The sequence below is a fragment of the Ruegeria sp. YTSC003 genome (assembly GCF_059609785.1).
In genome coordinates, this window is sequence record NZ_JBXWMK010000007.1 from 1 (window position 1) to 112,990 (window position 112,990).

A 112,990-nucleotide genomic window follows, 5' to 3' on the forward strand; every position below is an offset into this window, starting at 1 on the left:
CTTGGCGGTTACGATGAGCCAGAAACCCTCTCTTATCAAATCTACTTAAACTGTCCCATTGGTGCTGACGTCAGACATTGGCCTGTTGTTTCTTCGGCTTGTTCCATCCATGCCCAAAGGTCTTCGGGGTCGAAGCTATCAAAGTTCGAGAACGGGATGATCTTGTCCGCGCCCTCTTTGCCACCGTTGAATATGACATTCCTGTGCAGGTTGTTCCGCTGTGGGTTTGAGGTCCACTCGAACCCTATAAGCGCAGTAAACAAACCCGGTTGATTGTGTGCCTCAGCGGCGGAGGTAATGTTGCTCCACGCTGTCTGGTAGATCTCCTGATAATCCGCCAATGGGTCTGTGCCAGTGGACTTGGCTTGGCTCCAAATCGACCATGCGCCAACGGGATCACCTGCCTCGACAGCCGTGTTCAGTTGCTGGCCAAACTCCGTGGAGAGCAGCGTGGCATCCTTGACTGAGAGCAGCGGCGCAAGACCAAGGTTTTCGGCGTGATCGGCAATAACCAGAAAATCCAATGGTCGGCGCAACCTCGCTTCGACACCGGTGCTGGATATAACGACTTCGCCTTTGGCAAACCTGTACGCTTCATCAGGGCCAAGTACATTCCCGATCATACCGGCATCGGCAGAGTATGATGTATGCAAATGGGTATCGCCGAAAAAGACCTGATTAGGGAAGTTTTGTTGTGGGTAGGGGGAATACTCTCTGTCGCCAGGTTGAGTGCTTGGGACGTCCTCGGCGTGCGCACCAGCCGCAAGCGCGATAGTCAGAATAGATGCTAAACGGATCATTTCCTAACCTCATATTTTGTTCAAACCTAACAACGCTCAATACAAGTAACTATGACGCATAATCTGAACTCTATTCGTTCAGCACAGCCGCCGCTAAATAAATCTCTGCGAACGATGGCTGCGACCCCAAAGCGGCGTACACGCAATAACTAAAGCACACACCTGTATCGAAGTCTCAAATTAAAAAGGTATTTTAGCGTGGTTTGCTTGCGAACGTTGAGGTTTCATCAACTTTTTGCAGTTTGACGACGCGCAATCTCCTGTCGAATTAGGTCTACGTGCAAACGTGCATCATATGCTCCCTGGCGGTATGCGAGCGGCAGATTCAGATTTGCAAGGGCGGTGTCCACGTTTTCGATATTTTTGGCGACTTCTTCAACCTCAGTTGAGGTCTGTGCCTTGCTGAGTTCCTCCTCAAGCGCCATGATACGCTGATAAAAACGCCAGACCCGGCGCTTTTGAAACCACACGTAACTGGACGGGACTATCCGCAAAAACGGTACTAAGAACAACAAAGGCAACAGCAATAACAGTACGCTGCCAAACTGCGCTGCGATCCAATATGGCAAGACGCCATGCAAAAAGTTTGGCCCAGAGTTTATGAGTTCTGTGGCAATTTTGTTCAGTGGTACAGGCGGTGAAGCCGTGTTCGGGTACTCGCGCGCACTTTGCAAAATATTAGGTTCGCTATGAATGTTCTTTGCTGCATTCACTAACCTATCGGTTACTGCAGGGTGCAGATCGGATGCGGCGATAAGTGAAGCTCGCAATGCTAAGATCTTGACGTCCTCTGGTGGTCTCGGAGGGTCAAGTGTGATTGATCCTGCCGGTACAGTTACCGAATTCGCTCCGGAAAGTTTCAATGCAAGGGCATCGACCAAAGCCATAGGGACGAAAATGATTTCTGGATCAAAGATCGCATCCATAAGGTAAGGTGCATCGAGTGGAGCGACAAACAACGCTGCATCCGCTTCGTTGGCATACAACGCCTCTATCGCGTCATTGCCCCCGAAATCGACGAGGTCTATGTCGACATTTTGCAACCCAGCGGCCTCAATTAGCGCTAAAGCGGCGGCGCGAGTACCGGACGCCTTGGTTCCTGCAGCTAAGCGAATGTCTCCCCATTCTCCTGCATTGGCCCCGACTGGACTCGACTTTCCGCGGAACACCACCATAGGTTCAAGAAAAATGGCGCCCAAAGACTGTAAGTTTTCGTCCTGAGGTATTTCCAGACCACCCTGAACAAATGCGGCATCCACTTCGCCAGAAACAAGTTTCTGAATGTTCTCAACGGACCCCTCGGTTTCAACTAAAACTACCTGAATGTCGTCACGTGCAAGTTCTGCTTTGTAGAGCTGTCCAACTTGCCAATATCCGCCGCCGCTAATGCCAGCAGCCAGCTTAATACTGTTGGGCGGTTTCAAGCCAAAGATCAGAAAAACAAGCAACCCGATAAACATAATCGGAAAGAGAATGAAAAGAGCTAAGCGCATTTATTCTCACATTCAGATGATCGGAACCGATAATTCGTTCTCATTTGATAGCAGTCTTTTTGCCAACGAGAAACCAATCACAGTGGGTAGCACTCAAAAGTTCGAGTTCCTCGGTTCAAGTATCCCTGAAGATTAAGTTGGTCGCGCAAAAAACCAAGAGCGCTTGAACAAGGTTGAGATCAAAAACTGGCCGTCTAGGCAACGGTTTATCCTATCGCAAACCAGAGTTTTAGTTTTGTCTTTTTTGTCGGCAATGTCCGCAACTCGGCCGTAGGTCCTGTTCAAACCGATGACCGGTTCCAGTCGCATTCTGGGCATTCGACAATGGCGCTCTGATGGCCGCGTCGACCCGGCGCGCCTCTGGGTTTGAAATCGGAACTCTGCTAAGTCGCTGAGAGAAGCGCATCGAAGGAGCACATCATGGAGATTCACCGCGCCGGGGACCGGCCCTCTCAATTTCCTGGCAATGAGTATTTCACCGGTACGGTTCGCTTTGATCCCGTTGTGACAGGGAATGATCCCTCGCCGGTCAAGATTCTTACGGTGACTTTTGAACCCGGCGCACGGACAGCTTGGCACACGCACCCTGCCGGTCAAACGCTGCATGTTTTGTCGGGCTTGGGCCTGGCTGGGTCTGAGGGGCAGCCAGTGCAGGTGTTGCGCCCTGGCGATACGGTGTGGTTCGCGCCAGGAGAGCGACATTGGCACGGCGCGTCGCCAGACTGTGCGATGACCCATCTGGCTGTGCAGACGTCTGTCGAGGGCAAGACTGCGGATTGGATGGAGCATGTCTCGGACGAGGATTACAGCACAGCCCGCGCAGAATGAAGCGTTTGAGCCCTACCGAGCAAGTCGCAGCATAGTAACCCTTTCTACGCCCATTCAAAAAGGGGTTAACGGATTTTTTCATCTCGTGACAGGCGCGGCCCTCGTTTCGTCCCTGAGGGGTCCGCACAGCGCGTTTTCACTCTTCTGGATTTCTGGCCCCCTCAGCCACCCATTTACCCTGCAAAATCCCATCGCTGCAGAACGTCTCTCGCCCGTGCCATTTTCTGCGCGTTGGCCACAACCTCATGCGCTCCGTCGCGCACCGCCTCATCGAACAGAAAAGGCTCCTCGTACCCACATGCATTGCAGGCAGCCTTCTCACCCGTAACCACCGCATCCAGCGATCCGCATTCCGGGCATCGTGCCTGGACGTCATCGTTGAACATATCGCGACCTCTCCTTCCTTTACCTATTGCCAGAACCGGGTCCCCCCGCCAGCATCGCTGATTGGCGCATCCGCTTGAACTCGTCTGGGGTGACGGTTCCGCTGCTGACATCGATACCTTTAGGGATCCGCGCTCTCTTGTGTCCGATCGCGCGAACGCTGCCTCTTGTGATCTCCAGACAGGTCGACAAGTAGCATGTCAGCCCGCTTGTGTTGATTTGGATGGCAGTCTGACCGTTCGCGTCAGTGACCAATGGAGCCTGCGTAGGCGGGCTGCACGCTGAAACCAGCAACGCAAACCCAAAATAGATCCATCCGTTCATACGAAATTCCCTTTTTCTCTAAAATAGGCTGGCAGCTGTTCAGTCAAATCTGTCGGGTATCAGCTTCGAGCGCATCGAAGACGCTCTCGAAATATCATCGCATGATCGCATCGAGTCCAAAGCGGACCAGCACCGAAACCCGTAATGTTCTCGCACGGACGAAAATCTCAAACGTCGGTCAATTTTACCATAGTAGCAGGCTTGCTTTTTGCGCCTCGAAACCTTTTGGCGTCGGAAAAAGCGAGCGCATCCTGGCAACAAGTTCGATCTCACCATCCAGCATCTTTCGGACAGTGTTCAACCAGTTATTGAAGGTTTCAGATTCCCAATGATCTTGGACCGCGGCTTCGTTTCTGAACACTTCGTAGAAATAGAAACGATTTGGGTTTGTCTCATCCACCATAATATGAAACTGGAAAACATCGGGTTCTTCACTGACAACATTTTGCGCTTGGAAGATGCTGGCGTCCAAAAATGGCTGCCGATACTCAGGTTTTACGTTGATCACGAAGAACCCACCAAACATTGCATCGTCCATATTTGTCTCCCTCATTGACCTAAAAGCGGCGAAGGTCGCAAAACACACCTGTCCTGCTGGATAGCGTTAACCTACAGCACTGCGATACCCACGAACCTAAGCGGGTATCCTTTCTTTATCTGCTTCACCCCATCCTAGCGCGCGTGCAAGTTCGTGTGACATTGTGGTAAGTGTATGGCCAATCTTTTCTCGCTTCGAAGGTGTAAACACCCGAAGAGACGCCGTAGCGCCGATTGAAAGCGTCGCACCAACACCTGTCTTGGTCAGCGTTGTTGCGACAGAACTGATCCCGTGCTCGAGCTCTTCAACACATACGGCATACCCTTTGGCTCGAATGACATCGAGTTCCGCGGCCAGATCCTTAGGGTCTGTAATCGTGCGATCTGTGTACCGCTTAAGCTGCCCATCCAATCGGTCTTGAGACAGCAGCTCAGGCGACACGGCGGCGATTGCCTTGGCGCAAGAGCAAGCGTGCATTGGTCGTTTGCCCATACCTGGATGAAGAAAAGACACGCCCGTCTGCGGTGTCTCCACATGAATAATCTCAACCCAATTGCCCCGTAGCCGAGACAAGAAAAACGCAGCGCCATAGTCATTAGCGGCGCCAGAGAGGACAGGCGCAATCACCTGCAAAAGAGCGGGATCAGAGTGATCGCTCAACGTGATACGCTTTAGCCTAATCCCAATCGCGAACTCACCGCGGGTTGGTGATTCAAGTAGGCCGGACAAAACAAGGTCTTGAACCAGCCTGTAGGCCGTCGGTTTAGGTATATCGGACTGGGCACAGATATCCGCTACGGACGCACGTCCTTTTTGACCCACGATTTCCAAAATCAGCGCTAATCGTTCGAGATGCATTTTTCTCACTTTATGATAACTAAGTTTTCGATATACGATACAATTTAGGGAATCAAGGGAGGAGCATACGATGGATGGACAATGCTGTGGACCGGGCTTCAAGAGTCCGCAAGAAGCCATCAAAGCCCCCCGAGAAAAGCTACTCTACACGATCGCCATCTACACCGGGACAGGGATTCAGAAACCTGATTACCTTGCTACAGTGGATGTCGACCCTAACAGCTCGACCTATTCTCAGGTAATCCATAGGCTGGAAATGCCGGGGATTGGGGACGAGCTTCACCACATGGGGTGGAACGCCTGTTCGTCCTGTCACGACGACGGCTCGATGTCCCGCAAATACCTGATCCTGCCGGGCGTACGCTCTAACAACCTTCATATCGTTGATACAGCCACTGACCCGCGTGCGCCGCGGTTGCATAAGGTCATCGACGGGGCGGAAATCAAGGCCAAGACAGATTTATCGGGCCCGCATACGGTGCATTGTTTGGGCTCGGAAATCATCATTTCCTTCCTTGGAAATGCCAAGGGTGAAGCTCCTGGAGGCTATCTGCATCTCGATAAAGAGTTCAACATCGTCGGTCGCTGGGAAACCTCGATGGGCGAGATCAAATTCGGCTATGACTTCTGGTACCAACCACGCCACAACGTGATGGTCAGTTCCGAATGGGCTGCGCCCAATACCTTCATGCCGGGCTTCGATCTGGAAGAAGTGGGCCATCTGAAATATGGGCGCGAGCTGCATTTTTGGGATTTCGAAAGGCGCGAACCGGTCGAAAGCTTCTATCTGGGTGAAGACGGGCTGTTGCCACTGGAAGTCAAGTTCCACCATGACCCCGACAGCACGCATGGGTTCTGTGGCGCAGCTCTTTCGACCAATGTGATCCATTGGTGGCAAGACGATGCAAAAAAGTGGCAGTGGGAAAAGATCATCGACGTGGAAAACGAGATGCACCCCGAATGGCCGATCCCGTTGCCGGGGGTTATGTCGGCGATCCTGATTTCGATGGACGACAAATACTTGTACCTGAACAATTGGCTGCATGGAGATATGCGCCAGTATGACATCACCGACCCGCATAATCCCAAGCTGACCGGCCAAGTGTTTATGGGGGGCCTTTTGGGTAAAGCTCCGATCGTTAACGGGGTCGAGGTCGCGGGTGGTCCGCAAATGTTCCAGCTCTCTCTCGACGGGCGAAGGCTTTATGTCACGACCTCGCTGTTCTCGACTTGGGATAACCAGTTCTATCCCGAGATCCGCGAAAAGGGCGGGGTTATGGTGATGATCGATTGCGACCCTGAAAACGGTGGTATGAAGATCAACGAGGATTTCATTGTGGACTTTGGCAAAGAACCGAATGGTCCATCGCGCTGTCACGAGAGCCGGTATCCGGGCGGTGATTGCACAAGCGACATCTGGCTATGACTATGTATACCGTGACGATCGCGAACAGAGATGGCGCGCAATACTGTGTGGATGCGCGGCGCCCACTTCTGGAAACGCTGAGAGAACAGGGCGTCGACTTGCCTTTTGGGTGCAAGTATGGCGGCTGCATTACCTGCGCGGCAAAACTAAAGACTGGCGCGATCGATCAACGCCGACAGGTTGCGCTGAATAATCGGCAAATCGCGAACGGCTATGTGATCCTTTGCGTGGCACGTCCGACATCCGACATCACGCTTGAGATCGGGGTCGAGAGCCATGGCAAGCTGTACCGCAATCCGTTTCTCGACCCTCTCAAACCCCACGAACTCAAGGCTGACATTGCGACGCCGAAGGAAGGTTAACCGATGCCCGAAGCAGATATCGACCACATCTACGATTACGACCCCAATTACCTCGCCGACATCCTGCAGTCGGTTAAAACCATTGCAATGGTGGGGGCTAGCGCGGACAAAACGAAATTCAGCTATGGCGTTCTGCGACAGCTGAGTGAAATCGGCTATGATATTCTACCGGTGAATCCTAACCCGAATGTTTCGGAAATTAGAGGGCTCAAAGTCTACCACTCATTGGAAGAGATCGACAAACATGTTGATATGGTAGACGTTTTCCGCCCGAAGGAAGAGTTATATGCCTTTGCCGAGAAGGCTATCGCAATCGGGGCAAAAGTTCTTTGGGGTCAAATCGGTGTGTATGACGACAAAGCAGCGCAACTCGCAGAAGCGGCGGGCCTTAAAGTCGTGATGAACCGATGCCCCAAGATTGAACTCTTCCGCCCATTTTGGAAGCCGCGCTTGGACCTAAAGATATGATGGAAATTCGATTGGTAGCGGCCTCCTCAGCATCCAATGAGGGTGCCAATTGAGATATTGTGCTTACGGAAGAGAAGACAAGTAATCCTGTCACTCTACACAACCGCCTAGTCTAAAACCAAAAATGTCCGATTTGTTTGGAGAACCAAAGGCCGCTTTGTCCGCAATCTGTGAATTCGTCCAACCACAGATTTTGCGGGCGCAGCGAATGACCGGAATGCGGGCTGCAAATGCAGAATATCGGTACCGTGTCGAGTGACCGGTATGGGCCGCTGTCACTTTTGCGGTTTGACAGAATTTAACAATCGCCAATGGTGGCGGGTCATCCTCCCCGCCGCTTTCCTTTCCTAGGTCAGCGGGATTTGGACAAGCCAAACACCCCTGGCCGTCAGGGTGAGGGCGCAGCCCTCGCCCTCGGGCAACCCTATTAGACAGGGCCGTGTCCTCGGCTGCGCCTCCGGTCCGCACCACCCCTGTGAATAGCATTGCCTCGCCCCCTCCCGCGTTCGCCACGTGGCAGATCAGCAGGAACAGGCAGCTTCGCTGTCTGATCTGCAAATCAGCCCTGATTTTCAAAAAAGGGAAGCCAGGTCAAACAAAGTCATTGCGGGAGTATTAAAATGGGGATTCTGGATCAGTTTAGACGCAAAGGCCAAATTCAACTTATGGCCAACATCGGGGGGTGCCTTCCGGTGTCGAACGTTCACCCGTTTCTGGTCCAACTGTGACGGTTGGGTCAGGTTCGTGTGACGTTCAACAGTAAACCAGTGGCGGACCGAGGAGGATTCGAACCCCCGACCCCTTGATTCGTAGTCAAGTACTCTATCCAGCTGAGCTATCGGTCCGCGTTGGTGAGGCGGTATTTAGACCCGGTGTTCGGGACACGCAAGTCGATTCTTCAAAAAGTTTTCAAAAAGTCCCATCGCCCCGCGGAAGCCTGATTTCAAAGGTCGTCCCCTCGGGCCCGCTATGGGCCAATATCAGGTCCCCGCCGTGCCCACGCACCAGTTCCTGCGAGATGGCAAGCCCCAGCCCAGAGCCTCCCTTACGCACCCCGCCCTGAAATGGCGTAAACAGCTTCTCGCGTGCTTTGGGCGGCAATCCAGGTCCGTTATCCCTGATCTCAACACACCAATCGTCTTTATACTCGCAGCCGGCGATCGTGATGTTTCCCGGCGTCCCGGATGCCACCAGGGCCTGCCGCGCATTGCGCACAAGGTTCATCATGACACGGAATATCTGCTCAGGGTCTGCCCGGGCCACAAGGTCTTTGGGCACATCGTTCACGATCTCGACGCAGGCATCCGCAACAGCCAGCTGTTCGCTGGCCACGACGTCGGCCGCGATATCGTGCAAGGGTACCATTGTCAGGGTTGGCGCGGGCTCTTCCGCGCGCCCGAAGGCCAGCGTGCTTTCGCACAGTGACACCGCCCGCGTGATCGAATTCACCAGCTTGGGCGCCATACGCCTTACCAGAGGATCATCGCTGGTTTCGATCCGGTCGGTAAACAGTTGTGCCGAAGTCAGTATGTTCCGAAGATCGTGGCTCACCTTGGCCACCGCGCCGCCCAGTTGCGCCAGGCGTTCACGTTGCTTCAGGGCCTGAGTCAGTTCGGTCTGCAGCTGCTGCAACGCTTCTTCAGCCTCGCGCAGTTCTGTCACTTTGGAGTTGGGGGAGATGATTCCCCTCGCGTCTTCGGGTGCCCCTGCATAGCGCTGCATATAACCAACAACACTTTTGATCGGTTTCACCAGAACAACGCGCACGGCCAAGAACAAAAAGAACGCGGTGATAATGGAAATTACGAAAGACAGCCCCAGAATGCGCAGGCCATAATCGGTCATCGCCATTCGCAGTGGCATGCTGTCTATGGTGACTTCAATCAGCAGTCCTGCCCCTTTGACCGGCTCGCCAATAACGCGGATGACTTCGTTCTCTGTGGTGAACAGTCGCGCCAGCGCGTCGCGGATCAACACCCAAGGCCCTGCGTCGCGCAGATCGTAGGTCTTGGTGATCTGTTCCGGAATCGGCGAAGACAGCATAAGCTGGCGCATCTCATCGCGACGCAACACGACGTTATAGACACCAGCGTTGGCCAGCAGCTCGGTCTCGAGGTCTTCGGCCAGCATATCGTCAGCCAGCAGCGCCAAGGACGCGATCTGCGCGCGCTCAAGCCGGTTCAGCAGAAAGTCTTCGCGAAAGCGCGCGATGGAAGGAACAAAGATCAAAATCTCGGCCAACATCACGAAGACCGTCGTCAGGATCAGAAATCGGCCCGACAGCGAATTCAATCTGCTCTCCCTTCCTGGTCAGGACATCCAGCGCTGGACGAACCTGACCACTTGTTTAACCGTTTGATTCTCAAACAGCCTTGGCGAGAAATAGGCACCCGCCACCCGTTTGTTAAGCTCTCCAATCGTCGGATAGGGCGAAACCATCGCAGCGATCTGCCCCATCTTCAGGTTATTGGCCAACGCAAGCGACCACAAGTTGATCAGCTCTCCGGCCTGATGCCCCACGATCGTGACCCCAACAGGCCGGCCCTTTACGACCATGACTTTAATGAACCCCTTGGTTTTCCGCTCAGAGATTGCCCGGTCGTTATGGTGATAGTCAAAGCGCGCGATTTCGATCTTGTCACCATGGTGTTCGCGGGCCTGAGCCTCGGTCAGGCCCACCTGCGCCAATTCCGGGTCGGTGTAGGTCGCCCAAGGGATATGTGCGGTTTTTGCCTTTGACGGTAAAGCAAACAAAGCGGAACGGATGATAATGCCCGCGTGATATCCAGCGACATGAGTGAATTGCAGACCACCAGCGACGTCGCCAATGGCGTAAACTCTGCGATTCGTCGTGCGCAGCGCGTCATCGACCTTGATCCCGTTGCGGGTTGGTTCAATCCCGGCAGCCTTTAAGTTCAAACGGTCTGTGTTGGCCTTACGCCCGGCGGCCAACAATAAATGAGACCCCGAATAGATCTCACCCGCCTCGGTCACAATTTCTATGGCCCCTTTGTTGTCGCGAATCTGGGCGACCATAGCCTGTTCATGAATAACCACACCTTCGGCGCGCAAGCTGTCCAGAACGACCGCGGCGGCCTCGCGGTCATCCTTGCCCAGCGCCTTCAGGCCTTCGACAACCGTGACCTTACAGCCCAGTCGGACATGCGCTTGCGCCATCTCCATCCCGATCGGTCCGCCACCAATAATCAAAAGATGTTCAGGCTTGTCGCGCAGGTCAAAGATCGTCTCATTGGTATAGAATGGCACCTGATCCAATCCCGGAATCGGAGGCACCAAAGGCGAAGAGCCCGTCGCGATCACTATGCGCCGTGCGGTGATCATGTTGTCGCCCGCCTGCACCTGTGTCGGAGAGACGAAGCTGCCGAATTCCCGGATCACATTTACGCCGAAACCTTCAAACCGTTCCTGACTGTCCATCGGCTCGATCTGAGCGATAACATCGTGAACGTGGTCTTTGGCGGCGGCGTAGTCGGCCTGCGGTACCACGTCAGCCACGCCCAGCGCGGCAGAATGTGCCTGACCGTAAGCTGCCTTGCCGCTGGCAATCAGAGCCTTGGAAGGGACGCAGCCGAAGTTGAGGCAATCGCCACCCATCTTGTGACCTTCCAGCAGAATCACATCGGCCCCCATCTGGCTGGCGCCAGCAGCGACTGACAGCCCCCCGGACCCGGCGCCAATCACCAGGATGTCGGTTTTCAATTCTTGCATGATTTCAGCGGTCCTTTCGGCCACGCAGGGATTTGATGACAATTGGCAGCGTGGCCAGCACACACAAGCCGATGATCGGGCCAATCACAAATGGTTCCCATAACAGCGATACATCAGGTGTTTCGCCCCGATCGAACACACCACCCAGCCCGACGCCGATCCATGTGTAGACGATTCCGCCCGGGATAATGCCCAGCGCGGTGGTGATCAGGAAGTTGCGGAACCTCACGCCAACCAGCGCAGGCACCAGGTTGGCCACAAAAAACGGCACAACGGGAACAAGACGCAATAGAAACAGCACCGAGATCTCATTCTCCCGCAGCCCGTCTTTCAGTTTCTTGATCGTCCCTTCCGAGGATTCAAGCCGTTTGGTCAAGGATTCGCCCAACCCCCAGCGCGCCGCCAGAAAGATTGCAGAGGCTCCGATGGTTGCCGCAAACACGTTGAATACGGTTCCGGCGAACAAGCCAAAAAGAAACCCGCCGGTCATTGACGCCACTGCGGCACCTGGCAGCGAAAACGCGACGATGACAATGTAAATGCCAACGAAAGCTGCCGCCATCGCCCAGTAGTTGGCGTCGCGCCAGGCCAATAGCGCCTCACGATTGTCGCGCAGGGTCTCAAAAGTCAGGTAGTCGCCCAGTGTGAAGAATCCCACCGCAGCGACGGCGAGAATCACCAGCAATGGAATATGCCGCGCCAACCCGTTGCGCGGTGCCTGAGTCGTTTCGCTCATAAGGCTGTCCGGTTTGTTACGTTTCATTCTGACCCCAACATGCGCTGCTTGCGCCCTACGCAACAGGGGGCTCACGCTGCCTTGATGTTTTTGGTAGGGAATGTGAGGGTTTGGGGCGATAATCCCGCTGTTTTGAAACCTTTTGCCCGACCCGATTACAGAATTGTTGCAAAAGCCGCGAAAACCCCCACCTAGGGGTTTGACTTACCACCCACTACCCAGTAGAGGACGGGCTTCGAACACCACGGGCAGGCGAATCCGCGCTGCACCCGACCGCATAGATTGGAGACGGAGCGATGAAACGCACCTATCAGCCTTCGAACCTGGTTCGCAAACGCCGCCACGGTTTCCGCGCGCGCATGGCCACTAAGGCCGGCCGCAAAATCCTGAACTCGCGCCGCGCACGCGGTCGCAAGTCGCTGAGCGCGTAGACCGCTCACCGATCAGGTTTTGAACATGACGCCGCCGGAGGCCCTCGTGGATGGTAAGAACCAGCCCGGGGAAACGCCCCCGGCGGCGTCCGTTTGCGCGCCTGAATCTTTGACCGTTCTCAGGAAACGATCTGATTTCCTTAAGGCAGCGCGTGCCCGCAGGCAGGGCACATCCTCGATGATGGTGCAGGCTCGCAAACGTACCCCGGATGAAGCAGCAGGAATTCGGGTTGGCTTTACCTGTTCCAAAAAGGTTGGCAATGCCGTAGCACGCAACCGCGCCAAACGCAGGTTGCGCGAGGCCGCCCGGGCTGTTCTGCCCGTCAATGGCAATGACGGGTGGGATTACGTCCTGATTGGTCGGGCCGAAACCACAGCCGCGCGACCCTATGAGGCACTTCTGGACGATCTGCGCTATGCGCTTCGCAAAGTGCACAACTCGCGGAAATGACTCTCTTCTCTCATATCCTGGCTATGCCCGTCAGGGCCTATCGGCTTGTATTCAGCCCTTGGGTTGGCTTCAATTGCCGATACCAGCCCACCTGCTCGGCCTATGCGCTGGAAGCACTGGAAAAGCATGGGGCCATCAAGGGAAGCTGGCTGGCGGCACGGCGGATTGGCCGATGCCATCCCTGGGGCGGTGATGGGTATGACCCCGTACCCAACCACAAGGAAGACGACAGCTGATCTTTATGACCCTCCGTCAGCCTTGACCCATTCGGACATGCGCTGAACACTTGAACCCGTACTGCCCGAGGTTCAGATGACATCCGACGCCCGCCATTCCCTGCCGACACATGACGTATTGAATCAGCCGCCTGTGCGCGGGGATTCTAACCTCTGGTCTTCAGATCCCGTCCTGCGAAACGCCGTGCATTTCACGGGCGGTCGCGAAGCGCCTCTGGCGGCATATGGGGATACCTTGGGTCGGGTGAAAACCCGTGAGCTGGGGCGTGAGGCCAATCGGCACCTCCCCAAACTTCGATTGTTCGATCAGGGCGGTAGGCGCCTGGACGAGGTACGATTTCATCCCGCCTATCATGATATGATGCAGATCAGCCAATCTGCCGGCTATGCCGCCTTGGCCTGGGACGGTCAGTCGGGCGGCCACACGACCCACGCCGCGATGATGTATCTGGCCAGCCAGGTCGAGCCCGGCCATTGCTGCCCTTTGACCATGACCTACGCGGCCATCCCGGCGCTTGCCGCAAATGAACAGATCGCCTCCGTGTGGCGACCCAAGCTCATGGCGCGCAGCTATGATCCGGCGACGAAACCGATCGAACAAAAGGCCAGCGCCACATTGGGCATGGCAATGACCGAAAAACAGGGCGGTTCGGACGTGCGCGCCAATACCACCATCGCTACTCGAGACGGCGAGCACTGGCGTCTGCGCGGGCACAAGTGGTTCTGCTCGGCCCCCATGTCGGACGGATTTCTGACCCTTGCGCAAGCGCCGGGCGGGCTGACCTGTTTTCTCGTCCCACGCTGGCTGGACGGTGAACGCAACGCCATTCACCTGATGCGGCTCAAGGACAAGCTGGGCAACAGATCCAATGCCTCGTCCGAGATCGAATATCACGATGCACTGGCTTACCAATTAGGCGACGAAGGCGCGGGTGTTCGGACAATTATCGAGATGGTCCATCACACCCGGCTGGATACGGCCGTGGCCCCGGCAGGCCTGATGCGCGCAGCACTCATCGAGGCGCATGATTGGGTCACCCATCGCAGCGCCTTTCAGCGCCGGTTGATTGATCAGCCCTTGATGCGCGCTGTGCTGGCTGATCTCGTGTTGGATTGGGAAGGTGCCCTGACTTTGGGGATGCACGTCGCGCAAGCGTTCGACAGCCAATCCCCCGAGGATAGGGCTTTTGCCCGCATCAGTGTCGCCTTGGCCAAGTTCCTGAACAACAAGCGGTGCCCTGTCGTTGTGGTCGAGGCGATGGAGGTGTTGGGCGGCATGGGCTATGTCGAAGACACGCCCATGCCCATGCTTTATCGCGAAGCCCCTCTGAACGGCATTTGGGAGGGGTCGGGAAACGTGATCTGCCTCGATATTTTGCGAACGTTGTCCCGCGACCCGCTAGCCGCTGAGGTTCTGCAGGCTGAACTGGATTCAGCCGCGGGCAGCGACCGAGGTTACGACGTCGCTCTCAAGGCACATCGCGACCGGTGGCCCGGAATTCCCCCGGAAGGCGAGGCCCGCTGGTTTGCTGAGAACACAGCACAATTGCTAACGGCCTCTCAACTGCTGCGCCACGCGCCCCCGGCAGTTGCGGACGGCTTCATTGCAACGCGCCTGTCAGGCCACAGCGGCCGTATCCCCGGATCCGTGTCCAGGCTGGATACGGACGCCTTGCTGGCACGCCTGGGCTGACCCGGCCACTTGCCCGGTTGCCTCAACTGCTGTAGGGGCTGCGCATGTTTGACGAAGCTGACGATATCCACCCGCTCTTTGCCGGCGCGCCCTCGACCACCGAGTTCAAAAAGCTGCGCAAACGCATCGTGCGCCAGACCCGTGAGGCCATTGAGCAGTACGGGATGGTGGACGCTGCAGCGCATAACAAGGACGGAAAACCACCCCGCTGGCTGGTCTGCCTTTCGGGAGGCAAGGACAGCTATACCCTGCTGGCGATTCTGTACGAACTGAAATGGCGCGGTCTGCTGCCCGTTGATTTGCTGGCTTGCAATCTGGATCAGGGTCAACCCGGATTTCCGGCTACCGTTCTGCCCGAGTTTTTGGAACGCATGGGTGTTACGCATCGCATCGAATATCAGGACACCTATTCCATCGTCATGGACAAGGTTCCGCAGGGCCGCACCTTTTGCGCCCTGTGTTCGCGCCTGCGCCGAGGCAACCTGTACCGCATTGCGCGGGAAGAGGGATGTTCGGCCGTCGTACTGGGCCATCACCGCGACGATATCCTCGAGACTTTCTTCATGAACCTGTTCCACGGCGGGCGCTTGGCCACCATGCCGCCCAAGCTGGTGAACGAAGAAGGCGATTTGTTCGTCTTCCGCCCCCTCGCCCATGTGGCAGAGGCCGATTGCGAGAAATTCGCGACCTCGATGAACTATCCGATCATCCCCTGCGACCTCTGCGGCAGTCAGGATGGGTTGCAACGTCAGCAGGTCAAACAGATTTTGGATCAGTGGGAAAAGAACAGCCCCGGACGCCGTCAAGTGATGTTCCGGGCTCTGACAAATGCGCGTCCGTCGCATCTTTTGGACCCAAAATTGTTTGATTTTCAAAATCTTGCACTCAGTCCAAATGAAAATGACGAAAATTCGGGCGAAATTCCTCAGCTCCGTTAACGAGTGACTCAGATTGGTTTCCTAGGGTCGACCTGAGCGTTTCAAACGCAAGGTAGAGGCCCGAAGATCCGATGTGGAAACATATCTCAGTCAGCAGAATTTTTGACTCTCTTGCCATGGTGCTAAGCGGCCCGCCCGCCTTAGCCTTCGCGCCTGCGATCAGTCTGGCCGCGTATTGGATTGGTGGAGAGCAGGCATTGGTTGTCGTGGCACTTGCCCTGCCGCTTGTGTTTGCCGCGGTTTCAACCGCGCACAAGGCCAGCAACCGGGAAAAAGACGATAACGGCCTCATGTCTCTCGACAGGTTTGCCGCCGAGATGGAAACGCTGTTCGCGGAAAACCAACGCACCGGTCACGAGGCTGCCTGCATGGTTGTCGAATTGGACGGCTTTTCTGAGTGTCTTGATCTGCACGGCAATGCGGCAGGAAACCTGATGGCGGAGCAGTTCCGCGACCGCGTTCTCTCTGTCATCCGCTCACATGACATTGCCGCAGGTCTGGACCAAGGCAAGATTGCAATCGGCCTGCGCGCCGCACAGAATCTGGATCTGGAGGCTTGCATTCAGATGTCCGGGCGCATTCAGGCCGCCGTTGATGAGCCGATCATACTGAATGGAACCAGCGTTTACATGTCATGCTCTATCGGGTTTTGCCTGCAATCCACGGTGCCCGACATCACCTTTGCCGAATGGATCGATGCTGCCAACGCGGCCTTGGCCGAAGCGCAAAGAAACGGTCCTGCAACCATCCGCGCCTTTTCATCTGAAACGCAGCGGCGGGCACGCGTGCGCGCCAACCTGCGCAATGAATTTATTGCGGCCTTGGATAGTGGCGAAATCCGCCCATGGTTTCAGCCGCAGATTTCCACAGACACCGGCCACGTTACCGGGTTCGAGGCGCTTGCCCGTTGGGAACACCCGCAGAAAGGCGTGTTGGGACCGCTGGTTTTCCTGCCTTTTGCCGAACAAGCCGATCTGATGGAACGCTTGGGCCAGGTGATGCGCCATCACGCTTTCGCCGCCATGCACCAGTGGAACCGTGCCGGTGTCATCGTGCCCCGGATTGGCGTAAATTTCTCATCAGAGGAATTGCGCGACCCGGCGTTGATCGACCGTCTGAAATGGGAGCTGGATCAAAATGACCTGACGCCCGACAGATTGACCGTCGAGATTCTTGAAACAGTGTTTTCCAGGCGGCCCGATGACGTGATCACCCGCAACGTGATAAGCATGTCCGAGCTCGGCTGCTACATTGACCTCGATGATTTTGGCACCGGCCACGCCTCCATTGCGTCGATCAAACGCTTTGACGTCTCACGCATTAAAATCGATCGGTCCTTCGTGGCAAAGGCGGATCGGGACGCAAGCCAGCAGCAGTTGGTCAGCGCGATTTTGACCATGGCGGAACGGCTGAATGTCGAAACTCTGGCCGAGGGGGTCGAGACACAAGGCGAACATGCCCTCATGGCGCAACTGGGCTGCGACCACGTGCAGGGGTTTGGAATTGGCAGACCCATGCCCTTTGAAAAGACGTTGGACTGGATGGCCGCACATCAAAACAAACTCAACGGAATGCCAAAAATCGGGCGTCAGGCACGTCCTTAGGCGCGAATTAACGCCACAGAACCCCAATCGGTGATGAATTACAGGGCGATTCCGCTTGACCTTTGGGCCCGCACTCTGTTGAACCCAGCGGGTGTCTTTCACTGCTTAAGGTGGCTGTCCCCGATGGACGATCAGAACAAGAACCTCATCCTCGCAACCGCGCTCAGCTTTCTCGTGATCCTGGTTTGGTTCGTGCTGTTTCCACCTCCCGAGCCGACGACCGCACCGGAATCTGCCGAGATCAGCGCAACTGATGGTACAGACGTTCAGACCCCAAGCGCTGCTGGCACCAACACAGTTGGTGAAGCAACCGCAGACGCCACCGAGATTGAGCCCGATGCCCAAGCACCTCGGGTCGAGATTGAAACACCGCGCCTGAAAGGCAGCCTATCCCTGTCCGGCGGTCGCATCGATGAGTTGTTCCTGAAAGACTACAAAGTTTCGATAGAAGAAGGCGCACCCATTGTTGAGCTGCTGTCGCCCGTTGGTTCAGAATCGGCTTACTATGCCTTGTACGGATGGGCACCGGGCGCAGGTGTTGCTGGCGCTGACGTCCCCGGCCCTAATACGCTGTGGACCGTCGAAGACGGCGAAACCCTGGGGGTCGATACTCCGGTCACTCTGAAATGGGACAACGGCAAGGGCTTGACATTCCGTCGCAACATTGCAGTGGACCAGGACTATATGTTCACCGTCACCCAGTCGGTTGAGAACAATACCCAGGCCGAGGTCGGTATGGCCCCATACGGCATCCTGGCCCGTCACGGCATGGGTGAAGACGGCGACCTGCCCGATCTGAAGAACTTCTTCATCCTGCATGAAGGCGTTATGGTCATGGCTGACGGCGTTCTAGACGAGATCGACTATGGCGATGTGCGCGACTTTGACATTGACCCGAATGAACGTGCGCAGGCCGAAGTTTTCCAGATCAAGGAAGGCGGCTGGGTCGGCTTTACCGATCACTACTGGATGACCACTCTGATCCCTGCAGAGGGATCTGCTTTCAAGGCTGCAGCAAAATACGACGCGCGCCGCAAGATCTATCAGACCGAAACGGTTCTGCCGACGCTGACTGTTGCGCCCGGAGCAACTGAAGAAGTCACCACCCAACTGTTCGCGGGTGCCAAAGAATGGGAAACCATCCGCGAGTATCAGGCTGACGGTGTACAGAAGTTCGTCGACAGCATCGACTGGGGTTGGTTCTATTTCCTGACAAAACCGATCTTCTGGCTGCTGCACAACATCAACGCCCTGATCGGAAACATGGGTTGGTCGATCATTGGCCTGACGCTGATCATCAAGGCGATCCTGTTCCCGCTGGCGTACAAGTCCTACGTCTCGATGGCGAAGATGAAAGAGCTTCAGCCGCAGATGGAGGCTATGAAAGAAGCCGCAGGCGACGATCGCCAAAAGATGCAGCAGGGCATGATGGAGCTGTACAAGAAGGAAAAGGTAAACCCGGCTGCGGGCTGTTTGCCGATCCTTTTGCAGATCCCGATCTTCTTCTCACTGTACAAGGTGATCTTCGTCACCATCGAACTGCGTCAGGCCCCTTGGTTTGGCCCGTTCCAGGACCTCAGCGCACCTGATCCGACCTCGATCATGAACCTGTTTGGATTGCTGCCCTTTGCCGGTCCGCAGCCCGAAACCTTCATGGCGCTGATCTTCATCGGTATCCTGCCGTTGCTGTTGGGGATCTCGATGTGGTTGCAGCAAAAGCTGAACCCGGCACCAACTGACCCGACTCAGGCGATGATCTTTGCCTGGATGCCTTGGGTGTTCATGTTCATGTTGGGCAGCTTTGCAAGCGGGCTGGTCGTTTACTGGATCGCGAACAACACGATCACGTTCACGCAGCAATATCTGATCATGCGCAGTCAGGGTTATAAGCCTGACGTGTTCGGCAACATCAAATCCGGCTTCAAGCGGACGCCCAAAACGGACGACAAATGAATGCAGAGGTAACCCATATCTGGCGGCATCCGATCAAAAGTCATGGTCGCGAGGCCCTCCAGACCGTTTTAGTGACCCCCGGGCAGACCATGCCCGGGGATCGCGTTTGGGCGGTCGCGCATGAGGCGTCGAAAGCGGATGGCTCTCAATGGGTGCCTTGTGCCAATTTCAGTCGTGGGGCGAAAGCACCGCAACTTATGGCTATCTCGGCCCGGCTGAATAACGACACGATAACTCTGACACATCCGGATCGTCCGGATCTGACCTTTGATCCGGATGGGGAACAGCAGGTCTTTTTGGACTGGGTCCAGCCGTTGATGCCTGCGGATCGGGCGGCGTCAGCCCGGATCATCCGAGTGCCGGGTCGCGGCATGACTGACAGCGATTACCCTTCGATCAGCCTGTGCAACATGGCATCGCACCGCGCGGTCGGGCAAAAGCTTGGCAGCGATCTGTCGATCCAGCGCTGGCGTGGCAACATCTGGTTCGACGGTCTGCCCCTGTGGGAAGAATTCGACTGGCTGGATCGCGAAGTACAAATCGGTGAGGCCGTGTTCCATGTCAAAGAACGCATCAGACGCTGTTTGGCGACAACGGCAAATCCGAAAACCGGCGTGCGCGATGCGGATACGCTGGGCACATTGAACAGCTGGGGCCATCAAGATTTCGGCGTTTACGCCGAGGTTGTCCGAGGCGGCGCAATTTCAGTTGGCGATAAGGTTCATCCGTTATGAGCACCCTACCCTTCCCACTGGTCGAAGACCCGGACAAGTTCGCGCTGGAACGTGGTCGAAAATTGTTCGCGGGACAATCCGAGTTTGTCAAAGGCGTGGTCGCCATGAACGGCCTGCCGACCCCTGACCGGCTTGAGGTCTGCTTTGCCGGACGTTCAAACGTAGGAAAGTCCAGCCTGATCAATGCGCTGACCGGCTCCAAGGGTCTGGCACGCGCGTCCAACACTCCGGGCCGCACGCAAGAGATCAACTTTTTCACACAAGGTCCCGAGCTTTATCTGGTTGACCTGCCCGGATACGGCTACGCCAACGCCCCGGTGAAGGTCGTTGAAAAATGGCAACGGCTGCTGAAACAGTATCTAAGCGGCCGCCAGACTCTGCGCCGGGCCTTTGTCCTGATTGACTCGCGTCATGGTGTGAAGCCGGTCGACGCCGAAATCATGAAGCTGCTGGATTCCAGCGCTGTTACTTTTCAATGCGTGATGACCAAGGCGGACAAGGTCAAGGCCAATGACCGGCAGAAGGTGTTGGATCAGGTACGCGGCGCATTGTCCAAGCACCCGGCGGCATATCCGGAAATCGTGCTGACGTCGGCCGAAAAGGGTGACGGTATTCCAACCCTTCGTTCGATCATCGCACATCTGGAATGATCCGGATCGGCCGCACTTTCCCAATCCTTACATTGCTGGCAGTTGTGCTGACCGGCATGATCCCGCAGGGCTGGATGCCCGCGATGGGTAATGATGGGAAAGTGCTGCTGGTGATCTGTACTGGCGATGGAACAGTCGAACAATGGGTTGACCTGAACCCCGGCGATCCTGTGCACGACGACACGGATTCGCGCGCAATGTGCCCATTCGCGGGTCTAACGGCGGATACACACCTGCCGTCAGTCGGTGAGATTGTCCCTTTTGCGGTGAAAATCCAGCCACGCTGGATCCATCGTGATTTCACCCATCGCAGTGCCGGGTTCTACGCCCGCTATGATGCGCGGGGGCCACCCTTCTTCTCCTGATTCACCTCAACACTTTTGAACCCGTGCGCGCGCTGCGCGGGGCAGTAGTCGAATCCGGAGAACAAAAATGGCACTGGACAGCCAAAACCTGGGGGACACCCCGGCGCAGAACGCTGCTGCGCAAAAATTCTATTTCGCCGCCTGGCGGTGGCACTTTTATGCCGGGATCTTCGTCATCCCGTTCCTGATCATTCTGGCAATAACCGGACTAATGATGATGTTCATCACCCAGTTGGACGGTCGCGACGGCGAAAAAATCGCTGTGGACGTCCACGGGCAAGCGCTACCGGCCTCACAACAGGCCCTTATCGCGCTTGATGAGGTGCCCGGCACGGTCGTCGAATGGATCGGCCCCAAAGCCGATAATCTGGCCACTGTGTTTCGCATCAAAACCGAAGAAGGTCAGCGTCTTGTCGCCGTCGATCCTTATGCCGGAGAGGTTCTGCAGGTCTGGGATCGCCGCGCCGGATGGTATGATCTGGCCGACAACATCCACTCGACCCTTCTGATTGGCACAACCGGAGACCGCATTATTGAAATCGCAGCGGGGCTGAGCCTGCTTTTGGTCTTTACCGGTATTTACATGTGGTGGCCGCGTGGAAACACCTTGGCCGCTTTTGTGCCCAATCTGCGCGCCCGCGGCCGCGCATTGTGGCGGTCGCTGCACGCTGTGATTGGGTTCTGGATGTCCGGGCTGTTGGTGGTCTTCCTGATCTCGGGCCTCTCCTGGGCCGGCGTCTGGGGCGGCATGATCGTCCAACCCTGGAGCAGCTTTCCGGCCGAGAAATGGGACAATGTGCCCCTGTCAGATGACGTCCACGCCAGCATGAACCACGGCCACCAGAATGACGTCCCATGGGCGTTGGAGCAAACGCCCATGCCCGCCTCTGGGTCCGAGGCCGGGATCGACGGTGTCCCACAAGGCACGCCGGTCGATATCGACGCGCTTGTGGCCCTTGGCACCGCTTTGGACATAACAAGCCGGTTCCGTGTGGCTTATCCCAGCGGTGAGGATGGTGTCTGGACCCTGAACCGCGACAGCATGAGCAGCGACTCGACCGATCCGGTGAATGACCGCACTGTCCACGTGGATCAATTTACCGGCAAGATTCTAGCGGATGTCCGGTATCGGGATTACTCGGTGATGGGAAAATCCATGGCCATTGGGATCCCGTTTCACATGGGCTTGATGGGCATGTGGAACTTTGTCCTGAACCTGGTGTTCTGCCTGTCCGTCATCTTTGTCTGCGTCTCAGGCGTTGTGATGTGGGTTAAACGCCGGCCTCAACGAGCCGGGCGTCTGGCTGCACCGCCAATGCCTGCCGAGCTGCCATTGTGGAAAGGGGCTGTCTTGATCGGCTTGTTCACCGCGATGGCCTTCCCTCTAGTGGGCCTGACCTTGCTGGCTGTACTGGCCGTCGATTTGCTGCTGATCAGCAACATCCCGGCGATGAAACGCGCGATAAGCTGACACACAGACAGCCGCATCCGGGCAACCGGCGCGGCCCTATGCGCGATCCGGTCTTGGCAGAACTGCGCAAAGGCCCTAACACGGGTTCCCAGAGGGACTGCAGCCATGAAGACAAGAGACATGAACCGGGACTGGATCGCCACCGCCGCAACGCTGAACAGCGCACTGCCATACCTGCAACGCTACGACGGCGCTATTGTCGTCATTAAACTTGGCGGCCACGCCATGGGCAGTGACGAAGCCATGGAAAGCTTCGCACGCGATGTCGTCCTGATGCGTCAGGTCGGGGTGAACCCGGTTGTCGTGCACGGCGGCGGTCCAATGATCAACGCGATGCTGGATAAGCTGGATATCCAGTCCGAATTCGTGAACGGCAAGCGTGTCACCGACAAAGCAACCGTTGAAGTAGTTGAGATGGTGTTGTCCGGCCTCGTGAACAAGCGCATCGTGCAGGCGATCAATGGCCAGGGCGGCTCGGCCGTGGGCTTGTCGGGCAAGGATGCGCAGTTGATGACTTGTGATCAGACCGATGAATCCCTGGGTTTTGTCGGAAGTCCGGCAGAGATGAACCCGAAAATCCTGCATGACCTGTTTGCCCATGATGTAATTCCTGTCATCGCCCCGCTGGGTGCGGGCCGGAACGGGGAAACCTTCAACGTCAATGGGGATACTGCCGCTGGTGCTATTGCATCCGCGCTAAAGGCCGATCGACTGCTGCTGTTGACCGATGTCTCGGGCGTCAAAAACGCAGCCGGGGACGTCGTGACCGAACTAAAGGCGGGTCAGATCCGCGAGATGACGCTGGACGGCACCATTGCGGGCGGCATGATACCCAAGACCGAAACGGCTCTGGACGCGCTGCACAGCGGGGTCCGTGCCGTGGTTATCCTTGACGGACGCGCGCCCAATGCCGTCTTGCTTGAACTTTATACGGAACACGGCGCAGGGTCGCTGATCCGACCGGACTGAGCCTTTGGCGGAGGAGACATGACCAAACGCCATCCCCCCTCCTCTGACCCGGCAGCGCTTAGCTATGCTGATATCGAAAAGGCTGCACAGGACGTTGGCCTGATCATCATGGGCGTGCTGCACCCTCGCGTTACAGACGCCAAGCAGTTGGAAGACGGCACGCTGATCCTGTTGGGTGCAGGGGGGGCTTTCTGGCCTGCCCTAAAATCCTCGCCTGAATGGCAAGGCAAGGACCCGGTCGACCGCTGGTCGTCGCGTGTGGTGGGGCAGATGGCACAGGACTTATCCGCAACAGCCTATTTTCCGTTTGGCGGCCCGCCCTATACGCCCTTTATCGACTGGGCATTGAAATCGGGACGCACGTTCAGCAGCCCGGTGGGCGCTTTGGTGCACGATGAGGTCGGCATGATGATCTCGTTCCGGGGTGCGTTGCATTTCATCAACGAAATTCCCATACCCGCTCCACCTGACGCGTCCCCCTGCACCACCTGCGCCGCCCCCTGCACCCAGACATGCCCTGTCGGCGCTCTGAACAGTCGGGATTTTTATGATGTGTCGACGTGCCATGGACACCTGTCCACTCCTGAAGGGCAAACCTGCATGACCGGCGGTTGTCTTGTGCGGCTGTCCTGTCCTCTCAGCTCGGGCGCCGCGCGTGATCCCGAACAATCTGCGCATCACATGAGAGCGTTTCACCCGTCATGACCCGCACTCTGATCCTGACACGCCATGCGAAATCCAGTTGGGACAGTCCGGCCCTTGCCGATCATGATCGCCCGCTGAACAAGCGCGGGCGCAGGTCGGCCCCGGCGATTGCGACGTGGCTGCGTGAAAACGACTGGCTGCCGGATGAAGTTCTCAGCTCAAGCTCGGTCAGAACCCGCGAGACGTGGGAGAGGATGGGTCTGCAGGCAGATACCGTTTGCTTTCAGCGAACGCTTTATCATGCCGACCCCGCAGATATGCTGCTTGAATTATCGGGCGCAACGAAACAAACCGTATTAATGCTGGGCCACAATCCCGGCATTGCCGCTTTCGCGAACCAAATCGTTAAGCACCCGCCGGATCACGCCCGGTTCTACGACTACCCAACCTGTGCAACAGCTGTGATCCGCTTTGACATTGCGGATTGGTCCGGCGTCCGGTGGCATAGCGGCGATGTGCAGGGGTTTGTTATTCCTCGCGAGTTGCTGGAATAGAAAAAGGCGAGGCCAAAGCCCCGCCTTTTCCTGAATTGGTAACCGGGTTCAGTGCCCCAGAATCTGGCTGAGGAACAGCTTGGTCCGCTCGCTCTGCGGGTTGTTGAAGAACTCTTCCGGTTCGTTCTGTTCCACGATCTGACCGGCATCCATAAAGATCACGCGGTTGGCGACCTGACGAGCAAAGCCCATCTCGTGCGTGACGCACAGCATGGTCATGCCTTCCTCGGCCAGCTCGATCATGGTGTCGAGCACCTCTTTGATCATCTCTGGGTCCAACGCCGATGTCGGTTCATCGAACAACATGATCCGCGGCATCATGCACAGCGAGCGGGCAATCGCCACACGCTGCTGCTGACCACCTGAAAGCTGACCGGGATACTTATCCGCCTGTTCAGGGATTTTCACCTTTTCCAGGAAGTGCATCGCGCGCTCTTCGGCCTCTTTCTTAGGCGTCTTGCGCACCCAGATCGGGGCCAGCGTGCAATTTTCCAGAATGGTCAGGTGCGGGAAAAGGTTGAAGTGCTGGAACACCATGCCAACCTCGGACCGGATCTTGTCGATGTTCTTGAGGTCATTCGACAGCTCGGTCCCATCCACCATGATCGTGCCCTGCTGGTGTTCCTCCAGCGCGTTCAAGCAACGGATCAGTGTGGACTTTCCGGAACCGGAAGGCCCCGCGATCACGATCCGCTCGCCCTGATTGACGGTCAGATTGATGTCGCGCAGCACGTGGAAAGATCCGTACCACTTGTTCATGTTGTTGATTTCGATGGCGACCTCGTCGCTCACCTGCATCTTCGAGCGATCGATTTGACGGTCAATTGCAAGTTCAGACATATGTTGAACTCCTTAATGGTGGCCAGTCTGAAGCTTGCGCTCCAGATACATGGAGTAACGGGACATGGAGAAGCAGACGACGAAGAACAGCGCAGCGATAAACGCGAACAGTTCCCAGTAGATGCCGTTCCAGGCGGTGTCGGCGCGGATGGCAGATGCCAGTCCGATCACGTCGAACAATCCGATGATCGACACCAGTGTCGTATCTTTGAAGATCCCGATGAATGTGCTCACGATGCCCGGAATTGAGATTTTCAGGGCTTGCGGCATGATGATCAGTCGCTGTGCTTGCCAGTAGTTCAGGCCGAGACTGTCGGCACCTTCATACTGACCGCGTGGCAGGGCAGCCAAACCACCCCGGATCACCTCGGCCATATAGGCGGCTGAGAACAGGGTCATCATGATCATCACCCGCAGGATGATGTCAAAGTTGGTGCCCGGCGGCAGGAACAGGTTCAGCAGCAGCGAGGCCACGAACAACAGCGTGATCAGCGGCACACCGCGGATGAACTCGATAAAGCCCACGCACAGGTACTTGACGATCATCAGGTCGGACTGACGGCCCAGCGCCAGTACAATTCCGATCGGCAACGAGACACCAATGGCCACGACACCCAGCAGGATCGCCAGCATGAAGCCACCGAACTGGCGGCTTTGTACGGCTTCGATACCGATTGGCAGGATCGAGTCCAGGGCACCGACGAAATAGCTGGACAGAACCAGCCACCAGATAACCGACGCTGCGACACCCGCAATCATGCCAAACAGACCGCTCAGTTGTTTGCTGACAAGTGTGTAAGCACCCCAGCCGACAACAAATCCCAACGCTGCCGCGATCGGTCCCCAAATGGTGCCGCCCCACATCAGGAAAGGCATCAAGAATGGATAGATCGCAGTGACGATCAGCATCTTGGACGGCACACGATCCGAGTACAGGACCGGCGCCAATGCGACCAACAGCAGGATCAGCGATACAATCGGACGCCAGTACAGGTGGCTCGGGTAGAACCCGAACAGCAACTGCAACCAGCGGTCATTGATCACCGCCCAGCAGGCATGGCCATGGGTTGAACCCCAGGTGGCAATCATGATCTCGCGGCATTCGTTCAGCGAGTTGGCGTTCCAGACAGACTGAAAGATCCAAGGCAGAACGCCCGACAACACGTACCAGATCGCGTAAAGCGAAACCAACGTCAGGATCGAGTTAAACCAGCCCGAGAAGAGATTGTGCCTGATCCACCCTATTGCTCCGACTTCGGACGCTGGCGGGGCTTGTTCCGGCAACATTTCCGTGCGGACAAATGAAACATCACTCATATTACCGCTCCACCAGTTTGACACGGTTGTTGTACCAGTTCATCACCGCCGAAATACTCAGCGAGATGGCCAGATAGACCAGCATCAGCAGCAGAACGCATTCCAGCTCGCGGCCGGTCTGGTTCATGGTGATGCCACCCAGAGTCCCCGTGATGTCCATGTATCCGACCGCAATCGCCAGCGATGAGTTCTTGGTCAGGTTCAGATAGTTCGAGATCATCGGCGGGATGATCACCCGCAGCGCCTGAGGCAGGATAACCAGCCGCATGGTACGACCCGGACGCAAGCCCAGCGCAGACGCAGCTTCGGTCTGACCCTTGGAAATAGCCAGAATGCCGGCGCGTACGATCTCGGCAATGAAGGCCGCCGTATATAGCGACAAAGCCAGCCATAGCGCGATCAGAGAGTTGCGCATATGCGTGCCGCCTTTGAAATTGAATCCTTTCAATTCCGGGTATCCAAGGTGTAAGCCCAGTGCAGTCATCAGGATGATCATCGGGACGAACAGAATACCCAGCTGGATATGCCAGATCTTAGGACGATCGCCGGTTGATTCCTGTGTGGCGGCGGCCCAGGCGGACACTTTGCGCATGGTAAAGATGCTGCCACCCAAAACGACCAGAAACGCGACAAGATCCAGCGAAATATCAAACCGAAGGCTTGATGTTCCGAACAAGTGGATATCGCCCAAACTACGCGAGAACAGGAACTCCGGGATATACACACCCCGATTGGTAACGGCGACGGTGTTGAACAGATCCATCGTTGCCGTGGGGTTATCACCTCGGAACGCATTAGGTGCGGGCAAGCCTTCGATCAAAATGGCCATGGCCAGAACGATCCACAGCAGGACAGGCACGTTACGGAAAATCTCGACATAGAAGGTCATGATACGCGCGACCAACCAGTTGTTCGACAGACGCAGCACGCCGACAAAAACGCCGACTATCGTCGCCGTGATACACCCGAGAACCGCAACAACCAGCGTGTTCAGCAAACCGATGAAGGCGGCGCGAAGATGGCTGTCCTGTGAGGTGTATTCCAGCAATCGCTGGTTAATGTCATAACTTGCGGATTCTGCAAAAAAACCGAATTCGACCGGTTTTCCCAACCCTTCAAGGTTTTGAATGGTATTTGAGATGATCCAGGCTGCCAGAAGCATGAAACCAATCAATGCAATGACCTGAATGGTCGCTGATCGGTACCGCGTATCGTAAAGGAGCATGGACAGCCGGAACTGCTCCTTCGGCGGGTCAGTGAGAGTCGTCATGACCTATGTATTTCCCCGTGCATCCCGTTTTTTGCCGGCGAAGTTGATCTTCGCTCAATCCATCCGGGAGTGTTTCTTATTTATGGAAAAAGGGCGCAGGTTGCCCCGCGCCCTTTCCCGTGGATTTTAGCGGAACGGCGGCGAATACAGCAGACCACCATCGGTCCACTGGGCATTCAGGCCGCGCGCAAGACCAATCGGAGTTTCTTCACCGATGTTCTTGGCAAACACTTCGCCGTAGTTACCACCCGCTTTGATGGCGTTTGCTGCCCAATCTGCGTTCAGACCCAGCATCTCGCCCAGAGTACCTTCGGTACCCAGCAGACGGTTTACTTCCGGGTTGTCGGTGCCAGCGCTCAGCTCGTCGATGTTTGCCGAGGTCACGCCCAGCTCTTCAGCCGAAACCAGTGCGTTCAGAGTCCAGCGGACAACGTCGCCCCACTCGTGATCGCCATGACGGACCAGCGGGCCCAGCGGCTCTTTCGAGATGATTTCAGGCAGCAGGACGTGATCACCGGGGTTTTCAAACGTGGCGCGGGTTGCAGCCAGGCCCGATGCGTCGGTGGTGTAAACGTCACATGCGCCAGCCAGATACTGCTGTTGCGCTTCGGCGTTGGTTTCGATCGGAACCGGCTCGTAGCTGATGTTGTTGGCACGGAAGAAATCGGCCAGGTTCAGCTCGGTGGTGGTGCCGGTTTGGATGCAGACGGTCGCGCCGTCCAGTTCTTTGGCCGAGCTTACGCCCAGTGCTTTTGGAACCATGAAGCCCTGACCGTCATAATAGTTGACGCCCACAAATTCGAACTTCAGGTCGACATCGCGGCTGAAGGTCCATGTGGTGTTACGTGCAAGCATGTCGATCTCACCCGAAGCCAGCGCAGTAAAGCGCGTCTTACCAGTGGTCGGCACAAACTCGACAGCGCTGGAATCGCCCAGAACGGCCGCAGCGACGGCACGGCAGACTGCGACGTCAAAACCTTGCCATTCGCCATTCGCGTCAGGCAGCGAAAAGCCGGCCAGTCCGGAGGACACGCCACAGTTCAGCTTGCCGCGCGCTTTGACGTCGTCAACAGTGCCCGCTGTCGCTGCCGCAGCAGCCAGACCGGCGACTGTGGCCACGCCCAAAATTACGGATTTTTTCATTTTTACCTCTTCCTGTTTACCCGCCCCTATTCCGGGACGGCTCTGTCCGGCACCTCTGGCACCAGAAAGGTTACTCCAAAGGTGTCTCCCCTTTAGTGGGCATGAGTTTGCTCGCATTCATAAACAAACGTCAAGGGTCGGATCAGGGAAAACGATGAGTCAATTCAGCGATGACCGGATCTGTGTCAAAAATTAATGCCCAATAGGCTCAGATAGAGATTTCGATGAACCGTTTAGCGTGTAGAAACGCAGCTTTTTTGATCTCGGCAACCGCGTGCGCCTCGTCATCGTGGCCCCATTGTTCGGTTTGCCAGGCCTCGTCGAGCCTTGAGATGTCCCAGATTTCGTCCGCCGCGCGCCAGTCCATGGCGGCGGCAAATCCCAGCACCAGTGAGCCGGACAGGCTGACCAGATCGTGAAAGGCGGCAAGCTGGAAGTCGTTGAATTCGTGTACGCGGCCTCGAAGTGTGCTGAGCGCTTCTGCAGACTGTGGCTGATGCAGCACACCAACCACAGGAACCAATCGCGCGGCCAGGGTTTCAGCTGCCCAATCCAGGGCCGGGTCCCACTGATCTGCCTGTCGCTGCTGCAACGTTTGCGGGTGTGTCGCCCGGTAACACAACAAATCCGAATCGCCGTAATCGGCCAGCATGTCCGCAACCTCGGCGTGCTGATGACGCACTTTGTCGATGGCCGCATTTGCAGACCGGGTAAACGGCATCAGGGTCGGATCGACCTCTTTTTCCTGCGCGTCCCATTCTGCCGCGACCGCGTCGGCCATCGCCTGCGTCGGCAAGATCAATGCGGCCTTGGCCGGTGTCTTGACCCGGCGACCGTCCAATTCGACCGTGTATCCGTCTTCCGCTTGGACAACCACGCTTGCGGTCCAAAATCGCTTGGGCTTCCAGTCGCTCATGTTTTCAAGTCCAGATATCATCCAGCGCACGGGGCAACTGGTCGAAAGTTTCAATTATACAGGCCGCGCCATTCAAGGCTGATCGGTCATGATATCCCCAGGATACGCCGATCCCTGTTACTCCGGCAGCCCGTGCCATATCCATGTCGAACCGGGTATCGCCAATCATCACCGTATCCGCCGCATCAACGCCCGTTTCAGAACGGGCCATGTCGATCATCGACGGATGCGGTTTCGAGGGGTGATGGTCCGCAACCTGCCGGGTAACGAAATAGCGCTCCAGGTCATGTGCTTCGATCAAGGCATCCAGACCGCGTTGGGATTTTCCGGTGGCCACACCCAGCAGCACCTCGGGGATGTCATGCAGGGTTTCGATTGCGTCCCGCGCACCGGGATAGAGCGGTGAGCTTGCGGCCCCCTGCTCCAAACGATTTGCGTGATAGGCCTGTTTGTAGCCCTCAACCAGATTGTGTTGAACCGTTTCGCTCTGCTCGGGCGCAAGCCGAGCCATGGCATTGGGCAAGGACAGACCGACGATGGACAAAATCGCCTTGCGGTCAGGGACCGTCAGGGACAGGGCCCCAAAACTGGCGGTCATCGCCGCGACAATGCTGCCCTGGCTGTCGACAAGGGTTCCGTCCACATCAAAAAGCACCAAACGCAAGGGTGCGCTCATTGCAGTTCCTCGAACGGATCTTCCGCGGCCAGATCTTCGGTCCAGCCGAACGTGTCCCAGCTGTGTTTCATATGCTCAGGCAGCGGAGCTTTGACGGTTATGGTCTTGCGCGTGACCGGATGCTGGAATGAGGCCTGCCGCGCGTGCAGGTGCAGCTTCTTGCTGATGACCCCGCCCAGTTGCGCGCCCCAGCCATCGCCCAGGTTTTCTTGCCCCGAGCCACCGTATTTGCCATCGCCAACGATTGGGTGACCGATCGCCGCCATATGCACCCTCAGCTGGTGCGTACGTCCGGTGATCGGCTCCATCGCCACCCACGAGGCGCGCCCGGCCACGCGATACAGCGTTGCATACAGCGTATGCGCCCGTTTCGCGCCCGGCGTGTCGTTGATTTCGTTCAGATGTACGGCGATCATCTTCTCGCCCTCACCCTGTTTACCGTGACCGGATGCCTTGACCAGTCCGGTCTTGATCTCGCCCAGATACGGGGTCGGCACGCCAGCAACCAGCGCCCAATAGATCTTGCGTGTATCGCGATGCCGGAAGGCAGCTGTCAGCCCCTTGGCGGCCTCGCGGGTGCGGGCCATCAGCAATACACCCGATGTGTCCTTGTCCAAGCGGTGCACGAGGCGCGGATTTTCGTCATAGCCAAAGCGCAGAGCCTCGGACAGACCGTCCACGTGGCGGGTCTGGCCGCTGCCGCCCTGCACCGGAAGACCCTGTGGCTTGTTCAGGGCCAGAACATGATCGTCGCGATAGATCACGCAAGACTGGATCATCTTGGCATCGGCATCCGAGATGCCACGTTTGACCGCGACTGGTTTGTGATCGGCATCCGGCAACGGCGGCACACGTACAACCTGCCCGACCTCAAGCCGAGTCGAGGCTTTGACCCGCCCGCCTTCCACGCGCACCTCACCTTTGCGGCACATCTTTTCGATGCGGCCCTGGCTGACATGCGGGAACAGGCGGCGCAGCCACCGATCCAGCCGCTGGTCGCCATCCCCCTCTGCCACGGTGATCAATTGTACGCCACTCATACCGATATCCCCTTCACGCGGCGGTTCCGCGCGGATTGTGTACCCTCAGGTGCCTTAGAAAACATGCGCGTCTGTGGCGTGCCGCACGGCAAGAGTCAAGCCAGCGCTAGGATCTGTTCCGCTGCGACCGAAGCTTGGCAAAGTAGTCCAGCCGCTTTTTTAGTTCCCGCTCAAAACCACGTTCCACAGGTTGATACAGCTCGGGCCGTTCCATTCCATCGGGAAAATAGTTCTGACCCGAAAACCCATCCTCTGCATCATGATCATAGGCATAGCCCGCGCCATAACCCTGATCTTTCATCATCGACGTCGGCGCGTTCAGGATATGCTTTGGTGGCGGTTCGCTGCCCGATTGCTTAGCCAGCCTCATGGCGGCTTTGTAGCCCACATAAGCGCCGTTCGATTTAGGAGCCAAAGCCAGATAGACCAGCGCCTGCGCGATGGCCAGCTCACCTTCGGGGCTGCCCAGGCGTTCGTAGGTTTCCCACGCGTGCAAGCAGATCGACTGCGCCTGCGGATCGGCGAGACCGATGTCTTCGACCGCCATCCGCGTGATCCGCCGTGCAAGATATCGTGGATCTTCTCCACCTGTCAGCATCCGCGCAAACCAGTAAAGCGCCGCATCCGGGTCAGATCCGCGTACGGACTTATGCAGGGCCGAGATCAGATTATAATGCTCGTCCCCCGACTTGTCGTATTTGGCCGCACGGCGCATCAGCCGCGTGGACAGCGCGTCGAGGTCCAGAGGTGGATCCACTGCCCAAGCCGCCACCTGTTCGATCAGGTTCAACAGCGCGCGACCGTCACCATCCGCCATCTCTTGCAAACCTTCTCGAGCCGCGCCTGTCAGTGGCAGGGCGCGGTCGAGTTCTTTCTCTGCGCGCTGGGTCAGACGTTCCAGATCCGCAAGGCTAAGCCGCTCAAGGACAAGAACCTGTGCTCGACTAAGCACAGCGGCGTTCAGTTCAAAGGACGGGTTCTCGGTCGTGGCCCCGACCAGCAGGATAGTCCCATCCTCCATATGCGGCAGGAACCCGTCCTGTTGCGCTTTGTTGAAGCGGTGAATCTCGTCGACAAACAGCAACGTGCCCTGCCCGTTCTGCCGACGGATCTTTGCCGCCTCAAACACTTTCTTCAGGTCCGGCACACCGGTGAAAATCGCGCTGATCTGAACGAAATGCAGGTCGGTTTCCTGCGCCAGCAAGCGTGCAATGGTGGTTTTACCAACGCCCGGCGGGCCCCAGAAAACCAAACTGGACAGACTGCCCGAGGCCAGCATGACCCCCAGCGGGGCGTCCGGGCCCAGTACCTGCTGCTGTCCGATGACCTCGGCCAACGACTGCGGGCGCAGTCGGTCCGCTAAAGGGCGGTGCGGGTTTGGCGCGGGCGCGGTCGCCCCGGAATCGAACAGATCGCTCATGCGGTTACAGCCGGAACCGCAGAGATACGGCCCGTCCGCCCCGCAGAACATCCAAATTCAATCTACGCCCCGGATCAGTCATCGCATCCACCACGTCTTTAGGATGTCGAACTTCCGTTCCGTTGATGCTTATGACTACGTCACCCGCGCGCAATCCGGATCGTCCACCGTACCGGTCTGCATCCACAATCACCACGCCAGTTTGCGACAGCAACAGTCCCATCTGGGTAATGATCGCCGGGTTGATGCGCGACACCTTCAGGCCCGGCATCACGGTGCTATCGTTCAGAACGGTTTCATCAGCCGGTGGAGTTTCCGGGACCTTGATCAGGGCAACCTCGATATCCGCACTGTCGTGACCCCGCAGCCGGGTCAGCACCGAAGTGCCACCGACGCCGGCGACGGACATGCGGAACTTCATCTCGGCTGGGGAATTCACCTCATCCCCATCCACATGGGTCACCACATCCCCCACGCGCAGCCCTGCCTCACCCAGTGGACTCAGGGCGTGCAGGTCCGAGATCACAACACCCATAGGGAATACCAACCCCAGAGATTCGGCGATATCCGCACTCATGTGCTGACCAGCGACCCCGGCCCACGGACTGACAAAGCTGTCGTTCCCGGCCTTGGCCTGGCGCAAAAATTCGGCCACCAGATTTGCCGGGATCGCAAACCCGATACCGTTGGAGCCGCCTGATCGCGTCAGGATCGAGGTGTTAATCCCGATCAGATCGCCATTCACGTCGATCAGCGCCCCGCCGGAATTGCCAGGATTGATCGCGGCGTCGGTCTGAATGAAGTACCCACGTGCATTACCCGTTGCCGTCCCAGTCCGCGCCAGACCTGAGATGATCCCGGAAGACACGGTTTGGCCGACACCAAACGGGTTGCCAATCGCCAGTGTCAGTTCTCCCACCTCGACATGGTCGGAATCGCGAAAGTTCAGATGCGGCAGGTCTTTGGCCTCTTCCAACCGCAGTATCGCAATGTCGCTTTCCTTGTCCCCCAACACCACTTGTGCCGAATACTCACGCCGATCGGTTGTCACGACGCGGATTTCGGTGGCAGTTCCAACAACGTGGTAGTTCGACACCACATAGCCGTCCGCAGACAGAATGACGCCAGAGCCCAGCGAGTTCTGAACCCTTGGGCGCGGTTCGGCAAATCCCCTGCCAAAGAACTCCTCAAAAAACGGGTCCGAGAAAAACGGATTGGCCCGGCCCTGCCTTACGATCTTGGCATAGATATTGACGACTGCGGGTGAGGCCTGTTTCACCACCGGCGCGAAACCAAGGCTGATTTCGGCCTGCGATGTTGGCACCTTTGTTTCAGCATTTGCTGACACTGCAAGCGTCGCCAGCATCAGAGAACAGAGAACTTTCCGCATGATCCATCCGTCGGTTAATCGCCTATCGGATATGCGTCTACATGGGCCGTAATGCAAGCATCCGTTCAGCGCGTTGGAGGCGTCAATCCAACGGAGCGTGCAGCCGCGTGCCTTCCGTGATGATCCCGCCACGCTGGCCCACCTCAATCGTGCCATAACGTTGCCTGAAAACTTCGGGCAATTCGCGGTCTCCTTTCGGCGACAGCCAAAGCCTCAGCAAATGGCGTCGCTCTGCCGGGTCAGGCCAGTCCACGAACCCGGTCCGGTCGTGCAGTTGCGAATGGTTGTACACGAACTGCATGTCACCCGGTTGCAGCCGCATGGAAAGACAGAGGTCGGGATCATTCGCCAGCGCATCAAACCGATCCAGCGCCTCAATGTGATCCGGTGTCAGCCGCATCGCTTCAGGAAATCGTTGCGCACTGTCGATATACTGCCTTTGGTAGAACACCGTCAGCTTACCATCGTGCCAGGAGAACGGCGGGATCGACATAAAAGGTTCCATGCCGTCCGGCACTTCCCCTCGTCGGTCGGTCGCTATTGGGTCAAACAACCGTTCCAGCATTTCCGGGCATTCTGACCGCATCCTATTAAAGATCGTCTCGGCACTGACCAGCAGCGAATCTCCGCCCTCCTTAGCCTCGCGCAGGCACAGCAGACCGACGATATCGGCGCTGTCGGTGTGAAATGTCTGGCGCTCATGCGTTTGATAGATCCGAGTTTTCGGATCGTTCGCATCTGCCCCGATGTCGCGCACATGCCCCAAAATGTGTCCCTGCGCGTTCTGTGACCGGGCCGAGCCTAGATGAGCACCGACGCCGCAGAAAATCGTGGCCGCGACCTGTTGCGTATAATTCTGCACCGGAAGGCCACGGATCACTTCGAAACCGATCCCGTTGATCAGCTTCTCTCGCAGGCTTGCCAGATGCCGGTCAAACCTTTTTAGGGGAAAAGCGGGTTTTGTGATCTCACCGATATCTCTTTCGAGGCTCAGGTAGTGACGGGCAGCTCGCTCAAGATCCTCGACGTCGTCCGCCGTCAGATCAATGATCCATTCACTCCGACGCGTACGCATGTCCTGACCGGTCCAGACAGACGGTCCCGTGAGTTCGTTCGGTAATTTAGTTGGGATTGCCATCATCCGTCCTCCACGCTCATCATGCAGCATGATCTGTGAGGTTCGGGGATTCATCAACGGATATCGCCGAAAATGCTCTACCCGCGACGCCAAGGGGCCAAAAAGAAAAAACCCCCGCGTCCGAAACGCGGGGGTTTGAATTCAGAAAGCCGGGCTTTCTTATTCTTCGTCTGCGGCCTCTTCGGCGGCAACGCGGGCTTTGTCAGCCGCGCCTTTGGCGTCCAGATCACGATCAACGAATTCGATGATCGCCATCGGTGCCATGTCGCCATAGCGGAAGCCTGCTTTCAGGATACGGACGTATCCGCCCTGACGCTCGACGTAGCGGGGGCCCAGGATTTCGAACAGCTTTGCGACGTCTTTGTCTTCTTTCAGCTGCGATGCGGCCTGACGGCGGGCGTGCAGGTCGCCGCGCTTGCCCAGAGTGACCAGCTTTTCGATGATCGGGCGCAGTTCTTTTGCCTTGGGCAGAGTTGTTTTGATCTGCTCATGTTCGATGAGCGAGCCAGCCATGTTCGCAAACAGAGCCTTGCGGTGCTCATGAGTACGGTTCAGGCGGCGGTAACCACGTGCGTGACGCATTTTCTAGTTCCTTCTTCAGCGTTTTGCTTTGTCTGGCCGGCGATGCGTGTCACCGGCTCTCCTTGGGGCGGAAGTGCCCGTATTGTCCCCGGAAAGCCCGGGCATTGGGGAAGACGCGCTTAGAACGCGTCTTCGAATTTCTTCGCCAGATCTTCGATGTTGTCGGGCGGCCAATCCTCGACATCCATGCCGAGGTGCAGACCCATGCCGGACAGCACTTCCTTGATCTCGTTCAGCGACTTGCGGCCGAAGTTCGGGGTGCGCAGCATCTCGGCTTCGGTCTTCTGGATCAGATCGCCGATGTAAACGATGTTGTCGTTCTTCAGGCAGTTTGCCGAACGCACCGACAATTCCAGCTCATCTACTTTCTTCAGCAGAAGCGGATTGAACTCTAGACCATCGTCTTCGTCCTGACGACCAGCCGCTTCGGGCTCGTCGAAGTTGACGAAGATCGACAGCTGATCCTGCAGAATACGGGCGGCAAAGGCCAGCGCGTCTTCCGGCGTGATCGAACCATCAGTTTCGATCTTCAGGGTCAGCTTGTCATAGTCCAGAACCTGACCTTCACGAGTTGGCTGAACGTCGTAGGCAACCTTTTTGACCGGCGAATAGATCGCGTCAATCGGGATCAGACCGATAGGCGCATCTTCCGGCTTGTTCTTCTCAGCCGAAACATAGCCCTTACCGGTGTTGACGGTCAGTTCCATGAACAGGTCGGCGCCATCGTCCAAGTGACAGATGACGTGATCGCGGTTCAGAACCTCGATACCAGCGCTTTCGCTGATGTCACCTGCGGTAACAACGGCGGGACCTTTGGCATTGATCGACAGGCGCTTGGGGCCTTCGACTTCCATCCGCAGGGCAACCTGCTTGAGGTTCAGGATGATGTCAGTGACGTCTTCGCGAACGCCAGCGACGCTCGAGAACTCGTGCAATACGTTGTCGATCTGGACGCTGGTGATGGCCGCACCTTGCAGCGAGCTCATCAGAACGCGGCGAAGCGCGTTGCCCAAGGTCAAACCAAAGCCACGCTCCAGCGGTTCAGCAACCAAGGTTGCCTGACGCGCTGGGTCGTTGCCCGGCTTGCCATCCAGCTGTGTCGGCTTGATCAATTCAGCCCAATTCTTATGGATCATGTAATCCCTCCATTCCTGTCCGCGCCCCATGACCAACAAGGTGCAGACGCCCGAGGTTCAAAATGACGTGCTGGGGCCGTGCGAAAACACAGCCCCAGCTCAATTCAAAATCGCTTAGACGCGGCGGCGCTTCGGCGGGCGGCAACCGTTGTGAGCAATCGGTGTCACGTCACGGATCGACGTGATGTTGAAGCCCACAGCAGCCAGCGCGCGCAGAGCCGATTCACGACCCGAACCGGGGCCCTGAACTTCGACTTCCAGCGTCTTGACACCGTGATCCTGCGCCTTCTTGCCTGCATCTTCTGCAGCCATCTGAGCGGCGTAGGGTGTCGATTTACGCGACCCTTTGAAACCCATGGTTCCTGCCGAAGACCATGCAATGGCGTTGCCTTGCACGTCCGAGATCAGGATCTTGGTGTTGTTGAAGGTCGAATTCACATGGGCGACGCCCGATGCGATATTCTTGCGCTCTTTTTTCTTGGTACGAGTCTTTTCGCGTGCCATCAGTCAGACCCTCCTTATTTCTTCTTACCGGCAATGGCCTTTGCGGGGCCTTTGCGGGTACGAGCATTGGTATGGGTACGCTGACCGCGAACGGGCAGGTTACGACGGTGACGCAGACCGCGGTAGCAGCCCAGGTCCATCAGGCGCTTGACGTTCATCTGAACTTCGCGGCGCAGGTCACCTTCAACGGTGAAGTTTGCGTCGATATGCTCGCGGATGGCCAGAACTTCGGCGTCGGACAGTTCATTGACGCGACGGGTCGCGTCGATGCCTACGGCTTCGCAGATCGCTTTGGCCGAAGTGTTTCCGATACCGGTGATATATGTGAGGGCGATAGGTACCCGCTTTGCAGTCGGGATGTTTACGCCGGCAATACGTGCCACGTGTCACTTTCCTTTTTTGTTGCGGTTCCGTAGCTCCGGAACCTTTTTTCACAACACTCGATCTTGGCAGTGACGCCAGAGGATCCAGTATTATTCGAGGTGGTCGGGGCATCCGGAACGAATCCCGCATGCGGTCGTGATTCCCGTTAGGGATGGGGGTCGATATGGGCTTTTCCCGCTCAGGTCAAGGGCAGAAATGGATCAGCCGTTTCCGACGTCGACGCCACCATCCAAAACCTGCGAAATCTCGTTTTGAACGGCGTCAATTTCACCCAGGCCGTCAACCCAGGACAGGTTGCCCTTGGCATAGTAATAGCCGATCAGCATCGAGGTCTTTTTGTAGTACTCCATCAGACGGGTCTTGAGGCTTTCTTCATTATCATCTGCGCGGCGTTTGAAGTCGTTTTCCTTGCCGCAGTTGGTGCATTTTCCGTCCGCCGGGATCGGCTTGGTGACGTCATTGTAGACCTCGCCGCAACCACCACAGGTCGAGCGTGCGGTGATCCGTTCGACCAGCGCGTCGTCGTTGACTTCCATCGCGATGACCGCATCCAGCGTTTCGCCGGTGCTGTTCAGCAGATCTCCCAACGCGTCAGCCTGCGCCAGCGTGCGCGGAAAACCGTCGAAGATGAAACCGCCCTTGGCACCCTGTTCCAGCTTTTCACGGATCAGGCCGATGACGATCTCGTCGGTTACCAGCTCACCCTTGGCCATCACCTCGGCCACGCGGTTGCCCATTTCGGTCCCGCTGTCCTTGGCTTCTCGTAGCATGTCACCGGTGCTCAGTTGCACCATGCCGCGCGTTTCAACCAGGTGACGCGCTTGCGTTCCTTTGCCCGCACCCGGCGGGCCCAACAAAATGATGTTCATCGACGAGCGGGTCCCTTCCTGCCGCGTTTCTTGCTTTTACCGCGCAGCTGGGACTTTTCGATAAGCCCTTCGTATTGATGCGCCAGCAAATGGCTCTGGACTTGCTGGATCGTGTCCATGGTCACAGAGACGATAATCAGAACCGAGGTGCCGCCGAAGTAGAACGGGATGGCGAATTGGTTCCGCAGAATTTCAGGCAGCAAACATACCAGCGCCAGATAGGCCGAACCCAGAACCAGCACGCGGTTGACCACGTATTCCAGATACTCGGCGGTTTTCTTGCCGGGGCGAATGCCAGGCACAAAACCATTCTGCTTTTTCAGGTTGTCCGCAACATCATCCGGTTTGAACGAGACGTTGAACGTGTAGAAATAGGCGAAGAATACGATCATCGACGCGAAGAACAGCAGATACAGCGGCTGACCGGGGCCAAAGTTGGCCAGCAGCCAAGACATGACCGGCCCGTTTGTGGCACCCGACGAGAAGGTCGAGATCGTCACCGGCAGCAACAGCAACGAGCTGGCAAAGATCGCCGGGATAACGCCCGCCGGGTTCACCTTGACTGGCAGGTGGCTGGAGCCGCCCTCGTATACCTTCATGCCGGCCTGGCGGCGCGGGTATTGAATGTGGATCTTGCGCAGCGCGCGTTCCATGAACACCACGAAGGTGATGACCACGATAACCATGACAATCACACCGATGATCACGGCGGGGCTGATTGCACCCGAGCGACCCGACGCAAAGAACTGCGCCAGAGCGGCCGGAACCTCGGCAATAATGCCGACGAAGATGATCAGAGAGATACCGTTGCCGATGCCGCGCGCGGTGATCTGTTCACCCAGCCACATCAGGAACATCGTACCGCCAACCAGAGTGATCATGGTCGACATGCGGAAGAAAAGCCCAGGGTCGGTGGCCAGATCGCCCGATTCCAGCGAAACCGCCAGACCATAGGCCTGAACAGTGGCCAAGGCCACGGTGCCGAAACGGGTGTACTGGTTGATTTTCTTGCGCCCCTGCTCGCCCTCTTTCTTGAGCTGTTCGAGCGCGGGAACCATGGATGTCAGCAGTTGCACGATGATCGAGGCTGAAATGTAAGGCATGATGCCGAGGGCAAAGATACCCATCCGCCCCAGCGCCCCGCCGGTGAACATCGAAACCATGCCGCCGATGCCCTGCCCCGCTTGTTCCATGAACTCGCGCAGTGCTTGTCCGTCGATCCCCGGCACCGGAATGAAGGTGCCCAGACGATAGACGATCAGCAATGCAAGCGTGAACAGGATGCGGTTGCGCAGATCGGTGGCTTTACCAAGGGCAGACCAGCTTGTGTTGGCTGCCATTTGTTCTGCTGCTGATACCATAAATCGGTCTCTCTTATGAAAACACCGCCCGGAACCGTTTTCCGGCTCGGGCGGCGTCTTGGAAAACTCTGAGGTCTATGTAAGCGGGTCTTCGCCCGCTCACAAGCGCTTACTCTGCCGCAGCAGCTTTTGTGACCGTAAGTGAGCCGCCCGCTTTCTCAACTGCTTCAACAGCAGCTTTCGAAGCACCGGTGACTTCCAGGTTCACTTTCGCGCTGATTTCGCCCTTTGCCAGAACGCGGATACCGTCCAGTTTGCGACGGACCAGACCGGATGCAACCAGTGCATCTTCGGTGATCGCAGCTTTGGCGTCCAGCTTGCCGGCGTCGACGAATTTCTGGATCAGGCCCAGGTTGATAACGGCGAATGCCTTGCGGTTCGGCTTGTTGAAGCCGCGCTTGGGCAGACGCTGATACAAAGGCATCTGGCCGCCTTCGTAACCGTTGATGGCCACACCCGAACGGGATTTCTGGCCTTTGATACCACGGCCACCCATTTTACCTTTGCCGGAACCCGGACCACGGCCAACGCGAGTGCGTTTCGGTGTGGCGCCAGGATTGTCGCGCAGTTCGTGCAGTTTCATTTCGCTTCTCCTTAGCCGGAAATGACCCGCGAAGCGTGATGGGTCAGACACGGCATTTCTTGGTTTTGATTCGTATGGCGCAAAGCCACCGCAGGCGTATAGGACTGTTGGGACAAGTTGGCAAGCCCACAGCCCCTAGACGTCATTCGTCAGACACGTCGACAAGGTCGTTTGTTGCGGCTTTTGTCTGCAGGGGCGCTGCGTGCGGGTCGATCCCATGCTTTTCGACCAACCGGCCAACCATACTTTCCGGATGCGGGATTCCATTGAACCTATTGCGTATGAACGAACGCATGCGCCGTCCGTAGAAATGGATCGACATGGTGTTCTCAGTAAGGAACCGCTCGGCATTTCCGTTGGGCCGCATCATTGCCCGCCGATCCTTGTATGTTACAGGGTACAAAACGTCCTGGGGTTGGGAAAATCGCGCCTCATTATTGTCCCGCAAAAGCCAGGTCAGGGCGCGTGGGCCCCAAATGCCCCACGGCATATCGCTTGCGTGCGGCGTTTCACCAGCCAAGGCCATGTCAATAAGCGGCCGCCGTTGCTTGGGCGACAGCCAATGCGGAATGCGACAAGGGTGATTGGTGTAATCGATCAAATCATACAGCGTTGCGCTGTCCGCAGGCAAAGCCAACACCCCACCGTTGATTTCGTGCGCGGCTAGCCAACCATGCAAATGACCGTTTTCAGTTGTAAAGGGTTTGACGCAATACGCGTCGGTATCGGCCCAGATTATGTCCGGCACTTTCGCCAGCATCTGCACGCGAAACTTGTCGGAATGCAGCGCGGGACTGCCCGTGCGCTTGTGTAGGATCACCTCATCATCCGCCAGTACCTCCCGCGCGTCACGCACTTCGACACCCTCGGGGATGTTTGTGACCGGCCCGTAAGTATAGAGGCGAACATGTTGACCGACATCCAGGAATGATTTGATGCACAACTGCTCGAGAAAGCTGAGAGGGCCTTCAATCCAAAGCATGCCAACCTGATACTCTTTCACCGGATCCGACCCTTCATGTTGTTCTTGGTTGCGGCTCCGACAGGCGCCCAACTGCGTGTTTGGCCCATTTCCCGCAGGGTCGCAACGGTTGGAGCTAATTTCCTGTCGACTGTGCCAAGAGCACTCCGGAATCAGAAGAGACGCCCGCGGGCGTCTCTTGGTCAGGTTGTCGGGAAGATCACGAACAATAAACGTGGTCCCGAGCGATGTCCTTTATATCGCAGCGGCGAACACCGATGTCGTCCAGTTCACGATCTGTCAGACTCTGCAATTCCGAATAAGTCTGATCATACTGAGCACGCAGGGCATTTGCCTCTTTGACGCGCTGGAAAAAGTTCGCGATGCGGGCGCTCAGGCCAAAGCCGTCGCGGGAATATGTTGCTGTATGTGCCATAGTTTATTTCCTTTCTCTGCCCGGGGCGAATTCCCCGGATACTGTTTGCGTTCCTTGTTTGGACAGGGCTGAGATAGGTCCAGGCGATATCGCTAACAACCGAAGTTTCGGTCTAGCCGTTATGCATCTATTGAATAGCTGAGCAGCAGGGATCGATGCTGCGAGACCGATAGCATGCGATGAAACGGCGGCTACGGTCAAAGCCTGGTCCAGCTACTTTCCCGCACGTCTTCTGCGGGCAGTCATCGCCCGGCCGTCTCGTATACTCAGCCCCATCAGCGTCAGGTTGGTTGCCCCCGCGAGCAACTCAACGACCTGCACAGAGTAAAAACTGGCATCGAAGTCCCCTGCGTTTGCTTTTGAGCTGAGATAGATTGCGGCAGGAACAAGGATCAACAGGCCGTTCATCGCGATGATCGGCATTCGCTTCTTCTTGGCTAGCGCCCGTGCGTCCTTGCGTCGACGCCCAAGGGACAAGCCGGATGCACCTACGATCACCATCGCGGGCACAAGGATAAACAGCCCACTGACGATCATGGACTTTACAGCTGCGACAGTCGCATGGGTCGCAAACAACTCGCTGTACAAAGTGGACGTCCAGAACACGAATATTGTAAGAAAACCGATTACTCCGGCGATGGGGTGGATTACTCTTAACATGCGGCTACTCCGGTTTTGGCATCAGGCGACGCAGTGGTTTTCGACTGTGAGCTTTCTTAGAAGATGTGGACGTGCCACCGCGCTTTCGGGATAGTCTGCAATTCGGCGCTGGAACTCTGGGTGGGTGAAGGCGTCGCGAAAGCTTTTGACGTCCTGCCAGATCGCATAGTTCACAAAGGTCGAACTGCCGGCGATACCCTGATGAAGCTGGGTCGAGATGTATCCCGGCTGGGATTTCATGAAGTCCGCATCGTGTGCCCAGGCCTTCAACAGCTCCTCTTCGTCTTTCGCGTCCACCGTAAACACGTTGATCAGGACCACGGGGCCTTCCTCGGCCTGCATCTGATCAGCCAGTGTGACGACTTTATCCATCTCTTCGATATGAGCCATTTCGATTCCTTTTCATTCACTTGTATAGCTTGCTATATATTATTGCATAGCTTGCTATTCAAGTGTAAATCTCAAGCATGGATTTCGAAAAAGAGAACTCGGCCGGATATCTGGTCAATCACATGGCGCGATTGTTCGCGAAAGAGCTGCAACACCACATTGCGCCTTTGGGCATCGTTGTTGGACAGTTCCCAGTCTTACTGGAGCTTTGGCTCAAAGACGGGGTCACCCAAAAGGATCTGCTGGCCAAGATTGACGTCGAACAGGCGACCCTGGCCAACACGCTCAACCGTATGGAGCGCGACGGCTTGATCAAAAGAACGAAAAACCCCGCTGACGCCAGGGCTCAGTTGATCTGGTTAACCGAAAAGGCCGTCGCGCTTAGAAACAGCGCCTATGAGTCGGCCCAGAACGTGAATTCCCAAGCCTTGCAAGTTCTGACTGAGCCTGAGCGGGCGCAGTTCATGGACTATATGCGGCGGGTAATAAGCGGAATACGTACAAGTTGAACTAAAACCACATCGGGTGAGGCGACAGTCAACACTGCCCTTAGACAAAAAAACGCCCCCGAACTGATCGGAGGCGTTTCTAGCTCTTAGAAGCAAGGCGCTTAGCCGCGCTCTTCGATGATCTCAACCAGATGCGGGATCTTGTTGACCATGCCGCGCACCGAGGGGGTATCCTCAAGCTCGCGGGTTTTGTGCATCTTGTTCAGGCCCAGGCCGATCAGAGTTGCGCGCTGTTCAGCGGGGCGACGGATCGGGGAACCGATTTGCTTGACGACGATGGTTTTTGCCATGGGTCGCTCTCCTTATGCTTCTGCTTCAGCAGCAGCTGGTGCTTCGTCCCGCTTGGGCAGGATGTCAGCAACCTTTTTGCCACGACGCTGGGCAACCGAACGCGGGCTCTGCTCTTTCTGCAGGCCGTTGATGGTGGCGCGGATCATGTTGTACGGGTTCTGCGAGCCCAACGACTTGGACACAACGTCCTTTACGCCCAGCATTTCGAACACGGCACGCATCGGACCACCGGCGATGATACCGGTACCTTCAGGTGCGCTGCGCATAACCACTTTACCGGCGCCATGACGGCCTTCGATGTCGTGGTGCAGGGTACGACCTTCGCGCAGTTGCACGCGGATCATCTGACGCTTGGCTTGTTCAGTCGCTTTGCGGATGGCTTCAGGTACTTCTTTCGCTTTACCTTTGCCAAAGCCGACGCGGCCTTTCTGATCGCCTACGACCACCAGAGCGGCGAAGCCAAAGCGCTTACCACCTTTTACGGTTTTCGATACGCGGTTGATCGCTACCAGACGATCTGCGAATTCCGGAGTTTCGTCGCGGTCACGTCCACGGCCCCGGCGGTTATCACGTTCTGCCATTTTGGCATCCCTTTTTTTGGTGACGCTTGCGGCGTCGTTTGTTCAATCCAAGTGGGCCTCGGCATTGCCAAGGCCCCCGGATCATCGGGGCGGATCGAAACCCGCCCGCAAGTCTTAGATCTTCAGACCACCTTCACGCGCAGCGTCGGCGACAGCCTTCACTTTGCCGTGGAACAGGAAGCCGCCACGATCGAAATAGGCCTCTTCGACGCCTGCCTTCTTGGCACGCTCGGCGATGGCCGCGCCCACTTTGGTGGCCGCTTCGACGTTGTTCTTGCCAACAACACCCAGATCTTTTTCTAGGGTCGAGGCCGAGGCCAGGGTCACGCCACGTACGTCGTCGATCAGCTGAACAGAGATGTTCTTGTTCGAACGGTGTACGGACAAACGCGGACGACCCGCGTTGACCTTGCGAAGTTTGTTCCGAACGCGCAGGCGGCGCTTCAGAAACAGGGTTCTTTTGCTGTTTGCCATTGTTTGCGTCCTTACTTCTTCTTGCCTTCTTTGCGGAAGATGAACTCGCCCTTATAGCGGATGCCTTTGCCCTTATAGGGCTCGGGACGGCGCCATTCGCGGATTTTCGCCGCGACTTCGCCCACCTGCTGCTGGTCGTTACCTTCCACAATGATCACGGTCTGCTTCGGCGCGGTGATGGTGACACCTTCCGGAGCGACGAAATCAACGTCATGGCTGTAGCCCAGGTTCAGCTTCAGGGTGTTGCCCTGCATCTGAGCCCGGTAACCAACACCCTGGATCTCCAGCTCTTTCTTGAAGCCTTCGGTCACACCGGTCACCAAGTTTGCGACCATTGTGCGGCTCATGCCCCACTGCTGGCGCGCGCGCTTGGACATACCGCGAGGGTTGATCTGAACCACGTTATCTTCGACCGACAGCGTAACGTCGTCGGTCGCAGTGAAGCTGCGGGCGCCTTTCGGGCCTTTGACTTCGATGGTCTGGCCGGAAACCGAGGCAGTTACGCCGCTGGGCAATTCGACCGGACGTTTACCAATACGAGACATTGACAGACCTCCTTAGAAGACGGTGCAGAGCACTTCGCCACCAACATTGTTGGAGCGTGCGTTCTGGTCCGACATCACACCTTTCGGAGTGCTGACAATCGACACACCCAGACCCTGACGGACCTGCGGGATGTCATTGACGCCCATGTATACGCGACGACCGGGCTTCGAGACCCGCTTCAGTTCGCGAATGACAGGGGTGCCTTCGTAGTATTTCAGGCTGATTTCGATGGCCGGATGACCGTTTTCACCGGTCGTCGCTTCGTAGCCACGGATGTAACCTTCGTCCGCCAGCACGTCCAGAACCCAACCGCGCAGCTTGGAAGCCGGGGTGGAAACGGTGGACTTGCCACGCATTTGCGCGTTGCGGATACGGGTGAGCATATCGCCGATAGGATCGTTCATATCATTCTCTCCCTTACCAGCTCGATTTCACCATGCCGGGGATCTGACCAGCAGAACCCAGCTCGCGCAGCGCGATACGGCTGACCTTCAGCTTACGGTAGTAAGCGTGGGGACGACCGGTCAGCTGACAGCGGTTGTGCAGACGAGTAGCCGAGCTGTTGCGCGGCAGTTTCGCCAGTTTCAGACGCGCTTTGAAGCGCTCTTCCATCGGCTTGCTCTCGTCATTCGCGATTTCTTTCAGCTCGGCACGCTTTGCGGCATATTTGGCCACCAGGCGTTCGCGCTTCTTCTCGCGTTCGATCATTGCTTTTTTAGCCATGTCTCAATCCTCCCGGCGCTTACGCGTTGAACGGCATGTTGAAAGCTTTCAACAGTGCCTTTGCTTCAGCGTCGGTTTTCGCTGTGGTGGCAATTACGATGTCCATGCCCCAGACTTCGTCAACTTTGTCGAAGTCGATTTCCGGGAACACGATGTGCTCTTTCATGCCCATGGCAAAGTTGCCCTGACCATCGAAAGACGGCTTCACGCCGCGGAAGTCACGGATCCGTGGCATCGCGATGGTGATCAGACGATCCAGGAATTCGTACATCCGGTCACCGCGAAGGGTCACTTTCGCGCCCAGCGGCATGTCTTCACGGACGCGGAAGCCAGCGATCGACTTCTTCGCCTTGGTCGAAACAGCCTGTTGACCAGCAATCGCAGTCAGATCCTCGACAGCAGCTTTTGCTTTCTTCGAATCTTTAACCGCTTCGGCACCACAACCGATGTTCAGAACGATTTTGTCCAGCTTGGGCAGCTGCATGTCGTTCTTGTAGCCGAACTCTTCTTTCAGAGCGGCACGGATGGTTTCAGCGTACTGAGCTTTCAGACGCGGGGTGTAGGTTGCGTTATCAAGCATCGATCACGTCCCCCGTGGTCTTGGCGAAGCGCACTTTCTTGTCACCTTCCATGCGGAAGCCAACGCGAGTTGCTTTGCCGTTCTTGTCCAGCAGAGCCAGGTTCGACAACTCGATCGGGTTTGCCTGAGGCAGACGACCACCCTGAGAGTTCTGAGTCTGGCGAGTGGCGCGGATGGCGATGTTGATACCGTCAACAACAGCTTTTCCGGCAGATGGGTTAACCGAGGTGATAGTTCCCTCTTTGCCCTTGTCCTTGCCGGCCAGCACGACGACCTTGTCGCCTTTGCGGAGTTTAGCAGCCATGATTACAGCACCTCCGGAGCGAGCGAGATGATTTTCATGAAGTTCTTGCCACGCAGTTCACGAACAACCGGGCCAAAGATACGTGTACCTACGGGCTCGTTGTTGTTGTTCAGGATGACGGCGGCGTTGCGATCAAAACGGATCGCGGTGCCGTCTTCGCGACGGACTTCTTTGGCGGTGCGTACGACGACGGCCTTACGGACGTCACCTTTCTTTACGCGGCCGCGCGGGATGGCTTCCTTCACCGAGACGACAATGATGTCGCCGACGGAGGCGTATTTACGCTTGGAACCACCCAGGACCTTGATGCACTGAACTCGGCGTGCGCCGGAGTTGTCAGCGACATCCAGATTGGTCTGCATCTGGATCATGTGGTTTCTCCCGACCTGTGGGGGCTGGTCTGGTTAGATCCCCCAGGGTTTCGACAAATGGAAAAATCCTGAAAGCTTACGCTTCCAGAACTTCCCAACGTTTCGTCTTCGATTTCGGCGCGCATTCGATGATGCGAACAGAGTCACCGACCTTGAAGGCGTTCTTTTCATCGTGAGCCCGGTATTTCTTGGACTTACGGATGGTTTTCTTCAGAACCGGATGCGTAAAGCGGCGCTCGACGGACACGGTTACGGTTTGTGCGTTGGCATCGCTGGTTACGGTGCCGGACAGGATACGCTTGGGCATAGGATTACTCCTCCGATGCCGCAGCAGCGGCCTTTTCGTTCAGAATGGTTTTGACGCGGGCAGCGTTGCGGCGGGCCGCTTTGATGCCGGCGGTGCTTTCCAGCTGACCGGTTGCCTGTTGAAAGCGCAGGTTAAAGCTTTCTTTCTTCAGGTTGGCCAGTTCCTCGCGGAGCTGGTCCGGGGTCTTGTCACGCAGTTCTTGGGCGTTCATCGCCTTTTTCCTTTGCTCAAAACACCAGAAGGCCCCTTACAGGGTCACCTTTGACCTGGTGGATGAATGATAGACATACGAATCCCCCGACTCGGCCAGGGGAACGCAAGATGCCGCTCTATAGGGGGTTCAGCAGTGGGTGGCAAGGGAAAGTTTGGCGCATGAGAATGTAAGCAAACTAGCCACGTAAAAACTATATTTGTTTGCAGGCTTCCAAAGCTTGAAGCAGGACATAAAACGTTGCGCTGATCGTCACCGCCGAAACAACCAATTCAACCGGGGTGATGTTTCGCATTCCGCGCAAACCTATGATCGCCAGAATGCTCTCTCTCACGTTCCAACCCGTTCGATAAAGTATCAGCAGAAACAGCACCAACACGCCCCCCCAAAATACTGGAGTAGCAGTTTCCATGGCCTGCCTGAGACACGGGTTTATACCACTTGTTGTCAAAGCTAACACCGATCACTTCCTTCGCGGCGATCTTCATCAGTGCGTCGCAGTGCAGTCAATCGCAATTTTGGCACTACCTTCCACAAACGAAAAACGCGGCCTCGTTTGCACGAGACCGCGTCTTCAACTGTCTAAGTCTAAGTGACTTACGCCAGAGCGATGTTCACAGCCGACTCGCGACCGTCACGGCCGGGCTCGATGTCGAATGTTACTTTCTGGTCGTCGGCCAGGCCGGTCAGACCCGAGCGCTCAACAGCAGAGATGTGTACAAACACGTCTTTGCCACCGGTCTCCGGTGCGATGAAGCCAAAACCTTTAGTTGTGTTGAACCATTTTACGGTGCCATTGGCCATATCCGTAGTCTCCTATTAAATTGCTGTCCGCGGAATTGCGACAGCGCGGCGTTGTAGGTCTGGATCGAGAGACTGAACGCCGAAGATTCGGGAGACAGTGGTCGAAAAAGAAAAACGTAAGCGTGCCTCACATGGTTCATGACGACACATATTGCAAGGTTTTTCGACAACTCGAAGTGAAAAGTGATTGGCGGCGGCACCGCCCTTTCGTCCCGCATTCGCTACACTGATACAATTACCGTGTCGTGAACCGGGGTTCACTCCCACTTATAGTTAAAGCTGACACTGATGCGCTCATCCTCAGCCATATTCATTGGCACCTCATGTCGCAGCCAGCTTTCCCACAGTAAGACATCTCCCACCTGCGGCTTCATATAGATGAACGGCTGCAAATCCCGCCGCCCGCCCTTTAGCCGCGTCGGTGCCGCCATCATACGGGCCGAGCGGGGGTCTTCCAGTTTCAGCGCGCTTGCCCCTTCGGGCATCGCCACATAGGTCGTGCCGGAAATCACGCTGTGCGGGTGCAGGTGGCTGGAGTGCATTCCACCTTCGGGGAGAATGTTGATCCACAGGTCTTCAAGCTTCAGTTCACCCTCGCCCAGATCGAACTCCAGATCCTTGGCAAAGGCTGCCACATGCTGATCCAACGCTTTGACCAGATCGGCAAAGATCGGGAACCGCCAGGGCAGATCGGTCAGCGAGGCATAGCTGGTGTAGCCGGGATAGCCGTTTTCCTCGCACCATTCCTGCCCAGCCTCATCATCCTCGGCGATGACAAGACAAGAATTTTCCATTTCCTCGGGATCGATCTTGGGATCGAATTCGGAAAGGGCTGCGCGATAAAGACGGGTAACGAAGAGTGATTCAATCTGTGCCATGGGCCGGGCATAGCCCAAGCCCTGACCCAAGACCAGCCCCGACCAGCCTTCAGTTTTTGACCGGTCCCGAACCGCAGCGCGGGATCGGGCGTCCGCCATCTGCGTAGGCCAGACACATGACGATCTCGTCCGGTTTCGGCGCATCCGGAATATTCAAAGTCATGGTATCGAAATGGTCAAAGGACCACGGGTTGTCCTTGTGCCCAAGCGGCAGATCGATTGAACATCCCGGTGCCCCGAGCTTGGCATTAGACGGAATGACAGCTTCGCCCCCACCCGCTGTAGCACGCATAGGAGCGCCAAGTTTCGGGTGGATCAGTGCGCCGCCTTGTTCGAGATCGCCATTCGCGCCAACAATCGCTGCTTTACCATACGAAATCGGAGAACCGTCGAGTTGAGAAACAGCCTCGGCCGCGAGGTCAGCGCCGAGCGCACCACCTATTTCAAACAGCTCGGACAAGTCTTCCGAAAATTTACCGGCGAGTGGGTTCTGTATTACTGCCAAAGCTGCAACCCGGCAGACCGGAGCACATAGTTGCCCCAATTGATCGGTGGTTATGACCTCTTTGATGAATACCTTCTTGCGCAGCTGAAACATATGATCCTCCCATTCACAATTGTCAGCCTATGGGGGCCATGGACAATCGTCGACTTCTTTCACGAAACGATGGGATGGATCACAATAGGCTGACGAAAAAGAAAACCCCCGCCGGTGTCCCGACGGGGGTTAATCTTGTTACGAAGGGCTTTCGCCCAATCGCTTACCAGTCTTCGCGGATCACTACGCGGGTCTTGATCGGCAGCTTCATCGCGGCCAGGCGCAGGGCCTCACGGGCGATGTCGTCATTGACGCCGTCGATCTCGAACATCACGCGGCCAGGCTTGACTTTGCATGCCCAGCGGTCGACCGAACCTTTACCTTTACCCATACGAACTTCGATCGGCTTTGCAGTGACCGGAGTGTCGGGGAAGATGCGGATCCAGACACGGCCCTGACGCTTCATGTGACGCGTCATGGCACGACGTGCAGCTTCGATCTGGCGTGCAGTTACACGCTCAGGCTCAAGAGCTTTCAGACCATAGGTGCCAAAGTTCAGATCAGAGCCGCCTTTGGCTTCACCCTTGATCCGGCCTTTGTGCATCTTGCGGAATTTAGTACGCTTTGGTTGAAGCATATCTTTCCCTCCTTAGCGACGACCGCCACCAGCACCACGAGGTGCAGGGCCGTCCTGGAGTTCCTGTGCTTTACGGTCACGTGCCTGCGGATCGTGCTCCATGATCTCACCTTTGAAGATCCAGACCTTGATCCCGATGATCCCGTAGGGGGTCATCGCTTCGGCATGTGCGTAATCGATGTCGGCGCGCAGCGTGTGCAGAGGCACACGGCCTTCGCGGTACCACTCGGTCCGTGCGATTTCAGCGCCGCCCAGACGGCCAGCGACGTTCACCCGGATACCCAGAGAGCCCATGCGCATGGCGTTCTGAACCGAGCGCTTCATTGCGCGACGGAACGAAACACGACGTTCCAGCTGCTGAGCAATGGACTCGGCAACCAGCTGCGCGTCAAGCTCGGGCTTGCGCACTTCGACGATGTTCAGGTGCAGTTCGCTGTCAGTCATGTGAGCAAGTTTTTTGCGCAGAACTTCAATGTCTGCACCTTTCTTGCCGATGATGACACCGGGACGCGCGGTGTGGATCGTAACGCGGCACTTCTTGTGCGGACGTTCGATGATCACACGGGCAATACCGGCCTGCTTGCACTCTTTGTTGATGAACTCACGGATCTTGAGGTCTTCCAGCAGAAGATCACCGTAGTCCTTGGTGTCGGCGTACCAGCGGCTATCCCAGGTGCGGTTCACCTGCAGGCGCATGCCGATCGGATTTACTTTATGACCCATTAGGCTTGCTCCTCAACTTGACGCACCTTGATGGTGATCTCCGAGAACGGCTTCATAATCTTGCCGAACCGACCACGGGCACGCGGGCGACCGCGCTTCATGACCAGGTTCTTGCCAACCCATGCTTCGGCGACGATCAGCTCGTCAACGTCCAGGTTGTGGTTGTTCTCGGCGTTGGCGATTGCGGACTGCAGGCACTTCTTGACGTCCTGCGCGACACGCTTGTTCGAGAAAGTCAGATCGGTCAGAGCCTTCTCAACTTTCTTGCCGCGGATCATTTGCGCAACCAGGTTCAGTTTCTGCGGGCTAGTGCGAAGCATGCGTGTTTTCGCCATTGCTTCGTTTTCAGCCACGCGGCGGGGGTTCTTTTCCTTGCCCATGACTTACTTCCGCTTCGCTTTTTTGTCAGCGGCGTGACCGTAATAGGTACGAGTTGGCGAATACTCACCGAACTTCTGACCGATCATGTCTTCCGAGACGTTGACGGGGATATGCTTATGGCCGTTGTACACACCAAAGGTCAGACCCACGAACTGGGGCAGAATGGTGGAACGACGCGACCAAATCTTGATGACTTCGTTGCGGCCCGACTCGCGCGCTGCTTCGGCTTTTTTCAGCACGTAAGCATCGACGAAAGGACCCTTCCAAACAGAGCGAGACATAGATTAACGTCCCTTCTTCTTGGCGTGCCGCGAGCGGATGATCAGCTTCTGGGACGCTTTGTTCTTGTTGCGGGTACGCTTACCCTTGGTGTCCTTACCCCATGGAGTAACCGGTGTACGGCCACCCGAGGTACGACCTTCACCACCACCGTGCGGGTGATCGATCGGGTTCATTGCAACACCACGAACCGACGGACGAACGCCCTTGTGGCGCATACGACCGGCTTTACCGAGGTTTTGGTTGCTGTTGTCGGGGTTGGACACGGCACCGACGGTGGCCATGCATTCCTGACGGACCATGCGCAGCTCGCCCGAGCTCAGACGGATCTGAGCGTAGCCGCCATCGCGACCAACGAACTGAGCGTAAGTACCGGCCGCACGTGCGATCTGACCGCCTTTACCAGGCTTCATCTCGATGTTGTGGACGATGGTACCGATGGGCATGCCCGAGAACGGCATTGCGTTGCCCGGCTTGATGTCAGCCTTGGCGGATGCCACGACTTTGTCACCAACAGCCAGACGCTGCGGAGCAAGGATATATGCCTGCTCGCCGTCTTCGTATCTTACCAGTGCGATGAATGCGGTCCGGTTCGGGTCATATTCGATCCGTTCGACGGTTGCCGCGACATCAAATTTATTCCGTTTGAAGTCAACGATCCGGTAGAGACGCTTTGCGCCACCGCCGCGGCGGCGTGAAGTGATCCGTCCGGTGTTGTTCCGGCCGCCCGATTTGGTCAAACCCTCAGTGAGAGACTTGACCGGACGTCCTTTCCAAAGCTCCGAACGGTCGATCAGCACCAGCCCGCGCTGGCCCGGCGTCGTCGGCTTGTACGACTTGAGTGCCATGCTTTCTGTCTTCCGTTTAGCAAGTGCAGGGGATTTCCCCGCTATGTGATAGGCCCCCGTAGGTGCCAAGGGTATAGGGCCCCGAAGGTCCCCGGTTACAAATATCAGAGGCCCCGGAACGAATCCGAGGCCGTAAGATTGGGAGCGTTTAGCAGTGTTGGGGGTGGGTGTCTATAGAAGAAACCCGAATTTCATCTTCCAAACATGCGATCGCCTCAAGCAGCACCTACTGCCAGCTTGAAAACACTTCGCGGGCCTTTTCACTCTCGGGCCGCAGGTTTTCGATCCCCCCATAGGGCACACCTTTGCCCAGTGGCAGGTGAGGATACTTTTCGATCATCTTCTGGTGCCGTTTCATCATGTCCTGAAAGGACGCGCCGGACCAGAGTGAGCCACCGATATCGGGCGTGGATTCACGAGGGTCACGCAACACGTTATAAACCGGCGCTGCAGCGCCGGGCACACCGGGCGGCGGTAAGTGCATTTTGAATTCCTGCTTAACAATCGAACGCAGAACAGGGCCCTCGTAGATATAGACGTAGTCTCGGCGTGAGTTCCCTTCGCCCTCCAAAAGCAATGCGGTCTGGTCTATCCCATCTATCACACGATCGCGCGGAATATATTCACTGCCTCCCGCGATCCGAGCCAGCGTGGTGTATAGATCTGAGACGTGAATAATGTCACCGGCATAGCTTCCGGCTTCGACAGCGGCTGGCCATCTGACAAAAGCATCAACCCGCACACCACCTTCAAGGTGTTCGGCTTTACCACCGCGATATATCAACTCCATCATCCCCGAATCCGGCGAGTATTGTTTGAAAATCCCGTTGTCCGCCATGAAAATGACCAGCGTGTTCTCGGACATACCGAGGTCATCAATCTTGGCCAGCAATTCACCAAACCATGTATCTACAACTTCCAACTTGTCTGCCATGAAGCCACCATTCCGACTCGTTTGCTGATCGGAATAGGTGAAGTTCAACGGATAGAGCGGCCAATATTGCAGGAAGAAGGGAGAGTCTTCTTTCGACAATAGTTCGAGCTGCTCCAGGGCTTGGGATTGGTAGCGTTCATTCATTCGTTCGTAATGCGCCTGCGTCCATTCTTCACCCGGAGCGAGGTCAACTTCTCGGGCCAATCCTCCCGCCTTAGCCTCCAACCCCGTCACAAGCCCATAGGGTTTAAACAGTTGGTCAACGGCAAATTCACCGGACTGGGTAGATCGGTGCCAACCGTTTAGATTGCTCGCTGCTGCGGCTTCAGGTGTCATCAAACTCAGCTGCACTTGCTGATGGACAGGAAAAAAGGCGTTATCGAACCCCTGATTGTGCGGGAACGACTGCTCAATATCTCCCTGATGCCACTTACCTACATGGGCAGTATTGTAACCGGATTGCTTTAAAACCTCAGCCAGCGTCACCTCATCTGCCGACAGTCCTTCGCCAACCAGGGCAACTTTCACTTCTTCCTGCCCGGCACGAACCGGGTGGCGACCCGTCAAAAAAGCCGTTCTCGTCGGAGTGCAAGAGGGCTCTGTATACATGCGCATAAGAGAAAGGCTCTCTGCGGCAAAATCGTTGATTTCCGGGGTATCAAAGCCCGTCACATAGTTCATTGGCCGACTGCCCATCAGGCCGAAACTCACATCGTCTATCAGGACAAAGAATATGTTTGGTGGGCGGTCATTATTGGCAGATCGAATAGCTGCAAGCTTTGCATCGACTTCGAGATCCTGCGCGTCCCATTGATCACCGAATTGCGCCCGAAGGAATTTGTACTCGCCATCATGTACAATCGGTTGGCCTTGTGCATGCAGAGTTGTTGCAGCAGCCAACGCGGCAAAAATGGTTCGAAAAAGCATCAAATCCCTCCAATTGACTATCGTCTCAAGGATAGCGGTTTGAGCCCACCAGTCAAACACTCAACAATTTGAAGTAGAGAGCCCCGTCAATCAAAAAAAGGCCCCCGCCTTCGCGGGGGCCCTTATCTCTCTCCAAAGACGGATCCGATCAGAGACCGGTAGAACGTTAATGGTGTTACCCTCTTCCAGGGTCACATTTTCTTTTTTGACGTCTTTCCGACGGCCCAGCTGGTCGAGGAACCTACCCCTCACCCATAAAGCGCGCGCGCCTCGGCGAAGGACAGCAGGCGACGGCCCTTCTCATCCCACAGATGCAGGCGCGCGTTGGCGAGGCTCTCACGGATGGTCATCTGGTTGCTGTTGGCCAGTTCATCATGATCGCGCAGCACCTCGGTCAGGCGATAGAACGGAATGCGGCTGTAGAGGTGATGCACGTGATGGATACCGATATTCGCGCTGAACCACTGCAGCACGGACGGCAGGATGTAATGCGAGCTTCCGTGCAGGGCGGCCTCGTGCAATTGCCAGTCCTCATCGGTATCCCAATGTGTGTCCTCGAACTGGTGCTGCACGTAGAACAGCCACACACCCGCAGTCGCGGCAATCAGGGTTGAGGGCAGAAAGATCAGCAGCACCGGCATCAGGCCGCCAAAATAGTAAACGGCGACGAGGGCAGCCAGAATGGCAAGATTTGTGCCCATCGCGCTGATCCAGAACCTGACGCTGCCCGTCAAACCCAGCGGGAGGCGGTTTTGGAACAGGAACAGATAGCCGGGGCCTAGGACAAACAGTGTGATAGGGTTGCGGTACACGCGATACCAAAACCGGTTCATGGGCGTCTTTGACTGATACTCGGCAACAGTCAACGTGTGGATATCGCCCATTCCCCGTTTGTCCAAATTGCCCGAACTGTTGTGATGGTTGGAATGCGTACGGCGCCAGACGTCATACGGCGTCAGGGTCAAAACACCGATGACCCGCCCAACCCAGTCGCTGACCGACCGGTTCTTGAAGAACGCTCCGTGCCCGCAATCATGCTGGATCGCAAACAGGCGCAGCAGGAAGGCCGCGTTGAGAACGGCAATCGCAAAAGCCAGCCAATAGCTGACCGAAAGCGACATCCAGGACAGCGCCCATAAAACGAAAAAGGGGATAATGCTGACACCCAACTCAAAGGAGCTGCGCCACTGGTTCGGTTCGCGGTATTTGGCAAGTGTCGAAACCCAATCCCGCGCGGCGGTCACATCCGGTTTGTCCGGGGTCGAGAGATAGGGTTTTGTCATACGCCTGCCATGTCACTTCTGTTTGTAGAAACCGCATAGACTACCGTTCCGGCATAGCAAGCGAATTCTGGCTGAGGCGATTGCGTCGCGCTCATTTTCTTTGGTGTTGTTGCTCGGGAAACCTCCGCTTTCGCGGGTGCCTTCTTACTTATCCACAGTTGGACCCGATCAGAGATAGGTATTCACGTCGATGGTGTAACCCTCTTATGTGGTCAAATTTGCTTTATTGACGTTTTGCGGCGGCCCAACTGATCACGGAACCTCCTGATTTTACCCCCCGCCCTGAAACATGTATCGTGAAACATGGCGATAGGTTTGGCCCTTGCGCAATACCGCACTGGGAAACCCTTGCTGATTGATTGAATCGGGCCAGACCTGTGGTTCCAAAGCGACGCCAGAATAAGGGCCGTAGGGTTGGCCGCCCAAGCCAATGCGTGGACCTTCATCCAAAGACGAACCGGAATAGACCTGCAAACCCGGCTCGGTCGTCTCTAGCTGCATCGTCAGACCCGAGGACAGGTCGGTCAACGTCGCCACAGGACGACAAGGCAGACGCTGATCGGACAGGCAGTAATTGTGATCGTATGCCCAGCCTCCTAAAGGTCGCGGTGACCGTAGGTCAAAGGGCGTGCCCTCAACGCTAAGCGCTTCACCTGTGGGAATGAGGTCCCCGTCAACAGGGGTGTAGCGTTCAGCGCGCACCATTAGTTCGTGTTTGCGGATGTCTGCGCCACCGTCGAGGTTGAAGTAGATATGCGGGGTCAGATTGCAGAGACTTGCCGACGTTGTCCGCGCTTCCATTTCAATACTCAATGTAGCGTCGGCCTCGACTCGGAAGGTCACTGTCGTTGCCAAGTCGCCGCCAAAGCCCATATGGCCATCAGGCAGGGTCAGCTGCAAAGTGACCGCTCCCGATGTAACGCTGGAAATTTCCCAGACCAGACAATCCATACCCTGCATTCCGCCGTGCAACGTATGAATACCCAAATAATTGCGATCCAGCTGGTAGCCAGCGCCATCCAGACTGTATGACGCACGCGCGATCCGATTGGCACAACGGCCCACCATGGCTCCTAGGTAAGCCGTGCTGTCTTCATAGCCTGCAATCTCTGGCCACCCCAATATCAGAGGATGCTCAAAATCCTGCACACGCAGATCCTGCAGCGTTGCGCCATAAGTCAAGATACGCGCAGAAAGCGCCCCCTGCCCTATTTCGATGCTTCTGACGATCTGACCATCCCGGGTTTTCCCGAAATCGCGAACCTGCTGTTCAGCCTGCATATCACCCGTCTCACTGCCTAGAGGTCACTGTGCACAGGTCCGGGCCAAGTTCAACGCGGCCAAACGAGCTGCGCCAACAAAAAAAGAGCCCCTGCATCAACAGGGGCCCTTTGTTCTTTTCCCAAAGACGGGTCCGATCAGAGACCGGTGCTTACGTCGATGGTGTTACCCTCTTCCAGGGTCACATATGCTTTTTTGACGTCTTTCCGCTTGCCCAACTGGCCGCGGAACCGCTTGACCTTGCCTTTGGTGATGGTGGTGTTGACCGCCTTCACCTTGACACCAAACAGCGATTCAACCGCTTCTTTGATCTGCGGTTTGTTGCTGTCGATCGACACTTCAAAGACAATCGCGCCGTTCTCAGACGCCATGGTCGACTTTTCAGTGATGATCGGCTTGCGGATCACGTCGTAGTGTTCTGCCTTCGCGCTCATTTCAGACGAGCCTCCAGTGCTTCGACAGCCGCTTTGGTGAGCACGAGAGTGTCACGCTTGAGGATGTCATAAACGTTTGCACCCATCGACGGCAGGATATCCAGACCTTCGATGTTGCGCGACGCCTTCAGGAAACCTTCGTTCACGGTCGCCCCGTCGATGACCAGAGCGCGTTTCCAGCCCAGGTTTGCAACCTGTTTGGCCAGTGCAGCGGTCTTGCCTTCGGCTTCGGCGTTTTCGATCACAACCAGTTCACCAGCTGCCATTTTGGCAGACAGCGCGTGGCGCAGACCGAGTTTACGGAACTTCTTCGGCAGGTCATGACCATGCGAACGCACGACCGGACCTTTGTAAACGCCACCACCCCGGAAGATCGGTGCCGAGCGAGCGCCGTGGCGTGCGCCACCGGTGCCTTTTTGGCGATAGATCTTCTTAGTCGAATAGGACACTTCCGAGCGGGTCTTGACCTTGTGGGTGCCAGCCTGAGCGTTGTTGCGCTGCCAACGGACCACACGGTGCAGGATGTCCGCGCGCGGCTCAAGGCCGAACAGATCGGCGTCCAGCTCGATGTTGCCGGCTTTGCCGCCGTCCAGTTTGATTACATCAAGTTTCATGCTTCACCACCTTCCGCGGGAGCTTCTTCCGCAGGTGCTTCAGTTGCAGCACCTTTTACGGCTGCCGGGAAAGGCAGGCCTTCCGGTGCTTTCTTCTTGACGGCGTCCTTGACGGTGACCCAGCCCGATTTCGGTCCGGGAACGGCGCCTTTGATGAAGACCAGACCACGGTCGGCGTCGGTTTTGACGACTTCCAGGTTCTGGGTGGTTACACGGGCAGCACCCATGTGACCGGCCATCTTCTTGCCTTTGAAAACCTTGCCCGGATCCTGACACTGGCCAGTCGAACCGTGCGAACGGTGGCTGATCGAAACACCGTGCGAGGCGCGAAGACCACCGAAGTTGTGGCGCTTCATTGCACCGGCAAAGCCTTTACCGATCGAGGTGCCCGAAACGTCAACTTTCTGACCTTCCAGGAAGTGTTCTGCCGAAATCTCGGCACCCACTTCGATCAGGCCATCTTCGGAGACGCGGAACTCGGCCAGCTTACGCTTAGGCTCGACCTTTGCAGCGGCATAGTGACCGCGCATGGCCTTCGAGGTGCGTTTTGCCTTGGCAGCACCAGCGCCCAGCTGAACGGCGGTGTAGCCGTCTTTGTCAGCAGTACGCTGTGCAACGACCTGCAGGCCGTCCAGGTGAAGAACGGTCACAGGGATCTGCTTGCCGTCTTCCATGAACAGGCGGGTCATGCCTACTTTTTTTGCGATAATACCAGAGCGCATAATCTATACCCTCCGATCTTACGACTGCAGCTTGATCTCGACGTCCACACCAGCGGCGAGGTCGAGCTTCATCAGCGCGTCAACGGTCTGGGGGGTCGGATCAACGATGTCGAGCAGACGCTTGTGCGTGCGGATCTCGAACTGGTCGCGGGATTTCTTGTCAACGTGAGGGCCACGGAGAACCGTGAACTTCTCAATCTTGTTCGGCAGCGGGATCGGGCCGCGCACGTTCGCGCCGGTCCGCTTGGCAGTATTGACGATCTCTTGCGTGCTGGCATCCAGAACGCGATAGTCAAATGCCTTCAGCCGAATACGGATGTTTTGGCTTTGCATAATAACAGCCTTTTATCAGGCGTTGAGGTTGAGAGGAGGACAAGCGCGCATCGCCAACCCTCTTCGAACCCAAAAGGCGGGAATCACCCCGCCTTGACGTTCTTATCGAGAACTCGCGCGACTTACAGGGGTGTGGGGGGATTGGCAAGGGGGAAATGTACTTCGCATGAGCACGCGAATGCAAGCCCACCACTAGTGAGCTCAACCTGAACGCCAAAAATATAGTAACACACAGTTTTTGAGTGACTGCAGCTTTGATCTGTCACTTTTAGATTGAGACTCAATTCAAGACTGTTAGCAGTACACCGAACACAAGCATTTCATACAGCAAGAAGGAAAATACATGCGTGGATTTGCAACCATTCTTGCGCCAGCCGTTTTGAGTGGCGCAGTTGTTCTTTCAACTACCTCGGCAGCGATGTCATTGGATCTCAATCAGCGCGCCCAAATCATTGAGAGTGTAGGTAAATTTGTTGAAGCCATCGGTTGCGCATACGAAGCGGACAATCAAGATGATCTCTTGGTAGCCGATCTGGGCACAGAAGAAATGGACGGTGCCAGTTACATAGCATTTCCAATGGTTGATGTTGGTTGCGCACAAGGATCCGGAACTATCTACTTCACACCGGTTGTACTGCGGGTCTCAGATTTTGGCTCTCAGGCAACTTACGTAGACTTGTGGGCTACTGCGCAAGTTGATTTCGTCAACATGCCAGCAAGATCTTTGGAATCTGTAGAAGCTCTGGATGCGAGTCACATTCGCATGACCGGATATGACTACCACGAAGACGATTCAAATTGCTGCCCGACCAAACGCGTGGACCGTGTATACAAACGGTACTTGGGAGGAGGAGAAGGATTGTGGGTCCCGGTGTTTGATTGACGCGATAAACCAAGCACAAAATCCACTCCCAAAAAAAGGCCGCCCCGAGGGAGCGGCCTACGACTAATTCCTTTCCGCGCAACGCGTGCTGACCATAGCAGGAATGCAAAAAAAGGGCGTCCCGAGGGACGCCCTTTTCGTTTGATATCTCGAGAGCGATTACTCGACGATTTTCGACACGACGCCGGCGCCGACGGTGCGGCCGCCTTCGCGGATGGCGAAACGCAGGCCGTTTTCCATCGCGATCGGTGCGATCAGTTCAACCTCGAACGACACGTTGTCGCCGGGCATAACCATCTCGGTGCCAGCTGCCAGGGTCACGGTGCCGGTCACGTCAGTCGTACGGAAGTAGAACTGAGGACGGTAGTTCGCGAAGAACGGAGTGTGACGACCGCCTTCTTCCTTGGTCAGGATATAGGCTTCGGCTTCGAACTTGGTGTGCGGTGTAACCGAACCTGGCTTACACAGAACCTGACCACGCTCAACGCCTTCACGGTCGATACCGCGCAGCAGGGCGCCGATGTTGTCGCCCGCTTCGCCGCGATCCAGCAGCTTGCGGAACATTTCAACACCAGTACAGGTGGTTTTCTGAGTGTCACGGATGCCGACGATTTCGATCTCGTCGCCAACGTTGATCACGCCACGCTCAACACGACCGGTCACAACAGTACCACGGCCCGAGATCGAGAATACGTCTTCGACCGGCATCAGGAACGGCTGGTCAACAGCGCGCTCAGGTGTCGGGATGTATTCGTCCACGGCCGCCATCAGCTTGCGGATCGATTCTTCGCCGATTTCCGGCTTGTTGCCTTCCATCGCGGCCAGAGCCGAACCTGCGATGACTGGAATGTCGTCGCCGGGGTAGTCATACGAAGACAGCAGCTCGCGGATTTCCATTTCCACCAGTTCCAGCAGTTCTTCGTCGTCAACCTGATCCACTTTGTTCATGAACACGACCATGGTCGGGATGCCAACCTGGCGGCCCAGCAGGATGTGCTCGCGGGTCTGCGGCATCGGGCCGTCAGCAGCGTTCACAACCAGGATCGCGCCGTCCATCTGTGCGGCACCGGTGATCATGTTCTTGACGTAGTCAGCGTGGCCGGGGCAGTCGACGTGCGCATAGTGACGCGTGTCGGTCTCGTATTCCACGTGGGCGGTCGAGATGGTGATGCCACGTGCTTTTTCTTCAGGCGCGCCGTCAATCTGGTCATACGCTTTGAAGTCACCGAAATACTTGGTGATTGCTGCGGTCAGCGTGGTCTTGCCGTGGTCAACGTGGCCAATCGTGCCGATGTTGACGTGCGGCTTATTACGCTCAAACTTTTCCTTTGCCATGATGGCCTCCTTTTTCGGTAATGAAGGGAGCCCCTGAACAGAGCTCCCTCAAATCTTCGCTTATGCGTATTTCGCCTGGATCTCGTCCGAGATGTTCTGCGGAACCGGATCGTAGTGATCGAACTGCATGGTGAACTGGGCACGGCCCGACGACATCGAACGCAGAGTGTTGATGTAGCCGAACATGTTCGCCAGCGGAACGAACGCGTCGATCGCGATGGCGTTGCCACGGTTTTCCTGACCGGAAACCTGACCCCGACGTGATGTCAGGTCGCCGATGATGCCGCCGGTGTATTCTTCCGGGGTGATCACTTCGACCTTCATGATCGGCTCAAGCAGTTTCGCACCGGCTTTGCGCATGCCTTCACGCATACCCATACGAGCCGCGATTTCAAACGCCAGAACCGAGGAGTCCACGTCGTGGTATTTACCTTCGATCAGGGCAACCTTGAAGTCGATCACGGGGAAGCCAGCCAGCGGGCCGCTATCCATGACGGATCTGATGCCTTTTTCGACACCCGGGATATATTCCTTGGGCACCGAACCACCAACAACGCGGGATTCGAACGAATAGCCTTCACCCGGCTCTGTCGGCGAGATGATCATCTTCACCTCAGCGAACTGACCCGAACCACCCGACTGTTTCTTGTGGGTGTAAACGATCTCGGCTTCGTGACCGATGGTTTCGCGATAGGCAACCTGCGGCGCACCAATGTTCGCTTCAACCTTGAATTCACGCTTGAGACGGTCAATCAGGATGTCCAGGTGAAGTTCGCCCATGCCCTTCATGATGGTCTGACCAGATTCCAGGTCAGTTTCCACGCGGAAGGATGGGTCTTCTGCGGCCAAACGGCCCAGACCCTGGCTCATTTTTTCCTGGTCAGCCTTGGTTTTCGGCTCAACCGCGATCTCGATCACCGGATCGGGGAAGGTCATCGTTTCCAGAACCACCGGATCGCCGGTCGCACACAGAGTGTCGCCGGTGGTGGTGTCTTTCAGACCTGCCAGTGCGATAATGTCACCTGCGAATGCTTCCGTGATTTCCTCACGATCATTCGAGTGCATCATCATCATCCGGCCGATACGCTCTTTCTTGCCCTTGGTCGAGTTCAGAAGCGTGTCGCCCTTGGCCAGAGTACCCGAGTAGATGCGGGTAAAGGTCAGCGAGCCAACAAAGGGGTCGTTCATGATTTTGAACGCCAGGCCCGAGAACGCCATGTCATCATCCGCGCGGCGGGCAATGTTACGGGTTTCTTCTTCGTCACCGGGTTTGAAGCCCATGTAATCGACAACGTCCAGCGGGCTGGGCAGATAGTCGATCACAGCATTCAACAGCGGCTGAACGCCTTTGTTCTTGAACGCCGAACCACCCAGAACCGGAACAAACGCGATTTCCAGAGTACCTTTGCGCAGCAGGGCGCGCAGGGTCGGAACGTCGGGCTCATTGCCTTCCAGGTATTCCATCATCGCGTCGTCGTCCATTTCGACGGCCGCTTCGACCATTTTACCGCGCCATTCGTCAGCCATGTCTTTCAGGCTGTCACGGATCGGTGCTTTTACCCAGCTTGCGCCCAGGTCTTCGCCCTGCCACAGCCATTCTTCCATGGTGACCAGGTCGATCAGGCCTTCCAGCTCGGTTTCTGCGCCGATTGGAATACCAACTGGAACAGCACGTGCGCCGGTACGATCTTCGATCATTGCAACGCAGTTGAAGAAGTCGGCGCCGATCTTGTCCATCTTGTTGACGAACACCATACGCGGAACCTTGTAGCGGTCAGCCTGACGCCACACGGTTTCGGTCTGGGGCTCAACACCGGCGTTTGCGTCCAGAACGCAGACGGCACCGTCGAGAACCGCCAGCGAACGTTCAACTTCAATGGTGAAGTCAACGTGGCCGGGGGTGTCGATGATGTTCAGGCGGTGCTTGGGCGAGTCAGCAGTTACACCGTCTTCGGTGCGTTCCCAAAACGTGGTGGTCGCCGCCGAAGTGATGGTGATGCCGCGTTCCTGCTCCTGCTCCATCCAGTCCATGGTGGCTGCACCATCGTGCACCTCACCGATGTTGTGGGATTTGCCGGTGTAATACAGGATGCGTTCCGAGCAGGTGGTTTTACCTGCATCGATGTGCGCCATGATACCGAAGTTACGGTAATGGTTGAGTGTATATTCGCGTGCCATTTTGATAAGCCTCTGGAATTACCAACGGTAATGGCTGAAGGCTTTGTTCGCCTCGGCCATCTTGTGGGTGTCTTCGCGCTTTTTCACGGCAGTACCGCGGGACTGTACGGCGTCCAGCAGTTCGCCCGCAAGGCGCTCTTCCATGGTGTTTTCGTTACGGCCACGCGCAGCAGTGATCAGCCAGCGGATGGCCAGTGCTTCGCGGCGCTCGGGGCGCACTTCGACCGGAACCTGATAGGTTGCACCACCAACCCGGCGCGAGCGAACCTCGACCGACGGTTTGATGTTGTCGAGTGCTTCGTGGAACACTTCGACAGGAGCGCGCTTGATCTTGCCTTCAACGCGGTCAAAGGCGTTGTAAACGATGCGCTCTGCGACCGACTTCTTGCCGTCGATCATCAGGTTGTTCATGAATTTGGTCAGTACCTTGTCGCCAAATTTGGCGTCAGGCAGGACTTCGCGTTTTTCGGCGGCGTGACGACGTGACATATCAGCCTCTCCTTCTTACTTGGGACGCTTCGCGCCGTATTTCGAACGACGTTGCTTACGGTCTTTGACGCCCTGGGTATCCAGAACACCGCGCAGGATGTGGTAACGGACACCGGGAAGGTCTTTTACACGGCCGCCACGGATCAGAACAACCGAGTGTTCCTGCAGGTTGTGGCTTTCACCGGGGATGTACGAGATGACCTCGAACCCGTTGGTCAGGCGCACTTTGGCAACCTTACGCATAGCGGAGTTCGGCTTTTTCGGTGTGGTCGTATACACACGAGTACAGACGCCGCGCTTCTGCGGGCACTGCTCCAGGTGCATGGACTTCGAGCGTTTTACTTTGGGCTGACGCGGCTTGCGGATCAGCTGTTGAATAGTTGGCATTCCGGTTTCTTCCCCGTTTTGCAACACACATGACATGCACGCGCATTGCGTGCGGCTAAACTTGCTGCGTTCGTGCGTCCACAAGCGCAAAACCCGCGAGCGTTCCCATTCCGAGGTGAACGTCGCGGTTTGTTATCAGAGGGCGCGAACGATAAAAGTGTCCGGGCCTTGACCAGTTCATTACTGGAATCGGTTGTGGGGCGGCCCCCGGCACCGAGATGACGCGCGTATATGGGGAGTCGGCCCGAGTGTCAACAGCACATACCCGACAAGCCGATTGGCAGCGTTTTATCAAGACTTAGCTGCAGCTTCCAGCGCTACTCGCCCGTTGCCGGCAATTGCGGATTTCTGCATAGTGGCCACGAAACTTTTTGATGGACGAAACATGCAAGTCATTGGCCTGTGCCGCTTTTCCTACCCCGCGATCGGCGGCTATCAGGTAGAACACGAAACTGTCGAAGAGCGTCGTCAATACCTGTACAATCCAGAGCGGCTGGAAGAACGGTTTCGTCTGTTCGAAACCACCACCATGCCCGGTTTTCGGGAACAGACAGACGAGGACTTTGAACTGGTGGTGCTAACCGGTGAATGCCTTCCCCAAAAGTCCATGGACCGACTGTATGATCTAACCTCGGGCATCAGGCAGATCCGCATCGTCAAGCGCACACCAGCCCGGCATCGCCCAGTTGTCAAAGAGGTTCTGCACAGCGCCCGCACCGACCCGGATCAGCCGTGCCTCCAGTTCCGGCATGATGACGATGACGCCGTCTCGGTCGACTTTGTCGAACGTCTGCGCCTTGCGGCGATTGACGCTAAAGGACTGACCAGGAATAGCCAAACGGTCGGGCTGGATTTCAACAGCGGGTTTCTGGCGCGTTTTGGACCGGATGGCATTCGCGCCACCCAGGTGTTCCGGTCCCTTTTGGGCGTAGGGTTGGGGATGTATATTGCCGGCGGCTGCAAACACACGATCATGAGCTTCACGCACCATAAGATCGGTCGTTTCATGCCCGTGATCAGCTATCCCGACGCGCCCATGTGGGTGCGTACGCTGAACAACTTCAACGACTCCCCCCATGCCCGCGCCAGCAAGACCGGGCTGTCCCCACTGACACCGGAACAAGAAGGCGAGTTCATTGCGCGATTTGCCATTGAACAGGACAAGGTGCGGCGGGCTCACTCGGCAGGTTGAGACTGCCGTTCCCGGAACAGCGTGAACAGCCCCGCACCCACGACCAGAACAGCGCCCAACATCGTGATCGTATCAGGCCAATCGCCAAAAATGACCCAACCCAGCCCCAAAGCCCAGATCAGGCTGGAATACCGGAACGGCGCGATAAAACCGACGTCGCCTTCGCGCATGACCATGACGCTGCAAAGATATCCGGTCAGAACAAAGACCGCGGCTGAGGCCACCATTATGCCTGCGCCCGGCGTTACCGGCTCCCACCCTGTGACTGCAGTTGCGATCCCTGCGGCCACTGTAATGGAAACCGTCGTCGCCAATGTGACCGTCAAGGACGGAACATGGGTGGACATACGCCTGGTAATCAGGTCGCGTGCGGTGACGGATGCCACGGCAATCAGAGCGTAAATCGCGTAAAGACTGAACCCATCAGGCCCCGGCCGTACAATCAGCAACATTCCTGCAAAGCCCATCCCGATCGCTAGAATGCGGCGCCAGCCGATATGTTCACCAAAGAACAAAACAGCCCCCAATGTCACCGTAAGTGGCAACGCCTGAAGAACGGCCGTTACATTTGCAAGCGGCATATGCAAAAGCGCTGTCAGAAAGAAGAATGTGGCCGACAACTCGGCCAGGCAGCGTGCAGCAACAAGCCACTTGTCGTGGCGCGGAAAGTTCAGGTGCAGCGCCCCAAGATGACGCGCCATCAGAAACACCAATAACGTCGCCAAGAGGCCACGCATCGCAACCATCTGAAACAGCGGCAAGTCTGCCCCCGCAACTTTGATCAATGCATCATTAACGGTAAAGGCTGCCATGCTGCCCATCATCAGCATAGCGCCCTTCACATTCGGGTTCATAGTCGCAGAATCCAATACTCAAAAGAAACACGGATCATTGGCCGTAAGTCCTTGTGAGATGTCAATATGCAACCACGGACCCGTCGGTCAGTCGGGCAAGATCACCAGTGTGTGGTCTATACCGGCAAGGGCCGCGTCTATGCGCTGGGCAATCTCAACCCAATCACCCCCAGCCAATCCTGCGCCAATCATCGGATAGCCGATCCGCGATGCGGGAAATGTGCGTGCAATCTTCGAAAAACAACCCGAGATCGCGTCATATTCCACAAGCGGCCCCGGCCCCTCCCAATGAAACTGGGTATAGGCATTAACCACCGCAAACTCGGTCGTACCCCGCGTGATCTGGACCGAAGAAATCGTTCCGAGTTTTGATCGGGACCCAAGGTCCGTCTGCTTGTCGGCCTCAAGCGCATCAGGGAATTCCACCGCAATCGCCCGTGCTATCCCGGCCCCCATCGCATGGAAGCAATTGCAACCGTGAACGATGACATCAAACTCACCATTCAGTGCAAGCTGTATCAAATCACCTTTGATTGTATGCATCATGCATCCCTTGGTCAGTGGGTCGCTGTCTTCGAGACTATTCAGTTGTATCACGATTGGGCGAAAGCGCACCAAGGGCAAAAGAAAAGGCCCCGCAAAATCGCAGGGCCTTTCCGTATTTCTATGATGAGGAAGTTACTCGCGGCTTTCCGGTGTTTCCACCAGAACGTCCAGCTCGTCACCGACCATATCGTCATCCATGACCGGCGCAGCCAGAGCAGCGGCCGCTTCGGCCTCTTCCCGGCGGGCTTCGATCACGACGTTGTCGCGGCCTTGCGCAACCTGGCGCACGGCCTGAGTGGCCCCACCGGTACCGGCTGGGATCAGGCGACCAACGATGACGTTCTCTTTCAGGCCAACCAGTTTGTCCTTCTTGCCCTGAACCGAAGCTTCGGTCAGCACGCGGGTGGTTTCCTGGAACGACGCCGCCGAGATGAACGAACGTGTCTGCAGCGAGGCTTTGGTGATCCCCAGAAGGATCGGTTCGCCCTGAGCCGGACGTCCGCCGCGGGCCAACGTCTTTTCGTTGGCTGCGTCAAACTCCTGCTTGTCGACATGTTCGCCTTTCAGCAGGGTGGTGTCGCCCGAATCCAGGATCTCCCACTTCTGCAGCATCTGGCGCACGATGACCTCGATGTGCTTGTCGTTGATCTTCACGCCCTGCAGACGATAAACGTCCTGCACTTCGTCGATCATGTAATCCGCCAGCGCTTCAACACCCATGATGGACAGGATGTCATGCGGAGCCGGGTTACCGTCCATCAGGTATTCACCCTTCTGGATGAAGTCCCCTTCGGCGACCGGGATGTGCTTGCCCTTGGGTACCATGTACTCGATGGTCTCCATGGACTCGTCAGCCGGCTCGATGCTGATGCGGCGCTTGTTCTTGTAGTCGCGGCCAAAGCGCACGTAACCATCGGCTTCTGCGATGATCGCGTGATCTTTCGGACGACGGGCTTCGAACAGTTCGGCCACACGTGGCAGACCACCGGTGATGTCCTTGGTCTTGGCGCCTTCACGCGGGATACGCGCAACGACTTCACCAGCCTCGATTTTTTCACCGTCTTCGATCGACAGGATAGCATCCACCGACATCGGATAGTGAACCGGGTTGCCCGCATCATTGCGGACCGGCTCGCCATCTTCACCAACCAGAATGATCTCGGGCTTGAGGTCGCTGCCTTTGGGGGCGGCGCGCCAGTCGATCACGATTTTCTGGGTCATGCCGGTTGCATCGTCGGTCTCATCGCGGACAGCAATGCCCGAAACAAGGTCAACATACTTCGCGGTACCGGCTTTCTCGGCGATGATCGGCAGGGTGTAGGGGTCCCACTCGTACAGCTTGTCGCCACGGGCAACCTTGGCGCCGTCCTTGACGAACAGCTTGGAGCCGTAGCCCAGCTTGTGGCTGGCACGTTCCTCGCCGTGTTCGTCCTTGATCACCAACTTCATGTTCCGACCCATGACCAGGATTTCGCCTACGGAATTGGCCAGAACCTGCGGGTTCTCGAACGACACCACACCGTCTTGGCTGGCTTCCTGGAACGACTGCTGACCACCTTGGGCAACACCGCCGATGTGGAAGGTCCGCATCGTCAGCTGTGTACCAGGTTCACCGATGGACTGGGCGGCGATGATGCCGACAGCCTCACCCGTGTTGACCCGCGTACCACGTGCAAGGTCACGACCATAGCAGGTGGCACAAACGCCTTCCTCGGACTCACAGGTCAGAGGCGAGCGGATGCGCATCGAAGCAACACCGGCCTCGTCAATGGTGTCGGCCATGCGTTCGTCGATCAACTGACCCGCAGCGACCAGAACCTCTTCCGTACCCGGACGCAGAACGTCATCGGCCGAAACACGACCCAGCACACGTTCGGCCAGCGATGCAACAACCTCACCATCGTTGACCGCGGCTTCGGCGGTGATCGCACGTTCAGTACCACAGTCGATCTCACGAACGATGCAGTCCTGAGCCACGTCCACCAGACGACGGGTCAGGTAACCCGAGTTCGCCGTCTTCAGAGCGGTATCCGACAGACCTTTACGGGCACCGTGGGTCGAGTTGAAGTACTCGAGAACGGTCAGACCTTCTTTAAAGTTCGAGATAATCGGCGTCTCGATGATGTCACCGTTCGGCTTGGCCATCAGACCACGCATACCGCCCAGCTGTTTCATCTGAGTAACCGAGCCACGCGCACCCGAGTGGGCCATCATGTAGACCGAGTTCGGTTCCTGTTCGGAGCCATCCTCTGCCCGATCCGAAGACGAGATCGTGCCCATCATCGCATCGGTGACGCGGTCGTTACACTTCGACCAGGCATCGACAACTTTGTTGTACTTTTCGCCCTGTGTGATCAGTCCGTCCATGTACTGCTGTTCAAAGTCTTTTACCTGACTGCGGGTCTCATCAACGATGCCCCACTTATCATCAGGGATGACCATGTCGTCCTTACCGAACGAGATGCCCGCCTTGAACGCTTCTTTGAAACCCATCGACATGATCTGGTCACAGAAGATAACCGACTCTTTCTGACCGCAGTAACGGTAGACAGTGTCGATCACCTGCTGCACTTCTTTCTTCCGCAGCAGACGGTTGACCAGCTCGAACGGCGCCTTGTTGTTCATCGGCAGCAGCGCACCCAGGCGCAGACGGCCCGGAGTTGTCTCGAAACGCTTCTGAACTTCGTTGCCTTCGTCGTCGATCTGCGTGATCCGCGCGGTGATCTTGGTGTGCAGGTGCACTTCGCCGGAATCCAGCGCGTGCTGAACTTCGTCGATCGAACCAAACACCTTACCTTCGCCGGGCATGCCTTCGCGTTCCAAGGTCACATAGTACAGACCCAGGATCATATCCTGCGACGGAACGATGATCGGCGCACCGTTTGCAGGCGACAGAACGTTGTTCGTCGACATCATCAGAACACGGGCTTCCAGCTGGGCCTCAAGGCTGAGGGGCACGTGAACCGCCATCTGGTCACCGTCGAAGTCGGCGTTAAAGGCCGAACAGACCAGCGGGTGCAGCTGGATGGCTTTACCTTCGATCAGGACCGGCTCGAACGCCTGAATGCCCAAACGGTGCAGCGTCGGCGCACGGTTCAGCATAACAGGGTGTTCGCGGATCACCTCGTCGAGGATATCCCACACTTCGGGACGCTCTTTCTCGACCAGTTTCTTCGCCTGCTTCACGGTCGAAGACAGACCCTTGGCTTCAAGGCGCGAGTAGATGAACGGCTTGAACAGCTCCAGCGCCATCTTCTTGGGCAGACCACACTGGTGCAGCTTGAGTTCCGGACCGGTCACGATGACCGAACGGCCCGAGAAGTCGACGCGCTTACCCAAAAGGTTCTGACGGAAGCGACCCTGCTTACCTTTCAGCATGTCCGACAGCGATTTCAGCGGACGCTTGTTGGCACCGGTAATCACGCGCCCACGACGGCCATTGTCGAACAGAGCGTCCACGGATTCCTGCAACATCCGCTTTTCGTTGCGGACGATGATGTCAGGTGCGCGCAGTTCGATCAGACGCTTCAGACGGTTGTTCCGGTTGATGACGCGGCGATACAGATCGTTCAGATCCGAAGTCGCGAAACGGCCACCATCCAGCGGAACCAGCGGACGCAGTTCCGGCGGAATGACTGGGATCACGGTCATCACCATCCACTCAGGCCGGTTGCCCGACTCGAGGAAAGATTCAACAACCTTCAGACGTTTGATGATCTTCTTGGGCTTCAGTTCACCGGTTGCTTCGGCCAGATCAGCGCGCAGCTGCTCGGCTTCGGCTTCCAGATCGATCTGAGCCAGCATCTCACGGATAGCTTCCGCACCGATGTTCGCCGTGAACGCGTCCATGCCATAGGCATCCTGCGCGTCCATGTACTCTTCTTCGGTCAGCATCTGGCCATAAGACAGGTCGGTCAGACCGGGCTCGATGACTACATAGTTTTCAAAGTACAGAACACGTTCCAGATCGCGCAGCGTCATGTCCAGCATCAGACCGATGCGGGACGGTAGCGATTTCAGGAACCAGATATGTGCGACAGGCGCGGCCAGTTCGATGTGGCCCATACGCTCGCGGCGGACTTTCTGCAGGGTGACTTCCACACCGCATTTCTCGCAGACAACGCCGCGATACTTCATCCGCTTATATTTGCCGCACAGACATTCGTAATCTTTGATCGGGCCAAAGATACGCGCGCAGAACAGACCGTCACGCTCGGGCTTGAACGTCCGGTAGTTGATGGTTTCGGGTTTCTTGATCTCGCCATAGGACCAAGACAGAATCCGCTCGGGCGACGCCAAGGAGACTTTGATCTCGTCAAAGACTTTCGGCGGCGTCAGCGGGTTGAACGGGTTATTGGTGATTTCCTGGTTCATTTTGCGTCCTTACAAATTGGGATGGGATGAGTGTGGGGCGTTGCCGCCCCTACTCTTCCTCCGCATCCAGGAGTTCCATATTCAGGCCGAGGCCACGGACTTCTTTAACCAGAACGTTGAACGATTCCGGTACGCCCGCTTCAAAGTTATCCTCGCCTTTGACGATCGACTCATACACCTTGGTCCGGCCGGCGACGTCATCCGATTTCACGGTGAGCATCTCCTGCAGGGTGTAGGCGGCGCCATAAGCTTCCAGGGCCCAGACCTCCATCTCACCAAAGCGCTGACCACCGAATTGCGCCTTACCACCCAGCGGCTGCTGGGTAACCAGGCTGTAAGGCCCGGTCGAACGCGCGTGGATTTTGTCGTCCACAAGGTGGTGCAGTTTCAGCAGGTACTTGATGCCCACGGTCACCGGACGCGCGAATTGCTCACCCGTACGACCGTCGAACAGAACCGACTGACCGCTTTCCGAGAAGCCCGCACGCACCAGCGCGTCGTTGACGTCAGCCTCTTTGGCTCCGTCAAAGACGGGGGTCGCGATCGGAACACCGCGGGTCACGTTGCCCGCAGCTTCAATCAGGTGACCTTCGTCCATGCCGGCAATGCCTTCTTCATAGACATTCTCGCCATAGGCCAGCTTCATCGCTTCGCGAACCGGGGTCAGGTCGCCGGAGCGGCGGTATTCACCCAGTGCTTCGTCGATGTTCAGACCCAGACCGCGTGCGGCCCAACCCATATGGGTTTCAAGGATCTGTCCAACGTTCATACGCGAAGGCACGCCCAGTGGGTTCAGACAGAAGTCAACCGGAGTACCATCAGCCAGGAACGGCATGTCTTCCATCGGAACAACCTTGGAGATCACGCCTTTGTTCCCGTGACGACCGGCCATCTTGTCGCCCGGCTGCAGCTTACGCTTCACGGCGATGAAGACTTTGACCATCTTCATCACACCCGGCGGCAGATCGTCACCACGACGGACTTTCTCGACCTTGTCCTCGAAACGGGCATCCAGAGCGCGCTTGAGCACTTCGTATTGCTCATTCAGAGCCTCTACGATCTGTGCGTCCTTTTCGTCTTCCAGTGCCAGCTGCCACCACTGACCACGGGTCAGCATGTCCAGCAGTTCCTCGGTGATCACCGATCCCGCCTTGACGCCTTTCGGGCCTTTGACAGCGGTTTTACCCAGGATCAGGCCTTGCAGACGCGCGTAGATGTTGCGGTCAAGGATCGCCAGCTCGTCATCCCGGTCACGGGCCAGACGTTCGACTTCCTCACGCTCGATCTGCAACGCACGCTCGTCTTTCTCGACGCCGTGACGGTTGAAGACGCGGACTTCCACGACAGTCCCGTAATCACCCGGCTTCACGCGCAGCGAAGTATCGCGCACATCAGATGCTTTTTCACCAAAGATGGCGCGCAGCAGCTTTTCTTCCGGGGTCATCGGGCTTTCGCCCTTCGGAGTGATCTTGCCGACCAAAATATCGCCCGGCTCAACATCCGCGCCGATGTAAACGATGCCAGCCTCGTCGAGGTTGCGCAGCGCTTCTTCACCGACGTTCGGAATGTCGCGGGTGATCTCTTCCGGGCCCAGCTTCGTGTCACGGGCGGCGACTTCGAATTCCTCGATATGGACCGAGGTAAAGACGTCATCACGCGCAATACGTTCGCTGATCAGGATCGAGTCTTCGTAGTTGTAACCGTTCCACGGCATGAACGCGACGACCACGTTTTTACCCAGCGCCAGCTCACCGATATCGGTGGACGGACCATCGGCAACAACCTCGCCTTTCGTGACAGTGTCGCCAACTTTCACCAGCGGACGCTGGTTGATGCAGGTGTTCTGGTTCGAACGCTGGAATTTGCGCAGACGATAGATGTCCACACCCGCGTCGCCCAGTTCCAGATCTTCGGTAGCACGAATAACGATACGCTGGGCGTCGACCTGGTCAATGATGCCGGCACGTTTCGCCTGAATCGCAGCACCCGAGTCGATGGCAACCTTTTCCTCAATACCGGTGCCGACCAGCGGCGCCTCGGCCCGCAGCAGCGGAACCGCCTGACGTTGCATGTTCGAACCCATCAGGGCGCGGTTGGCGTCGTCATTTTCAAGGAACGGGATCAGCGATGCAGCAACCGATACCAACTGTTTCGGGCTGACGTCGATCAGGTCCACATTCTCGCGCGGGGCGAGAGTGTAGTCGCCCGACTGACGGGTCGAAACCAGATCGTTGATGAACTTGCCATCCGCATCCAGTGTCGCGTTCGCCTGCGCCACAGTGTGACGCATTTCTTCGGTCGCGGACATGTAGTGAACCTCATCGGTCACCTCGGCGTCTTTGACGACGCGGTACGGTGTTTCGATGAAGCCATACTTGTTCACGCGGGCAAAGGTGGCCAGCGAGTTGATCAGACCGATGTTTGGGCCTTCCGGCGTTTCAATCGGGCACATCCGACCATAGTGGGTCGGGTGTACGTCGCGCACCTCAAAGCCCGCACGTTCACGTGTCAGACCACCGGGGCCAAGCGCCGAGAGACGGCGTTTGTGGGTGACTTCCGACAGCGGGTTGGTCTGGTCCATGAACTGCGACAGCTGCGACGAGCCGAAGAATTCGCGAACAGCAGCAGCAGCCGGTTTCGCGTTGATCAGGTCCTGCGGCATGACGGTGTCGATCTCGACCGACGACATACGCTCTTTGATCGCGCGCTCCATGCGCAGCAGGCCAACGCGGTACTGGTTTTCCATCAGTTCGCCGACAGAACGCACACGACGGTTGCCCAGGTGGTCGATATCGTCGATGTCACCTTTGCCGTCGCGCAGCTCAACCAGCGCCTTGATGCAGGCCACGATGTCTTCGCGGCGCAGGGTGCGCAGGGTATCCGGCGCATCCAGAGCCAGACGCATGTTCATCTTCACGCGGCCAACGGCGGACAGGTCATAACGTTCGCTGTCGAAGAACAGCGTGTCGAACAGTGCCGAGGCCGCTTCGACGGTGGGCGGTTCACCTGGACGCATAACACGGTAGATATCCATCAGCGCGGTGTCCCGGCCCATGTTTTTATCTGCCGCCATGGTGTTGCGCATGTACGGACCGACGTTGATGTTGTCGATGTCCAGAACCGGAATCTCGGTGACGCCGGCATCGATCAGCTCTTTGACAGTGCCGCCGATCAGATCGCCGTCCTTGTCATATTCAAGCGTCAGCTCATCACCGGCTTCGACGTAGATCGCACCGGTTTCTTCATTGATGACGTCTTTGGCGACGAATTTGCCAACGATATGATCGAATGGAACAAGCAGGTTGGTGACAGTGCCTTCGTCGATCAGTTTCTTGACAGCGCGCGGTGTGACCTTTTTGCCTGCTTCAGCAATCACTTCACCCGATTTCGCATCAATCAGATCATAAGTCGGACGGGTACCGCGCACACGTTCCGGGAAGAACGGAGCGATCCAACCCTTCTTCTTGTCCAGCTTGTAGGACACGGTGTTGTAGTACGCGTCCATGATCGCTTCCTGATCCAGACCCAGCGCATAAAGCAGGGTCGTCACAGGCAGTTTGCGGCGACGGTCGATACGGGCGAACACGATGTCCTTGGCATCGAACTCAAAGTCCAGCCAGCTGCCGCGATACGGGATGATGCGGCAGGCAAACAGCAGCTTGCCCGAAGAGTGGGTCTTGCCCTTGTCGTGGTCAAAGAACACACCAGGCGAACGGTGCATCTGGGACACGATCACACGCTCGGTGCCGTTCACGATGAACGTCCCGTTCGGCGTCATCAGGGGCATATCGCCCATGAACACGTCCTGTTCTTTGATGTCTTTAACCGATTTCGCGCCGGTGTCCTCATCGACATCAAACACGATCAGACGCAGAGTGACCTTCAGCGGCGCGCTGTAGGTCATGTCGCGCTGCATGCACTCTTCGACGTCATATTTAGGTTTTTCCAGATCGTATTTCACGAACTCCAGAACGGAGGTTTCGTTGAAATCCTTGATCGGGAAGACCGATTGGAACACGCCTTTGATGCCTTCGCCGTCTGTGGGCACATCTGCATCGCCGGAGCGCAGGAATAGATCATAAGAGGATTTCTGGACCTCAATGAGGTTCGGCATCTCCAGCACTTCGCGGATTTTGCCGTAATATTTACGAAGACGTTTCTGGCCAAGGAACGTTTGAGCCATGTCAGATGTCACCTTTCGATGTTCTCAGCGGACAAAGACACCGTCGGGCCCCGGTGCCTTGCACATTAGAGACGACACGTCCGGATCAATTCGTGGCCACCGTCCCGAATGGCAGCCTCCCGATCCGCGAACCGCGTCTTAGAAAACACCCCAATTTTCAGAGGCCCTTTCTAAGACAGGTTCGGCTGGACCCGGATTTCTCCGGATCCAGCCAATTTCTGCGGCACATCAGCGATGCACCTGTCGAATGGCTTAGGCCAGCTCGACTTCGGCGCCAGCTGCTTCCAGCTTGCCTTTGACTTCTTCGGCTTCGTCTTTCGACACGCCTTCTTTGATCTTGCCGCCAGCTTCGACCAGTTCTTTGGCTTCTTTCAGGCCCAGACCGGTGATGCCGCGAACTTCTTTGATCACGTTGATTTTCGAAGCGCCGGCGTTCTTCAGAACGACGTCGAATTCGGTTTTTTCTTCCTCAGCTGCGCCACCGGCGTCGCCACCGGCTGCCATGACAACTGCGCCGCCTGCTGCGGGCTCGATGCCATATTCGTCTTTGAGGATGGTTTTCAGTTCTTGTGCTTCCAGCAGGGTCAGACCCACGATGCTTTCTGCGAGTGCTTTCAGATCAGCCATTTTATCAGCTCTTTCCGTTTACAGTGTGTGTTCCAACGTCAGGGTAGTTACCCTACGCAGATCATTCAGTGCCAACCGCTTACGCAGCTTCCGCCTTCTCTTCGATGGTGGAAAGGATGCTTGCGATGTTGCTTGCAGGTGCGCCAATTGCGCCAGCGATGTTCGAAGCAGGTGCGCCCAGCATGCCCGCGATAGTAGCAATAAGCTCCTCGCGCGAAGGCATTTTGGACACGGCTTCGACGCCGGCACGATCCAGAGCGTTCTCACCCATTGCACCGCCAAGAATTTCGAACTTTTGGTTCTCTTTGGCGTAGTCCTGGGCCACTTTGGCTGCTGCCACAGGGTCCTCGGAATAGGTCAGAACGGTCATCCCTGTCAGCAGGTCGGCCATGCTTTCACACGGCTTACCCTCAAGGGCGATTTTGGCGAGCCTGTTCTTGGCAACACGCACGGAGCCACCCGCGTCACGAGCACGTGCGCGAAGGTCCTGCATCTCGGCAACTGTCAGACCGGCGTAGTGAGCAACCACTACGACGCCAGAGCTTTCGAAGATTTGGCCGAGTTCCTCGACCACTTTCTCTTTCTGGGCTCTATCCACAGTTCTCTCCAAGTTTGGGGCGATATCTCACCCCGGCTCATATTTGCCGCAGCTTTCGCTCCGGCGTTCAGGTCCGTTGTTACGGGATTGGCCAAAATTCGCCCGAGGGTTGGACCCCCCAGAATTCTTTGGTCTTACCCGTCTCAGGCAGGGAATTAAGGGGCCACATGGCACCACCCACCGTCTTGGACGAAACAAAATAAAGCGCACGACGAATCGCACGCTTTACTTCGTAGCCCTACTTAGGGCAGATGGGGCCGGTTTCCAAGGGGTAAATTGCGGTTTCCGCAGGTTCGCAACAGCACCTGTCGAAAACGATTTCCACCCCGTTTAGGGCTTAGCGTGTATATAGGCGCGGATTTGCGCAGCACAACGCGCAAACGCCAAATCAAGCAGCCCCAAGCATCGACTTTCCGTTGACATGGACATCGCACTGTTATCCTGTCCGGAGACTGGACAATAGCACTCAGGACTTGGCCCGTTGGCTGGAACGCTGCCCCTTTCAGACGAAGAAGATGCCCGCGTCGCCTTATTTATCGACGAGTTTTCAAACCAGTTCCTGAAAGAGCCCATCCGCCGTTATGAATGTATCTACCGATCGCACGCGTTCGACGACACGCGGTCCGTCGTGATCCTGCATACCGCAGCGCAGGCTTTCGCCCTTAAGATCGATACGCAATCGCCAGACACCGGGCGATTGAAGGACGAGTATGACCTGCTCGTCGAACTGTACCGATTTTTTGAGGGCAATGAGACCTCGCGCGTTGTCCGACCCGTTTACCTCTCGCCAGGTGGTGCTTTTCTGGTGACCGAATACATCAATCGGCCAACCGCCGTTGATCTGATCTACAACAGCAAAGACGATGATCAGGTCGCCCAGGTGTACCGTCGCGCGGGGTCGTGGCTGAACGATCTCCACAGTCGCAACCCGCCTGTTCGTTACGCCTTTCGCCCCAGGTGGATGACAGACAGCCTGAAAGAACTGATGACGGCCGTTCCCAACAAAATCGCGAACCAAAGCCGGACAATGGTGAACCTGATGCTGTCCGAAGGGACCCGCCTGAAGGGCACCGAGGACCTGCGCGTGTTTTCACATGGCGATTATCACGGGCAGAACCTTATTGTGGGACAGGGGAAAACGATCGGACTGGATTTCACCGAAGCCCGCGACAAGCTGGCGGTCTACGATATCGTCGATTTTCTGAAGGCGGATATCTTTCGGAATGGCGGCACATTGGGTGTCGACCGAAGCGGTATCCTTAAAAGAAACAAAGACATGTTCTTTCGCCTTTACCGACATCCTGTCAATGTTGAAATCTTGGATTATTGTCTCCGCGGACGGCTATTGAAAGACTGGTTGGCCTTGTGGCGGAACGACCACGAATGCAGCGATTTCGAAAAAGACAAGCGGCAAAGACTGGGCGATCGCCTGCAGATCGCGTTCCAACACCGTTGAGCTGGATGGATGGTCAGCGTAAATGACGAGATTGTGAGCGACATCGCGCAAATCTTAGTTGACCGAACCATCCCAAGAAACGTTATCCCAAACCATAACCCACGCGGCGTTTGTCAGTTTAGGCCGACAAAAACCGCCACACAGAAGGTAAGTCGCTTACATGGTTCTCCGCAGTTTTTTTGCTCAGGACAGCTCCAGCCTGGTCGCTACATTCGTCCCGGATACAGCTGACGCGAACGATATCGTGGTCGGAGGCTCGATCATCAACAATTCGGACACACCGGATGGCACCATCTTTACCTACTCGGGCGGCACCGGTACCACCATCACACTGGATGACACTGCTGGCAGCCCTGACGTTTTCGACGATGACCTGCCAGCTGGCCACGTCATCACGGATGGTGGCGGCATAGTGACAAACGGCATGCAGGTAGAATCCGAGTCAATTATCACTGTGCGAGCCCTGGATGACGATCTCAACCCGACCGGTCCAGAAATCACCATCTATGTGTTTTCCCAAGGCGGCGTGACGCAGGACGTTTGGGGCTATGCTACATCTGCCCCGCTAGATCCCGGAACGTCGTATGTCAAAACCGGCGGTTCGAATGCCGGGTCGTCGGCGTATGCTGACTATGTTACCTGCTTTGGGCCGGGAACCCTTATCGAGACTGCAGACGGTATCGTCGAGGTTCAAGACCTCATCAAAGGTCAACGCGTCTGGACACGGGACAGCGGATTTCAACCGATCCTCTGGATCGGAACGACCGAGGTTCATGGTCATGGGTCATTTGCTCCGGTGGTGATCGAGGCCGGCGCTATCGGGAACACGAAAGAGCTGGTGGTTTCGCAACAGCATCGAATTCTGATCGGCTCTCCTGCCACTGACATGCTTTTTGGATCATCCGAAGTGTTCGTGGCCGCCAAGAACCTGTGTGGCATTCCAGGGGTTTCGATCTGCCCAACGGATCGCATCACCTACACTCACTTCATGTTCGACCGACACCACATTGTCCGATCCAACGGCGCGCTGACAGAAAGCTACTATTATGGCGAAAGCGCAAAATACGCACTGTCGTCCCCGCAACGATCTGAAATCCTGGCGCTATTCCCATCAATCGAAGATGTCAGCGATGCGTTTCGACACACCGCAGTCCCAACAATCAGCGCGCGTGAGGCCGGTGTATTGCGCGCATATATCTAAGCCGTAGAGGTCAGACGCGCGCAGTCTTAAACTGCAGCTTCCGCCTGGCGCAGGCCACTTGAATGCCGCCTTCACGCGGACAGCCTGATCATCTTTAAGTAAGAAAATCCCGGGCGGTTCGCACCACCCGGGATTTCATCTTCGCGGTATTACAATTGGGCTTATTCGCCCGATGCCGCAGCAACATCCAAAGTCACGCCAGGGCCCATTGTCGAGCTCAGCGCGATTTTCTTCATGTAGGTGCCTTTGGCACCTGTCGGTTTGGCCTTGGCCACGGCCGAGATAAAGGCGCGGACGTTTTCGACCAGCTTGGCTTCGTCGAAGGACGCTTTGCCAACACCGGCGTGCACAACGCCGCCTTTTTCTGCCTTGAACTGAACTTCACCACCCTTGGCTGCTTCCACGGCCGCTTTCACGTCCATGGTCACGGTCCCAACTTTGGGGTTCGGCATCAGGTTGCGGGGGCCCAGAACTTTGCCCAGACGACCGACGATCGGCATCATGTCCGGGGTGGCAATGCAGCGATCGAATTCGATGGTGCCGCCCTGAATGGTTTCCATCAGGTCCTCTGCGCCAATGATATCCGCACCTGCTTCTTTCGCTTCGTCAGCCTTGGGGCCACGAGCGAACACAGCAACGCGCATGGTTTTACCGGTGCCATTTGGCAGGCCGACAACACCACGAACCATCTGGTCCGCGTGACGGGTGTCAACACCCAGGTTCAGCGCGATCTCGATGGTTTCGTCGAATTTCGAGGTTGCATTGGCTTTGACCAGGGCAACTGCTTCGTCAACCGACAGGTTTTCCTTGCCAGCGACAGCTTCGCGCGCGGCGCGCGTACGTTTACCGAGTTTTGCCATCTTACTTCACCTCGATGCCCATAGAGCGGGCCGAGCCCAGGATGATCTGCATTGCGCCTTCGACGTCGTTGGCGTTCAGATCTTTCATTTTGGCTTCGGCGATTTCGCGAACCTGCTTCGAGGTAACGGTTGCCACGGTCTCACGACCTGGGTTTTCCGCGCCACGGGGGCGGTTACGCTTACCAACCGGCTTCAGACCAGCGGCTTTTTTCAGGTAATAAGACGCGGGCGGCGTCTTGATGTCCATGGTGAAGGACTTGTCCTGATAATAGGTGATCACGGTCGGGCAAGGTGCGCCTTGCTCCATGTCTGCGGTCTTGGCGTTGAACGCCTTGCAGAATTCCATGATGTTGATGCCGCGCTGACCCAGCGCCGGACCAACTGGCGGCGACGGGTTCGCCTGACCTGCAGGAACCTGCAGTTTCATCGTACCAGCAAGCTTCTTAGCCATTTGGTTTCTCCTTTTCCAACACCCCTCTGACGCGTCATCAGGGCTATTCAGTTGTGTGGTCTGGTCCGCGAATCGCGATACGCTCGCCTTCCACAGTGCTTGACGCATTTTACGACAGAGCTGCGCCTTACTAGTCTGAACGTCCAATGGCAAGCCGAATTTCTGATCGCCGATCTGCCTGACGTACGAATCTTGCAGTTTCAGCCCAAGACAGTCAGAGTTTCATGATACCGGTCTATACGCTACAGCACGCAGCCTAACGAGAAACGCATGTTGCCCGCATCGCAAAAACCCAGCCCGCAACAAACTAAAGTTGACGCCCTGATCGAATGGATGGTCGATGGGGCCCGCTCGGCAGGAAATGCCATAGGCATCATTGAGGGTATTTGTACGAGTCTAGTGGATGCTGGCGTAGCAATCGACCGGTTCGGGTTGTTCATCTGGACGCTTCACCCCAATCTGACAGGCCGCCGGTTCTTATGGAAGGCGGGTGAGGGAGTGGACAGGGTTGATGCCCCGCTGCAGTTGTTTACGACCGAAATTTACACGAACAATCCCTTGCCCCATGTGATCGAGCGTAAGGAAACTATTCGTCGGCACTTGGAAGACCCCGATTGCCCGGAAGATTACATCATCATAGGCGAATTGCGCGAACAAGGGTTTACAGACTATCTTGCGCAGCCACTGATCTACCTCAACGGCGATACCCACGTGTGCACGTGGTCGAGCGCATCGCCGGGCGGATTCTCAGAACGGGACTTGAATATTCTGGAGAGGGTCCGTGGACCGCTCGCACGCCTGACCGAGTCCTATATGCTGCGACTGGATGCAACCTATCTTTTGTCGACCTATGTGGGCCGGAACAGTGGCGCACAAATTCTGGATGGCAAGATACACCGCGGCGACGGAGGAGAAATCGACGCCGTCATTCTTTTCGCAGATCTTAAGGGGTTCACACAACTCTCGAATTCAGTTTCCGGAGACGCGTTAGTCAAGCTTCTGAATAATACTTTCGACTGCCTGGCCCCATCCGTGATGGATCAGGGCGGTGAAATATTGAAATTTATGGGTGACGGATTTTTTGCCATTTTCCCAACTCGGGAAAACATGCCCCCAGACGCACAGGTCAAAGCCGCAATTGCGGCGGTTCAAGAAGGTTGGCAAGCGCTGGACACGGCAAGCTTCGATCATAAACTGGGCGTCCGCACAGCTATCCACTATGGTCGGTTTCATTATGGCAACATCGGAGGTGGCGACCGGCTGGATTTTACAGCGATTGGGCCTGACGTGAATCTAACCGCCCGATTGCTTACAGCGGCGACAGAGTTAGATTCTGATCACGTCCTCTCTGACGCGGCTGCGGCAATTCTGCCAGAACTGTGCGAACAGATCGGAACGGCGTCCCTAAAAGGGTTTGGCGAGGATCAATCTGTCTGGAAAGTTCGCACAGCAAATTCATAAAAAGGGTGCCCAACAGGTCACCTCAACATAAACTTTCTGCGAAGCCCAAGTATCCCTGCTTCGTAACCTGCGTGAAGTCCAGCTCGGCCGACATCTCGCAGCCAAAGATCGAAACCAAGACCTTCGCTTCTGGTTCTCGTCGTCCACGCCGTCGCCCATACCGACGAATTCCTCGAACGGACCATAATTGACCCGCTCGTCCACATTTCGTGAGTTAGAAGACTTTTATACCCATCGGAAAATAGCCTGAAATTGGCAAAAGTCCGCCAACCAACCGCGCTAAGACTGGGATTCGAGCGTCACTGCAATGTCCAGGTCCGCGTTGAGCAATGAATGTGGTATACTCATCAAATTCAGGCGTTTTGTTTTGGAGGTAAGTTATGTTTTTTCGTTTGATAGTTACGCTCGGACTCGCCCTATCCTTTGCTGCAACCGCTCCTCAGGTGGCGCGGGCCGACGCCGGTGACTTCCTCGGCGGCGCTGTCGTTGGTGGGGTCTTAGGTTACGCGATAGGCCAGGACCAGCAGAAGAAAAAAGCCCAGAGAACGACGCGGTCAACTCGGACCTACCGTCCCGGCATACCGTCGACAACACAAGGTGCGCAAACTCAGACCGCACTCAACTACTTTGGTTACAATGCCGGAAGGGTGGATGGACAGGTCGGCCGCGGAACCCGGTCTGCGATCGAACGTTATCAGGTTTCAATGGGCTACCCTATCAATGGCTATGATTTTCAGCCGTATCAGCGCGACTTCCTTATGCAGGCCTACTATTGGGCGACAAGCGGAGGACAGGCATCGACTCAACTGTCCGGACAGCCTCTTTTGTTAGCGTACCGTCAGCAAGTGCATAGCGGCACCGCTCTGGCGGCGGCTCCGCAGCCACCGGCAGTGGCCGCCCCGGTCGCAACCGCGCAAGAGGTCGAACCCACGACAGACGTTGCCGAAGCACCATCCACTACCCTACCGACCTTGTTTTCTGGCGGCACAACAGGCCCGTCACTCGCCAATCGCTGCAGCGCGGTTATGCTTCAGACGTCGACCAATGGCGGCTACACGACTTTGGCCAATATGTCCGATCCTGATTTTGCACTCAGCGAACAGTTTTGCCTGGCTCGAAGCTATGCCATGGCCCGGGGCGAGGATCTGATGCAGGACATTCAGGGACTGACACCAGACCAGGTCGCAGCTCAGTGTGACGCATTTGGTGAAATGTTGGAGCCGCAAGTTGTTGCGTTGTCTCTAAACTCAAAAACAGAGTCGGAAACTCAGATGCGCAAGCTTGCTTTGGATTCTGGGCTCAGCCCTGAAGATCTTGCCGCGACAAGCAAAGTCTGCCTGGCAATGGGTTACCTGCAGGACAACATGGATACCGCTGTTGGTTCTGCACTAATGTTGGTCGCTATGGGCGAGCCAGCCTATGGAGAGTTGGTTGGGCACCACCTGCGCGAAGGCTTTGGTGTACAAGAACGCCGCGATCTTGCGATGCAATGGTACGATGCGAGCCTTTCTGCGCTGGATGCCGGATCGCAGGCTGTCTTCCTGCCATCCCAATCAGACCGCCCGCAACTCTTGCGTGCGGCTATGGTGCAGGCGAGATAAGTCGATAAACTAAACGCTATCGGCGTCTACCAAGCTGAAACAAAAAAGCGCCGCGTTGCGTGTTGCATCGCGGCGTTATCAATGTAGCCAGAAAACAACCTAGCTCTACTTCGCAAGTTGCTAGAAACCTAGTTCGACCGTGACTTCACCGCCAAAAGTTAGAACAGCAGCTTGACCGGCACGCCCCACCCGACTTGTTTCGCGCGGTCAGATACGAGACCGCGATCCCAGCAACCTCCCACGAGAGAATCTCGCCCGAAAACGGTAAAGGCGGCATGAATAGGGGAATGGTGGGGTTGGCAAGTAGCTCACACCTTGTTTACAAAGGGCGTGTTTGTGTCCTGAACGAGCCTCTGTGACAGTTGGAAACAGCGAAACAAAATAAATAAATTGAATACATAAGTTGCTTAAGAAACGCAGGCGGGTATCTTGGTACGGCTTGGACACAGAAGAGGTGGTCAGGGATGGCATCATCTCGACTGAATAAGGGACTATTGGTCTGCATTCTTTTTGCTATGCTGCCGGGCTGTGGTAGCAAGGCTCAGGATCAGGGCGCAGAGCCGGAGGCGGTCACCCAAACCGGCGGGTCCAACAGTTCTTCTTCATACTCCTCTACGGGAATTGATCCTGCCACCTATGCCGGTCGGTTTCAGATCAAATTGAATAAAGAAGTTCCACTGCGCGATATTCCGGTTCCCTTCACTGTCTATGGTGGCCTTGAAGAAGCCAGCCCAACCCGTTTGCAACTGCGCGCCTTTATGGATTTGCGCGGATTGCAGGAAAAAGCGCCTCAAATACTGACCGGTCCCCTGGAAGAAAGCTGTAAACGCCAGATCTATCTTGAGGTTCGGGACGTCACCGCCATAGACGACACCGTAAAGATCGAGGGTTCAGCCCGTGCGCAGTTTACGAGATGTAACCGCCATGAAGAGCCGGGCTTTCGGTATTTTGGGGCCACAGTGGACGCGGTGGCCGTCGCCAAGGCCGAGGTGAAGGGCCAATGCCTGACATTCAGCATCGAAGGCGTTGATCTAGATCCGCGCGGTTTTATTGGCGCTGTCTCCAATCTTTTCGGCCTGACCAACCGCATCAACGAAGCCGTCCTCGAAAAAGGCGGGGAATTTTTGACTGCGCACCCGGTCTGCCCGCCATTGCCCGCGGAGTTCACTGTACTCGACCCGATTTACGAGTCCGGGGGCACTCGGGAAATTGCGCCTGGCGGGATGGGTGCTGCCATTGTCGGGTCTGCCGATGTCAGCGCTGAGACAATTGTCGAAGTCCTTGGAGGATTGAAGGAGCTTGGCGTATTGGAGTTTGCTGAATGAGACTTTGGTTGATTTTTCCAGTCTTAATGGCAGTAGTTCTGGGAGCCCGAGCACCCGACGCGCAACAGGTAGATTTTGTCATCGACGCGACACTGCCAGTTCGTGATACGGAATTGCCTTATACGCTTGATCTGAACCTCTCCGCTGTTGCCCCTACCCGGATCGGTGTGGGTGCCCTTCTTGATCTGCGCGAAGTACAGAAAACTGTACCTGAGCGACTGGCGGAAAACGCAATAGTCGACAATTGCGGCCTGCAAGTCCGACTGGATGAATTCGGCTTTAAGGCTCAAGACGACGCGATCGATCTGGATGGGCAAGTGACCATCACAATCTTTGAATGCAGCCGAACCAGTGAGCGCGACTTTCAGCGGGGTGAACAAAAAAACTCTATCCAGGCAAACATGTCCACCGAAGCGACTGTAGAGTTGCGGGACAACTGTGCCTATTTCGAACTTATCGACCTCGTACTCACGGCTCCCGAAGCGCAGCGCGAAAAACTCCTTGAGGACGATACGCTCGAGTCCGTCAAGAAGCTGATGTTGGCTGCCGTAGACCTTGTTTTGAACGAAACCCCTTTGTGTCCGGTACTGCCGGCAGAGCTCGCGTCTCTTGATCCGGTTTATGACTCTGGTGGCCCACGAGAGATCGGAGAAGGTGGACTTGGTGTATTTTTGGACGGTTCGGTGGATGTCAGCCCGTCGACAATTCTGGACATCCTAACAGTTCTTCAACAACAAGAACTAATTCCCGGTCCGCCCTAGCTGCAAAGCTCTTACTTTCCGGTCGATTTCTTCTGCCTTTTGCCTGCGAACTTGAAAAGCTGATGCCATAAAAGCAAAAGCGCCGCGTTGCTCCTAGCATCGCGGCGCTCCAAAATTCGCTGAAGTGGGTTTTAGCCCTGCTTCGTAACCTGCGTAAAGTCCAGCTCGACCGGGGTTTCGCGACCAAAGATCGAAACCGAGACTTTCAGCTTCTGGGCTTCGTCGTCCACACCTTCGACCATACCGTCGAAATCCTCGAACGGGCCGTCGTTGACCTTGACCTTCTCGCCCACTTCGAACGAGATCATCAGTTTCGGCGCGTCTTCACCTTCCTGAACACGGTTGAGGATCTGGTTCACCTCGGCGTCGCGCATCGGCATCGGGCGGCCCTGCGGGCCCAAGAAGCCGGTAACCCGGTTGATCGAGTTGACCAAGTGATAGCCCTGATCCGACATTTCCATATGCACCAGCACGTAGCCGGGCATAAAGCGGCGTTCGGTCGTGACCTTCTTGCCCCGGCGCACTTCGATCACCTCTTCGGTGGGCACCAGTACTTCGTCGATATCGTCCTCAAGGCCTTGCTCAGCCACGGACGTGCGGATCTGCTCTGCGATCTTCTTTTCGAAGTTCGAAAGAACGCTGACCGAGTACCACCGTTTCGCCATGAACCTGTCGTCCTTGTTTGCCTTCGGTGCGTTCGGAATGCCGCAAGCACCGTCATTGAAATTCTGCCACGTCACCCGGAATAAAAAGCGGCGCACAGCCCGAATCGCCGCACGCCCATTCCGAATAGTACTGTGTCAACTACTCTGACATCCCGCGCTGTGCAAGGGGGCTGTGGCGTTTCCGCCCGGCCCAATCCGGTTTAACCGAATGCGCCCAGGATCAGTTGAAGACCGCCGCGAATACCCAGATCGACCAGCGCAAAGAACACGGCGGTCAGTGCCGCCATGATGAACACCATGACCGTGGTCAGCAGAACCTCACGACGCGTGGGCCAGACGACCTTTGCGACTTCGGCGCGGACTTGCTGAATGAACTGGATCGGATTCATTGTTGCCATTTGGCTTGGTTCTCTCTGCTAGCGGATGGGCCGGACATAACCGGGCATTGCGGCAATTTCAAGAGTGGTCAGGACTTGGGTTTGTCATCCCATTCATCGCTGAGGATACGCCGCGCGTCACCTTCGGGATCATCATACTGGTTCGACCGCACCGTGTAGATAAACGCCACAAGGCCAACCCCGCCCAAAAACAGGGAAATCGGTATGAGATAGGCCAGAACTTCCATATCAACTACCTCAGGCGCAGGGCATTCAGGGACACGGTAATGGACGACGTCGACATCGCCAATGCCGCGATCAGTGGCGTGGCGAACCCGGCCACGGCCAAGGGTACCGCGATGATATTGTAAACCGTGGCGATGCGAAAGTTCTCGCGAATCCTTTTGGTCGCCTTCACTGCTGTGTCACAGGCATCTGCAATCGGGGACAAATCGTTGCCCAGTAATACGATATCCGACGCCACCCGCGCTGCGTCCAGCGCCGAGGCAGGTGAAATTGACACATGCGCCGCGGCAAGCGCGGCTGTATCGTTTAGCCCGTCACCAACCATCAGGACGTGGCGGCCCTGGTCGCTGAGCTCCTGTACATGGGTGGCTTTATCCTGAGGCAGCGCCTCGGCAATCCATGTTTCAATCCCAAGCTTGTCTGCCAGCGTTTGAACCGCGCCTCGTGTATCACCCGAGATGAGAACGACACTCTTTCCGCCGTCACGGAACGCCTGCACAGCCTCGGCCGCGCCCGGACGCAGAGAATCCGAGAACAGAAACGCAACCGGTGACTGCCCCGTGACCGCCAACCAAGCTGCCGTCTGATCACCTTCGGTCGCGCCGGTCCAACCGGCGCGCCCAAGGCGCACACGCTGATCACGGTAGGTTCCTTCGGTGCCATAACCCGGAACCTCGACCACATCCTCAAGTCTGGCAGGCTTGATCCCGGCATCTCTGGCGAACTTGGCAAGCGACACCGACAACGGATGCGAAGACGCCTCGGCCAGTGCCAGTGCAATCTCAAGATCCGCGCGGGAATGATCCTCAAGATTGGTCAATTCCGGAGTGCCGGATGTAAGTGTGCCGGTTTTATCAAAAACGACCGTATCAACCTCGGCCAGACGTTCCAGCGCAGTAGAATGTTTGATTAGCATCCCCTTGTGAAACAATCGCCCCGAGGCCGCCGTCGTCACAGCGGGCACAGCAAGCCCCAGCGCACAGGGGCAGGTGATGATCAGAACCGCCGCAGCGATGTTCAGCGCGGTTCGGATATCGCCGGAATAGATGTACCACCCAAGGAAACTGAGCGCGGACAGAATATGCACCCCCGGCGCGTATAGCTTGGCCGCCTTGTCAGCCAGCGACGTATAGCGCGATCGACCGGATTCTGCGATGGCCACCAGATCCGCCATACGGTGCAGTGACGTATCCTCACCGACCGCTGTGGTCCGGATCGTCAGCGGGCCCGTCAGGTTAACCTCACCCGCGCTGACGGCAAGACCGGCTTCGGCAAAGACAGGCAACGTCTCGCCCGTCAACAATGACCTGTCGAGCTCCGATTTGCCCGATACAATCTCACCATCCACAGGCATACGCCCGCCCGGGCGAACAATTATCAGATCACCAACGGCCAGGCTTGCGACGGACACCTCTTCTTCCGCCCCGTCCACCAAGCGAATTGCACGCGGCACTTCCAGGGCCGTCAGTTCTTCGGCTGCTGATCGGGCCGCAGCGCGGGTGCGATAGTCCAGATACCGGCCTGCGAGCAGGAAGAAGGTCAACGTCAGTGCGGCGTCGAAATAGGCATGCTCTCCGCTAAGCGCGGTTTCCCAAAGCGACGTGACAAGTGCCAGTAGGATCGCCAACACAATTGGCACATCCATGTTCAATCGTTTGACTCGCAGTGCACTCCAGGCGTTGGCAAAGAAGGGCTGCGCGGAAAAGGCAATCGCAGGCAGAGCAATGGCCGCTGAAATCCAGTGGAACAGATCCCGCGTCGCATCCGTAGCCCCTGACCAGACCGACACAGACAACAGCATCACGTTCATCGACGCGAAACCAGCCACCGCCAATCGCATCAGCAGATCACGCCCGGCCTTGTCGGATTGGGTTGCCGACAAAGCGCCCGGGTCCAGCTCATGTGCCTCATACCCGGCGCGCTCCAAAACGGGGATCAGGTCAGCAGCGTGTGTCTCAGCGGCTGCTTTGACCATTGCACGCTTGAGCGTCAGATTGACCCGCGCGTCCTCGACACCCGGATGGGCGTTCAGCGCGCGTTCAACATTCGCAATACAGGCCGAGCAGTGAATGCCGGGCAGGGATAGGGCTATCTGCACATCTTCAGGAACGGGTCGCGCTGGTTCCGCCGGTGCTGCGATGCAACCGGGGCATGCCGCCGTACCTGAGCCGAGCTGAGCGGTCATCCCCTACCCTTTCACATACAACGGAACCCGCTGCGCAAATTCGGCACCGCTGTTGTCTTTGGCCACCAGACGGATGTTCCAGTTCCCCTTGCCTAGCGCTGCGGGCGTGGAATAGGCGGTCCCGTCAAAAGTGAAATCCGGGGCGAAATCCTCTTTCACATGCGTCGCCCGGCCAACAACTGCCTGCAGCTCGGCCACTTGGACCGGCGCGCCGGTTTGGTCGGTGATGTGCAGGATCAAAAGACCACTATTGGTCTCAGCCCGGATTTCCCAACCCAAGGCCTGTTGCACCTTCAGGCGCTCGTTGAACTCCTGACTGGCGACGTAAGAGTTTTTGACCTCGAGCCCGGGAAAGGTTTGGACAGCTTTGTAGGCCAGCACGAGATTCACGGAAATGATCACCCCGAAAGCAGCGACAAAGATCGCCAGAAAGTGCTTTCCAGTAAATTGACGCTCGGCCATCTCAGTTTCCTCGTCCATTGAACGTCGTGTCCTTGTAGGCGCGCTCACCGCTTTCAATATCCTCGATCCAGATCCGAACCGGTGTCGCGTCCGCCGCTGCCGGATCCGTGTCTTTCGAGGCGATAATATAGACCCGCTGCAATTGCGCAGTATCCGCCGTGACATTCACGGTATCAAGTGGCGTGCCTTCGATCACGATCCGCATCGCGGGATCACCGGACAGAGACAGCTTGAACAGCCGTTCTTCGCCATGTTTGTTCCGCACGCGCACGTCATAGGTATTGCGGATCGTGCCGTCGGACAGGGTGACAAAGGTCGGGTTGCGAACCGGGGCCACGGTAACTTCGATGTCGGACCGGATGAACAGGGCAAAGAGCAGCCCAAAGCCGACAAGTGACCAAAGGGCCGTGTACAGGATGGTCCGGGGCCGCAGGATGTGTTTCCAGACATTTTTGGGAGGTTTACCTGCCCGCTCGTTGGCTTCGTCGCTCAGGGCCATATAGTCGATCAGACCACGCGGCTTGCCGATCTTGGCCATCATGTCGTCACAGGCGTCGATACACAGCGCACAGGTGATGCACTCCAATTGCTGTCCGTCGCGAATGTCGATCCCCACCGGACAGACATTGACGCAGGCCATACAGTCGATGCAGTCGCCCAGCTCGGAATCCGCAGTTCGTTTGCCCTTGCCACGCGGCTCACCACGCCATTCACGGTACCCGACGACGAGTGTATCCTCGTCCATCATAGCCGCCTGAATCCGCGGCCATGGGCAGGCATAGATACAGATCTGTTCGCGCGCGAAGCCACCGAACAGGAAGGTCGTTCCCGTCAAAATCAGTATTGTCGTATAGGCAACCGGATGGGCATTCCCGGTCACAAGGTCCCGCAGAAGTGTCGGCGCATCGGCAAAATAGAACACCCAGGCGCCACCGGTCGCCAGACCGATCAAAAGCCAGGCACCCCATTTCGTCAGCCGCAACCGCGCTTTACGAAAGTCTAGCTTTTCCTGCCGATGCAGACGCAATCGGGCGTTGCGATCTCCTTCAATCCACCGTTCGACAAGGATGAACAGGTCAGTCCAAACAGTCTGCGGGCAGGCATATCCGCACCACACGCGCCCCAGCGCCGAGGTGAACAGGAACAACCCCAACCCGGCCATGATTAACAGACCGGCAACAAAGTAGAATTCATGCGGCCAGATCTCGATCCAGAAGAAATAGAACCTGCGGTTGGCCAAATCCAGCAACACCGCCTGATCCGGCAGGCTGGGCCCCCGGTCCCATCTGATCCACGGGGTGATGTAATAGATCCCCAGCGTGACCGCGAGAATAATCCATTTCAGGTTGCGAAACGGCCCGGACACGCGGCGCGGAAATATGGGTTCTCGTGCGGCGTAAAGGCTGGGTGCGGGGTCGGAATCGCTCACGGGCTGGCTCCAGATGTGGCTATATCACGGTGTCTTTTTCCAGAACACAAAGGTAGCCACTTTGACATGGGTCAAAAGCGCATCGTGCAGACACCTTTTGTCACATCTTACCAGCTTGCCGCCTGAGCCATGCAATAAAAGTTTTTGCCGCCGGACGCAGAGGGAAATCACCAGTAACAAGGTGATATCCGCTGTTTTCGGGCTCGCGAAACAGTTCGATGATTTGGCCCGACGTGATTTCTGCTTCGACAAAATGCCGCGCCGTGACGGTTACGCCCTGCCCCGCGCGCAACCCTTCCAAAAGCAGATTGCCGGGTAATGAGATTCGCCCTGCGTTTGGCCCGTGCCCGACACCACGTCGGGCCAGCCAGTTGGTTGCCTCGGTGGTGCCGAACTCTTCAAGCCAGGGCAGTTCGCTGAGCTCGTCTGGCGTCCACGACGTTTTTTCCCCCACCAGATTGCGGGCCGCGACGATCACCATAGGGCTTTGCAGCAACATTTCTGTACGGACACCGGGCCATGTGCCTGCACCATAGCGGATGGCCACATCGACACCGCCGGGATCTAGGCTGACCAGTGCAGGTGACGGATCAAGCGCCAATTGGATATCCGGGTGTTCGGCCTGAAATGCAGGCAGGCGGGGCATCAGCCATGACGCGGCAAATGACGACGTCAAAGAAACATGAACCGGACGATCCTGTTTGGATTGGGTCAGTTCGACCAAGGCATCGCCAATCGCACCGAACCCAAGATGCACGGCGCGCGCCAACCTTTCACCTTCAGGCGTCAAGGTCATGGATTTGCCGGACCGATCCAACAGCGCAACTCCAAGAAATTTCTCAAGCACGCGCAATTGCTGGCTGATGGCAGCGTGGCTGACATTCAGTGAGTTGCCCGCTTCCACAACATTCCGTGTCGCTGCAAAAGCGGAAAAAGCTCTGAGCGATGCGAGCGGCGGCATTTCCATCCAGTTCATATGTAAGCCCTGATTACATATAGAAATGCTAATTGAGTCGCATTTTGCAGTCTGAAAATCAATCCTGATGACAGAAGAACCAAAACTCAGGAGATGTCAGATGCTCTCAATTCTTGCAAAGTCATTCATGATCGCCACCCAGACACATGAGCTGGATGAACCAAAATCATCGGATCGGCCTGACAGACAAAAGCAACGCTGGTTGCCGGAAAGTCATTGGTGGAAGCAACACAAACGTGCCAGTTTTTCGCAATGCAAATAGCAAACCGAAGCCCGCGTCTGGACCGCCTCGCTGGTGATTTGTAAGGTAGAGAGGCAGCACCGGCTGTTCAGGAAACGCGCGAACAGATGGAACAGCCGGTGCCTCAACCTTCGGACGGCGAACCGTCCGAAGGTATTCTTTTGAGGTTACTGACCGCCACCCAACTGGTGGACATAGGCGGTGACAGCGCGGATTTGCGCTTCGGTCAGGCGGTTTTCCCACGGGGGCATCACGCCAAAGCGGCTATACTGTACCGTTTCGGTCAAAGCCTCTTCGCTGCCACCATAAAGCCAGATCGCATCCGTAAGGTTCGGTGCACCTTGAGTGACGTCACCCTTGCCGTCTTCGCCATGGCAAACCGAGCAGTTGTCCTCAAAGACAACCTTGCCTGCCTGTGCCGCCGCGTCGTCGGTCTGCGCATTGGTCAGCGACATGACGTACTGTACGACCTGAGTGATCTCCTCTTTCTCGAGGATTTCGCCAAAGGCTGGCATTTCGGAATAACGTGCATCGTCGCTTTCTTCATTCCGAATACCATAGGCAATGGTGGTCTCGATATCTTCCAGCGAACCGCCCCAGAGCCATGCGTCGTCCAGCAGGTTCGGGAAGCCCGGCGCACCCTGCGCGCCCGAACCGTGGCACTGCGCGCACCATGTCCGGAATACCGCGCCGCCCGCATTGACCGCATATTGCTGCAGCTCCGGATCTTTCGAGACATCTTCAAGCGAGGTTTCAACCAGTTTGGCGTTCCACGGCGCATTGGCCTCTTCGAAGGAAACGATCTCTTCCTGCACCAATTCTCGTGAAGACCAGCCAAGGACGCCCGCAGTTGCGGATTGAACAAGCGGCCAGGCCGGATACATGATCGTGTAGATCACACCCCAGATGATCGTGACGTAAAAGGTCCACAGCCACCAACGTGGCATCGGATTGTCGAATTCCTCGATGCCGTCCCAGCTGTGGCCCGTGGTATTCGGATCGCCCGGCTGTTTTTCAGGTATCTTGCTCATTGCCGCGCCTCCTTGGATGTGGCGGGTTTGTCGCCCCCACGGGGCGCAGCTGTTTCATCACCCTTGAGGGGCGCAGGGGCATCTTCGTGCCGGAACGGGATGTTGGCGGTGTCCTTGTATTCTTTGCTGGCTCCGGGACGGAAAACCCAGATCACGATGCCAACAAAGAAGACAAACAGTACCAACAGCATCCAGCTATCCGCGAATTGCCTCAGGATTGTGTATTCTTCCATCACACCCTCCTTTAGCGGCTCGGATCCGGGGTGAAGGTCGAGAAATCGACCAGCGTTCCCAGCATCTGCAGATAAGCTACCAACGCATCAGCCTCGGTCAGCTCGGGCTGACCGTCGAAGTTACGAATGCTGACCTTGTCACCGTACCGTTCCAGCAAACCGTCATAGTCGCTGTCCGGGTCGGCCTGCGCTCGGAAATCCGCCTGTGCATTTGCCAGCATCTCTTCCGTATAGGGCGTGCCCACGACAGCATTTGCCGCCATGACGTCACCGATATACTTGCCGTCGATCTTGCGATGCTCGAGGAAGCCGTACTTCGGCATCACCGATTCCGGAACCACCGACTGCGGGTCACGCAAGTGATCAACATGCCACTGGTCGGAATAGCGGCCACCTACACGCGCCAGGTCAGGACCGGTACGCTTGGACCCCCATTGGAACGGATGGTCATACATCGATTCAGCTGCCAGCGAGTAGTGGCCATAGCGTTCGACCTCGTCCCGCATCGGGCGGATCATCTGGCTGTGGCAGGTATAGCAGCCTTCGCGGATGTAGATGTCACGGCCCGCCATTTCGAGAGGGGTGTAAGGGCGCATGCCCTCCACCTTCTCGATGGTGTTCTCAAGATAGAACAGCGGGGTGATCTGCACGATGCCACCGATGGTCACGACCAAAAAGCTGAAGATCAGCAGGAGGGTCGCGTTGGTCTCGAGGATCTTATGTTTGTCGAGAATTGCCATTGCTCCGGCCCTCCTATTCAGCCGGGACCGCGACGGTCAGGCTGGCCTCTTTGGCCGGCGCTTTCCGCACAGTCATCCACAGGTTGTAGCACATGATCAACGCACCCGCGACGAACATCACGCCACCCAAAGCACGCACCACATACATCGGGAATTTGGCAGCCACGGTGTCAGCGAACGAGTTCACCAGGAAGCCGTTTGCATCCACTTCACGCCACATCAGGCCTTCCATGATACCGGTCACCCACATCGACGCGGCGTAGAGCACGATGCCGATAGTGGCGAGCCAGAAGTGCCAGCTGACCATCTGCAGCGAATACAGACGCTCACGTTTCCACAGGACCGGCACCAGGAAGTACAGCGCACCAAAGGTGATCATGCCGTTCCAGCCCAGCGCGCCCGAGTGCACGTGACCAATGGTCCAGTCGGTGTAGTGGCTGAGGCTGTTGACCGCGCGGATCGACATCATTGGCCCCTCGAACGTGGACATGCCGTAGAAGCCGACCGAGATCACCATCATCCGGATCACCGGGTCAGTACGCAGCTTGTCCCACGCGCCCGACAGGGTCATCAGACCGTTGATCATACCACCCCAGGACGGCATCCACAGGATGATCGAGAACACCATGCCCAGCGTCGACGCCCAATCCGGCAACGCGGTATAATGCAGGTGGTGCGGACCGGCCCAGATATACAGGAAGATCAGCGCCCAGAAGTGGATGATTGACAGCTTGTAGCTGAATACCGGACGCTCGGCCTGTTTCGGGATGAAGTAATACATCATGCCCAGGAAGCCCGCGGTCAAGAAGAAGCCCACGGCGTTGTGGCCGTACCACCACTGGATCATGGCATCCTGTACGCCCGACCAGACGATGACTGACTTCGAACCCCAAACGCTGACCGGGATGGTCATGTTGTTAACCAAGTGCAGCATGGCAACGGTCACGATGAACGCCAGATAGAACCAGTTCGCCACGTAGATGTGGGGCTCTTTCCGCCGGACGATCGTACCCAGGAATACGGCCAGATAGGCCACCCAGACGATGGTCAGCCACAGGTCAACGTACCATTCGGGTTCCGCGTATTCCTTGGACTGCGTTCCACCCAGCACATAGCCGGTTGCTGCCAGAACGATGAACAGCTGATAGCCCCAGAACACGAACCACGCCAGATTGCCGCCCCATAGGCGCGCAGCGCTTGTGCGCTGGACCACATAGAAAGACGTCGCGATCAGCGCGTTACCACCAAAGGCAAAAATCACAGCCGAGGTGTGCAACGGACGCAAACGGCCAAAGTTCAGATAGCCTTGTGCCCACTCGAAGTTCAGCACCGGAAAGGCCAACTGAAAGGCGATAAAGGTCCCCGCAAGGAACCCGACCACCCCCCAGAAGGCAGTTGCGATCACGCCATAGCGGATCACGTCATCCATGTACTCGGCCGAACGGTCGACGAGGATATCTGGCTCATCCGTATTTCTCAGCGTCCAGATGAACAATCCACCGGCGATCAGCATCACCAGAATTGCATGCACCTGATACGCCAAATCGCGTGCGTAATTGGTTCCGATCGCCGCGAATATCGCGATCAGACCAAGCACGATCAGCTTGATGTAATTTGACATATTGCGTCCCTTTGCCATGCCCCGCGCGATTCTTATTTGTCGCGGAACCCTTTTGACTGGCCGTTGTTTTGTCGGACAGCGGCCAACCTCGCTTTGATCTGTATCAAGACAATAGCCCGAAATCTGTGACAATCCTAAGCCTTAGACTGAGTTGCATGGCCGCATGCCACTTAGCCCTGAAGACAAGAGGTCAAAATGGCGTACAAATCTCTTCTCACAGTCGTAACGGACTCGGGACAATCACAATCAGCCTTGGCGCAAATGGTTGCGCTGGCAAATGCACAGGATGCGCATGCTGAAGCGCTATGCCTTGGCGTCGATCGCAGCCAAGCGGGCTATTATTACGCAGGTGCAAATGCTCTGGTCCTGCAAGAAACGCTGAGCCGGGCCAACGCAGACGCCGACGAACTGCTGACGCAAACTCAGGATTACATGGGTAAATCCGGTATTCGCTGGTCTGCTGAAAGCGGGGTCGCTCAGATCGCTGATATTGGTCGCCACGTGGCGCATCGTGCCCGGTTCTCGGATCTGGTTGTCCTGCCTAAACCTTATGGCAAAGACCGCAGCGCCGAGGCTGAACCAATTGTCGAAGCCGCCATGTTCGAGGGTCACGCGCCAATTCTGGTCACACCCGACAATGCAGCGCCCTTTGAGCGCCCCGGTACTGTGCTGATCGGGTGGAATGAAAGTGTCGAAGCCATGCGCGCCATCCGATGCGCCCTGCCTTTCCTGACGCAAGCCGATCTGGTCCGGATTGTCGTCATCGACCCGCCGCGCCACGGCCCCGACCGTTCTGACCCCGGTGGGCTGCTGTCTCAGATGCTGGCCCGGCACGGGACCAAGTGTGAGATCGACGTACTCAGCAAAACCATGACCCGTGTGTCAGACATCCTGAACAGGCACGCCGCCGACAGCGAAGCGGACATGATCGTCATGGGCGCTTACGGCCACTCAAGGTTCCGCGAAGCCATCCTGGGCGGGGCAACCCGAAACATGTTGGAACAAGCTTCGGTACCAGTGTTTCTGGCACACTGACTGTAAGTGTTTCCGATTAGGGGGGCCATCCGTTCGAACGGATGGCCTAAACGCGTTTTATGAGACCAATCACAAACAACAGTATGACCGCGCCGATGGTTGCGAAGAGTATTGACGAAAACACGCCGCCGCCAACCGAAAAGCCCAGCGCCGGGAAAATCAGACCTGCAAGAAAGGCGCCCACGATCCCTACTATTATGTTTCCGATCAGGCCGAACCCGAGGCCTTCCATAATTTTTCCCGAAAGCCACCCGGCAATCGCACCGATGACCAGCATTGCCAAAATGCTACTGAATTCCATGCCTTACTCCTGCGTGGTTCATTCACGTATTCAGTAAATCACGGCTGCAGGCAGCAGGATAGGCTTAAATCAGAAAGCCGCCATCGGAGTCGTCGCCGGCCTCGTCCATCAGGCGCCGCATGTCGGGGATTGTCACGTGGCGTTTGCCTTCCAACTCGATGACCCCCTCTTTCTTCAGGGCCGAAATCTGGCGACTTACGGTTTCAAGGGTCAATCCCAGATAATCTGCCATAGCCTCGCGTGTCAGCGGCAGGTCAAAGACAATCGGGCCAGGTTTTGCTTTTGGCACAATCGAAGCGTCGCGCCGTGCAATAATCGACAGCAGGCTTGCAATCTTTTCACGCGCAGTCTTGCGCCCCAGCACCAGCATCCACTCGCGCGCGGCATCCAGTTCATCCAGCGTCATCTGAAGCAGCCGGTGCGCAATATGGGGCGTGTCGTTCATCAGTTGTTCGAATGGCTTCTTGCGAAAACAGCACATGACCAGATCAGTTGTGGCCTGCACATCATAAGGCGCAGAATCACGGCCCGGCCGACCGACGAAATCGCTGGGCAGCAACAGGCCAACCATCTGGGTTCGCCCATCTTCCATCGTCTGGGTCAACGAGGCGATTCCCGACACGACAGAGCCCACAAAGTTCATCTGATCGCCCGACCAGATGACTGTCTGACCCGCTTCGAAGCTACGGTAATACTTAATGCCTTCAAGCTCTTCCAACTCATCAGCATCACAATGCGCACAGACGGCGCGATGCCGAATGGGGCATTCGGAACAATTGGTATGATCAATCTGTGCTTTTAGCATCGTTCGCGCTTTCACTTGATCTCAGTCAAGGTTTCGTAGACGGCCGTGCCTTAACGGTATCGCTATGATAGTGAAACCGCAATTATCAAAGCTTGGACTATTTGACGCGAAAGTCCCGCGTTACACAAGCTATCCCACCGCCCCGCATTTCAGCAACGATGTGGGGCCAAGTCTTTTTGGCGACTGGATTTCCGGGATCAAGCCGGGCAGTTCTGTGTCGCTGTACGTCCACGTCCCGTTCTGTCGCAGACTGTGCTGGTTCTGCGCCTGCCGGACGCAAGGCACCCAAACCGACAACCCGGTGATCGCCTATGTAGATGTCCTCAAGGCCGAGTTGGACCTGCTGGCCGCTCACCTACCTGCGGGAGTAACCCTTTCGCGCCTGCATTGGGGCGGTGGTACACCCACCCTGCTGAACCCCGATCTGATTCGCGATCTGGCCGCCCGGATTCTTGAAATTGTCCCGCTGGGGCCGGATGCAGAGTTCTCGGTCGAAATCGACCCGAATGAGATTGACGAGGGTCGGCTCGATGCATTGGCCGAGGCCGGCATGAACCGTGCGTCTATCGGCGTGCAGGATTTCGACGACGAAATCCAGAAAACCATCGGACGCATCCAAAGTTACGACACCACCCGCAACGCCATCGAAATGATCCGTGCGCGCGGTATCGCCAGCCTGAATGCCGATATTCTGTATGGTCTGCCGCACCAGACCAAGACACGGATGACTGAAAGCGTGCAGAAATTGCTGTCGCTCAACCCAGACCGGGTGGCGTTGTACGGCTATGCGCATGTGCCGTGGATGGCAAAGCGGCAGCAGCTGATCCCAACGGATGCCCTGCCCACACCTGAAGACCGCCTGGATCTGTTCGATACGGCCCGGCGCCTGTTCCTGTGGGACAAGTACGCCGAAATCGGCATTGACCACTTTGCCACGCAGGATGACGGGCTGACGCACGCACTGAACGCGGGAAGGTTAAAACGCAACTTTCAGGGCTACACCGACGATCAGTCCGACGTTCTGATTGGAATTGGTGCAAGCTCGATCTCACGATTCCCGCAAGGATACGCCCAGAACGCACCCGCGACGTCAGCACATACCAAAGCGATCCGCGAGGGCGGGTTCTCAATATCCCGTGGGCACTTGTTCAAAGGCCAAGACGTCTTGCGCGCCCGATTGATCGAAGCGTTGATGTGCGATTTCCGTATAGATACTGCCGAAATTCTGCGCGACCACGACATCACGGCCGCGGAATTGCAGGGGATGTACCAGACCGCAAACGCAACCTTCGATGGGTTGCTAAGCATCTCTGAAGACGGCCTGTTCATCCCGCCCGAGGCACGCGCGCTGACCCGAATGGTCGCCCGCACTTTTGACGCCTATGATCTGAGCAAGGCGGGACACAGCTCGGCGATCTGATACCGACGCAGGACAGGACTTGACGCGGAGGGTGGGTTTTCCCCACACTTGTAAGGCGGGTGGAAATCCGCCCCGTGCCTGAGGCAGGCAGAGTACCAGACAGTATGTGCCGACGCGTTCGCGCTCGACCGCCTTTTTCGTGCAGCCGTTCTGCAACTTGAAAGAGGGACTGCATTCATGCGCGTTTTTTCTGTCCTCGGCCCCAGCCACTCGGGCAAAACAACACTGGTCGAGGCCATCAGCCGCCTTGATGGCCGGCCAACCACATTCGACGTTTCCGGAACCGTGCATTTGCACGGTTTTTCTTACTTGGACGAACCCTGGTGTGCCATCGACGTGAATGGTGGCAGCGACACCATGGCTTATGTCGGCCCTGCCATGGCTATCTCGGATGCTGCTGTCGTTGTCGTACCGCCCGACCCGGACGCCGCCGTGCTTTGCGCCCCTTATCTGCGGCTGGTCGAAGAGGCGGGTATTCCCTGCTTTCTGTTCATCAATCGCATGGACACCCCAAACGGACGTATCCGCGATATCATCGCCGCTCTGCAAACCTACTGCACACACCACATCGCATTGCGGCAGGTTCCAATCCGCGATGGCGAGGCGATCATCGGCGCGGTCGACCTGATCTCGGAGCGGGCATGGAAGTATCAGGAAGGGCAACCCTCGGCCCTGATCGAACTTCCGCAGTCCGTCGAAGACCGGGAACAGGAAGCCCGAACCGAATTGCTGGAGACGCTTTCCGATTTCGATGATCATCTGCTAGAACAACTGATCGAGGACAAACAGCCGCCCAGCGCAGAAATCTATGATCTGGCCGCACAGGTTCTGCAAAACCACCAGTTGATACCGGCCTGCCTGGGGTCTGCCAGCCACGGCAACGGGCTGACCCGTTTGATGAAAGCGCTTCGTCACGAAGCTCCAGAATTCAATATCGCCGCCGGGCGGGACGAAGCAGCCGAAGACGTGCGCGCAATTGCCGGGTTCGCGGATGTCAAAAAGCACATCGGAAAAATCATCGTGCTGCGTGGTCTGGGCAAAGGTGTCAAAGCGCATGAAGCCCTGGGCGGGGAAACGGTTGGCAACCTGACGACGCTGGATGCCAAAACCCAGATTTCGGAATTGGAAGCTGGTCAAATCGGGCTAGCCGTGAAATCCGACCACCTCAACCCTGGCAACCTGTACGACAGCACCGGAACCACACCGTTACCGGAATGGGCCGAGGCCCATCCGGCCGCCCATCGGCAAATTGTGTCGCCGGCACATGAACGCGACGATGTACGCCTGTCCAACGCGTTATCCCGACTGGTCGAGATCGACCCCGGACTGCACCTGCAGCACGATGAACTGAGCGGCCATGCGGTTCTGGGATCGCAAGGGCCTCAGCATATGCGCCGGGTCAGCGCCAAGCTGGCTGAAGACTTCGGTATCGAGATTGAGACCCAGACGGTTGAGACGGCCTATCGCGAGACCATCCGCGCACCGATCGAACATCGTCATCGCCACCGCAAACAATCCGGCGGCGCAGGACAATTTGCCGATGTGGTGATCTCGATCGCACCGACCCCACGTGGGGCCGGGTTCGAATTCGAAGAGATCGTCAAAGGGGGCGCTGTGCCCAGAAACTATATCCCATCGGTCGAACACGGGGCCAAGGATGCGCTGGTTCAAGGGCCTGAAGGGTTCCCGGTTGTGGATGTCAAAGTCACGCTCAGCGACGGCAAGCATCACAACGTCGACAGTTCTGACTATGCGTTCCGCACTGCGGGCAAGAACGCGGTTCGAGAGGCTTTGCCGCAGGCGAAACCGGTGGTCCTGCAACCCATCCTGAACGCCGAAATCCACTTGCCCTCGGATTTCGTGGGCGACCTGGTGCCTACAATCAGTTCGCTGCAGGGTCAGGTTCTGGGCTTTGAAGGCAATCCCAACGCGTCTGGATGGGAGATTTTCAATGCCCAACTGCCTGCTGTGGCCGAAGACGAGTTACACCGTACCCTCGCCAGCGCGACACGCGGCACCGGGTGGGTAAAACTGCAATTCGATCATTACGAAGAGCTTCGCGGCCCGGTTCCAAAATCCGCGGCGCGTGAAACAGCGAATGCCTGAAAGCCCCGGGCGGGCTGGTTTCAGCCCGCCGCCGCTATCAGTTCGCGGGTATAGTCTGTCTGGGCGTTTTCAAAAAGGTCTTCGGCCGCGCCCATTTCGATGACGTCACCGTTTCGCATGACAATCACATTGTGGGACATCGCACGCACGACTTTCAGATCGTGGCTGATAAATAGGTAGGCCAGTCCATACTTACGCTGCAAATCGCGCAACAGGTCGACGATCTGAACCTGCACAGTCATGTCCAGGGCGCTGGTCGGTTCATCCAGAACCAGCAATTTGGGCCTGAGGACCATGGCTCGTGCAATGGCAATACGCTGACGCTGCCCGCCCGAGAATTCGTGCGGATAGCGGTCCATCGCAGCCGGGTCCAAGCCCACTTCGGTCATTACTTCGGTCACCAGCTCCCGTGGCGAGCGGTGCGGGTCGACCTTGTGGATCGCCAGCCCCTCGGCAATGATCTGCTGGCAGGTCATCCGCGGGCTGAGGCTGCCGAACGGGTCCTGAAACACAATCTGCATGTCCTTGCGCAAACGCCGCAACTCGCGCGTGGACCAGCGGCGCACGTCCTGATCTCGGAAGGTTATCGCACCTTCGGACGCAATCAATCGCATGATCGCCAACGCCAGCGTTGTCTTGCCCGACCCGCTTTCGCCCACAATCCCTAAGGTTTCACCGGCGCGCACGCTGAGCGTGGCATCATTCACTGCCTTCACATAGCCAACGGTACGTTTCAGGAACCCGCGCTGGATCGGGAACCAGACCTTCAGATGATCGGTGCGCGCCACTTCTTCGGCGTCGGGAGCCACAGGATCGGGATGACCGGATGGTTCCGCCGCCAGCAGCTTGCGCGTATAAGGGTGCTGGGGGTTGTCGAATATCTCCTGGGTCGCGCCAGTCTCGACAATCTCGCCATCCTTCATCACGCAGACCCGATCGGCGATACGGCGCACGATCCCAAGGTCGTGGGTGATGAAAAGCATCCCCATATTCTCAGATTTCTGAAGCTCGGCCAGCAGTTCGAGGATCTGCGCCTGAATGGTTACATCCAGGGCCGTTGTCGGCTCATCCGCGATCAGGATATCGGGTTTGTTGGCAAGTGCCAGGGCGATCATGACGCGCTGGCGTTGGCCACCTGACAATTGATGCGGATAGCTGTCCAGGCGCTCCTCGGGATCGCGAATGCCAACCTTGGTCAGCAGTTCGACGATCCGGGCCCGTGCTGCATCACCTGTCAGACCCTGGTGCAGGGCCAGTGACTCGGCCATTTGTTTCTGGATCGTGTGCAGGGGGTTGAGCGAGGTCATCGGCTCTTGAAAGATGAAGCTGATATCGTTGCCGCGCACATCCATCAGGCGCTGGTCAGACGCGCCGATCATCTCTTGCCCTTCATAGGTGACCGAACCTTCGACAATTGCACTGTCACCCAGCAAAGACACTGTCGACAGCGCAGTGACTGATTTGCCGGATCCGGATTCGCCCACCAGCGCAACCGTTTCACCCCGATCCACAGTAAAGGACACGCCCTTGACTGCTGCGCTCACCTGCCCGTCCTGACGGAACGAGACCTTGAGGTTGTTCACATCCAGCAGGCTCATGAAAAGGTCTTTCTGGGATCAAATGCATCGCGCACGCCTTCGAAGATGAAGACCAGTAGCGACAGCATGATGGCAAAGGTGAAAAAGGCGGTGAATGCCAGCCAGGGTGCCTGAAGGTTCTGTTTAGCCTGCAAAGTCAACTCACCCAAAGACGGGGCGGAAGACGGCAGGCCGAAGCCCAGAAAATCCAGTGAGGCCAGGCCGCCGATGGTGCCCGTCACGATAAAGGGCATGAAGGTCAGCGTTGCGACCATCGCGTTGGGCAGCATGTGGCGGAACATGATTGTCATATTGCCCACACCCAGTGCCCGCGCAGCGCGCACATATTCCAGATTTCTCGCCCGCAGGAACTCGGCGCGCACAACTCCCACAAGCCCGGTCCAGCTGAACAGGATCATCAGCGCGACAAGCAGCCAGAAACTTCGACCCAGAATGGCGAACATGATGATGATGACGTAAAGCGAAGGCGTCGCTGACCAGATTTCGATGATCCGTTGGAAGATCAGGTCCAGCCAGCCGCCAAAAAATCCTTGAATAGCCCCGGCAAAAATTCCCACAAGACTGGCCACACCCGTGACCATAAGCGTGAACAAAATCGACAGTCGGAAGCCATAAATTACACGGGCCAACACGTCGCGCTTGGTGTCATCCGTGCCCAGCAGGTTTTGCCCGTTGGGTGGCAGCGGCGCTGCACCGGGGCGATCAACGCTGGTGTTGAAGGAATACGGGATCAACGGCCAGACGGCCCAGCCACGCTCGTACCCCTCTGCCTGGAATGTACCGGCCTTGATTTCGTCGATAATCCCCTCGGGATCGTCAAAACAGTCTTCGATGCCACCGCTGTCGATCAAACACTGAACCTCGGGGTCGCGATAGATCGCCTCGGTCTGGAAATCGCCGCCGAATTCGGTTTCCGCGTAGAAATTGAAGATCGGCGTATAAAACTCACCGCGGTATTTAACGAGGATTGGTTTGTCGTTGGCGATGAACTCGGCGAACAGAGAAAGGCCGAAAAGGACGGAAAAGACCATCAGCGACCAGAATGCACGCCCGTTACGACGAAAATTGCGCCAGCGGCGCTGGTTGAGTGGGGAAAGTGCCATTTACCCCTCCCGCTTTTCGAAATCGATGCGCGGGTCGACCAGCACATACATCAGGTCACTGATGATGCCGACAACCAACCCCATCAAGCCAAATATGAAAAGTGTGCCGAAAATCACTGGATAGTCGCGTGCAACGGCTGCCTCAAAACCCAGACGGCCCAGACCGTCAAGCGAGAAGATCGTTTCGATGATGATCGACCCCCCGAAGAAGACGCCGATGAAAACCGCAGGAAATCCGGCGATTACGATCAGCATCGCGTTGCGGAAAACATGGCCGTACAGAACCTGACTTTCGCTCAAACCCTTGGCGCGGGCGGTCATGACATATTGTTTTTTGATCTCGTCCAGGAACGAGTTCTTGGTCAGCAGAGTCAGCGTCGCAAAGGCCGAAATCGTCAGCGCGATAATCGGCAGGGCAATGTGCCAGAAGTAATCAACGACTTTGCCAAACAGGCTGAGGCTGTCCCAGTTGTCCGAGGTCAGCCCCCGGAGCGGGAATATCTGCCAATAAGATCCCCCAGCAAACAGAACCAACAGCAGGATCGCAAACAAGAAGCCGGGAATAGCATAGGCTACGATGATCGCGCCACTGGTCCAGGTATCAAACTGTGACCCGTCCTTAATCGCCTTGCGAATACCCAGCGGGATCGACACCAGATACGCGATCAGCGTGGACCACAGTCCCAGCGAGATCGACACCGGCATCTTCTCCAGCACCAGATCGGTTACGCTGATCGACCGAAAATAGCTCTCACCGAAATCCAGTGTCAGGTAATTGCCCATCATGTTGAGGAACCGCTCAACCGGAGGTTTGTCGAACCCGAATTCCTTTTCCAGCTCTTCGATAAACTCGGGCGGAAGGCCACGCGCACCGATGTAGCGATCATTCGTGCCGCCGGTTTGCTGCTCGATGTCACTGCCGCCGCCAGCGATTCCTTCGAACACATCACCGCCACCTTCCAACTGGGCGATGATCTGTTCAATCGGTCCGCCAGGAACGAACTGAACCAGCGTGAAGTTGACGATCATAATCCCAAGCAGGGTTGGGATGACCAGCAACAGTCGTCTAAGAATATATGCTCCCATGGGGGCGGATTACCTCAAGGCGCCGGAGGATTTCAACTCGGCTTCTTTCTCTTCGTTGATCCACCAGAGGTCTTCAACACCCAATGCATAAGGCGGCAGATTTTCCGGATATTCATACATGTCCCAGTAGGCAACCCAGTGCTTGCCCAGATACCAAGTGGGAACCATGATCCGCTTGGCGCGCAGGACGCGGTCCAGCGCCCGAACGTTGGCGAACAGCTCTTCGCTGTCTTCGGCGGATGCGATGTTGTCGATCAGCGGTTCGATGTCCGGACCATGCACACCCGACGGGTTGAAGACCGAGTATGAGGCCGCTTCGGTTCCGAATTGCTGATACAACCCTGTCGACGGCTGCAACGACCGCGGGTACCCGCCAACAATCATGTCGAAATCGCGGTCCCGGCGGCGCAAGGTGAACTGGGCGTTGTCCACCCGATTGTAACTTGCATCAATCCCCATTGCCCGCAAATTGGCGACGAAAGGTTGAATGAGCCTGTCCAGCGTTGGCTGGTCAGACAGAAATGCAATGGACAGCACCTCGCCCTTGTCGTTTCGGCGAATGCCGTCATCCCCAACAAGCCAGCCAGCTTCGTCCAGCAGTTTCATCGCCTTGCGCAAGTTGCCACGGTCATTTTGGCGGGCGGCCCGGGATTCATGCGCCGAGACGGGTTCCTCGGTCAGGATGGCAGGGTCCAGCGCGTCGCCCAGTTCTTGCAACACCTCAAGCTCGCGCCCTTCGGGCAGGCCGGTCGCCTCAAGATGCGTTCCTTCCCAGAACGAACTACGCTGCTGGAATAACCCATATTGCAGGCTCTCATTCGTCCATTCGAAGTTATACGCCAGCTGAATAGCTTCGCGAACACGGGGGTCCTGAAACTTTGGCCGGTCAAGGTTCATGATGAAGCCCGACGCCGACGGTACATTTCCGTCTGCCAGTTCAGCCCGAACGACAGAGCCATTCGCAATTGCCGGGAAATCATAGGCCGTTGCCCAGCTTTTTGAGTTGTTTTCCTGTCGAAGCGTAAATGTGCCTGCCTTGAACCCCTCCATCGCAGCGATGGAATCGGCGAAATACTCAACGCGGATGGTGTCAAAGTTGTTGCGGCCCACATTGACGTTGACGTCGTTGCCCCAATAATCGGGGTTGCGGTTGTACACGATGCGCCGGTTGATGTCATAATCATCCAGAACATACGGTCCCGAGCCAATACCCGGATCCAGCCGCGACTTGTCCAACCGGCGGTTTTCAGGGTCTTCCTCGAACCATTTCTTTGAGAAAATCGAAGTGGCCCCAACTTGGGAAATCCGGCCTCGGCGAGGGAAGTCCGGCGAGAAGTAGAACTTTACACGATGGGTATCCAGCGCCTCGGCCTTGGGGATCCGTTGGCGAATTGCGTCGGCATAAGATTTCAGCCCTTGGTCCAGCAGCAGATTATGGGAAAACACCACATCCTCGGCCGTCACCGGTGTGCCGTCGGAAAACCGCGCCTCGGGGCGGATATTGAAGATCACCCACTCATAACTTTCGGGGTATTCGAGACTTTCGGCGAGCAGTCCATAATAGGCAGCTGGTTCGTCATAGGATGGAATCAGCAGGCTTTCGTAGTGATCTGCCGACCGCGCACCAGCCCGGCCCTGCCTGGTATAGGGATTAAAGCTGTCGAACGTGCCTTGCGCCGCATAGGAGAGCTCTCCACCACGTGGCGCATCCGGATTCACATAGTCGAAATGCGCAAAGCCGTCCGGATACTTCAAATCACCGAATTCCGAGAACCCGTGTGATTTGATGATCTTTTCCTCAGCAAAAAGTTGAGTTGCAGCGGCTGCACAGAGCAATGCCCCCAAAGCCAGAATGTGAACTAAGCGTCCGAAATCCCTTGTTCGCGTTAAAGCGGTAACTCGATTGGATTTCATGTGGTTCATCCCCTGCTCGTTGACGTCTTTAATATTGTTTGCGCCAGCTAAAAGACCAGCACTGCCAGTTTCAAGTTTAGAGTGCGTGAACACTTTGTGAAGATTTACTTAGACAAAAAATAAAGCCGCTGCACGGGGCAGCGGCTTTTGAATGCGTCAAAACTGAGCGAAAGATCAGTTGATGGTCTGCAGATAGGCAATCAGGTCGGCCCGTTCCTGCGGTTTTTTCAGACCCGCAAAGCTCATCGATGTACCTGAGATATAGGCACTGGGGCGGGTCAGGAACGCATCCAGCGCTTCGGGTGTCCAATTGCCGCCATGGGCTTGCATCGAAGCTGAGTAGCCAGTGAAACCTTTGGCTGAAGCAACCGGGCGATCCACGATTGCAAACAGGTAGGGGCCAGTGCCGTTGGCGCCGTCTTCCAGCTTGTGGCAGGCAGTACACTTACGGAAAACCCGCGCGCCCTTATCTGGGTCTGCGGCGGCCAGCATATCTTCGAACACCACTTCTTCGCCGTCAGCGCTTTCACCGGAGCTTTCGGTTTCGATAATATACGAGGCCGTCTCACCATGCCCATCCGCATGGTAAAGCACTTCGGCACCCCATTTGGCCAAAAGCAGCACCAGGAAGGTGCCAAACAGGCCTGCTGCGGCCTTGGTAACTGTCATCGTGTCGAACATTGATCGCGAGTCCATTTCAGCTGTCTGCGGGGTGTCTAAGGCTTCCCCTTACAAGAGGCAAGGTATAGACACCGCGACTAAACGCCCAATTATCGAACTTGTTGCACGGAATCGACCAAATGACCAAACGTATTGCATTTCAGGGAGAACCCGGCGCCTACAGCCACGAGGCCTGCCGTAATGCCCGCCCCGATATGGAGGCCCTGCCCTGCCGGACTTTCGAAGATGTGATCGAATCGGTGCGCGCAGGTGAGGCTGAATTGGCAATGCTGCCGGTCGAAAACACCACGTATGGCCGGGTCGCCGATATCCACCGTTTGCTTCCCCACAGCGGGCTGCACATCATCGAAGAAGCGTTCGTGCGCGTTCACATCAACCTTCTTGCCGTTCCAGGGGCCAAAATTGAGGATGTCACCGAGGCACACTCGCACCTGGTTCTGCTACCGCAATGCGCCGGGTTTTTGAAAGAACACAACATCAAGGGACGTGTCAGCCCCGACAACGCGCGTGCGGCCCGCGAGGTCTCGGAACAAGGCGAGGTGCATTCAGCAGCATTGGCCAGCGAGTTGGCCGGCGAAATCTACGGCTTGAACGTACTGGCCCGACACATTGAAGACCGCGACAACAACACCACGCGCTTTCTGGTGATGTCACAGCAGGCCGACATGTCACGCCGCGGAGAACACGGCATGATCACCAGTTTTGTTTTTCAGGTGCGCAACATTCCGGCTGCGCTTTACAAGGCGATGGGTGGGTTTGCGACCAACGGCATCAACATGACCAAGCTGGAAAGCTACATGGTCGATGGCTCGTTCACTGCGACCCAGTTTTATGCCGATATCGTGGGCCACCCGGACGACCGGAACGTACAGTTGGCGATGGAAGAACTGGAACACTTCACCACGAATGTCGAGATTTTGGGCGTCTACCCAGCGGCTCAACCGCGCGGCTGAAGCGACCCCGGCTCAAGTCACGGTGAAGCTTTTGCACAGAGCAACCTCGTGCCGCCGGTAATCCACAAATCCCATCGCCGAATAATAGGCCAGTCCTTCGGCGTTTGTGGCCGAAATGGTTGCATCAATGGCCGGTAGGCCACTCTGCCGTGCCTCCAAGAGCGTTGCACGAAACAGGGCGCGCCCGACACCGCGCCGGGCGGCAGACGGGCGAATATGCGTTCCAATGACGCCCCATCCGACCGGAGCACCATATGGGTTGTTATCGACCGCCCATTTCAGTGATTGAAACCCCAGGATCTGTTCCCCTTGAACAGCGACTGAACATCTGATCCGGTCGGGGTCGGCCACGTAATGCTCGCGAGCAAAATCAACGTCGCAGCGCTTATTACGCTTTCCGGCCGCTGCGATGTCCTGCAGTACCTCTGAGATACCTTGGGCATCCGTCAACACCGCCTCACGAACACTAAAGCTATCCATCTCGTTCTCACCAAGGCATTGGGTAATCAGCCACCATGAATGTGGCGTTGTTCCAATTCCCGTGCGAACTCGGTCAGGCGCAACTGAAATTGTCGGCGAAACCGGGATTGCCCAAGCCGGAGCGATTGTAACAGCAGCCGCGCAGGCAGGGATTTGGCTGACAGGGACATATCAACACTAAGACGCGTGCGACGCTGCGACAGGGCCAAAAGCTCGATCGTGGTGATGCCGTTCATCCCCTTGCTTGCCGCTTCGAACCGCATCAGCGAAGGCGGGTCGCATTCGGCCATCTGCACGGAAATCTGACGTGGCTTTCCGCGCAACCTGAATTCTGTTTCCCAACTGGTGCCCGGAACAACGCCCAATTCGCCCGAAATCCGCCGAACCTCGATCCCACGCCGCATTGCGATCCGTTCGAATCGGTCAAAGTCGGCCACCATTTCGAACACCGAGTTGATGGGAGCTTCGATATCTTCGCGCACTGTAAACTGCATTGTGGTTCGGGGTTCTCTCGCTTTTCAGAACAGTATTTTGTCAGTCCAACGTATCCGCAAGCCAGTTCTGCAAAAGAAAATGCGCAATCGCTCCCTTGCGGGCTGGCAGCAAAACGGGGTGTTCGCCGGCAAAGGCCTGCATCATCTCGGATTTGGTAACCCACATCGCATCTTCGATTTCGACTGGATCGATGGTGATGGCGCGCGACAGCGCCTCACCGGCGCAGCCGAACATCAACGAGGCCGGAAACGGCCAGGGCTGGCTGGACAGATAACGGACCTCACCCACGGGCACCCCGGCTTCTTCCATCACTTCGCGTCGGACTGCAGCCTCAAGCGTTTCACCCGGCTCAACAAACCCTGCCAACAGCGAATACATCCCTTCTGGCCAGCCCGGCGAACGCCCCATCAGAACTGAATCGCCATGGGTAATCAACATGATGACGACCGGATCGGTACGTGGAAAATGCTGTCCACCACAGGACGGACAACTGCGCTGCCACCCCGCCTGCGCAAGTTCACTGGCTGCGCCGCACCGGGCGCAAAACCGATGCGTTTCGTGCCATGCAGTCACCGCCTTGGCCGAGGCCGCCAGTTCGGCGTCACGCGTCGACAAACGGGTCATGATCCGACGCAGTTCGGCAAAGACATGGCCGTGGGGCAAGTCCGGGTGCTGTTGCTCTGACTTATCAATAAAGCCTCCGACACCGGACACGTCCAACCCATCAGCCGTCCAGTCCGAAATATCAAAGGCAAACACAGGCGCGTTGTCTGACAGCCCCAGGAATACAGGCTGCTCGACAGAACCTCCTGGCCCGGTTTCGACCAGCTTATGTGACATCGCGATCAGCCCCAACTGATCCAGCGCCCCACCCTGAACCAAAACCTTACCGCGCCACAACAGCAGGCATTTTGCATCGGGATGCGTTCGCGCCCGCGCGACCGCATCAGCATCTCCACGAATATGCGCCGCACGATCCAGCCCCGAGCTACCAAACGTCACATATTCCGCGTTTTTCATAAGTTATCCTTAGGCTTGCTCCGCATAGGGCTGCCATGTCGGTCAATCAGTTGCAACGGTGTTTCACCCCCAAAATCACAGGTCGCCATCGAATGAACACAGCTAAGCCTTGCAATTCACTGTGATTAATCTTTTTGTTGAAAATGACTAAGACAAAACTGCCAAAAGTAGAAATTTGAAACCTTCCCCTTCTCTGCCATCGCAGACCGTGCAGATCCGAATACTGGCCACCACGGATCTTCATATGAACTTGAGGGGTTTTGATTACTATTCTGACACCCCTGAACCCACAATCGGCCTGACTCGAACCGCCAGCCTGATCCGTGAAGCCCGAACTGAGGCGCAGGCGGAAGGCTCAACCGTGCTGCTTTTTGACAACGGCGATTCGCTGCAGGGAACTCCGGTTGGGGACCTGGCCGCCGAGCAGGCTGATAAGCCGCATGCGCTGATGCAGGCCTTTGGCGCGTTAGAGTATGATGCGATCGGGTTGGGCAATCATGATTTCGGGTTCGGTCAAGATATACTGGACCGCATCCTTTCGCAGGCCCCCTGTCCGGTGGTTTGCAGCAATGTTCATCGCCCGGGTGCCAACGAGGTCTGGCAGGATCAGGCAGTTCTAACCCGCCGGGTTGAGGTCGCGGGGCACCAAGCCTCGCTAACCGTCGGCGTCTTCTCGGTCGTTCCGCCGCAGACCCGGAATTGGGAATCTCATCGGCTGGGTAATGACGTCCGGATAGACGACATTCTGACCTGCGCGCGCATTAAAGTGTCAGAGCTTCGATCCCACGGCTGCGACGTGATCATCGCGCTTGCCCATACGGGGCTGGGGTCCGTCGACCCCGCGCCCGATCTTGAA

The 112,990-nt window shown here is 56.7% G+C and carries 121 protein-coding genes, 1 tRNA gene and 1 pseudogene (1 of these 123 cut by a window edge); 32 read left to right on the forward strand and 91 right to left on the reverse strand.

Annotation, left to right across the window (positions count from 1 at the left end; translation table 11 throughout):
• Positions 1-41: 41 nt before the first annotated feature.
• Positions 42-800 carry a DUF3604 domain-containing protein gene (locus AC2FFH_RS13720; RefSeq protein WP_496844608.1) on the reverse strand — a complete coding sequence of 253 codons (759 nt, stop codon included), beginning with the start codon at positions 798-800 and terminating at the stop codon, positions 42-44.
• A gap of 227 nt (positions 801-1,027) precedes the next feature.
• Complete coding sequence (locus AC2FFH_RS13725) at positions 1,028-2,293, reverse strand: TAXI family TRAP transporter solute-binding subunit (protein ID WP_496770926.1); 1,266 nt, start codon at positions 2,291-2,293, stop codon at positions 1,028-1,030.
• 420 nt (positions 2,294-2,713) lie between these two features.
• Here AC2FFH_RS13725 and AC2FFH_RS13730 point away from each other — a divergent pair, with 420 nt between their 5' ends.
• On the forward strand, positions 2,714-3,121 hold the full coding sequence (locus AC2FFH_RS13730; RefSeq protein ID WP_496727363.1) for a (R)-mandelonitrile lyase: 408 nt from the start codon (positions 2,714-2,716) through the stop codon (positions 3,119-3,121).
• Between the two features lie 173 nt (positions 3,122-3,294).
• Here AC2FFH_RS13730 and AC2FFH_RS13735 read toward each other — a convergent pair whose 3' ends face one another.
• From AC2FFH_RS13735 to AC2FFH_RS13745, 3 genes are all read right to left on the reverse strand, one after another.
• Positions 3,295-3,507: a hypothetical protein gene (locus tag AC2FFH_RS13735; protein ID WP_496844609.1), complete on the reverse strand. Its 213-nt coding sequence runs from the start codon at positions 3,505-3,507 to the stop codon at positions 3,295-3,297.
• A 506-nt stretch (positions 3,508-4,013) separates the two neighbouring features.
• The gene (locus AC2FFH_RS13740; protein ID WP_058284100.1) at positions 4,014-4,367 is read right to left on the reverse strand and encodes a putative quinol monooxygenase; all 354 of its coding nucleotides are present in this window, start codon (positions 4,365-4,367) and stop codon (positions 4,014-4,016) included.
• Between the two features lie 96 nt (positions 4,368-4,463).
• Entirely contained in the window at positions 4,464-5,225 is a 762-nt protein-coding gene (locus tag AC2FFH_RS13745; RefSeq protein ID WP_496844610.1) for an IclR family transcriptional regulator, read from the reverse strand.
• 70 nt (positions 5,226-5,295) lie between these two features.
• On the opposite strand from AC2FFH_RS13745, the gene AC2FFH_RS13750 reads away from it, so the two are divergent.
• The 3 genes from AC2FFH_RS13750 to AC2FFH_RS13760 are packed head-to-tail and all read left to right on the forward strand — an operon-like array spanning position 5,296 to position 7,481.
• Positions 5,296-6,651, forward strand: a complete 1,356-nt coding sequence (locus AC2FFH_RS13750; RefSeq protein ID WP_496770744.1) for a selenium-binding family protein — start codon at positions 5,296-5,298, stop codon at positions 6,649-6,651.
• A gap of 2 nt (positions 6,652-6,653) precedes the next feature.
• Positions 6,654-7,013 (forward strand): 2Fe-2S iron-sulfur cluster-binding protein, encoded by a 360-nt coding sequence (locus AC2FFH_RS13755; protein WP_050605474.1) that lies wholly within the window; start codon positions 6,654-6,656, stop codon positions 7,011-7,013.
• 3 nt (positions 7,014-7,016) lie between these two features.
• Positions 7,017-7,481 carry a CoA-binding protein gene (locus AC2FFH_RS13760; protein WP_496770747.1) on the forward strand — a complete coding sequence of 155 codons (465 nt, stop codon included), beginning with the start codon at positions 7,017-7,019 and terminating at the stop codon, positions 7,479-7,481.
• 768 nt (positions 7,482-8,249) lie between these two features.
• Here AC2FFH_RS13760 and AC2FFH_RS13765 read toward each other — a convergent pair.
• From AC2FFH_RS13765 to AC2FFH_RS13780, 4 genes are all read right to left on the reverse strand, one after another.
• Positions 8,250-8,326, reverse strand: a tRNA-Arg gene (locus AC2FFH_RS13765).
• A gap of 64 nt (positions 8,327-8,390) precedes the next feature.
• Positions 8,391-9,773, reverse strand: coding sequence for an ATP-binding protein (locus AC2FFH_RS13770; RefSeq protein ID WP_496844611.1), 1,383 nt, complete (start codon positions 9,771-9,773; stop codon positions 8,391-8,393).
• Between the two features lie 18 nt (positions 9,774-9,791).
• Positions 9,792-11,210 (reverse strand): dihydrolipoyl dehydrogenase family protein, encoded by a 1,419-nt coding sequence (locus AC2FFH_RS13775; protein ID WP_496844612.1) that lies wholly within the window; start codon positions 11,208-11,210, stop codon positions 9,792-9,794.
• Between the two features lie 4 nt (positions 11,211-11,214).
• Positions 11,215-11,946, reverse strand: a complete 732-nt coding sequence (locus AC2FFH_RS13780) for a TVP38/TMEM64 family protein (RefSeq protein ID WP_432653424.1) — start codon at positions 11,944-11,946, stop codon at positions 11,215-11,217.
• 296 nt (positions 11,947-12,242) lie between these two features.
• On the opposite strand from AC2FFH_RS13780, the gene rpmH reads away from it, so the two are divergent.
• The 14 genes from rpmH to AC2FFH_RS13850 all read left to right on the forward strand — a co-directional run bounded on the left by rpmH (position 12,243) and on the right by AC2FFH_RS13850 (position 24,640).
• The gene (gene rpmH / locus AC2FFH_RS13785; RefSeq protein WP_005632162.1) at positions 12,243-12,377 is read left to right on the forward strand and encodes a 50S ribosomal protein L34; all 135 of its coding nucleotides are present in this window, start codon (positions 12,243-12,245) and stop codon (positions 12,375-12,377) included.
• A gap of 25 nt (positions 12,378-12,402) precedes the next feature.
• Positions 12,403-12,828: a ribonuclease P protein component gene (gene rnpA, locus AC2FFH_RS13790; RefSeq protein ID WP_496770126.1), complete on the forward strand. Its 426-nt coding sequence runs from the start codon at positions 12,403-12,405 to the stop codon at positions 12,826-12,828.
• Positions 12,825-13,064, forward strand: a complete 240-nt coding sequence (gene yidD, locus AC2FFH_RS13795) for a membrane protein insertion efficiency factor YidD (RefSeq protein ID WP_058272404.1) — start codon at positions 12,825-12,827, stop codon at positions 13,062-13,064. Before rnpA ends, yidD begins: the two co-directional genes overlap by 4 nt.
• A gap of 76 nt (positions 13,065-13,140) precedes the next feature.
• Complete coding sequence (locus AC2FFH_RS13800) at positions 13,141-14,757, forward strand: acyl-CoA dehydrogenase family protein (protein ID WP_496770128.1); 1,617 nt, start codon at positions 13,141-13,143, stop codon at positions 14,755-14,757.
• Positions 14,758-14,801: 44 nt separating this feature from the next.
• The gene (gene ttcA / locus AC2FFH_RS13805) at positions 14,802-15,695 is read left to right on the forward strand and encodes a tRNA 2-thiocytidine(32) synthetase TtcA (protein ID WP_496770130.1); all 894 of its coding nucleotides are present in this window, start codon (positions 14,802-14,804) and stop codon (positions 15,693-15,695) included.
• A 71-nt stretch (positions 15,696-15,766) separates the two neighbouring features.
• Positions 15,767-17,299 (forward strand): putative bifunctional diguanylate cyclase/phosphodiesterase, encoded by a 1,533-nt coding sequence (locus AC2FFH_RS13810; RefSeq protein ID WP_496770133.1) that lies wholly within the window; start codon positions 15,767-15,769, stop codon positions 17,297-17,299.
• A gap of 123 nt (positions 17,300-17,422) precedes the next feature.
• A complete protein-coding gene (yidC, locus tag AC2FFH_RS13815; RefSeq protein ID WP_496770135.1) occupies positions 17,423-19,252 on the forward strand; it encodes a membrane protein insertase YidC in 1,830 nt (609 codons plus the stop codon).
• On the forward strand, positions 19,249-19,986 hold the full coding sequence (locus tag AC2FFH_RS13820; RefSeq protein WP_496770137.1) for an MOSC domain-containing protein: 738 nt from the start codon (positions 19,249-19,251) through the stop codon (positions 19,984-19,986). The genes yidC and AC2FFH_RS13820 overlap by 4 nt, the downstream gene beginning before the upstream one ends.
• Positions 19,983-20,636, forward strand: coding sequence for a ribosome biogenesis GTP-binding protein YihA/YsxC (gene yihA / locus AC2FFH_RS13825; protein ID WP_496770139.1), 654 nt, complete (start codon positions 19,983-19,985; stop codon positions 20,634-20,636). The genes AC2FFH_RS13820 and yihA overlap by 4 nt, the downstream gene beginning before the upstream one ends.
• The gene (locus AC2FFH_RS13830; protein ID WP_496770144.1) at positions 20,633-21,001 is read left to right on the forward strand and encodes a DUF2946 domain-containing protein; all 369 of its coding nucleotides are present in this window, start codon (positions 20,633-20,635) and stop codon (positions 20,999-21,001) included. Before yihA ends, AC2FFH_RS13830 begins: the two co-directional genes overlap by 4 nt.
• A 67-nt stretch (positions 21,002-21,068) precedes the next feature.
• Positions 21,069-22,472 carry a PepSY-associated TM helix domain-containing protein gene (locus AC2FFH_RS13835; protein ID WP_496770146.1) on the forward strand — a complete coding sequence of 468 codons (1,404 nt, stop codon included), beginning with the start codon at positions 21,069-21,071 and terminating at the stop codon, positions 22,470-22,472.
• 105 nt (positions 22,473-22,577) lie between these two features.
• Positions 22,578-23,441 (forward strand): acetylglutamate kinase, encoded by an 864-nt coding sequence (argB, locus tag AC2FFH_RS13840; protein WP_058272395.1) that lies wholly within the window; start codon positions 22,578-22,580, stop codon positions 23,439-23,441.
• 18 nt (positions 23,442-23,459) lie between these two features.
• Complete coding sequence (locus AC2FFH_RS13845) at positions 23,460-24,146, forward strand: ferredoxin (protein ID WP_496737509.1); 687 nt, start codon at positions 23,460-23,462, stop codon at positions 24,144-24,146.
• The gene (locus AC2FFH_RS13850; RefSeq protein ID WP_282120553.1) at positions 24,143-24,640 is read left to right on the forward strand and encodes a SixA phosphatase family protein; all 498 of its coding nucleotides are present in this window, start codon (positions 24,143-24,145) and stop codon (positions 24,638-24,640) included. The genes AC2FFH_RS13845 and AC2FFH_RS13850 overlap by 4 nt, the downstream gene beginning before the upstream one ends.
• Before the next feature lie 48 nt (positions 24,641-24,688).
• On the opposite strand, the gene AC2FFH_RS13855 is transcribed toward AC2FFH_RS13850, so the two are convergent.
• From AC2FFH_RS13855 to AC2FFH_RS13955, 21 genes are all read right to left on the reverse strand, one after another.
• Positions 24,689-25,480, reverse strand: a complete 792-nt coding sequence (locus tag AC2FFH_RS13855) for an amino acid ABC transporter ATP-binding protein (RefSeq protein WP_058272392.1) — start codon at positions 25,478-25,480, stop codon at positions 24,689-24,691.
• A 12-nt stretch (positions 25,481-25,492) separates the two neighbouring features.
• On the reverse strand, positions 25,493-26,797 hold the full coding sequence (locus AC2FFH_RS13860) for an amino acid ABC transporter permease (RefSeq protein ID WP_282153886.1): 1,305 nt from the start codon (positions 26,795-26,797) through the stop codon (positions 25,493-25,495).
• Position 26,798: 1 nt separating this feature from the next.
• Entirely contained in the window at positions 26,799-28,067 is a 1,269-nt protein-coding gene (locus tag AC2FFH_RS13865; protein ID WP_282153885.1) for an amino acid ABC transporter permease, read from the reverse strand.
• 126 nt (positions 28,068-28,193) lie between these two features.
• On the reverse strand, positions 28,194-29,210 hold the full coding sequence (locus AC2FFH_RS13870; protein WP_496770155.1) for an amino acid ABC transporter substrate-binding protein: 1,017 nt from the start codon (positions 29,208-29,210) through the stop codon (positions 28,194-28,196).
• 208 nt (positions 29,211-29,418) lie between these two features.
• A complete protein-coding gene (locus AC2FFH_RS13875) occupies positions 29,419-30,126 on the reverse strand; it encodes an ATP12 family chaperone protein (protein WP_496770158.1) in 708 nt (235 codons plus the stop codon).
• Positions 30,127-30,130: 4 nt separating this feature from the next.
• On the reverse strand, positions 30,131-30,802 hold the full coding sequence (locus AC2FFH_RS13880; RefSeq protein ID WP_496770160.1) for an HAD-IA family hydrolase: 672 nt from the start codon (positions 30,800-30,802) through the stop codon (positions 30,131-30,133).
• Positions 30,799-31,842: an RluA family pseudouridine synthase gene (locus AC2FFH_RS13885; protein WP_496844615.1), complete on the reverse strand. Its 1,044-nt coding sequence runs from the start codon at positions 31,840-31,842 to the stop codon at positions 30,799-30,801. The genes AC2FFH_RS13880 and AC2FFH_RS13885 overlap by 4 nt, the downstream gene beginning before the upstream one ends.
• A gap of 106 nt (positions 31,843-31,948) precedes the next feature.
• A complete protein-coding gene (locus AC2FFH_RS13890) occupies positions 31,949-33,262 on the reverse strand; it encodes a replication-associated recombination protein A (protein WP_496844616.1) in 1,314 nt (437 codons plus the stop codon).
• A 4-nt stretch (positions 33,263-33,266) separates the two neighbouring features.
• Positions 33,267-34,655, reverse strand: a complete 1,389-nt coding sequence (locus AC2FFH_RS13895; RefSeq protein ID WP_496844706.1) for a trypsin-like peptidase domain-containing protein — start codon at positions 34,653-34,655, stop codon at positions 33,267-33,269.
• Between the two features lie 79 nt (positions 34,656-34,734).
• On the reverse strand, positions 34,735-35,844 hold the full coding sequence (locus AC2FFH_RS13900; protein ID WP_496844617.1) for a TauD/TfdA family dioxygenase: 1,110 nt from the start codon (positions 35,842-35,844) through the stop codon (positions 34,735-34,737).
• 105 nt (positions 35,845-35,949) lie between these two features.
• Positions 35,950-36,372, reverse strand: coding sequence for a 50S ribosomal protein L17 (gene rplQ / locus AC2FFH_RS13905; RefSeq protein WP_496844618.1), 423 nt, complete (start codon positions 36,370-36,372; stop codon positions 35,950-35,952).
• Positions 36,373-36,491: 119 nt separating this feature from the next.
• Positions 36,492-37,508 carry a DNA-directed RNA polymerase subunit alpha gene (locus AC2FFH_RS13910; protein ID WP_058272456.1) on the reverse strand — a complete coding sequence of 339 codons (1,017 nt, stop codon included), beginning with the start codon at positions 37,506-37,508 and terminating at the stop codon, positions 36,492-36,494.
• Between the two features lie 114 nt (positions 37,509-37,622).
• Positions 37,623-38,012, reverse strand: coding sequence for a 30S ribosomal protein S11 (rpsK, locus tag AC2FFH_RS13915; RefSeq protein ID WP_037311698.1), 390 nt, complete (start codon positions 38,010-38,012; stop codon positions 37,623-37,625).
• A gap of 14 nt (positions 38,013-38,026) precedes the next feature.
• On the reverse strand, positions 38,027-38,395 hold the full coding sequence (gene rpsM, locus AC2FFH_RS13920; RefSeq protein WP_058272383.1) for a 30S ribosomal protein S13: 369 nt from the start codon (positions 38,393-38,395) through the stop codon (positions 38,027-38,029).
• 201 nt (positions 38,396-38,596) lie between these two features.
• Positions 38,597-39,265 carry an adenylate kinase gene (locus AC2FFH_RS13925; RefSeq protein ID WP_496707471.1) on the reverse strand — a complete coding sequence of 223 codons (669 nt, stop codon included), beginning with the start codon at positions 39,263-39,265 and terminating at the stop codon, positions 38,597-38,599.
• Entirely contained in the window at positions 39,262-40,626 is a 1,365-nt protein-coding gene (secY, locus tag AC2FFH_RS13930; protein WP_058276180.1) for a preprotein translocase subunit SecY, read from the reverse strand. The genes AC2FFH_RS13925 and secY overlap by 4 nt, the downstream gene beginning before the upstream one ends.
• A 109-nt stretch (positions 40,627-40,735) precedes the next feature.
• Positions 40,736-41,209: a 50S ribosomal protein L15 gene (gene rplO, locus AC2FFH_RS13935; protein WP_496770176.1), complete on the reverse strand. Its 474-nt coding sequence runs from the start codon at positions 41,207-41,209 to the stop codon at positions 40,736-40,738.
• 142 nt (positions 41,210-41,351) lie between these two features.
• Positions 41,352-42,191 (reverse strand): hypothetical protein, encoded by an 840-nt coding sequence (locus tag AC2FFH_RS13940; RefSeq protein ID WP_496780530.1) that lies wholly within the window; start codon positions 42,189-42,191, stop codon positions 41,352-41,354.
• Between the two features lie 199 nt (positions 42,192-42,390).
• Positions 42,391-42,606: a DUF1127 domain-containing protein gene (locus AC2FFH_RS13945; protein WP_496725256.1), complete on the reverse strand. Its 216-nt coding sequence runs from the start codon at positions 42,604-42,606 to the stop codon at positions 42,391-42,393.
• Positions 42,607-42,819: 213 nt separating this feature from the next.
• The gene (locus AC2FFH_RS13950; protein WP_496844619.1) at positions 42,820-43,266 is read right to left on the reverse strand and encodes a hypothetical protein; all 447 of its coding nucleotides are present in this window, start codon (positions 43,264-43,266) and stop codon (positions 42,820-42,822) included.
• Between the two features lie 21 nt (positions 43,267-43,287).
• Positions 43,288-43,656: an antibiotic biosynthesis monooxygenase family protein gene (locus AC2FFH_RS13955; protein ID WP_496844620.1), complete on the reverse strand. Its 369-nt coding sequence runs from the start codon at positions 43,654-43,656 to the stop codon at positions 43,288-43,290.
• A gap of 77 nt (positions 43,657-43,733) precedes the next feature.
• Between AC2FFH_RS13955 and AC2FFH_RS13960 the strand changes: the two genes are divergently transcribed.
• On the forward strand, positions 43,734-44,165 hold the full coding sequence (locus AC2FFH_RS13960) for a MarR family winged helix-turn-helix transcriptional regulator (RefSeq protein WP_496725250.1): 432 nt from the start codon (positions 43,734-43,736) through the stop codon (positions 44,163-44,165).
• A 101-nt stretch (positions 44,166-44,266) separates the two neighbouring features.
• Here AC2FFH_RS13960 and rpmD read toward each other — a convergent pair whose 3' ends face one another.
• The 28 genes and pseudogenes from rpmD to rpsJ form a co-directional block, all read right to left on the reverse strand.
• Positions 44,267-44,455 (reverse strand): 50S ribosomal protein L30, encoded by a 189-nt coding sequence (gene rpmD, locus AC2FFH_RS13965; protein ID WP_008757946.1) that lies wholly within the window; start codon positions 44,453-44,455, stop codon positions 44,267-44,269.
• A gap of 12 nt (positions 44,456-44,467) precedes the next feature.
• The gene (gene rpsE / locus AC2FFH_RS13970) at positions 44,468-45,037 is read right to left on the reverse strand and encodes a 30S ribosomal protein S5 (RefSeq protein WP_058272455.1); all 570 of its coding nucleotides are present in this window, start codon (positions 45,035-45,037) and stop codon (positions 44,468-44,470) included.
• Positions 45,038-45,151: 114 nt separating this feature from the next.
• Positions 45,152-45,511, reverse strand: a complete 360-nt coding sequence (gene rplR, locus AC2FFH_RS13975) for a 50S ribosomal protein L18 (protein WP_010437103.1) — start codon at positions 45,509-45,511, stop codon at positions 45,152-45,154.
• 11 nt (positions 45,512-45,522) lie between these two features.
• Positions 45,523-46,056, reverse strand: a complete 534-nt coding sequence (rplF, locus tag AC2FFH_RS13980; protein WP_058272374.1) for a 50S ribosomal protein L6 — start codon at positions 46,054-46,056, stop codon at positions 45,523-45,525.
• 12 nt (positions 46,057-46,068) lie between these two features.
• Positions 46,069-46,461 carry a 30S ribosomal protein S8 gene (gene rpsH, locus AC2FFH_RS13985; protein ID WP_008757119.1) on the reverse strand — a complete coding sequence of 131 codons (393 nt, stop codon included), beginning with the start codon at positions 46,459-46,461 and terminating at the stop codon, positions 46,069-46,071.
• A 13-nt stretch (positions 46,462-46,474) separates the two neighbouring features.
• Complete coding sequence (gene rpsN, locus AC2FFH_RS13990) at positions 46,475-46,780, reverse strand: 30S ribosomal protein S14 (RefSeq protein WP_010437098.1); 306 nt, start codon at positions 46,778-46,780, stop codon at positions 46,475-46,477.
• 19 nt (positions 46,781-46,799) lie between these two features.
• Positions 46,800-47,360 (reverse strand): 50S ribosomal protein L5, encoded by a 561-nt coding sequence (gene rplE, locus AC2FFH_RS13995; RefSeq protein WP_058272373.1) that lies wholly within the window; start codon positions 47,358-47,360, stop codon positions 46,800-46,802.
• Entirely contained in the window at positions 47,353-47,664 is a 312-nt protein-coding gene (rplX, locus tag AC2FFH_RS14000; protein WP_058272372.1) for a 50S ribosomal protein L24, read from the reverse strand. Before rplX ends, rplE begins: the two co-directional genes overlap by 8 nt.
• 2 nt (positions 47,665-47,666) lie before the next feature.
• A complete protein-coding gene (gene rplN, locus AC2FFH_RS14005; protein ID WP_008757934.1) occupies positions 47,667-48,035 on the reverse strand; it encodes a 50S ribosomal protein L14 in 369 nt (122 codons plus the stop codon).
• A 76-nt stretch (positions 48,036-48,111) separates the two neighbouring features.
• On the reverse strand, positions 48,112-48,342 hold the full coding sequence (rpsQ, locus tag AC2FFH_RS14010; protein WP_058272371.1) for a 30S ribosomal protein S17: 231 nt from the start codon (positions 48,340-48,342) through the stop codon (positions 48,112-48,114).
• Positions 48,343-48,346: 4 nt separating this feature from the next.
• Entirely contained in the window at positions 48,347-48,553 is a 207-nt protein-coding gene (gene rpmC, locus AC2FFH_RS14015) for a 50S ribosomal protein L29 (protein ID WP_037311745.1), read from the reverse strand.
• 193 nt (positions 48,554-48,746) lie between these two features.
• Positions 48,747-48,965 carry a hypothetical protein gene (locus tag AC2FFH_RS14020; RefSeq protein ID WP_282153871.1) on the reverse strand — a complete coding sequence of 73 codons (219 nt, stop codon included), beginning with the start codon at positions 48,963-48,965 and terminating at the stop codon, positions 48,747-48,749.
• Between the two features lie 185 nt (positions 48,966-49,150).
• Complete coding sequence (locus tag AC2FFH_RS14025) at positions 49,151-49,357, reverse strand: cold-shock protein (protein ID WP_010437077.1); 207 nt, start codon at positions 49,355-49,357, stop codon at positions 49,151-49,153.
• 257 nt (positions 49,358-49,614) lie between these two features.
• Positions 49,615-50,235, reverse strand: a complete 621-nt coding sequence (locus AC2FFH_RS14030) for a 2OG-Fe(II) oxygenase family protein (protein ID WP_058272454.1) — start codon at positions 50,233-50,235, stop codon at positions 49,615-49,617.
• A gap of 49 nt (positions 50,236-50,284) precedes the next feature.
• Complete coding sequence (locus tag AC2FFH_RS14035) at positions 50,285-50,833, reverse strand: amino acid synthesis family protein (RefSeq protein WP_282120538.1); 549 nt, start codon at positions 50,831-50,833, stop codon at positions 50,285-50,287.
• Between the two features lie 163 nt (positions 50,834-50,996).
• Entirely contained in the window at positions 50,997-51,410 is a 414-nt protein-coding gene (gene rplP, locus AC2FFH_RS14040; protein WP_058272368.1) for a 50S ribosomal protein L16, read from the reverse strand.
• Positions 51,411-51,422: 12 nt separating this feature from the next.
• Positions 51,423-52,133, reverse strand: coding sequence for a 30S ribosomal protein S3 (rpsC, locus tag AC2FFH_RS14045; RefSeq protein ID WP_496725243.1), 711 nt, complete (start codon positions 52,131-52,133; stop codon positions 51,423-51,425).
• Complete coding sequence (rplV, locus tag AC2FFH_RS14050; protein WP_039538267.1) at positions 52,133-52,513, reverse strand: 50S ribosomal protein L22; 381 nt, start codon at positions 52,511-52,513, stop codon at positions 52,133-52,135. Before rplV ends, rpsC begins: the two co-directional genes overlap by 1 nt.
• 3 nt (positions 52,514-52,516) lie before the next feature.
• Positions 52,517-52,795, reverse strand: coding sequence for a 30S ribosomal protein S19 (rpsS, locus tag AC2FFH_RS14055; protein WP_010437056.1), 279 nt, complete (start codon positions 52,793-52,795; stop codon positions 52,517-52,519).
• A 3-nt stretch (positions 52,796-52,798) separates the two neighbouring features.
• Positions 52,799-53,641, reverse strand: coding sequence for a 50S ribosomal protein L2 (rplB, locus tag AC2FFH_RS14060; protein ID WP_496770183.1), 843 nt, complete (start codon positions 53,639-53,641; stop codon positions 52,799-52,801).
• Positions 53,642-53,867: 226 nt separating this feature from the next.
• Positions 53,868-55,502, reverse strand: coding sequence for a sulfatase-like hydrolase/transferase (locus AC2FFH_RS14065; RefSeq protein WP_496844621.1), 1,635 nt, complete (start codon positions 55,500-55,502; stop codon positions 53,868-53,870).
• Positions 55,503-55,664: 162 nt separating this feature from the next.
• Positions 55,665-55,745, reverse strand: a pseudogene (locus AC2FFH_RS14070) (50S ribosomal protein L23); the annotation flags it as partial.
• Positions 55,746-55,750: 5 nt separating this feature from the next.
• A complete protein-coding gene (locus tag AC2FFH_RS14075) occupies positions 55,751-56,785 on the reverse strand; it encodes a fatty acid desaturase (RefSeq protein WP_496725239.1) in 1,035 nt (344 codons plus the stop codon).
• A 270-nt stretch (positions 56,786-57,055) separates the two neighbouring features.
• Positions 57,056-58,066, reverse strand: coding sequence for an aldose epimerase family protein (locus tag AC2FFH_RS14080; protein ID WP_496844623.1), 1,011 nt, complete (start codon positions 58,064-58,066; stop codon positions 57,056-57,058).
• A 137-nt stretch (positions 58,067-58,203) separates the two neighbouring features.
• Entirely contained in the window at positions 58,204-58,500 is a 297-nt protein-coding gene (locus AC2FFH_RS14085) for a 50S ribosomal protein L23 (RefSeq protein ID WP_496770187.1), read from the reverse strand.
• Positions 58,497-59,114, reverse strand: a complete 618-nt coding sequence (gene rplD / locus AC2FFH_RS14090; protein WP_050605826.1) for a 50S ribosomal protein L4 — start codon at positions 59,112-59,114, stop codon at positions 58,497-58,499. The genes AC2FFH_RS14085 and rplD overlap by 4 nt, the downstream gene beginning before the upstream one ends.
• Positions 59,111-59,836, reverse strand: a complete 726-nt coding sequence (gene rplC / locus AC2FFH_RS14095; protein WP_058272361.1) for a 50S ribosomal protein L3 — start codon at positions 59,834-59,836, stop codon at positions 59,111-59,113. Before rplC ends, rplD begins: the two co-directional genes overlap by 4 nt.
• Positions 59,837-59,854: 18 nt before the next feature.
• Positions 59,855-60,169 carry a 30S ribosomal protein S10 gene (gene rpsJ, locus AC2FFH_RS14100; RefSeq protein WP_008756422.1) on the reverse strand — a complete coding sequence of 105 codons (315 nt, stop codon included), beginning with the start codon at positions 60,167-60,169 and terminating at the stop codon, positions 59,855-59,857.
• Positions 60,170-60,512: 343 nt separating this feature from the next.
• Between rpsJ and AC2FFH_RS14105 the strand changes: the two genes are divergently transcribed.
• A complete protein-coding gene (locus tag AC2FFH_RS14105; protein WP_496770189.1) occupies positions 60,513-61,052 on the forward strand; it encodes a hypothetical protein in 540 nt (179 codons plus the stop codon).
• Between the two features lie 159 nt (positions 61,053-61,211).
• Here the strand turns inward: AC2FFH_RS14105 and tuf are convergent, their stop codons facing one another.
• Genes tuf through rpsL form a run of 4 tightly spaced genes read right to left on the reverse strand, consistent with a single transcriptional unit; the run spans position 61,212 to position 65,441 of the window.
• Positions 61,212-62,387: an elongation factor Tu gene (gene tuf / locus AC2FFH_RS14110; RefSeq protein ID WP_108861257.1), complete on the reverse strand. Its 1,176-nt coding sequence runs from the start codon at positions 62,385-62,387 to the stop codon at positions 61,212-61,214.
• Between the two features lie 60 nt (positions 62,388-62,447).
• On the reverse strand, positions 62,448-64,565 hold the full coding sequence (gene fusA / locus AC2FFH_RS14115) for an elongation factor G (protein WP_496768421.1): 2,118 nt from the start codon (positions 64,563-64,565) through the stop codon (positions 62,448-62,450).
• A gap of 18 nt (positions 64,566-64,583) precedes the next feature.
• Entirely contained in the window at positions 64,584-65,054 is a 471-nt protein-coding gene (gene rpsG, locus AC2FFH_RS14120; protein ID WP_008756926.1) for a 30S ribosomal protein S7, read from the reverse strand.
• A gap of 15 nt (positions 65,055-65,069) precedes the next feature.
• Positions 65,070-65,441, reverse strand: a complete 372-nt coding sequence (gene rpsL, locus AC2FFH_RS14125) for a 30S ribosomal protein S12 (RefSeq protein ID WP_005621086.1) — start codon at positions 65,439-65,441, stop codon at positions 65,070-65,072.
• A gap of 385 nt (positions 65,442-65,826) precedes the next feature.
• Here rpsL and AC2FFH_RS14130 point away from each other — a divergent pair, with 385 nt between their 5' ends.
• Entirely contained in the window at positions 65,827-66,633 is an 807-nt protein-coding gene (locus AC2FFH_RS14130; protein ID WP_496768423.1) for a putative rhamnosyl transferase, read from the forward strand.
• Here the strand turns inward: AC2FFH_RS14130 and AC2FFH_RS14135 are convergent.
• The 6 genes from AC2FFH_RS14135 to rplJ all read right to left on the reverse strand — a co-directional run bounded on the left by AC2FFH_RS14135 (position 66,618) and on the right by rplJ (position 77,815).
• Positions 66,618-67,487 (reverse strand): DMT family transporter, encoded by an 870-nt coding sequence (locus AC2FFH_RS14135; RefSeq protein ID WP_496739454.1) that lies wholly within the window; start codon positions 67,485-67,487, stop codon positions 66,618-66,620. The genes AC2FFH_RS14130 and AC2FFH_RS14135 overlap by 16 nt on opposite strands.
• Before the next feature lie 87 nt (positions 67,488-67,574).
• Entirely contained in the window at positions 67,575-68,084 is a 510-nt protein-coding gene (locus tag AC2FFH_RS14140) for a macro domain-containing protein (protein ID WP_496844625.1), read from the reverse strand.
• Positions 68,085-68,165: 81 nt separating this feature from the next.
• On the reverse strand, positions 68,166-72,407 hold the full coding sequence (gene rpoC / locus AC2FFH_RS14145; RefSeq protein WP_496844626.1) for a DNA-directed RNA polymerase subunit beta': 4,242 nt from the start codon (positions 72,405-72,407) through the stop codon (positions 68,166-68,168).
• A gap of 49 nt (positions 72,408-72,456) precedes the next feature.
• Positions 72,457-76,590, reverse strand: coding sequence for a DNA-directed RNA polymerase subunit beta (rpoB, locus tag AC2FFH_RS14150; protein WP_496735725.1), 4,134 nt, complete (start codon positions 76,588-76,590; stop codon positions 72,457-72,459).
• Positions 76,591-76,842: 252 nt separating this feature from the next.
• Positions 76,843-77,217, reverse strand: a complete 375-nt coding sequence (rplL, locus tag AC2FFH_RS14155; RefSeq protein WP_037314964.1) for a 50S ribosomal protein L7/L12 — start codon at positions 77,215-77,217, stop codon at positions 76,843-76,845.
• A gap of 79 nt (positions 77,218-77,296) precedes the next feature.
• Positions 77,297-77,815: a 50S ribosomal protein L10 gene (gene rplJ, locus AC2FFH_RS14160; RefSeq protein ID WP_170417030.1), complete on the reverse strand. Its 519-nt coding sequence runs from the start codon at positions 77,813-77,815 to the stop codon at positions 77,297-77,299.
• A gap of 481 nt (positions 77,816-78,296) precedes the next feature.
• Here rplJ and AC2FFH_RS14165 point away from each other — a divergent pair, with 481 nt between their 5' ends.
• Positions 78,297-79,271, forward strand: coding sequence for a phosphotransferase (locus AC2FFH_RS14165; RefSeq protein ID WP_496768429.1), 975 nt, complete (start codon positions 78,297-78,299; stop codon positions 79,269-79,271).
• Positions 79,272-79,431: 160 nt separating this feature from the next.
• Complete coding sequence (locus tag AC2FFH_RS14170) at positions 79,432-80,472, forward strand: Hint domain-containing protein (protein WP_496768431.1); 1,041 nt, start codon at positions 79,432-79,434, stop codon at positions 80,470-80,472.
• 161 nt (positions 80,473-80,633) lie between these two features.
• Here the strand turns inward: AC2FFH_RS14170 and rplA are convergent, their stop codons facing one another.
• On the reverse strand, positions 80,634-81,332 hold the full coding sequence (gene rplA / locus AC2FFH_RS14175; RefSeq protein WP_058272485.1) for a 50S ribosomal protein L1: 699 nt from the start codon (positions 81,330-81,332) through the stop codon (positions 80,634-80,636).
• 1 nt (position 81,333) lies between these two features.
• The gene (rplK, locus tag AC2FFH_RS14180) at positions 81,334-81,783 is read right to left on the reverse strand and encodes a 50S ribosomal protein L11 (protein ID WP_037314971.1); all 450 of its coding nucleotides are present in this window, start codon (positions 81,781-81,783) and stop codon (positions 81,334-81,336) included.
• A 270-nt stretch (positions 81,784-82,053) separates the two neighbouring features.
• Between rplK and AC2FFH_RS14185 the strand changes: the two genes are divergently transcribed.
• The 4 genes from AC2FFH_RS14185 (at position 82,054) to AC2FFH_RS14200 (ending at position 86,931) form a co-directional block, all read left to right on the forward strand.
• Positions 82,054-83,244 (forward strand): adenylate/guanylate cyclase domain-containing protein, encoded by a 1,191-nt coding sequence (locus AC2FFH_RS14185; RefSeq protein ID WP_496726636.1) that lies wholly within the window; start codon positions 82,054-82,056, stop codon positions 83,242-83,244.
• Between the two features lie 380 nt (positions 83,245-83,624).
• Positions 83,625-84,845 carry a peptidoglycan-binding domain-containing protein gene (locus AC2FFH_RS14190; protein WP_496768436.1) on the forward strand — a complete coding sequence of 407 codons (1,221 nt, stop codon included), beginning with the start codon at positions 83,625-83,627 and terminating at the stop codon, positions 84,843-84,845.
• A gap of 464 nt (positions 84,846-85,309) precedes the next feature.
• Positions 85,310-86,170: a hypothetical protein gene (locus AC2FFH_RS14195; RefSeq protein ID WP_496768438.1), complete on the forward strand. Its 861-nt coding sequence runs from the start codon at positions 85,310-85,312 to the stop codon at positions 86,168-86,170.
• 26 nt (positions 86,171-86,196) lie between these two features.
• Complete coding sequence (locus tag AC2FFH_RS14200) at positions 86,197-86,931, forward strand: hypothetical protein (RefSeq protein WP_496768440.1); 735 nt, start codon at positions 86,197-86,199, stop codon at positions 86,929-86,931.
• Between the two features lie 131 nt (positions 86,932-87,062).
• Here the strand turns inward: AC2FFH_RS14200 and nusG are convergent, their stop codons facing one another.
• From nusG to ccoN, 11 genes are all read right to left on the reverse strand, one after another.
• Positions 87,063-87,596, reverse strand: a complete 534-nt coding sequence (gene nusG / locus AC2FFH_RS14205) for a transcription termination/antitermination protein NusG (RefSeq protein WP_058272488.1) — start codon at positions 87,594-87,596, stop codon at positions 87,063-87,065.
• Positions 87,597-87,796: 200 nt separating this feature from the next.
• A complete protein-coding gene (gene secE, locus AC2FFH_RS14210) occupies positions 87,797-87,994 on the reverse strand; it encodes a preprotein translocase subunit SecE (RefSeq protein WP_058272489.1) in 198 nt (65 codons plus the stop codon).
• Positions 87,995-88,062: 68 nt separating this feature from the next.
• Entirely contained in the window at positions 88,063-88,221 is a 159-nt protein-coding gene (gene ccoS / locus AC2FFH_RS14215; protein ID WP_058272490.1) for a cbb3-type cytochrome oxidase assembly protein CcoS, read from the reverse strand.
• 5 nt (positions 88,222-88,226) lie between these two features.
• Positions 88,227-90,404, reverse strand: a complete 2,178-nt coding sequence (locus AC2FFH_RS14220; RefSeq protein WP_496844627.1) for a heavy metal translocating P-type ATPase — start codon at positions 90,402-90,404, stop codon at positions 88,227-88,229.
• 3 nt (positions 90,405-90,407) lie between these two features.
• Positions 90,408-90,866: a FixH family protein gene (locus AC2FFH_RS14225; RefSeq protein ID WP_496844707.1), complete on the reverse strand. Its 459-nt coding sequence runs from the start codon at positions 90,864-90,866 to the stop codon at positions 90,408-90,410.
• Between the two features lies 1 nt (position 90,867).
• Complete coding sequence (ccoG, locus tag AC2FFH_RS14230; RefSeq protein ID WP_058279818.1) at positions 90,868-92,295, reverse strand: cytochrome c oxidase accessory protein CcoG; 1,428 nt, start codon at positions 92,293-92,295, stop codon at positions 90,868-90,870.
• 100 nt (positions 92,296-92,395) lie between these two features.
• Complete coding sequence (locus tag AC2FFH_RS14235) at positions 92,396-93,271, reverse strand: LysR family transcriptional regulator (protein WP_496844629.1); 876 nt, start codon at positions 93,269-93,271, stop codon at positions 92,396-92,398.
• A gap of 408 nt (positions 93,272-93,679) precedes the next feature.
• Complete coding sequence (gene ccoP / locus AC2FFH_RS14240; RefSeq protein ID WP_496844631.1) at positions 93,680-94,543, reverse strand: cytochrome-c oxidase, cbb3-type subunit III; 864 nt, start codon at positions 94,541-94,543, stop codon at positions 93,680-93,682.
• On the reverse strand, positions 94,540-94,776 hold the full coding sequence (locus AC2FFH_RS14245; RefSeq protein WP_472724514.1) for a cbb3-type cytochrome oxidase subunit 3: 237 nt from the start codon (positions 94,774-94,776) through the stop codon (positions 94,540-94,542). Before AC2FFH_RS14245 ends, ccoP begins: the two co-directional genes overlap by 4 nt.
• 11 nt (positions 94,777-94,787) lie before the next feature.
• On the reverse strand, positions 94,788-95,516 hold the full coding sequence (gene ccoO / locus AC2FFH_RS14250; RefSeq protein WP_058272496.1) for a cytochrome-c oxidase, cbb3-type subunit II: 729 nt from the start codon (positions 95,514-95,516) through the stop codon (positions 94,788-94,790).
• Positions 95,517-95,529: 13 nt separating this feature from the next.
• A complete protein-coding gene (gene ccoN, locus AC2FFH_RS14255) occupies positions 95,530-97,137 on the reverse strand; it encodes a cytochrome-c oxidase, cbb3-type subunit I (RefSeq protein WP_472724515.1) in 1,608 nt (535 codons plus the stop codon).
• Positions 97,138-97,332: 195 nt separating this feature from the next.
• Between ccoN and AC2FFH_RS14260 the strand changes: the two genes are divergently transcribed.
• Positions 97,333-98,172 (forward strand): universal stress protein, encoded by an 840-nt coding sequence (locus AC2FFH_RS14260; protein WP_496768447.1) that lies wholly within the window; start codon positions 97,333-97,335, stop codon positions 98,170-98,172.
• Positions 98,173-98,218: 46 nt separating this feature from the next.
• Here AC2FFH_RS14260 and AC2FFH_RS14265 read toward each other — a convergent pair whose 3' ends face one another.
• Positions 98,219-98,473 carry a GlsB/YeaQ/YmgE family stress response membrane protein gene (locus AC2FFH_RS14265; RefSeq protein WP_496768449.1) on the reverse strand — a complete coding sequence of 85 codons (255 nt, stop codon included), beginning with the start codon at positions 98,471-98,473 and terminating at the stop codon, positions 98,219-98,221.
• A gap of 64 nt (positions 98,474-98,537) precedes the next feature.
• Positions 98,538-99,278 (reverse strand): transcriptional regulator FnrL, encoded by a 741-nt coding sequence (gene fnrL, locus AC2FFH_RS14270; RefSeq protein WP_496739441.1) that lies wholly within the window; start codon positions 99,276-99,278, stop codon positions 98,538-98,540.
• A gap of 64 nt (positions 99,279-99,342) precedes the next feature.
• Here fnrL and hemN point away from each other — a divergent pair, with 64 nt between their 5' ends.
• Both hemN and AC2FFH_RS14280 read left to right on the forward strand, forming a co-directional pair.
• The gene (gene hemN, locus AC2FFH_RS14275) at positions 99,343-100,698 is read left to right on the forward strand and encodes an oxygen-independent coproporphyrinogen III oxidase (protein WP_496768451.1); all 1,356 of its coding nucleotides are present in this window, start codon (positions 99,343-99,345) and stop codon (positions 100,696-100,698) included.
• A gap of 177 nt (positions 100,699-100,875) precedes the next feature.
• Positions 100,876-102,804 carry an elongation factor G gene (locus tag AC2FFH_RS14280; RefSeq protein WP_496768453.1) on the forward strand — a complete coding sequence of 643 codons (1,929 nt, stop codon included), beginning with the start codon at positions 100,876-100,878 and terminating at the stop codon, positions 102,802-102,804.
• Between the two features lie 20 nt (positions 102,805-102,824).
• On the opposite strand, the gene AC2FFH_RS14285 is transcribed toward AC2FFH_RS14280, so the two are convergent.
• From AC2FFH_RS14285 to AC2FFH_RS14305, 5 genes are all read right to left on the reverse strand, one after another.
• Positions 102,825-104,402 carry an ABC transporter ATP-binding protein gene (locus AC2FFH_RS14285; RefSeq protein ID WP_496768455.1) on the reverse strand — a complete coding sequence of 526 codons (1,578 nt, stop codon included), beginning with the start codon at positions 104,400-104,402 and terminating at the stop codon, positions 102,825-102,827.
• Entirely contained in the window at positions 104,399-105,505 is a 1,107-nt protein-coding gene (locus AC2FFH_RS14290; protein WP_108861177.1) for an ABC transporter permease, read from the reverse strand. Before AC2FFH_RS14290 ends, AC2FFH_RS14285 begins: the two co-directional genes overlap by 4 nt.
• Entirely contained in the window at positions 105,506-106,591 is a 1,086-nt protein-coding gene (locus AC2FFH_RS14295; protein ID WP_496768457.1) for a microcin C ABC transporter permease YejB, read from the reverse strand.
• 9 nt (positions 106,592-106,600) lie between these two features.
• Complete coding sequence (locus tag AC2FFH_RS14300; protein ID WP_496768458.1) at positions 106,601-108,505, reverse strand: extracellular solute-binding protein; 1,905 nt, start codon at positions 108,503-108,505, stop codon at positions 106,601-106,603.
• Between the two features lie 174 nt (positions 108,506-108,679).
• On the reverse strand, positions 108,680-109,186 hold the full coding sequence (locus AC2FFH_RS14305) for a c-type cytochrome (protein ID WP_058272647.1): 507 nt from the start codon (positions 109,184-109,186) through the stop codon (positions 108,680-108,682).
• Positions 109,187-109,305: 119 nt separating this feature from the next.
• Between AC2FFH_RS14305 and AC2FFH_RS14310 the strand changes: the two genes are divergently transcribed.
• A complete protein-coding gene (locus AC2FFH_RS14310; RefSeq protein ID WP_058279807.1) occupies positions 109,306-110,139 on the forward strand; it encodes a prephenate dehydratase in 834 nt (277 codons plus the stop codon).
• Between the two features lie 12 nt (positions 110,140-110,151).
• Here AC2FFH_RS14310 and AC2FFH_RS14315 read toward each other — a convergent pair whose 3' ends face one another.
• Genes AC2FFH_RS14315 through nudC form a run of 3 tightly spaced genes read right to left on the reverse strand, consistent with a single transcriptional unit; the run spans position 110,152 to position 112,134 of the window.
• Positions 110,152-110,619 (reverse strand): GNAT family N-acetyltransferase, encoded by a 468-nt coding sequence (locus AC2FFH_RS14315; RefSeq protein WP_496768460.1) that lies wholly within the window; start codon positions 110,617-110,619, stop codon positions 110,152-110,154.
• 26 nt (positions 110,620-110,645) lie between these two features.
• Positions 110,646-111,113 carry an SRPBCC family protein gene (locus AC2FFH_RS14320; protein WP_496726619.1) on the reverse strand — a complete coding sequence of 156 codons (468 nt, stop codon included), beginning with the start codon at positions 111,111-111,113 and terminating at the stop codon, positions 110,646-110,648.
• A 40-nt stretch (positions 111,114-111,153) separates the two neighbouring features.
• Entirely contained in the window at positions 111,154-112,134 is a 981-nt protein-coding gene (gene nudC, locus AC2FFH_RS14325) for an NAD(+) diphosphatase (protein WP_496768462.1), read from the reverse strand.
• A gap of 208 nt (positions 112,135-112,342) precedes the next feature.
• Between nudC and AC2FFH_RS14330 the strand changes: the two genes are divergently transcribed.
• Positions 112,343-112,990, forward strand: the start of a protein-coding gene (locus AC2FFH_RS14330) for a bifunctional 2',3'-cyclic-nucleotide 2'-phosphodiesterase/3'-nucleotidase (protein WP_496768464.1). Its footprint extends 1,182 nt past the window's final position; the window shows 648 of its 1,830 coding nt (coding positions 1-648); it begins with the start codon at positions 112,343-112,345; the stop codon falls past the right edge of the window.

Coding starts and splice junctions, on each gene's coding strand:
- argB (WP_058272395.1), top strand. CDS start 22,578: ATGAAGACAAGAGACATGAACCGGGACTGGATCGCCACCGCCGCAACG.
- AC2FFH_RS13800 (WP_496770128.1), top strand. CDS start 13,141: ATGACATCCGACGCCCGCCATTCCCTGCCGACACATGACGTATTGAAT.
- rpsG (WP_008756926.1), bottom strand. CDS start 65,054: ATGTCACGTCGTCACGCCGCCGAAAAACGCGAAGTCCTGCCTGACGCC.
- rpmD (WP_008757946.1), bottom strand. CDS start 44,455: ATGGCAAAAACCATCGTCGTCAAGCAAATCGGTTCCCCGATCCGTCGC.
- rpsH (WP_008757119.1), bottom strand. CDS start 46,461: ATGAACGATCCTATCGGCGATATGCTCACCCGTATCCGCAACGCGCAA.
- AC2FFH_RS14225 (WP_496844707.1), bottom strand. CDS start 90,866: ATGGCCGAGCGTCAATTTACTGGAAAGCACTTTCTGGCGATCTTTGTC.
- AC2FFH_RS13810 (WP_496770133.1), top strand. CDS start 15,767: ATGTGGAAACATATCTCAGTCAGCAGAATTTTTGACTCTCTTGCCATG.
- AC2FFH_RS14310 (WP_058279807.1), top strand. CDS start 109,306: ATGACCAAACGTATTGCATTTCAGGGAGAACCCGGCGCCTACAGCCAC.
- AC2FFH_RS13760 (WP_496770747.1), top strand. CDS start 7,017: ATGCCCGAAGCAGATATCGACCACATCTACGATTACGACCCCAATTAC.
- AC2FFH_RS14290 (WP_108861177.1), bottom strand. CDS start 105,505: ATGGCACTTTCCCCACTCAACCAGCGCCGCTGGCGCAATTTTCGTCGT.
- rplX (WP_058272372.1), bottom strand. CDS start 47,664: ATGGCTGCTAAACTCCGCAAAGGCGACAAGGTCGTCGTGCTGGCCGGC.
- rpsJ (WP_008756422.1), bottom strand. CDS start 60,169: ATGCAAAGCCAAAACATCCGTATTCGGCTGAAGGCATTTGACTATCGC.
- AC2FFH_RS13775 (WP_496844612.1), bottom strand. CDS start 11,210: ATGCAAGAATTGAAAACCGACATCCTGGTGATTGGCGCCGGGTCCGGG.
- AC2FFH_RS14065 (WP_496844621.1), bottom strand. CDS start 55,502: ATGCTTTTTCGAACCATTTTTGCCGCGTTGGCTGCTGCAACAACTCTG.
- AC2FFH_RS13945 (WP_496725256.1), bottom strand. CDS start 42,606: ATGGCACATACAGCAACATATTCCCGCGACGGCTTTGGCCTGAGCGCC.
- rplE (WP_058272373.1), bottom strand. CDS start 47,360: ATGCTTGATAACGCAACCTACACCCCGCGTCTGAAAGCTCAGTACGCT.
- rplC (WP_058272361.1), bottom strand. CDS start 59,836: ATGCGCTCTGGTATTATCGCAAAAAAAGTAGGCATGACCCGCCTGTTC.
- AC2FFH_RS13780 (WP_432653424.1), bottom strand. CDS start 11,946: ATGAGCGAAACGACTCAGGCACCGCGCAACGGGTTGGCGCGGCATATT.
- rpoB (WP_496735725.1), bottom strand. CDS start 76,590: ATGGCTCAAACGTTCCTTGGCCAGAAACGTCTTCGTAAATATTACGGC.
- AC2FFH_RS13960 (WP_496725250.1), top strand. CDS start 43,734: ATGGATTTCGAAAAAGAGAACTCGGCCGGATATCTGGTCAATCACATG.
- AC2FFH_RS14030 (WP_058272454.1), bottom strand. CDS start 50,235: ATGGCACAGATTGAATCACTCTTCGTTACCCGTCTTTATCGCGCAGCC.
- rplD (WP_050605826.1), bottom strand. CDS start 59,114: ATGAAACTTGATGTAATCAAACTGGACGGCGGCAAAGCCGGCAACATC.
- secE (WP_058272489.1), bottom strand. CDS start 87,994: ATGGCAACAATGAATCCGATCCAGTTCATTCAGCAAGTCCGCGCCGAA.
- AC2FFH_RS13880 (WP_496770160.1), bottom strand. CDS start 30,802: ATGAGCGCACCCTTGCGTTTGGTGCTTTTTGATGTGGACGGAACCCTT.
- AC2FFH_RS13720 (WP_496844608.1), bottom strand. CDS start 800: ATGATCCGTTTAGCATCTATTCTGACTATCGCGCTTGCGGCTGGTGCG.
- AC2FFH_RS13865 (WP_282153885.1), bottom strand. CDS start 28,067: ATGACGACTCTCACTGACCCGCCGAAGGAGCAGTTCCGGCTGTCCATG.
- rpsL (WP_005621086.1), bottom strand. CDS start 65,441: ATGCCAACTATTCAACAGCTGATCCGCAAGCCGCGTCAGCCCAAAGTA.
- AC2FFH_RS13745 (WP_496844610.1), bottom strand. CDS start 5,225: ATGCATCTCGAACGATTAGCGCTGATTTTGGAAATCGTGGGTCAAAAA.
- AC2FFH_RS14285 (WP_496768455.1), bottom strand. CDS start 104,402: ATGAGCCTGCTGGATGTGAACAACCTCAAGGTCTCGTTCCGTCAGGAC.
- AC2FFH_RS13730 (WP_496727363.1), top strand. CDS start 2,714: ATGGAGATTCACCGCGCCGGGGACCGGCCCTCTCAATTTCCTGGCAAT.
- yidD (WP_058272404.1), top strand. CDS start 12,825: ATGACTCTCTTCTCTCATATCCTGGCTATGCCCGTCAGGGCCTATCGG.
- AC2FFH_RS13850 (WP_282120553.1), top strand. CDS start 24,143: ATGACCCGCACTCTGATCCTGACACGCCATGCGAAATCCAGTTGGGAC.
- tuf (WP_108861257.1), bottom strand. CDS start 62,387: ATGGCAAAGGAAAAGTTTGAGCGTAATAAGCCGCACGTCAACATCGGC.
- ttcA (WP_496770130.1), top strand. CDS start 14,802: ATGTTTGACGAAGCTGACGATATCCACCCGCTCTTTGCCGGCGCGCCC.
- rplB (WP_496770183.1), bottom strand. CDS start 53,641: ATGGCACTCAAGTCGTACAAGCCGACGACGCCGGGCCAGCGCGGGCTG.
- rplR (WP_010437103.1), bottom strand. CDS start 45,511: ATGGCAAACAGCAAAAGAACCCTGTTTCTGAAGCGCCGCCTGCGCGTT.
- AC2FFH_RS13890 (WP_496844616.1), bottom strand. CDS start 33,262: ATGAGCGATCTGTTCGATTCCGGGGCGACCGCGCCCGCGCCAAACCCG.
- fusA (WP_496768421.1), bottom strand. CDS start 64,565: ATGGCACGCGAATATACACTCAACCATTACCGTAACTTCGGTATCATG.
- rplP (WP_058272368.1), bottom strand. CDS start 51,410: ATGCTTCAACCAAAGCGTACTAAATTCCGCAAGATGCACAAAGGCCGG.
- AC2FFH_RS13835 (WP_496770146.1), top strand. CDS start 21,069: ATGGCACTGGACAGCCAAAACCTGGGGGACACCCCGGCGCAGAACGCT.
- AC2FFH_RS14315 (WP_496768460.1), bottom strand. CDS start 110,619: ATGGATAGCTTTAGTGTTCGTGAGGCGGTGTTGACGGATGCCCAAGGT.
- AC2FFH_RS13870 (WP_496770155.1), bottom strand. CDS start 29,210: ATGAAAAAATCCGTAATTTTGGGCGTGGCCACAGTCGCCGGTCTGGCT.
- AC2FFH_RS14130 (WP_496768423.1), top strand. CDS start 65,827: ATGCAAGTCATTGGCCTGTGCCGCTTTTCCTACCCCGCGATCGGCGGC.
- AC2FFH_RS14185 (WP_496726636.1), top strand. CDS start 82,054: ATGTTGCCCGCATCGCAAAAACCCAGCCCGCAACAAACTAAAGTTGAC.
- hemN (WP_496768451.1), top strand. CDS start 99,343: ATGATAGTGAAACCGCAATTATCAAAGCTTGGACTATTTGACGCGAAA.
- rpmH (WP_005632162.1), top strand. CDS start 12,243: ATGAAACGCACCTATCAGCCTTCGAACCTGGTTCGCAAACGCCGCCAC.
- AC2FFH_RS14170 (WP_496768431.1), top strand. CDS start 79,432: ATGGTTCTCCGCAGTTTTTTTGCTCAGGACAGCTCCAGCCTGGTCGCT.
- rnpA (WP_496770126.1), top strand. CDS start 12,403: ATGACGCCGCCGGAGGCCCTCGTGGATGGTAAGAACCAGCCCGGGGAA.
- AC2FFH_RS13950 (WP_496844619.1), bottom strand. CDS start 43,266: ATGTTAAGAGTAATCCACCCCATCGCCGGAGTAATCGGTTTTCTTACA.
- rpsS (WP_010437056.1), bottom strand. CDS start 52,795: ATGTCTCGCTCTGTTTGGAAGGGTCCTTTCGTCGATGCTTACGTGCTG.
- rplK (WP_037314971.1), bottom strand. CDS start 81,783: ATGGCTAAGAAGCTTGCTGGTACGATGAAACTGCAGGTTCCTGCAGGT.
- ccoS (WP_058272490.1), bottom strand. CDS start 88,221: ATGGAAGTTCTGGCCTATCTCATACCGATTTCCCTGTTTTTGGGCGGG.
- AC2FFH_RS14195 (WP_496768438.1), top strand. CDS start 85,310: ATGGCATCATCTCGACTGAATAAGGGACTATTGGTCTGCATTCTTTTT.
- AC2FFH_RS14075 (WP_496725239.1), bottom strand. CDS start 56,785: ATGACAAAACCCTATCTCTCGACCCCGGACAAACCGGATGTGACCGCC.
- AC2FFH_RS14085 (WP_496770187.1), bottom strand. CDS start 58,500: ATGAGCGCGAAGGCAGAACACTACGACGTGATCCGCAAGCCGATCATC.
- rpsE (WP_058272455.1), bottom strand. CDS start 45,037: ATGGCAGAACGTGATAACCGCCGGGGCCGTGGACGTGACCGCGACGAA.
- rpsQ (WP_058272371.1), bottom strand. CDS start 48,342: ATGCCCAAGCGTATCCTGTCCGGCACCGTAACCAGCGATGCCAACGCA.
- nudC (WP_496768462.1), bottom strand. CDS start 112,134: ATGAAAAACGCGGAATATGTGACGTTTGGTAGCTCGGGGCTGGATCGT.
- AC2FFH_RS14265 (WP_496768449.1), bottom strand. CDS start 98,473: ATGGAATTCAGTAGCATTTTGGCAATGCTGGTCATCGGTGCGATTGCC.
- AC2FFH_RS13855 (WP_058272392.1), bottom strand. CDS start 25,480: ATGTCTGAACTTGCAATTGACCGTCAAATCGATCGCTCGAAGATGCAG.
- AC2FFH_RS13740 (WP_058284100.1), bottom strand. CDS start 4,367: ATGGACGATGCAATGTTTGGTGGGTTCTTCGTGATCAACGTAAAACCT.
- AC2FFH_RS14235 (WP_496844629.1), bottom strand. CDS start 93,271: ATGAACTGGATGGAAATGCCGCCGCTCGCATCGCTCAGAGCTTTTTCC.
- AC2FFH_RS13735 (WP_496844609.1), bottom strand. CDS start 3,507: ATGTTCAACGATGACGTCCAGGCACGATGCCCGGAATGCGGATCGCTG.
- AC2FFH_RS14035 (WP_282120538.1), bottom strand. CDS start 50,833: ATGTTTCAGCTGCGCAAGAAGGTATTCATCAAAGAGGTCATAACCACC.
- AC2FFH_RS14295 (WP_496768457.1), bottom strand. CDS start 106,591: ATGGGAGCATATATTCTTAGACGACTGTTGCTGGTCATCCCAACCCTG.
- AC2FFH_RS13875 (WP_496770158.1), bottom strand. CDS start 30,126: ATGAGCGACTGGAAGCCCAAGCGATTTTGGACCGCAAGCGTGGTTGTC.
- rpsC (WP_496725243.1), bottom strand. CDS start 52,133: ATGGGTCATAAAGTAAATCCGATCGGCATGCGCCTGCAGGTGAACCGC.
- AC2FFH_RS14080 (WP_496844623.1), bottom strand. CDS start 58,066: ATGCAGGCTGAACAGCAGGTTCGCGATTTCGGGAAAACCCGGGATGGT.
- AC2FFH_RS14260 (WP_496768447.1), top strand. CDS start 97,333: ATGGCGTACAAATCTCTTCTCACAGTCGTAACGGACTCGGGACAATCA.
- AC2FFH_RS13830 (WP_496770144.1), top strand. CDS start 20,633: ATGATCCGGATCGGCCGCACTTTCCCAATCCTTACATTGCTGGCAGTT.
- secY (WP_058276180.1), bottom strand. CDS start 40,626: ATGGTATCAGCAGCAGAACAAATGGCAGCCAACACAAGCTGGTCTGCC.
- AC2FFH_RS13750 (WP_496770744.1), top strand. CDS start 5,296: ATGGATGGACAATGCTGTGGACCGGGCTTCAAGAGTCCGCAAGAAGCC.
- rplF (WP_058272374.1), bottom strand. CDS start 46,056: ATGTCTCGTATTGGTAAACGTCCGGTCGAATTGCCCAGCGGCGTAACT.
- AC2FFH_RS13910 (WP_058272456.1), bottom strand. CDS start 37,508: ATGATCCATAAGAATTGGGCTGAATTGATCAAGCCGACACAGCTGGAT.
- AC2FFH_RS14190 (WP_496768436.1), top strand. CDS start 83,625: ATGTTTTTTCGTTTGATAGTTACGCTCGGACTCGCCCTATCCTTTGCT.
- fnrL (WP_496739441.1), bottom strand. CDS start 99,278: ATGCTAAAAGCACAGATTGATCATACCAATTGTTCCGAATGCCCCATT.
- ccoP (WP_496844631.1), bottom strand. CDS start 94,543: ATGAGCAAGATACCTGAAAAACAGCCGGGCGATCCGAATACCACGGGC.
- rpsN (WP_010437098.1), bottom strand. CDS start 46,780: ATGGCTAAAAAAGCAATGATCGAACGCGAGAAGAAGCGCGAACGCCTG.
- AC2FFH_RS14300 (WP_496768458.1), bottom strand. CDS start 108,505: ATGAAATCCAATCGAGTTACCGCTTTAACGCGAACAAGGGATTTCGGA.
- AC2FFH_RS14245 (WP_472724514.1), bottom strand. CDS start 94,776: ATGGAAGAATACACAATCCTGAGGCAATTCGCGGATAGCTGGATGCTG.
- AC2FFH_RS14025 (WP_010437077.1), bottom strand. CDS start 49,357: ATGGCCAATGGCACCGTAAAATGGTTCAACACAACTAAAGGTTTTGGC.
- ccoO (WP_058272496.1), bottom strand. CDS start 95,516: ATGGCAATTCTCGACAAACATAAGATCCTCGAGACCAACGCGACCCTC.
- AC2FFH_RS14320 (WP_496726619.1), bottom strand. CDS start 111,113: ATGCAGTTTACAGTGCGCGAAGATATCGAAGCTCCCATCAACTCGGTG.
- rpsK (WP_037311698.1), bottom strand. CDS start 38,012: ATGGCACGCGAAAAGACTCGTACCAAGAAAAAAGAGCGCAAGAATATC.
- AC2FFH_RS13955 (WP_496844620.1), bottom strand. CDS start 43,656: ATGGCTCATATCGAAGAGATGGATAAAGTCGTCACACTGGCTGATCAG.
- rplV (WP_039538267.1), bottom strand. CDS start 52,513: ATGGGCAAGGAAAAGAACCCCCGCCGCGTGGCTGAAAACGAAGCAATG.
- rplN (WP_008757934.1), bottom strand. CDS start 48,035: ATGATCCAGATGCAGACCAATCTGGATGTCGCTGACAACTCCGGCGCA.
- AC2FFH_RS13860 (WP_282153886.1), bottom strand. CDS start 26,797: ATGAGTGATGTTTCATTTGTCCGCACGGAAATGTTGCCGGAACAAGCC.
- AC2FFH_RS14305 (WP_058272647.1), bottom strand. CDS start 109,186: ATGTTCGACACGATGACAGTTACCAAGGCCGCAGCAGGCCTGTTTGGC.
- rpoC (WP_496844626.1), bottom strand. CDS start 72,407: ATGAACCAGGAAATCACCAATAACCCGTTCAACCCGCTGACGCCGCCG.
- AC2FFH_RS13925 (WP_496707471.1), bottom strand. CDS start 39,265: ATGAACATCATTTTGTTGGGCCCGCCGGGTGCGGGCAAAGGAACGCAA.
- yidC (WP_496770135.1), top strand. CDS start 17,423: ATGGACGATCAGAACAAGAACCTCATCCTCGCAACCGCGCTCAGCTTT.
- AC2FFH_RS13885 (WP_496844615.1), bottom strand. CDS start 31,842: ATGAGTGGCGTACAATTGATCACCGTGGCAGAGGGGGATGGCGACCAG.
- rplA (WP_058272485.1), bottom strand. CDS start 81,332: ATGGCAAAACTCGGTAAACGTACGCGCGCCGCGCGCGAAGCTGTCGCT.
- AC2FFH_RS13755 (WP_050605474.1), top strand. CDS start 6,654: ATGTATACCGTGACGATCGCGAACAGAGATGGCGCGCAATACTGTGTG.
- yihA (WP_496770139.1), top strand. CDS start 19,983: ATGAGCACCCTACCCTTCCCACTGGTCGAAGACCCGGACAAGTTCGCG.
- AC2FFH_RS14135 (WP_496739454.1), bottom strand. CDS start 67,487: ATGAACCCGAATGTGAAGGGCGCTATGCTGATGATGGGCAGCATGGCA.
- rplO (WP_496770176.1), bottom strand. CDS start 41,209: ATGAAACTGCACGAACTGCGCGACAATCCTGGCGCCACACCGAAACGC.
- nusG (WP_058272488.1), bottom strand. CDS start 87,596: ATGGCGAAACGGTGGTACTCGGTCAGCGTTCTTTCGAACTTCGAAAAG.
- ccoN (WP_472724515.1), bottom strand. CDS start 97,137: ATGTCAAATTACATCAAGCTGATCGTGCTTGGTCTGATCGCGATATTC.
- AC2FFH_RS13820 (WP_496770137.1), top strand. CDS start 19,249: ATGAATGCAGAGGTAACCCATATCTGGCGGCATCCGATCAAAAGTCAT.
- rpmC (WP_037311745.1), bottom strand. CDS start 48,553: ATGAACGCCCAAGAACTGCGTGACAAGACCCCGGACCAGCTCCGCGAG.
- AC2FFH_RS13725 (WP_496770926.1), bottom strand. CDS start 2,293: ATGCGCTTAGCTCTTTTCATTCTCTTTCCGATTATGTTTATCGGGTTG.
- AC2FFH_RS14280 (WP_496768453.1), top strand. CDS start 100,876: ATGCGCGTTTTTTCTGTCCTCGGCCCCAGCCACTCGGGCAAAACAACA.
- rplL (WP_037314964.1), bottom strand. CDS start 77,217: ATGGCTGATCTGAAAGCACTCGCAGAAAGCATCGTGGGTCTGACCCTG.
- AC2FFH_RS13900 (WP_496844617.1), bottom strand. CDS start 35,844: ATGAATCCCCGAACCTCACAGATCATGCTGCATGATGAGCGTGGAGGA.
- AC2FFH_RS14020 (WP_282153871.1), bottom strand. CDS start 48,965: ATGGAAACTGCTACTCCAGTATTTTGGGGGGGCGTGTTGGTGCTGTTT.
- AC2FFH_RS14220 (WP_496844627.1), bottom strand. CDS start 90,404: ATGACCGCTCAGCTCGGCTCAGGTACGGCGGCATGCCCCGGTTGCATC.
- AC2FFH_RS14105 (WP_496770189.1), top strand. CDS start 60,513: ATGCGTGGATTTGCAACCATTCTTGCGCCAGCCGTTTTGAGTGGCGCA.
- AC2FFH_RS13940 (WP_496780530.1), bottom strand. CDS start 42,191: ATGCTTTGGATTGAAGGCCCTCTCAGCTTTCTCGAGCAGTTGTGCATC.
- rplQ (WP_496844618.1), bottom strand. CDS start 36,372: ATGCGTCACGCACGTGGTTACCGCCGCCTGAACCGTACTCATGAGCAC.
- AC2FFH_RS14200 (WP_496768440.1), top strand. CDS start 86,197: ATGGCAGTAGTTCTGGGAGCCCGAGCACCCGACGCGCAACAGGTAGAT.
- AC2FFH_RS13845 (WP_496737509.1), top strand. CDS start 23,460: ATGACCAAACGCCATCCCCCCTCCTCTGACCCGGCAGCGCTTAGCTAT.